This is a genomic window from Cellulophaga tyrosinoxydans (genome assembly GCF_900176415.1).
Classification (GTDB): Bacteria; Bacteroidota; Bacteroidia; order Flavobacteriales; family Flavobacteriaceae; genus Cellulophaga; species Cellulophaga tyrosinoxydans.
This window is the reverse complement of record NZ_FWXO01000001.1, coordinates 1,280,738-1,396,080: the sequence shown is the minus strand read 5'-3', so window position 1 is coordinate 1,396,080 and position 115,343 is coordinate 1,280,738. Positions and strand designations below refer to the sequence as shown.

Genomic DNA, 115,343 nt, shown 5'->3' with positions numbered 1-115,343 from the left:
ACTAGTAATGGTAAAATTCAATAATCGTTTATAAAAATCACGAAGGTTTTTTTCATCTTCGGTAGATTGTCCGCCATCAAATTTTTTGTTGTTTACCCAACGTTGTAGCGTGGGTACGCCAATATAATCGAATATTGATGTTCTACTCGGACTTCCAAAGCCTGCCTTTTCAGCTCCAGGTTCACCAACTTCTTGGCCAAAATAAATCATGGTTGGAGATGTGCTAATAGTTGCAGAAACAACCATTGCGGGCATTGCTTTTTTAGGATCTCCAGCGAATTCAGGACTTGCAATACGCTGTTCATCATGGTTTTCTAAAAAATGAAGCATATTATGCTCAATATCTGTCATTCCGCTTTGCACTGTTTGTATATGGTCTGTCCATCCATGACCCGCCATTATAGGTTTTAGACTATCATAAAGTTCAACCTTATCATACAAATAATCCATTTTCCCTTTTCGAATATAATCTCTGTACAAAGCCGGATTATACACTTCAGCTAATAAAAAAGCATCAGCATTCTTCATTTTAATATTCGAATTAAGGTAGCTCCAAAATTCTACAGGCACCATTTCAGCCATATCAAACCGGAAACCATCGACCCCCATTGCTAACCAATAGAGCGCAATGTCTTTAAATTTTATCCAAGAATTTGGTACATTTTTTTTAGACCAAAATGCATAGTGTTCCTTATAATCTTTGTTGTTAAATTCGTCCGGAAGACGATCAAAATCATAGGAACCATCTGGCCGTACGCCATAATTAATTTTTACAGTTTCGTACCAATCATTAAAATCGGGCTGTGCTAAACGAGATCCATTACCTGTCCATCTTGCTGGAATTTCAGTGTATTTTCCATCTGCCAAATTTGTTTGTTCGCCGCCTAAAGGTTGGTAACCGTCACGCCAAACTGGAACCTTAAATTCTACATTTGGAACGTAATAAAAATTATTATCTCTGCTGTATTCAACGCTTGTATCATCGGTTACTCCGAATGGCTCCAACCCTTTAGGAGTGCTTTTGCCTTCATAATTACGCGCTACATGATTTGGGACAATATCAATAATCACCTTTAGTCCTGCACGATGCGATCTTTCTAATAAAGCCTTAAATTCTTCTAATCTTTTCTCTGGATTATCAGCTAAATCTGGGTTTACATTGTAATAATCTTTAACAGCATAAGGCGATCCTGCTCTCCCTTTTACAATATCTGGATCATCATTTGAAATTCCGAATTTTGTATAATCGCGAATAACATCATGATGTGGCACTCCGGTATACCAAATATGTGTTACCCCCAAATTTTTTATTTCTTGCAATGCTTTTTCCGTAAAATCGGAAAATTTGCCCACTCCATTTTCTTCAATAGTCCCCCATGGTTTATTAGTAGTATTGGTATTGCCAAAAAGACGTGTAAAGACCTGATATACAACTTCCTTTTTTTTGACTGAATTTGTATTCATGACATTGGTATCTTGTTTTTTAGTGTCTTTACATGCTAATCCAATAAAAATTAACACTAGTATAAAACACTTTTTCATTTTAAATTGATTTATTAATTGGCAACTACAACTTCCTTTTCTGGAGAAATCACTATTCTTTTTCCATTCACTCGAATCGATGTATCTTCCGTACCTTCTAATTGAAATTTAGTTTCTTGCTGCGATACGGTTACCTTTAAAATTCGTTTTCTAAAATTAATTTTAAAAGAATAAGCCTTCCATTGCTTAGGTATTCTGGGCATAAATGATAATTTATCTTCTACCACTCGCATACCACCAAAACCTTCAACAATACTCATCCAAGTTCCAGCCATAGAAGTAATGTGCAAACCTTCTTCTACTTCTTTATTATAATCATCTAGATCTAAACGCGAAGTTCGTAAATAGAAAGTATAGGCCTGCTCCATTCTATTTAATTTAGCCGCTTGAATACTATGTACACATGGCGACAACGAAGATTCGTGAACTGTAAAAGGTTCGTAAAAATCAAAGTGCTTTTCTAATGCTTCGATGCTAAAATGATCTTCAAAAAGATAAAATCCTTGTAAAGTATCCGCTTGTTTTATGTAAGGAGAACGTAAAATGCGATCCCAACTCCATTTTTGATTTATTGGGCGTTGCGATTTAGGTAAATCTGCAACCGTAATTAATTCTTTATCTAAGAAACCATCTTGTTGTAAAAATATATCATGGGTAGCTGAATATGGAAAATACATGTTATCAGCAACTTTTTTCCATTTTTCTGTTTCATTATCTGTAAGCTTCGTTACGCCAATAATTCTATGATAATCTTCTGGGTAGCCATCTTTAACTTTCTTTAATTGCTCCACTGCATAGTTAATACACCATTTTGCCAAATAGTTGGTATACCAGTTGTTATTTACGTTGTTCTCGTATTCATTAGGTCCAGTAACACCAAGAATAACATACTTATCCTTTTGGGTAGAAAAAGTTGCTCTTTGATGCCAAAAACGTGCAATACCGATTAAAACCTCGAGACCCATTTCTGGAATGTAAGTGTAGTCTCCTGTGAATCTATAATAATTAAAAATGGCAAATGCAATTGCTCCATTTCTATGAATTTCTTCAAAGGTAATTTCCCATTCATTATGGCATTCCTCGCCATTCATGGTCACCATCGGATAGAGTGCTGCTCCATTTGAAAAACCTAATTTCTTAGCATTTTCTATGGCCTTTTCTAAATGATGGTATCTGTATTCCAATAAATTTCTGGCAACTTTCTGATCTTTTGTAGCCATATAAAATGGAATGCAATAGGCTTCTGTATCCCAATACGTACTTCCTCCATATTTTTCGCCAGTAAATCCTTTAGGTCCAATATTTAAACGAGAATCTGTACCTGAATAGGTTTGATTTAATTGAAAAATATTAAATCGAATACCTTGTTGCGCTTTTGTATCTCCTTCGATAGTGATATCGCTCATTTCCCAGATTTTAGCCCAAGCCAACTTCTGCTTCTCTAGTAAAGCATCAAAACCTAAATCGGTTGCTTTTTTCAAAACACCTTTGGCTGCTGCAATTAATTGTGAAGCTTTATGATTTCTGTCAACTGTATAACCACCAAATTTATAAAGAGTTACAACATCATTTTTTTTAACTTTTTGGATATAGGTATGTTTTATCAAAAACTCTGAAGAGGATTCCTTTGGTTTTTGACTAACAAATTCACCATTTAAGGCCAATTGCGATTGCATAAAAGTGCAGGTCGCAAAATTTGTTTTCATGGTGTGGGCCTCAATAAAAGCCTGGGTTTCTTCTGAAGTTATAGCTGTTGTATTCCAAAATTTGTCATCCCAATTACTATCTTCATTAGTTATAGCACTATCCAAATAAGGTTCAAAAACAATAACAGCATCAGTATCTAATGGTTTTATTTGATATTTAATTGCCCCTACTTCATTTAAATCTAAACTTAAAAAACGAGTGGCAATAACTTCAACCTTAGTATCATTAGCTAAAATGGCCACAAAAGAACGCTGATACCAACCTTCTTTCATGTTCAATTCTCTTTTATAATTTGAAATGGATTTACACGTATTTAAATCAAGAACCTCATTATTTATTGTAACATTAATGCCAATCCAATTAGGTGCATTTAGAACTTTCGCAAAATATTCCGGATAGCCATTTTTCCACCATCCAACTCTTGTTTTATCCGGATAATATACGCCTCCGATATAACTACCTTGAAAAGTTGGGCCTGAATATGTTTCTTCATAATTAGCACGCTGTCCCATGGCGCCATTGCCGATACTAAATAAACTTTCGGAAGATTTTACTTTTTCCTTATCAAAACCTTCTTCAATAATAGACCAACTATTTGGTGTTATATAATCCTGATTCATTGTAATCTTTTAAATTTAATGTTATTCGGTAGTTATTTAATAAACAAAGCTAAGAAATGAAGTAGTAATTTTTATAGGCTCTATAACAAATATTATTCGGCTAAGTTCGCGACTAATTTATTCAAAAAAGAACTATCTATTTCGGTAAAATTATTGAAATTATATTTTGCCTCACTCAAAACATTTGAATCTCCAATACCTATACTCACCATATTTGCAGTATTTGCAGCTTGAATGCCAGCAACAGCATCTTCAAAAACCACACATCTACTTGGCGAAACTCCAAGTTTATCAGCTGCAATTAAAAATACCTCTGGATCTGGTTTTGCTTTGGCAACATTATTCCCGTCCACTATGGCATCAAAATAAGAAAGTAAATTTACTTTTTCTAAAATAGGTTTCGCATTTTTGCTTGCGGAACCCAAGGCTATTGGAATATTCTTAGCTTTTAAAAAGTCTAATACTTTTGGAACATCTGGTAGTATTTCCGAAGCATCCATTTTATCTATATACTGCAAATAATCTACGTTTTTTTCGATCATCCAGGTGTCGAATTGCTCTTTAGTGGCTTTTATTCCTCCTATTTCGAGTAAAATTTCTAAGCACCGTTTTCTGCTTACCCCTTTAAATAATTCGTTTTGTTCATGGGTAAACTCAAATCCTAATTCATTGGCTAAGTTTTTCCATGCTAGATAATGGTATTTTGCTGTATCCACAATAACACCATCTAAATCAAATATAAATCCTATAGTACTCATTCTTATTTATTCATGTAATTTTTTTAAGAAGACTTAAAAATTAATTAATAGTAGATTCTCTCTCCATAATAGTTGGTTCCAAAACTTCAGTACGGTAAGTTTCTACATCATTTTCTATTTCTATTTTTTCAATAAGCATTTCTGCGGCAATTTCACCCATTTTTTCACCATGTTGTGCAACAGATGTTAGTGTAGGGTTAGAGAATTTGGATAAGATTCCATCTGTAAATCCAATAAACTCAATATCTTCAGGAATTTTATACCCAAGTCTTTGAGCAATTCGCATACCGTGAATGGCATATATTTCGTTCACACACAATACAGCATCTATCTTTTCATTTTTAAAAAATTCTTCCATTTCATTACCCTCAACACTATTCATTGATGGTAGACGTAAAATTAAATTTTTATCTATTTTAATATTCTGTTCTTTTAAAGCTTGAAAATAGCCATCTGATCTATTTTTACTAACACTTAGATAATCTTCTGTGGCAACGAGAGCTATTTTTTTTCTACCATTTTCTAAAAGTTTCTTTACTGCTCTATAGGCACCATCTTTATCATTAATCAAGACTTTATCGCATTCTACAGCATCTGTAACCCTATCAAACAAAACCAATGGAATCCCTTGCTCTATTAACTCCTTTAAATGATTATAGTCGTTTTTAAGTTGAGTTTCGGAAGATAGAGACATTATAAACCCATCTACACTACCATTAGCAAGAATCTCCATATTTATAACTTCCTTATCAAAAGATTCGTCAGAAACACAAACAATTACATTATAGCCTTTGGTATTAGCAAATTTTTCAATACCCCTAAACACTGTTGTGAAAAAATGATGGACGATATCAGGAATAATAACTCCAATGTTTTTTGTACGCTTATTCTTAAGACTAATCGCTATATTATTGGGTTTGTAGTTATATAATTTCGCAAATGCTTGGATTTTTTCTTTAGTATCCCTACTAATTTCTTCACTATTTTTTAATGCTTTTGACACTGTTGAAATGGAAACTTCTAATTCGCGAGCAATGTGCTTTAATGTTATTTTTTGTTTCAAAATGTTCAATTTTCCGTTATCCTAATTTTTAAAATGTTAAAATACTATATAAATAATGACTATATAATAAAACCTAATATTTTAACAATTGCAGAATAAACTCTAAGAATTTCTATAATAAATTAAATATGTATCTTTGTTTAAAAATTACAGATTCATACTTTTATCTATAAATATTGAGAATTACACATTCAAACTATATTTAAATTAATATTATGTCAATCAGATAAAGTTATCAACACGAAACCGTTTTCGTGAATATGGATTGGTGACGAAATAAAAATTTAACAACTTTTTTGCATATTTTTAACTTTTGAATTTAAATTAACTCAACTTAAATTAATTATTTATGAAGATTAAGCTATTTAAAAGCTTGCTTATTGCTGGGGCATTTTTATGTTTTGGTATGACACAAGCACAGGAGGTGTCCGGAACAGTTTCTGATGCCAATGGCCCTTTGCCAGGAGCAAGTGTTCTTGTTAAAGGAACAACAAACGGTACTCAAACCGATTTTGATGGTAACTACACTATAAGCAATGTAGGTAGTGGAGCAACTTTAGTTTTTAGCTACATTGGCTACAAAAGCCAAGAAATCGCCGTTAATGGCAATTCGACTATCAATGCAACACTTGCTGAAGATGCTCAGGCATTGGATGAAATCGTAGTTGTTGGTTATGGTACACAAGTACGAAAAGAAATTACTTCATCTGTTACAAGTGTAAATGTAGAAGATTTTAACCAAGGAGTTATTAACGATGCGCAATCATTACTTCAAGGAAAAGTCGCAGGGCTTAGTATTTACAATAAAGGAGGTAATCCCAATGCCAGTGCTACAATAAGACTAAGAGGGGTTTCAACCATTGGTGGGAATACAGAACCACTAGTTGTTATTGATGGAATCTTGGGGCAGTCTTTGAGTAATGTTGATCCAAGTGACATAGAAAATATTACCGTGCTTAAAGATGGTTCAGCTGCGGCTATTTATGGTACAAGAGGTTCTAGTGGTGTTATATTAGTAACCACAAAATCTGGCAAAAATGGACAGCCGTTTTCGGTTTCCTATAATGGACAGTACTCTATGGCTACAAAAGCAAATGAAATTGCAACAATGAATAGAGAAGAATTTATAGCTGCTGGAGGAAGTGATCTTGGCGCAGATACAAATTGGAGAGACGAGGTTACAAGAACTGCACTAACTACAGTCCACAACGTCGCTGCTGTGGGGGGCACGGAAGACGCAAATTATCGTGTCTCAGTTAATTTTAGAGATGCTGAAGGTGTTTTGGTGAATTCAGGATTTAACCAATTTAATGCAAGAACTAAACTGTCTGGCAGAATGCTAAATGATAAGTTAAAGATTGATTTTAATTCTGCATTAACTCAAAGAGATTCTGATTTTGGATTCGAAGAGGCTCTGCGTTATGCTGTTTTATATAACCCAACCGCTCCAATATTAGGAACAGATGCACCTTTTGTATTTAATGCTCCTCAATTTGGCGGTTACTTTGAAACTCTAGGCCTTTTTGATAGTTTTAACCCAGTTTCGATAGCAAATCAAAATCAAAATTTCGGAACTACAACTTCAATAAATTATAGCTTAGACTTTGATTACAGTTTTACAGATAATTTTTCTGCTATTTTAAATATTGGTCAACAAAATGTGAAAACACAGAATAGACAATATTATCCTACTACAAGCTTTTTCAGAGGAAATGCTTTAAGTCCTTTTAGAAAGGGTAGAGCAGACTTTTATACTAATGAAGCTAGAAACCAGACATTCGAATTGTATGGTAATTGGAGTAAAACAATCAACGATAAACTTTCTTTAAGTGCAACAGGTGGTTATTCTTGGCAAGAAAGTGATTTTAATGAATACTATCTGCAATTAGCAGATTTTCCTCCAGGTGTGGATTTCAACTTTGGTAATGCTATTGAAGTAGGTCAAGATTTATTAGAAGCTGGTCGAGTAATTGCAAATAGCGGAAGAAATGATGATGATAGAATTATAGCATTTTTCGGAAAAATAAACGCCACTTTTGATAATGCCATATATTTCGACGCTTCTGTTCGTAGAGAGGGATCAAGTAGATTTGGTGAAGATAATAAATGGGGACTTTTCCCTTCAGTTTCTGTAGGTGTTGATGCTAATAAATATTTAGAATTACCTAATGTAAATCTATTGAAAGCTAGATTAGGATACGGAGTTACAGGTGCTACTCCAGGTAGTGTTGGTTTATCACAAACAAACTTCAACGTTGTGAATGGCTCTAATGGATTCGGTTCCTCTGCAACTGGAATTGGTACAAGAAAACCTAATCCAGAACTAGGATGGGAAGAGAAAAGAGAACTTAATTTAGGTTTTGAATTTGCCATGGATCGTTTGTCTGCAACTTTGGATATTTACAATAGAGATGTTAATGATTTTATTCAAAGTATACCTATTGATGCTGCAACAAACGATGGATTTAGCTCTCAATTTCAAAATGCAGGTGCTCTAAATACAAAAGGTATTGAATTATCAGCTAATTACGATGTTTTAAAAAGCGAAAAACTAAATTATAACACAGGTATTATATTCTCTAGTTATAAATCAGTATTAAAAGAAAATATAGGTGGTGATCGTACAACTGCTAACTTAGGAGCCCCAGGACAAAACGGCACTAATGTCATACTTATAAGAGAAGGTGAAGAAATTGGCCAAATATGGGGGCCTGTATTCTCAGGAGAAGTAGATGCTAATGGTTCACCAATCTTAGTAGATGTTAATGGTGATGGAACGTTAATCACTGATCAAGGTAGTGCTTTAAACGAAGATGCAGATTTTGCAGTTCTTGGGAAAGGTTTACCTGATTTTGAATTAGGTTGGACAAACCAAATTACCGTAGGTAATTGGGATATTAATGCTTTTTTCAGAGGTGCTTTTGGTCATAGCTTAGTAAATACATTCCGAGCTTTTTATGAGCCTCGTATTGGTTCACAATCATCTTATAATTTTGTAAATACTGATTTAGCCCGCGATGATATAAAAACCGCACAATTTAGTTCTTACTATGTTGAAAAAGCGGACTTTTTAAGATTAGATAACCTTTCTGTAGGATATAACTTTGATATTAATAATAATTATATCAAAAATATAAGAGTGTCCTTAGCAGGTCAAAATTTATTTACCCTAACTAGTTACACAGGTACTGATCCAGAGCCAGCTCTTCAAGATTTTGGCCCTGTTGATAACGGTGCAGCTAGAGGACTAACGCCAAACGTATTAGCGCCAGGTATCGAAAGAAGATATAACTACTTTACGGCAACTACTTTTACCTTAGGTTTAAATGTTAATTTTTAAAAAAAAAGATATGAATAGATTAATTAAATTAAACTTCATATGCGGTATACTCCTTTTTACGTACGGATGTACCAATTTAGACGAAGTTTTAGAAGATGAATTAACAACACAGTTTTCAGATAATGGTGTAACTGTGATTGAAGGAGCTACAGCAGGTGGTGTTCTACCATCAGGTAATCTAACTGCTTCATACAATGGTATACGCAATGGTTCTGCGGGGCATGGCTCTTTTTATTCAGTCCAAACCGTTTCTTCTGATGAAATGGCGATCGGTCAAAAAGGTGGTGACTGGTTTGATGGAGGAATCTGGTTGCAGATGCACAGACATACTTTTGATGCTTCTAGCGGACCTCTTAATGATACTTGGAACAATGCTTATGCAGGTATCGGTGAGGCAAATCTTGCGTTAGCAGGAAATTTATCCCCCAACGAAGCAGCGCAGGCTAGAGTAATAAGAGCATTCCAACATTTTAGATTAATGGACTTGTTTGGTAGAATTAAAATTATTACTGCATCAGGAGTAGATGCACCACAAACCACTAGACTAGATGCTTTTAACTTTATCGAAAGTGAACTTTTATCTGTTTTAGGAATTACTGCAGTTACGCCAGGCATGGATTTATCTGGAAGTGCTTTAGGAACAGCTGCTCAGCCTTATATAATAAATCAATATGCAGCTTTATCATTATTAGCTAAATTATATTTGAACGCTCAAGTATATACCGGAACAGCTCGTTTCAATGAAGCTGATATTGCTGCAACTTATGTGATTGACAATGGTCCTTATATGCTATCTACTTCTGCAACTTCAATTCCAAACTTAGCAAAAAGACCAGAAGTAGACACAGATCCTGAAAATTTAACGGGGTATGCTGCTATATTTGCACCGAACAACCAGTTCAACCCAGAAATGATTTGGTCGATATATTATGATGCTGTTAGTGCTGGAGGAATGAATTTTTCTCAAATGAATTTTCACTACAGTACACAATTAACTTATGCTCTGGATCAGCAGCCTTGGAATGGTTATCAAGTTTTAGAAGAGTTTTACAATAGTTATGACAATACGGATTTACGTAAAGAAGCTAGTTTCTTAGCTGGTCCACAAACAGATTTTTCAGGTAATGCTTTACTTGACTTTGCTGCTGATGACGATAATTTAGTTCTAAATTATACTCCAGCAATTTCTGAACTAGAACCTAACTCTCCTAGAGAAAGTGGTGTTCGCGCCAAGAAATTTAGCTTTCAACTTTTTGGAAGACAAGAAATGAATAATGACTATCCTATATTTAGACTAGGTGATATTCATTTAATGCGTGCTGAAGCAAAATCAAGAGCAGCTGGAGATTGGAGTTTATCTTTACCTGATGTAAATGCACTTAGAGATAGAGCTGGTCTTGGTCCATTAGGTACTATTGACGCTGATACTTTCCTTGCAGAAAGAGGAAAAGAAATGTTTCAAGAATCTAGCCGTAGAACTGATTTAATTCGTTTTGGGAAATGGGGAGATTCTTGGTGGGAAAAAACAAATAGTGATGCTTACAGAACTATATTCCCAATACCATTCGCTCAAATTCAAGCAGTAGGTAGTGGTTTAACACAAAACCCAGGATACTAATTATAAATATTTTGTATAGTTTTAGGGTTGCTCATAATGAGCAACCCTTTTTTTTAAAACATATCCAATGAAATTGCTAGTAGTCCTTTGTATTTCTATTTGTATTTCTTGTTCCAGAAAACAAGAAGAGCAAACATCTTCTCTATTTAGCTTAAAGAATAATAGCATAGGTATCAATTTTGAGAATAAATTAACGTATACTGAAGATTTTAATCCTTATGTCTATCGCAACTTTTACAATGGTGGTGGTGTAGCAATTGGCGATATTAATAATGATGGATTAAATGACATATATTTCACCGGAAATCAAGTTGAAAATAAATTATACCTTAATAAAGGTAACTGGCAATTCGAAGATATCACTGATAAAGCTAATGTTGCTTGTAAGGATGTATGGTCTTCAGGAGCTACATTTGCTGATGTAAATGGTGATGGGTTTATAGATTTATACGTCTGTAAATCTGGTAAGCCTGGCGGAGAGAACAGACATAACGAACTTTTTATTAATAACGGTGACCTTACATTTACAGAATCTTCAAAACAATATGGCTTAGATGTTGAAGGCCTTTCTGTTCAAGCTGCATTTTTCGATTTTGATAAAGATGGAGATTTAGACTGCTACGTACTAAATAACTCTATAAAATCAATAGGAGCATTTGATCTTATTAAAGATCAAAGAAACGTTCCAGACCCCAATGGTAGCGGTAACAAATTTTTTAGAAACGATGAGGGCGTATTTGTAGACATAACAAAAGAGGCTAATATTTTTTCAAGTAAAATTGGTTTTGGCCTTGGCATTACATTAGGCGACTTCAACGATGACAACTGGACTGATATTTTTATTTCAAATGATTTTTTCGAAAAAGACTATTTGTATATTAACAATCAAAAAGGAGGATTTAGTGAAGAATTGGAAAAATATTTTTCTTCAATTTCTATGGGATCTATGGGTGCAGATCTTGCCGATTTAAACAATGATTCCTTTACAGATCTTATGGTAACTGAAATGCTACCTACGACAGAAGAAAGAAAAAAAACTAAAACCATGTTCGAATCATGGAATAAACAGCAATTAGCCAAAAAACAAGGTTATTATGATCAGTATTCTAGAAATACTTTACAAAGAAACTTAGGAAATAATTCATTTCTTGAAATTGGAAGACAAGCTCAAGTTGCTGCCACTGAATGGAGCTGGAGCACCTTAATTTTCGATATGGATAACAGTGGCTTACGAGATATTTACGTAAGTAATGGTATTTATAAAGATTTACTAGATCGAGATTATTTAACTTATGAAGCCAATGATGAAACTATACGAAATAGAGTTCAGGGTAAAGAAAAGGATATTATAAAGAAATTGATCGATGCAATGCCTTCCAAGGCCATAGTAAATGGAACTTTTCAAAATCTTGGCGACTTTAAATTTAAAGAGACAAGTAAAGAATGGGGTTTAGACCAACCTAGCTTTAGTAACGGCAGCGCATATGGAGATTTAGATAATGATGGTGATCTAGATTTGGTCATAAACAACGTTAACATGCCAGCATTTGTGTATGAAAACAACACAGATACATTAACGCATCGCAGTGTATATTTAAAATTTAAAACTAACAACAAAAATACAAAAGCCATTGGTGCTCAAGCACAAATATTTTATAATAATGGAGAAACTAGTTTTGGCGAAAACTATACCTCAAGAGGGTTTCAAAGTAATGTAGCCGATGGCATACATTTTGGTCTTGGTACTGTAAATCTAGTTGATTCAATACACGTTCAATGGCCTAATGGAAAGCAATCAAGACTAATCAATGTACCAACAAATCAAAGCTTAACTTTAACAGAACCTACAGATTATGGTTCTAATCAACAACTACTTAGTAAAAAAAGACATAAAATTGTTTTATCAGAAACTCTGCCTTTAGCTAATTTTAGTCATGAAGAAAATAGTTATAATGATTTTAATAATGAAAGACTAATCCCTCAAATGTATAGTAATGAAGGTCCTGCCTTGGCAAGTTTTGACCTTAATAGCGATGGTGATGAAGATTTTTTCATAGGTGGAGCTAAAAACCAATGTGCTCGCCTCTTTATTTCTTCTAAAAACGGATATCAAGAAATAAGTGATCCTTTTAAAAATGATAGTCCATCAGAAGATGTTGACGCGGTTTTTTTTGATGGAGATAATGACGGTGATATGGATTTATACGTTGCTCATGGAGGAAAGGCATTCTCACCATACTCGATTGCATTAAACGATTCATATTACAAAAACGAAAATAATAATTTCACAAAAGTATCATCAGCGCTCACTTTTAGTAAAACTATTAGTTCATCAGTAGTAAAAGTAGCTGATTTTGATAATGATGGCGACACGGACTTGTTTGTTGGTGAACGTTACAAAACAAATCTATATGGAGCACCATGTTCTGGTTTTCTATTAGAAAATAATGGATATGGAAATTTTAAAATATTTGAAACTAATGTTTTCAACGATATTGGGATGATTACTGATGCTAGTTGGACGGATATAAACAATGATGGTTGGGAAGATTTAATTGTCGTTGGAGAATGGATGTCAGTAAAAATTTATCTTAACAAAAAGGGTAAGTTTACAGATAGTAGTGAATTATATGGACTTGCCAATTCTTCAGGCATTTGGACATCCCTAGAACTTGCAGATGTTGATAATGACGGAGACCAAGATTTAATTATTGGTAACATAGGACTTAACAATTTTTTTGAGCCTAACATGAGAATGTTTGTTGGTGATTTTGATGGAAACGGCTTTAAAGAGCAAATTATCTGTAAAAAAGTAAACGATGAGTACTACCCGATAGTTGATAAAGACGAATTAATTTCTCAAATACCGTCTCTAAAAAAGAAATTGCTTTATTACAAAGATTACGGTAAAGCAACCATACAATCACTTTTTTCTGAAAAAATATTATCCAATATCTTACATTTTGATTTAAATACTCTAGAAAGTACTGTATATTTTAATCAAAATGGTAAATTTATTTCTAAAGCATTGCCGAGTGAAATTCAATACGCACCTGTGTATACAATAACTACAGAAGATATTGATAATGACGGAAATCTAGACCTTTTCTTTGGAGGTAACCAATTTTTAGTTAAACCGCAGTTCGGAAAGTATGATGCTTCAAAAGGATGGATTATCTTTGGGTCATCTTTAGAGGACAAAAAATTCAAAGAAGCAATTTCACTACAAATTAATGGTCAAATAAGAGCATTAAAATGGTTAGATTATAAAAATAAAAAAATAGCATTAGTAGCAAAAAATAATGAAAAACTTAGTTTTTACACGTATTAAACCGTTTTTATTTTGTTTAATTACCCTAATAATATCAAGTTGTTACGAATCAGAATATTCACAACTTGTAAAAGAAGAATTGGGAAAAGAAACAGTAAATGACTCACTATTTTTAGGTTTAAAATTTGGTATTAAAAAACAAGACTTTTTTGATAAATGCTGGGAATTAAACAACAAACGAATTATAGGTCATAGCGCTTCCAATAATTTTGTGAAATATCAACTACCTACGAAAAAAAAAGATTCTACAGTTAGTGATATTAACATGTTGTTTTACGGAATTTTTAATGAGGAAAAAATTATGACTGGAATGGATCTTAAATTTTATTACGAGTCATGGGCACTATGGAATAAATTTTATCATGCTGATCAATTGTTACCCGTCATAAAAGATAGTTTATTACATTGGTATCCTGGAAATGATTTTGTTCTGGTACCAATTAAAAAAAACCAAAAGAAAGTACTCGTAAAAATTGATGGAAATCGTCGAATTATCATAGAGCCTCTAGAAAACAATAAAGAAATAAATGCGCGAATTGACGATCTCCGCTATATCATCGATTAACTCAGTTTACATGAACTCGAAATACATAATATATATAACACTCACATTACTTTTAATGGGTTGTGAGTCTAATCCAGAAAAAGAAAAAGATCAAAACGTTTTCCATTTACTAAAGGAATCTGAAACAGGAATTGATTTTGTTAATAAATTAGGATATTCCAATGAATTTAACGTTTACAAATATCGAAACTTTTATAATGGAGGAGGTGTTGCTATCGGTGATATTAATAATGATAGTCTACCTGATATTTATTTTACTGCAAATCAAGAAAAGAACAGACTCTATCTTAACTTAGGAAACTTAAAGTTTAAAGATATAACAGATGAAGCTAAAGTTGGTGGCACGAAACCTTGGTCAACTGGAGTAACAATGGTAGACATTAATGCCGATGGCTTCATGGATATTTACGTATGCAATTCAGGAGATATAAAAGGTGAAAATAAACAGAACGAGCTATTTATAAACAATGGCGACCAAACTTTCACTGAAATGGCCAGCGAATACAATCTTGATGATAAAGGCTTTTCTACACATGCTTCTTTTTTTGATTATGATAAAGACGGTGATTTAGATGTTTATATTCTAAACAACTCTTACCAAGCTATCGGTAGCTTTGACCTTAGAAGAAATGAACGTCCGAAAAGAGATTTGCTAGGTGGTGATAAATTAATGGAAAACGTAAATGGTAAATTCGTTGATGTAAGTGAAAAAGCGGGTATTTATGGGAGTGTAGTTGGTTTTGGCTTAGGGGTAACTATCGGTGATGTTAATAATGATGGATGGGAAGATATTTATGTTTCAAATGATTTTTTTGAAAGAGATTACCTTTATATAAATAACCAAGATGGAACCTTTACTGAAGATCTTGAGAATGAAATAACAGCCACGAGTGGCGCATCTATGGGTGCTGATATGGCCGATATTAATAACGATGGTTATAATGACATTTTTGTTACTGAAATGTTACCTTCTGAATATGAACGTTTAAAAACTGTAACCACTTTTGAAGATTGGAATAAATATCAAATTAAATTAAATAGTGGATACCATCATCAGTTTACCAGAAATACGTTTCAATTAAATAATACAGATAATTCATTTAGTGAAATTGGAAGACTAAGTGGTGTAGAAGCTTCTGACTGGAGTTGGGGAGCCCTGATTTTTGATATGGATAATGATGGTTTAAAAGATCTTTTCATTGCTAATGGCATCTATAGAGACCTAACTAATCAAGATTATTTACAGTATATTTCTAATGAAGAGGTAATAAAATCTATCATATCTAGTGACTCGATCAATTATGCGAAATTAATCGAAATTATCCCTTCTAATATGATAAAAAATCATGCCTATAAAAATTTAGGCAATCTTGATTTTCAAGATTTTCAAGAATCTGGCCTCCAAACCGAAAGTTTTTCTAACGGAGCTGCTTATGGTGACTTAGATAATGATGGTGACTTAGATTTGGTGGTAAATAATGTAAATATGAAGTCCTTTATCTATAAAAATACTACTACTGAATCTAAAAAAGGCAATTATATAACATTGGTATTAAAAGGTGAGAAAAAAAATATAAATGCCATAGGAGCAAGAATTGAAATCACATCAGAAAATATTTTCAAAGAAAACCAGCCTGTTAGGGGTTTTCAATCAAGTATGGATCCAAGATCTATAATCGGATTAAGTTCTAAGAATCCGGTAACTATAAAAATTAATTGGCCTTCTGGTAAAAAAACGATTTTAAATAACGTTACTGTTAATCAAACATTGTATGTGTCAGAGACAGATGGTCGCCTTATCGAAAGTGAAAAAGAAACAGCTCTTTTACCTCTTTTTAATAAAATTACAAATTATTTAAATTTTAAACATATAGAAAACCGATTTGTAGATTTTGATAGAGATAGATTATTGAATCATATGTGCAGCACAGAAGGACCAAAGATGTCAATAGGAGATGTCAATGGTGATGGTTTTAAAGATTTGTTTATTGGTGGTTCTAAAAATACACCTGCGAGTCTCTTTTTTGGAAACGGAAAAGGATTTCAGTTAAGTACCACGAATGCCTTTGAATCTAAACGCGATTCGGAAGATGCAGCAAGTTTATTTTTTGATGCAGATAATGACGGTGATCTTGACTTGTACGTTTGTAGTGGAGGTGTTGAATTTTCTCAATACTCAACAGATTTTCTGGACCGTTTATATTATAATGATGGCAAAGGTAATTTTACACTTTCTAATCAAAAACTCCCCAATGCAGGTCTATTAAATAGTACATCAACAGTAATTTCGGCAGATATTGATTCTGACGGTGATTTAGATCTTTTTGTCGGAGAGCGAATTATCCCACTTCAATACGGACAAAAATGTTCAGGTTTTGTGCTTCAAAATGACGGTAAAGGCAATTTTACTGATATTACGGAAAGAGCAGCAAAAGAACTTAAAAATATTGGAATGATTACTGATGCCGTATTTGAAGATCTGGATAAGGATGGTGATAAAGATTTAATTGTAGTTGGAGAATTTATGGGCATAGAACTTTTTCTAAATACCAATGGTGTGTTTAAAAAAGTAGCAAACAATATTGTTTCAGATTTAAAAGGATGGTGGAACGTTATATATCCAAGCGATCTTGATAATGATGGAGATATCGATTTCATTGTAGGAAATCATGGCCTAAATAGTAGGTTTAAAGCAACTAAAGAGCAACCAATAACACTCTACTCAAAAGATTTTGACAAAAATGGTTTCATAGATCCTATTTTAACTTTTAGAGCAGAAAACAATAAAGATTATCCATTTGCATTACGTCATAATTTAATTGATCAAATAAAAGGGCTTAAGAAAAGATTTCCAGATTACAATTCTTTTAAAAACGCAAATATTAATGATATTTTTTCACCTAAAGAGCTATCAGATGCAAATAAACTTGTTGCAAATACACTTTCGACAATAATTATAATTAATGAAGGAAATTTAAATTTCAGGGTTAAAGCACTACCAATTGAAGCACAATTCTCTACCATTTACGCAATAATTACTGATGATTTTGATAATGATGGAGATCAAGATATTGTTTTAGGTGGCAATCTTTATGGTGTTAAACCTGAGGTGGGCAGATATGATGCTTCTTATGGTGTGTACATAGAAAACTTAGGTAAAATGGAATTTAAAAGTCAAAATCATGAAAAACGATTTTCTGTAAAAGGAGAAATACGTGATTTTGTTATTGATAATCGTAAGTTGATTATAGCTAGAAACAGTGATTCTATAGTAACTTTAAAATATTGAAAATGAAAAATACATTTTTCCTGAGCTTTATATTAAGTCTTTTTATAATGGGATGTGACAAAAAAAAGGATGCAATTAGTAAAGATAAAGCGGCAATATATTTTGAAGCTGTTCCAGCTGATAGTAGTGGAATCCATTTTACAAATCAATTAACCCCCTCAGCGGATTTAAATATTATAGAATACCTCTATTACTACAATGGAGGTGGAGTGGCTATTGGTGATATAAATAATGATGGATTAGATGATATTTATTTTACAGCAAATCAGACTCCCGATAAACTTTTTTTAAATCTTGGAAATTTAAAATTTAAAGAAATAACCAAAGAAGCTGGTATTCTTATTGATAATACTTGGTCTTCAGGAGTTACAATGGAAGATATTAACAACGATGGACTATTAGATATTTATGTTTCTAAAGTGGGCAATTATAAAAATCTTAAAGCCCATAACTTATTATATATAAATAAAGGCAATAATACATTTGAAGAGTCTGCCAAAACTTATGGTCTAGATTTCTCTGGATTATCTACACAAGCTGCTTTTCTTGATTATGATAATGATGGAGATATGGATGTTTACTTAATGAATCATTCTATTCATACGCCCAGAAGCTATGGAAGCAGTTCTAAAAGGGAAATAAGCGATGATCTTGCTGGAGATAGATTCTATGAAAATAAATTAGAAGAAGGCATTATAAAATTCGTTGATGTTACAGAGAACTCAGGAATATTTAGTAGTGCATTAGGGTATGGTTTGGCAATTACAACTTCTGATATTAACAATGATGGGTATATAGACATTTATATTGGAAATGATTTTCACGAGAATGATTACTTATATATAAATCAAGGAGATAAAACCTTTAAAGAATCGATCGCATCATATATTTCACATACCTCTAGATTTACTATGGGAGTAGATATTGCAGATTTAAATAATGATCTTAATCAAGACATTTTTTCGTTAGATATGATGCCTTTTGATCATGAAATTTTTTTAAAATCTGGCGGAGAGGATACAGATAAAATTGCACAAATCAAAAAAAATTATGGCTTTGAAACTCAATATGCACGCAACACGTTACAATTAAATCGAGGGAACAATACATTTGCTGAAATTGCTTTAATGACTGAAACACATGCTACGGATTGGAGTTGGTCTACGCTAATACAAGATTTTGATAATGATAGTTTTAATGATATTTATATTACAAACGGTATTTATAAAAGGAGTAATGATTTAGACTATATAAGTTATTTAAGCAATGTTGATTTTTCAGAGTATAATCAGACAAAACAGAATGAATTAGAACTTAAGTTAATAGAAGAAATGCCAACTATTAAACTTTCAAATATTATTTTTAGAAATACTGGTAACCTTAAATTTGAAAAATTAACGGAAACAGCAGGTCAATTTCCATCGTACTCCAATGGATCTGCCTATAGCGATTTAGATAACGATGGTGATTTAGATATTGTTATAAATACGATTAATGAACCAGCGCTACTGCTAGAAAACAAAAGCCCAGAAATTATCAAAAACAATTATATAGGATTCTCTTTAGTTGGAGATAGAGAATTTAAAAATACGACTGGATCAAAAGTATACTTATTTGCCGATGGAAAGCAATTTTATAAGGAACTAACAGTAACCAAAGGGTTTCAATCATCATCTTCACGTAAAATTAATTTTGGTTTAGGAGCTATTAATAAAATAGATTCAGTTAAAGTATATTGGCTTGACGGAAAAATACAATTAGTTAAAAATCTTCCAATAAACACCTATCATAGGATTTCTCGAAATATGGATTTAAAGGAAGAAAGTATTTCTAAGAACAAAATAGAAACAAAAGTAAATCCATTTATTTACACACATTTCGAAAATACTTTTGTAGACTATGAAAGAGAGGCTTTGATGCCTGAAAAGCTAAGTTCAGAAGGGCCCGTAGGTGTTAGTGCAGATTTTAATGGTGATGGGCTTGATGACCTCTATATCGGAGGAGCAAGAAATCAAGCTCCTCTACTTTTACTTAAACAATATGACGGGACGTTTACGGAAGATCCAAAAAATAAATTTACACAAGAAATACCTTATGAGGATGTTGATGCCATTGCGTTTGATTTAGAAAATGATGGCGATTTGGATTTGTATGTTATGAGTGGCGGAAATGAATGGGGTGAACAAGACGCATCCTATGAAGATCGTTTGTATATTAATGACGGCAATGGAAAACTCAATCGTTTCCCTGCTTCATTAATCAAAACAAACGGTGGGAGTATTTCTGTGGGTGATTTTGATGGTGATGGTTTTAATGATATTTTTATTGGCAATAGGTCAGTACCAGGAGCATATGGCTTGTCGCCATACAGCTACATCCTTAAAAGTAATCAAAAGGGTAGCTTTACAATAGTTGAACAGTTCAGATTTGGAATGGTTACAGATAGCCAATGGGCAGATTTAAATAATGATAAGTTACTTGATTTGATTTTAGTAGGAGATTGGATGCCCATAACCATTCTAATAAATCAAGGTAATGATAAGTTTAAAGACGAGACAAAAGCCTATGGTTTAGCTGATAGTTATGGCATGTGGAATACAGTGGCAGTAGCAGACATAGACAATAATGGTCGTTTAGATATTCTTGGTGGAAATGCAGGATTAAATTTTAAAATAAAAGCAACCCCTGAAAATCCAATGAAGTTATTTATTGATGACTTTGATAACAATGGTCAACCTGATCCTATAATATTTTACGATTTCTTCGGCAATAATGTACCCTTTGCGTCAAAAGATAAACTAGTCCAACAACTACCGTACTTAAAAAAGAAATTCTTAGATTATAATAGCTTTTCTAAAATTAATTCAATCACAGATTTAACAGGCAAGGAGGAAAAAGATATTATGGAAATTAAGAAAATTACAGAACTTCGTTCTATGATATATTTAAATCCCGGTTCCGATAACTTTAAAGCAGTTCCGCTACCTACTGAAGCTCAAATGAGCAGCATTGAAGATTTTTATATAGATTCAAGTAAAAAATCAAAAAAAATTATATTTGTTGGTAATTATCTTGACTATACCGTGGAGTTAGGAAATAGCGATGCTAATTCTGGGGGCATTTTAAATTTTGACGCTACTGGCTCTTTAATCTCTTTTGAATATTTACCGATTCCAAATAGCATAAATGCTAGGCAAATAATTAAATTAGAAGAAACTAAATACTTAGTTCTTGTCAATAATGACGGAGCATTTACTTTTGAAGTATTAAAGTAATAAAATCTAATTTTTAACAAAAAATAAAATTCACTCTAAAAGAGTTTAAAAAAAAGTAAATGAAATCTATAATTTTAAACTGTATTCTAGCTTGCATTATTTTGTTAGGCTCGTGTAAAGAAAATATTGCTTATAAAGAAAAACTGCAAGATCCTGAACTTTTTCAATCTTCAATGAAAAAGCTAACTGATGTTATTGTATATGATATTTTTTCGCCTCCTGTAGCATCACGAGTATATATGTACCCTACGATTGCATCCTATTCAATTATGCAAAAAGCACATCCTGAGAAGTATAATTCTTTACAGGGTCAAATAAACGACTTTACTGATATTCCTGACCCTACTGATGAAGATGTCGATATGAATTTAGCTGCTATTCATGCTTTTTTGACAATTGGCAAAGAGCTTATTTTTTCAGAAAATAGGATTGAAGAATTTCAGAACAAAATTTATTCTGATTTACAAGAAACTGGTTTGCCAGAAAATATATTAGAAGCATCAACAAGATATGGTGATGAAGTGGCAAAACATATTTTAGCATGGGCTAATACTGATATGTACAAGCAAACTAGAACTTATCCTAAATATACTATACTGGAAGAACCACAATACTGGAAACCTACTCCACCAGATTATATGGATGGTATAGAACCATCATGGAATAAAATTAGAACATTGGTTTTGGATTCTGCTGGACAATTTCCTCCAAAACCACCTTTACCATATGACTTAACAGAAGGTAGTCCTTTTCATAAACAACTTATGCAAGTTTATGAAGAAGGTACTGGTATTGACGCTAATAAAAAAGATATTGCAAGTTTTTGGGATTGTAATCCCTATGTTTCACACCATCAGGGACACGCTATGTTTGCAACTAAAAAAATATCACCTGGCGGTCACTGGATCGGAATTACGGCTATCGCTAGTAGAAAAGCTAATAGTAATTTTGACGAAACAATAAACGCATATACCAATGTAACAACAGCACTTTATGATGGATTTATAAGTTGTTGGGATGAAAAATGGAGAAGCTTATTAGTACGACCAGAGACGGTTATTAACGAGCATATTGACGAACAATGGGTGCCGTTATTACAAACACCACCCTTTCCAGAGTATACAAGTGGTCATTCTGTAATTTCTAGATCGGCTGCTATTACGTTAACACGACTATATGGTGATAATTTTGCTTTTGCTGACACTACAGAATTAGAATATGGTTTGCCAGTGCGTAGTTTTAAATCTTTTCTTCACGCGTCCGAAGAGGCTGCTATTTCAAGGTTATACGGAGGTATCCATTATATTATGGCTATTGAAGAAGGTATAAAACAAGGCGAAAAAGTTGGTTTACATATTTCCAAAAATTTAGTTACTTTAAAAAAATAGTATACCCCAATAATAGTGGGTAATTAACTATAAACTCTAATATATTTTCTATTTAAGTTTATCTTGCAAAGTATACATAAATTGCTATCACTATAAAACATATAGCTATACCTACCTGCTTTACATATTTATAAGGTTCTATGGAAACTTGATTCGTGTATTCTAGTACAAAAGGCTCTTTTCTTGGATACATCTTTCCAATAATCAACATAATGATGATGTTTAAAACAAATAAGAACGCCATTACATGTAAAAAATGAGGATAGTTTTCTTCGCCAAAAACAAAAGGCTTTAAAATAAACTGACTCAACATATAAAGTAGAGAACCAGAAACGATTCCAATTTTTGCAGCAATTGCTGGCACATACTTCGTTAAATAACCAACTACAATTATTGTAAAAATAGGAATACTATATATTCCATTAATCTCCTGCAAATAATCAAATAAACTTCCTGCATCTGCAATTAATGGCGCAATAAACATTGCCGCTAGCGCTAAACAAATACCAAATATTTTACCATATTTAACTATTACGTTTTCCGAGGCATCTGGATTTATATGTTGCTTATAAACATCTATTCCGAATAATGTAACAGAACTATTCAAAACACTATTAAAAGAACTTAATATAGCACCAAATAATACTGCAGCAAAAAAGCCCACTAATGGCTTAGGCAAAACGGCTCTTACCAACTCTGGATACGCCAAGTCGCTCGAAGCCAAACCATTATCAAAATAATGATACGCTATCATACCTGGTAAAACCAAAATAATTGGTCCTAATATTTTTAAGAAAGAAGCTAATAACAATCCTTTTTGCCCTTCTGCCAAGTTTTTAGCACCTAAAGCTCTTTGTATAATTTGCTGGTTCGTTCCCCAATAAAATAATTGTACCAACATCATACCAGTAAAAATAGTTGCAAAAGGAACCTCTTGACCTGGGTTCCCTGTAGAGTCAAATCGTTCTGGATTAGAAGATATTAGGGTATCTAAGCCTCCAAGCACACTACCATCTCCTATTGCCATTAATCCAAATATTGGAATTAATACTCCTCCAATTAGTAAACCAATAGCATTTATTGAATCTGAAACGGCAACCGCTTTCAATCCACCAAAAACCGCATATATAGACCCTATAATACCAATACCCCAAATACAAATTACAAGTGCAGTATCATTCGATACACCTAATAAGGTTGGAACATCAAACATACCACTCACAGCTACAGACCCAGAATATAAAATTACGGGTAGTAAAACCACAACGTATCCGGTTAAAAATAATATGGATGTTATTGTTTTGGTAGTTACATCAAATCGTTTTGCTAAAAACTGTGGAACAGTTGTAAGTCCACCTTTTAAATATCTTGGCAATAAAAATATTGCTGTGACTACAATAGCAATTGCTGCTAAAGTTTCCCATGCCATAACAGATAAACCGTCTTTATATGCGCTCCCATTTAAGCCAACAATTTGTTCCGTAGATAAATTGGTTAATAATAACGAACCTGCTATCACTCCCGCCGTAAGACTCCTTCCTCCTAAAAAATATCCATCAGACGATGTTTCGTCTGTTTTTCTGGTAGCGAAATACGAAATTATTGCAACAAGTGCAGTAAATCCGATAAATGAAATAATTCCTAGCATTTTAATTTAGTTGTTTAGTTATAATTGATAAATATATTAGAATATTTACTAAAATCTCAATTTATAAGGTGATATTATATAGTATTCCCTAATCATTTGTATAATTTAATCAACTACAACGATTGCATAAGCCCTAAAATACTTTTAACAGTAATTTTACTTTTTTAAAAATGCATTTTTGTTGCTTTGCTTAACCTTCCCAGTTTAAATTAAAAAGTGAAAACGCTATGAAAAAATTAATTTATTGTTGCTTAATTTTCTTTTTAACAGGATGTTCTAATTACGGACAATTAACCTTTGTTGCAAAACTTCCAAAAGCGATAAAAGAAAATTCTGGCATTGCATATTTTCAGGGTAATAAGGCATGGTTTATTGAAGATCACGGAAATAAAGATGAAATATATCAAATAGACTTTAATGGAAAAATTTTAAAAGAACTAAAAATAAAGCATGCGAAGAACAACGATTGGGAAGACCTAGCTCAAGACCCTAATGGCAATATATACATTGCAGATATTGGAAATAACAACAACAAAAGAAAAGACTTAATAATTTATAAAATTTCTAATCCAGAGAAAGAAAAAGGTGATAAAATTGAAGCAGAAGAAATAAAGTTTTATTACCCAGAACAAAAAGAATTCCCTCCTAAAAAAAGTAACCTTAATTTTGATGCTGAAGCATTATTCTTTTGGAATGATTACTTATATATTATTACCAAAAACAGATCGGAGCCTTTTTCGGGAAAGGCCTTAATTTATAAAGTACCTTCAAAAAAAGGAACTTATAAAGCGCAATTAGTTGGTGATTTTACGCCTTGCACAACAGACCATTTATGCCAAGTAACTTCGGCCGCTATTTCCCCAGATGGAAAAAAGATTGTGCTTTTAGGCTATGGATTTTTATGGATTTTTTCGGAGTTCAATACAGATAATTTTACTACTGGAAAACTAACAACTATAGATTTAGGCGCAACTACACAATTAGAATCTGTTTGCTTTAAAGACAACAATACTTTACTTATCTCCGACGAGGAGCGTGCAAATACAGGCCGTAATTTATATTCTTTTTCAATTAACTAAATAATACTAAAATCCAAACCCCAATCCAAAGGTAAATCTTGGGCCGTCATCACTATTAAATAGTGCAAGATTTAATGACATGATATCTGATGCATTTAAGAAAAACCCACCTCCATAAGACGTATGCCAAGTATCAGAATCTATATTGGGTAACCATACTTTTCCATAATCAAACCCTCCGTAAATGCCTAAAGTAGTTGGCAAAATATTAGTTTTTACCTTGCTTAAATTAAACCTGATATCTGTGTTTTGGTAATACGAAGTTTTTCCTGTAAAGCGTTGATTTCTATACCCTCTTAATCCGTCAACACCACCAATACTAGCCCCTTGATAAAACTCAAAAGTATCACCCAGTATAAAATGTGCTTTCCATTTAGTGGCGAGCACAATTCTGCCATTTGGAACTAATTTATAATCAAAAGCCAACGATGGAATAATTGTTCCGAAACCATTACTAGAAGATAAATCTGAAGTGTAACTAATTTTTAATGCAGTTGCCATTCCTAATGTTGGAAAAGCTTGATTGTCTCTATTTTCAAATTCATAAGACATATTAGCGCTAACAAAACTATTCTGAGTTTCTTCTCCATTTGCTTGATAAAACTCATTTATAAATCGATCATTTGTTTCCTCAACTTCAATTGATTCATACTTAAGTCCTACTTTAAACTTAGCCCCTAACCTACCTCTCCATACCAAAGATGGTGAAAAGTTTAAATTTCTAATTCGTACTCTGTTATAGTCTAATTCAAGATCTTCATCAAAATTTGGAGTATCATTTCCAAAGCCAAAAAAGTTTATGGAAAAATTAGGGCTAGTAAAACGTGTCGCAATTTCCAAATTCCAATTTTCAAAAATATGCGCAAATTCTCCTTGGTATTGAATATCATATCCGCTGGTAGCAAAAAAATACAATGCCCTAACGTTATGCCTTTGCGTAAACGGATTTTGCCTAAAACCTTGGTAGGTATACGTATTTTCAAAACCAACCTTAATTCCATCATCTGGATTAAATCCAACAGATGGGATTATTTGATTTATACTGTTGCGAAATTTTAGCGGTTTGTAGGTGTTAACAATGTAATTATCTGTTAATTTAACTTTCGTTTTCTTAACGTTTTTAAAGGTATTCCTTTTGCTTTTATAATCGTATATACTAATATTTTTAGGTGCCTCAATGGTATAGCTATCATTATTTTTTCCTCCTATGAGTCTAACCTTAATTCCATTTAAATTGCTGCCTTTTACTTCAAATATATCATCGTCATCAAGGCCATAGACCCATATTTCTTTAGTAACACTTTTATTAAAGGTCTTATTAAAAAATTGTCGTTTCTTTTTATCCTTAATATTTCGGTATCCTTTAATTGTAGTTTCATTTGGACTATTAACAAATATCTCGAACCAATCATCTTTATCTGTCCCTACAACCACGGCAAACTTATTTAATTCTGCATAGTATTCTAAGGCGTATTTGTCTATATTTTGTAATCTAGCGGCTACTATTTTACCAATAGACTCAACGGTATCATCTTGCACCTCTATTGGAAAAAATTTCATCGCTTTTTCGATTACCTCTAGAGTTAAATTAGCTTTTAAATAATTTGCTTGGTCTAACCACTGTTCCACTGTTGTTTCAGATAGCAAGGCTTTGTCTAAAACATAAGTCTTTGGTGATGAGTTAAAACCCTTTGCACTTCTTATTTCTTCATGAAACCCCTCCATTAATCGTAATGAAGGAACAATTCTAGTTGCCAAATTCATTAATAATCCATCGCCCATATTTGAAAAAACCTGGTCTCTATCTCTAGGCACTGGTCTATAAACAACTTTACCTGATTTTTCATCTTTAAATTCAGCCCAACGCCACTGGTCTGTATGCCGGTCCCAATCTCCAATAACCATATCAAACAATCTGGCTCTCAAATATAAATCTGCATCTACACTATATTTTTCATCATCACGAAGATCTTCCAGCATACTATCCGTACTCTTTAAATTATTAGCATAACCAAAGCTTTTCAAATCTCCGTGACCATCTCCAGCATGTTCTTCAATCATATAAAGTTCATCGCCAAAATCTTCATTATATTCTTGTAAGGCATTTTGCTTGGGAACATAAAATAATAATGGATTAGTATGGTATAACCCAACAGCATCAGACAATGCCGCAACGGTAAAAGGGGCATACGGATGCGCTCCAGTGTAAAAATCTTCCAATATTTTTTGAGTATAAGTGTCTTTTAAATCTTCCAAGACATATTGATCCGGAAAAGCCATAGATTGTAAATAGAGCTCAGCGCTTTTACGCAATGCCCTCATTACATATTGCTTTCCATTTTTATCTTGTAATCTTAAAGATTTAGATTGATGCCCTCCTCCTTTTTTAACAGGCGCTAATCCGCCAAAAAGCGTATCTAGGTTTACTGTTCTTGCATTAATTTTAGTACCGTAATATTCGCGATATTTTTCACCCCAAATTGTCTTGTAAAATTTAGATTTTTCTATTTCTTCTGTAGTATAAACTGATGCTTCAATATAGTTAGGAAAAGAATCTTTATACTCATGTTTCGTTATCTTTCTATCTGTTGCTAATACATCAGTTGCAAATAAAAACTTTTCATTATTATCAGCATCTAACCCAAAAAAACGGACTTTCGAAGAACCATCGGTATAAATTTCTAATGTCGCGTATCCCATTTCACCTGTAGAAAAATGACTTCCATTCAGTAATCTTGTTGCGCCCTTTTTTGCTCCAGAACCACTAACTATTTGTGGCGTATTTTTCTCCACAATATATTGTAAGGTATGTTCATGCCCAGAAACAAAAATTACTTTATCGGAAAATTGTGCCAACGTAGTAATTCGGCTGGCAAGTTCTCTATAAAGTTTATTGTTTACATCTTCGATTGATGGCCCTGCTGTTTTCCGCAATAAATTGCCCACAGTACCCAATATTGGAAGTGGAATTTTAGCGCTAGAAGGATATAATTGCTGTTTAAACGAGGTTTGCCCACCGTGCGTACCATACGTAAACATAGGATGGTGCATGGCAATAATTGTAGTCCGTTCTCTATTTTCTTTGATTATATCTTCAAACTCCAAGAAGAATTTATCTCTACTCTTAATATCGCATTTGTCATTAATATCTGGTCTCTTATCCCAATTTGTCAAATACCACTCCGTATCTATTGCGACCACAACCACATCATCATTAATGTTGATTGTTTTTATTGGACAACCATCTTCCGGAAAAAATACTTTGTCGCTATTTAGTTTTTGCTGAATATAATCTTGCTCTCTTTTTAATCCCTTTAAGCCTTCTGTATACCAATCATGATTTCCAGGTATAAAAAATTTATTGCCATTAAAATTTTCTAAAGTACTTATTTGAGCATTTAAATGACTAGCAGCGGTTTTATATGCCTTAGTCGAATCGACTGGATCTGGAAGTCCTGCAGGATAAATATTATCCCCCAAAAATATTGCAGTACTGTTTTTATTAGCGGAGTTTAATTTTTCCTTAAATGCTTTTAAAACCGTATTCATGCCTCCTATTGGCGAAAGTCCTGCATCGCCTATTAAATAAAAAGTATGCGAAATCTCTTTATTATTATCAATATCATTGGGTTGGTTAGCCACTTTATACTTTGCATGATAGGTGGCACAACTTGACAAAAATAAAAGTGCAACAATTAGAATGAAATGATTACGCATGGCGTTAATTTTAATATATTAAAATTCGTAATTTAGATTCGTAAAAAAAATCTCATGTCCGACTTAATTTCTAAAACCGAAGAATATGCAACAGAACTTTTATCTACAAAGTTAGATAATAGATACCTGTACCATAATCTAAGACATACTCAAAGAGTCGTTAAAAGTACTAAAGAATTACTAGAGCATATTAACCTTAATGCAAATGAAAATGATGCTCTTTTAGTTGCTGCATGGCTACACGATTTAGGTTATACCGTAAGTAGTACCAACCATGAAGAACATAGTGCTGTTTTAGCTAAAAAATTTTTAGAAAATTTAAGTTGCCCAAAAGAATTTATAGCCACTGTGGAACGCCTTATTTTAGCTACAAAAATGGAGTACGAACCTAATAATTTATTGGAGCAAATTATTAAGGATGCTGATTGTTCGCATTTTGCACAGCAAAGCTATTTAGAAACTTCTGAATTACTACGGGAAGAACTGCAACAACTAGGTTTAGCTGAATACTCAACAAAAGAATGGCGTAAGAAAAATATAGAAGTATTCCAAACCATGCATAGATATTACACGAACTATGCGATAGAAAACTGGCAGCCAAAAAAAGACGAAAACCTACAGGCGCTTCTTAAATTAAAAGAGAAAAATAAAAAACTCCACAAAAAAGAAGAACTAAAAGTTAGTCTTAAAAATAAAAGCCCTGAAAGAGGAATACAAACCATGTTCCGAGTAACCATGCGTAATCATTTAAAATTAAGTGATATTGCAGATACCAAAGCGAACATTTTACTTTCAGTAAATGCTATTATAATTTCATTAATACTTTCTAATTTAATCCCAAAATTAGATAATCCTACAAATGATTATTTAGTAATTCCTGCAGCTATTTTTGTAATTTTCAGCGTAAGCTCTATGATTATGTCTGTACTCGCAACCAGACCTAATGTTACCAGTGGTGAATTCTCAAAAGCCGATGTAGCGAATAAAAAAGTAAACTTATTGTTTTTTGGTAATTTTCATAAAATGAAATTGGAAGATTATGAATGGGCTATAAAAGAACTTATAAAAGACCAAGATTATGTTTATTCTTCACTTACCAAAGATTTATATTTTTTAGGCCTAGTTTTAGATAAAAAATACAAATTACTGCGCTGGACATACACCATTTTCATGATAGGTATGGTGCTTTCTGTTATTGCATTTTTTGTAGCCTTAAAGTTTTTTGGGCCCGAAAGAATTATGGAGCTACCTGCTTAAATAAATTAATACCATTTTTTTCTTAACCAACCACCACGAAGATTACTTGTTAGTAATAATTTAACTATAATTAACAAGTCTATGAATTGAATTAATGTTATTTTTCAATGAAAACAACTACTGGTGAAAAGCTTAAAGAGCGTATTAAAGAACTTACGTGTTTATATGAAGTAACTTCAATTATAGTAAATTGTGACTATAATCAATTAGAAACCTCATTAGAAGCTATTGTTAATTCTCTTAAAAAAGCATGGCGCTACGAGAGCTCAACTTTTGTTATTTTGTGCTGTTATGGGTACAAAATAACCTCAGATGTAAATATCCCAGATTTAGTATCCATAAAATCGGAAATTAATGTGTTTAATAAAACTGAAGGTTTTATTGAAGTTGGCTATCCGAAACAGAAATATCAAGCATCAGATTTTTTAAAAGAAGAGCAAATATTATTAAATAATGTTAGCCTTGCCATTGGTAATTTATTAGAGAGAAAACAGATAAGAGAAAATGAAATTGCCACAAAAAGGCAGGTAGAAAGAGCGGACAGATTAAATATTCTCGGCGAAATAACTGCTGGTATTGCTCACGAACTAAATACGCCATTGGCTAATATACTAGGCTTTGCTGAATTAATAAGAGAAAATATTCATGATGAAAAAGTAATTAGAGACTTAGATAAGATTGTGGACAGCGCAATTTTCTCACGAGAAGTCGTAAAAAAACTTATGTTTTTTACGTGCGAAATGCCACAGCAAATGCAATTACTTACCATTAATCCTATTGTTCACGATGTTTTAAATCTTCTAGAGCCAACATTTAAAAAAAATAAGATAAAGCATAACCTTTCTTTTAACAATGAAAACATTCAGTTAAAAGCTGACACTATTCAATTAACGCAGGTGCTTTTTAATCTTATAATGAATGCTATTTATTTTTCGCCAATGAATAGCACAATCACTATTAAGATAGAAAACCAATTAAATTTGATAAGAATTAGCATTTCTGACCAAGGATCTGGAATAGAAAAAGATAATGAAGATAAAATATTTCAGCCTTTTTTCACAACCAAACCTATTGGAGAGGGTTCCGGTTTAGGTTTAAGTGTAGTGCATGGAATTGTTAAGAGCCACAAAGGTAAAATTACTCATGTCGCCAATAAACCAAAAGGAACTACTTTTATTGTTGATTTTCCAAAGCTGTAATTATGGAACTACTTGAAGAAAACATATTAATTGTTGATGATGATATTAATATATTAGAATTAGTACAACGCCATTTGCAATCATTAAATTACCATACCTACAAAGCAGTTTCTGTAAAACAAGCATTAGCAATACTTAAAGATACTGCTATAGATTTATTATTAACAGATATTCAAATGCCCGATGTTGACGGTTTGGAACTAATTAAATATGTATCTGAACACTATCCTCATATCCCTAAATTAGTCATCACAGGGTTCCCGTCTGTTGCAGGTGCTTTAAACGTTATTAAATCAGGCGCGTCAGATTATTTAACAAAACCATTTACAAAAGAGGAGCTTAAAGTTGCTGTTAAAAAATCTTTAGAAAATGTAAAACCTTTAAAATTAGCAGCACCAAAAACAAGTCATCAAAATTTAAATATTGAAATGATTGGTAATTCTGCAGCATTTTCAAAAGTAAAGGACATTATAAATCGAGTAAAAGACAACAAAGCAAGCATTCTAGTACTTGGAGAAAGTGGTACAGGAAAAGAGTTAGTTTCACGAGCAATACATTATTCAGGTAAATTCTCAAATCAACCATTTATAGCAGTAAACTGCGCTGCCATACCAGAAAATTTATTAGAAGCAGAATTGTTTGGCTATACTAAAGGGGCATTTACTGGAGCTAATGAAAATAGAAATGGATTTTTTCAAGCAGCACATAAAGGTACTTTATTTCTTGATGAAATAGGAAATGCCTCGTTAGCTGTACAAGCCAAATTACTGAGAGCATTACAAGAAAAAGAAATCACAAAAGTTGGATCTCAAAAAGTTGAAAAAATAGATGCGAGGATTATTGCCGCAACAAATGAAAATCTTACAACGTTAATTGAACAGAAAAAATTTAGAGAAGATCTTTATTATCGCCTCACTGTGGTTGAGATTCTAGTACCTCCTCTTAGAGAAAGAAAGGAAGACATAAAATTGCTTGTAACTAAGTTTTTAAAAAAATATGGTATTGAATATAAAGATCGACTCTTAAACATTTCTCAAAATGCTCTTGCCATACTGGAGCGTTACAACTGGCCTGGAAACATCCGTGAATTAGAAAATGTTATTCAACATGCCGTAATCATGTCTGATGGTATTATCGATGTGGAAAACCTTCCGAACAACCTAAAATTTCAGATAAATTTTCCTGAGTCATCACTAAAATCCCTGGCTGAAATTGAAAAAGAATATATTCAAAGAGTTTTATCTTCAACCAACAACAACAAAACAAAAGCAGCAGAAATACTTCAAATTGATCGTAAAACGTTACGTGAAAAATTAAAATAATTACTGGGTGAAAAATATCCAACTGAGGAATAAATACCCAGACTCAATAGCCCTAACCAAAATTATAATCAGCATTAAGTATTGATTATAAGGCAATTACCATTTTTTTAAAATTACCCATTTTTATTGGCATGCAACTTGCCAATCTAGACACGTATTCATTTATACAAATGTGTCTAAATAATTCTATGAATTTTTTAGCCCTAAACAAAACGATCATAATCGTGGTTGGTTAATGATATCTACTTGGCTTTCTAAGCCTATTTAATTATAGGTGAAGGTCAGGTAGATTATTAAGAATGTTAATAAAATATTTTATGAAAAATTTCATCCATAGTATTTGCTCCACCTGTACACATAAAACTTATTGTGTATTGACAAAAACTAAAAAAAGTGTTAGTTCATGTAACGAATATGAGCATTATAAAGAAAATCCAAGTTTCAAGAATAATTCCACAGAAACTATTCAAACTTTATGGTATTAGTTCTAAAATAAAAAATTATGATTACAAAAATAAAAGAAGCCAAGACTACTAAACAAGGCATGTTAGACAATGTAATGCGACAATTTAATAATGCCGCAGATATTATTCACCTAAACCCAAGTATTAGAAAAATACTAGAAATTACTAATAACGAATTAGTTGTTCACTTTCCAGTAAAAATGGACAATGGTGATGTGGAAGTATTTACAGGGTATAGAGTACAACATAATAATGCATTAGGACCATATAAAGGTGGACTAAGATATCATCCAACTGTAGATATCGATGCTGCAAGAGCGCTGGCTATGTGGATGACATGGAAAACCTCGTTAGCTGGGTTACCTTATGGTGGAGCAAAAGGAGGAATACAATTAGATCCATCAAGATACTCAAACTCAGAATTAGAACGCATCACAAGAAGATTTACTTATGCTTTAGGAGATAATATTGGACCTGAATTAGATATTCCTGCACCAGATGTTAATACAACTCCACAAACAATGGCTTGGATTTTAGACACATATATGTCTACAAAATCGCCATCTGAGCGCTCTAAAAATATGCATGTGGTAACAGGCAAACCTATTGGAGCAGGAGGTTCGGAAGGTAGAGATCGTGCCACAGGTTACGGTGTTTATTTAAATATTAAGTTTTGGGCCACTCATAAAAAAGTAAGTTTAAAAGATAAAAAATTTATTGTTCAAGGTTTTGGTAATGTAGGCTATTGGGCTGCTTACTTTTTGGAAAAAGAGGGGGCAATATTAGTTGCGGTTCAAGATCAATTTGGAAGTATTACTAATGAAAACGGAATTTCAGTTGAGCATCTTTTTGAATACACTAAAAGTAATAACGGAAGTATTCTTGGTTTTAAAGAATCTACACCAATAGAGAACAATACGTTTTTTAGCTTGGATTGTGACATATGTATTCCTGCAGCTTTAGGTAATCAAATCACAAAAGAAAACGCCCCTTTAATTAAAGCTTATTTAATTGCTGAAGGCGCCAATGGTCCTACAGATATTGAAGCTGAAGAAATATTATTAAAAAAAGGAATTGATATAATTCCTGATATTTTATGTAATTCTGGAGGTGTTATTGGGAGCTATTTTGAATGGCTTCAAAATAGAAATGGTGAAATATGGCAATTGAATGAGGTAATGGAAAAATTAGAAAAAAAGCTTGAAGAATCTTTCAAAAGAGTCATTGAAACATCTAAATCGAAAAATGTAGATATGAGAACAGCAGCTTTTATAATTGCTATTGAACGACTAGAACTAGCCTATATCCAAAGAGGTATTTTTCCTTAATAGAGGCCTTAACACATTTAAAATTAAAAACATGAAGTACGGAAATTTAACTATAGAGAAAACGGAATACGTATTATTAAAACGTTTTATTAACCTATCGGGCTTTCAAAAAGATTCAACGGTTAAAAAATCAATTTTAAAATTAGCTGAAGAGTTGAAACATGCCATTATATGCGATAAAAATGATATGCCTAAAGATGTTATTCGCTTTAATTCAATTATTACCATACAAACAAATACTAATTGGACTAAAGAATTTCAACTAGTACTACCTACAGATAGCGATATAAAATCTAATAAAATTTCTATTCTTACACCAATGGGTGCTGCTGTTATTGGTTACGCTGAAGGAGATACCATTTTATGGGATTTTCCTTCAGGGGAACAGCAGTTAAAAGTTTCAAAAGTGCAACAAAAAGAAAGTCAGATTGATATAGATGTGTTATTATGAATGGAACTAAAAAAATTTACGCAACGGATTCGGATAAGGTAATTATGTTTAAAAAAGATAATACCGAAATTAAAAATTGGATAGAAAATTTAGAATTTGTGAATGAGGAGCTAGAATATTTTGATAAAATTGAACAAAAAATTTTACGAAATACTACTATCAATCAATTCATTAAAACATCAAAAAGAAATACTACACTTGAATTGAGCAAACTTTATCGCTACGAAAATAACATGTCTAAAATAATGGAATGCGACAATATTCAGTGCGATACCTATTACTTAAATAATCATGAACAAAATAGGCGTACTTACTTAGAATTACTTGTTCAACTTAATAGTTTGAAGATGAAAATATATGAAGATCTATTAGAATTTAATCTTAGATAATTGCTAATTAATTCTTCAATTCTTCCATAAGGTCTTGGTACGTATATGTTTTTTCAGGACTAGCATTTTTTAAGTGATAATTAATTTCTGCTCGAATAGCTTTTAACCCAGAAACACCCTGTAGTCCTTCAAGTTCTACAATTTCTACTTTACCACTAAAAAAGCCTTTAGATTTTAGAAATTTAATATATCTAAGATATTCTAATTCATCACTTTTTTGTGAATATACAATTACCAGTTTGCCTGGTTCTGTAATTCTTTTTCTAGTGCCTTTTATGTACGATTTATCAATACGTTTTTTAATCACTTCATATCGGGCATTATAGGTACCGTCTACATCAAAGCGTTTTTCGTCCATTCTAAACCTTATGGCCAAAGAACCATTATAAACCAGCATTAAAGATGCTACATCTAATGGAACAGACAATTCTGGTTTTAAATTATAGTGCTTATTCTCCATCTCGCACATAACCTGTAATTGCCATAATCTAAGGTTACTCAAATACAAAGGATTAAACTCCTTGTCGTCTACAATAGATGCGCCTATGTACATGTTATGCTCTACACCATCGGTTTTATAACGTTCAAAATAATGCGGAAACATGGCTTGCGCATCTTTTTGGCGTTTATCTATAACCGAAGAGAGCTTTTTATTAATCAACATAACACTTTCATCATAATTTCTACGATGATCGTAATACGAGTTGGTGCCCATATCTATATTAGATTCATAGGCCAATACCTCTTTTTGTAATGTTGCATCAGATTTTTTTAGATACTCAAAAACAGGCACAATTTCTTCTTGAATAAACGTAAATATGGCTTGTTCGCTATTGGTATTTAAAACCTCTTTAACCTCATCAATATGATTGTTTACACGATACATTAATTCTTCTAAAATGGGAAGTTTATTTTTTTCCCAAGCTTTCAAAAGCACGTTATTTACTTCTGATAATTGAATCATTAAATCGCGCTGTATGGCAATATTACGGGCAGTTGAAGAATCTTTAATATCTATTTGACCATATAATGGATAAACATCTTTAAAAACAATTTCTTTAAATGATGGTTGCTTGTTATCTAAACTATCTAGAATAAAACGTTTAGCCTCATCTCTAAATTTCCAATACACAGAAGAATGTACAGAAGTACACTCATTTTGAATAATAGCATCGATTCTATTTTCTTCTTCAGACATAGATCGTAATACCCCGGTTACAATAAAAGGCATTATATCTTCAAGCTTATTTGCATTGACACTATTCAGCGCATATTTTTTGGTAGAAACCAGTTCCAAAACACCTAAAAGCATTCCTTCGTTAGCAATAGGTGCAAAAATGGCACTCTTAATACCTTGTTCTTTAAGCGATTTATAAGGTAAATCACTTCCACATAATTCGGTATATTTATCTATATCTGCGATTGAAAAATAGGCATTATCATTGAGCAATTTAGTATAAGAAGATTTACATAGCGCTTCAGTACAAGCTTCCACATCTTTATCATGAAGAATAAAACTTTCCATGCCTACTCCAAATACTCTTTCAAACTGATCTTTCTTTGGGTTATAAGTAACAAAGCCTGCTCTAATATCGGGTATGCTAAAAAAAGATCGGAAGGTAGACTGCATATTCTTCATAAAGTCTTCACTACCTCTCTTATCATTTGCAATAAGACTAGATTTTATCTCCGATATGGAATGTTCATTAGTGACATCAAACATAGACGAAACCACAAATCCTTTTCCTATAAAACTTTGTGGTGGAATTTTCTGTTGCCACAAAGCCAAATCATCAAAATTCTCTAGTAATTCATTAATATCTTCTTCACTAAGATCTGGTGCTTTATCTGTTGGAAGAATCTCCATAAAATCAGCATTATACATAATTCTATAATGACGCATAATTCCATTCTTATCAGGAATATCGTAGAATAGTGGTCTTTTAAAATCCAATTGATACCCGTAATGCATGTTTAAAATAACAGTACAATACAAAATGTATAAATGATGATCTGGATAATCTCTTAAATGCGGAGAGAACTCTTTACCGCCAGCATCTTCCAATATTTTTTTAAATCGTTCTGATGAATTAAAAACAATGTCATTAAATGGTAAGGAAGCTGTTTTAATTTCATTTTTAGTAAGCACTTCAGAAAAAGTGTCTTGCAGAATAATTTTTATGACCGCCTTATGCTTTTCCAACAAAGCAACATCAGTAAAACCTTCACGCAATTCTGGGTAAGGAGCTTGCGCGTTTAGTATGTATTTAGCCTTTTCAGCAATAAATTTATCATCACTTTTAGCCATAACGTCATAATGCTCTAATAACTTATTAAAGCTAATAACTTGATTTAGTGGTGATTGTTGGCTGTCTAACATACTATACTTGGTCGTAAAATAGTTTACAAAATTACAAAAGAAAATTTAGAACTTTATGTCCTGAACACTTTTAGTTTCTAGACTTTTTTAGATATTTATAAAAAAATTATTATGTCATCTAACTCAAGATTATCAAGAGCTTATGCCAATGCGAAAGTGGTACCTTTTGATGATTCTTCTAAATTTATTTTATTTAGTGATTGTCATAGAGGTGATAATAGTTTTGCAGATGATTTTGCCAATAACAGAAACATCTATTTTCACGCCTTAAAGCATTATTTTAAAGAAGGTTTTGAGTATTTTGAATTAGGAGATGGAGATGAGCTATGGGAAAACATAAATTTTCAATCTATTTTTGATGCTCATAAAAATGTGTTCCTACTACTCCGAGAGTTTCATTTATTAGAAAGATTACATATGATTTGGGGAAACCATGATATGGTTTATAAAAACTCAGCCTATGTAAAGCAATACTTAAGCACCTATTTTGATCCCATTGAAGGTTGTGATAAATCGCTTTTTGCAGGTCTTACGTACGAAGAAGGCATTGTGCTAAAACACACACAAACCAACCAAGAATTATTTTTAACCCATGGTCACCAAGCAGATTGGTGGAACTACACTTTTTGGCGTTGGGGTAGGTTTTTAGTGCGTGTTCTATGGAAACCTTTACAGGTTTGGGGAATTGCAGATCCCACAAGTCCGGCTAAAAACTACAAAGAATTAATAAAAATTGAACGTCGCATTAAAAAATGGATTGTTCAAAATAAACTTCTAATAACTATCGTTGGCCATACCCATAGACCACGATTTCCTGAACCAGGCGACATCCCTTTTTTTAATGATGGGAGTTGCGTGCATCCAAGAAGTATAACAGGTATAGAAATAGAAAATGGAAAAATTGCGTTAATAAAATGGCATATTGCCACAACAGAAGATGGTGTTTTAAAAGTAGAACGTGTTGTTTTAGAAGGGCCGCAAAAATTAAGTAGCTATCAAGAAAAATAGTCTAAAATGCTGGTGAATAAAGTATTTTCAAAATTTCTACACGCAACACATCTTTCCTTCAATTTTAATTTAGGCAAATAATTTCCTTATTTTAGCGCATATTAATTACAAACACTACCATGTTAAAGAAAACACTTACCTTATTTTTAGTATCATTCCTTGCTGTATCTTGTTGGAAAAATAAAAGTCCAGAAGATTTAATCCGATTAAAAGATAAATTCAAATCTCAAGTTTCATCTTTCGAAAACAAAAAAGAGAATGCCAATAAAATTGTAAATTCTGGATTAGAATCGCTAAATTCTCTAAAAAGCGCCCTAGAAGACACCAAAAACGAAGACAAAGAATTTGCTAAAGTTTATGGCGATTGGGAAAAAGTAGACAAACGCGTTGAAAACTTAAATAAAGAGTATGAAGATTTAAAAACAAAAGCTTCTAACTTATTCACCGCAATGGAAACCCAAACCAATAGCTTAAGTGACGAAACTAGTAAAAAAACGCTTTTAAAAGCTATAAATAAGGCAAGAACTAAATACAACGGAACTTTAGCAAATACGGCAGAAGCCATTGGCAAATTGCGGTTATTACATGGCGATGCTGTTGAAGTTGTAAAAGCTTTAGAAGTTGCCGCTGCTCTTAATTCATTTGACAACATTAATGATCAAATGAAAAGTATAGAAGGTCGCGTAGATGGCATTATGCAAGAGCTAAATGTTGCTGTGGTGGAAAGCAAAAAATTGTACGAGAAAAAAATTACCGAGTTAGAAGATAATTAATCACTTTTAACATCAATTTTAAACTCATTGGCAGGGTATTTGTTAGTTTTACAGGTAGTTAACGACCTTTAATACTTATGAAGCGCATTTTTAGTCTTATTTTTTGCATTTTTCTTGTTCAATGGGGCTTTTCTCAAGAAGGGGTCTCTAAGACGCAACCGTTAAAAATAGAGAGCAAAACCCCAACCGATTTAAAATTAAATCCAGAGAAGCCAAAGTCTTTGTCTTTAAACATGCCCGATTTATTGAGTAAGCCTAAAGAATTTGATATGAAAGATTCTTTAAAGCCTAAAATATCAATGCTTCCAAATAAAGATTTAGTGCAAGCTGGAGCCGATTTAAAATTGGACCCTAAAATTGGCGAAAAATTTGAAGGCAAAGCCGGACAACACTTTCCTAACATGTACATGGGCGATATTAAAAACAATGGCAAATTTGTTGGTATTGTATGTCGCGATCATGAATATGTAGATGGCGATCAAGTCCGTATTAAGGTAAATGGTGAAATTGTAGAACCTAAAATGTTCTTAACTGCTGCTTTTAAAGGGGTGAATGTTGATTTAAAATCTGGTTTTAACAGAATAGAATTCGAAGCCCTAAATGAAGGTGCCTCTAGCCCAAATACGGCACAAATAAATGTGTATGATGATGAAGGAAAACTTATCTATGCCAACCAATGGAATTTATCTGCTGGTAGCATTGCAACTTTCGTGGTTACTAAAGAATAGTTTTTATTCTTACACCTAGCCTAGCCGATATCTTTTTTTTATTTTAATATCTTTGTCGCTTATTTATATTCCTATTTTTCATGGCTAATAAAAAATACACTATTGCTGTTATTCAGTTAAATCTGAATAATACCCCAGAAGAAAACAGAAAAAAATGCCTAAGCTGGATCCGAAAAGCAGCTGAAAAAGGTGCCGAAGTAATTTCGCTCCCTGAATTGTATAGCAGTCATTATTTCTGTCAGAGTGAAGATGTTTCTAATTTTTCGCTAGCAGAACCATTAGGCGACGTTTCTTTTACTGCATTTAGTGATTTGGCTAAAGAGTTAAAAGTGGCTTTAATCATCCCATTCTTTGAAAAGAGAATGTCGGGAATCTACCATAACAGTGCTTATATTATAGATACAGATGGCTCACAAGCTGGTTTGTACCGAAAAATGCATATTCCAGATGACCCGCATTTTTATGAAAAATTTTACTTCACTCCTGGTGATTTAGGCTTTAAAACCACCCCAACTAAAAAAGGCAAAATAGGCACCCTAATTTGCTGGGATCAATGGTATCCAGAAGCAGCAAGACTTACGGCACTAAAAGGTGCAGAAGTAATTTTTTACCCTACTGCAATCGGCTGGCATCCATCAGAAAAAGCACAATATGGTGAAAACCAATATGGGGCGTGGATGAATGTAATGAAAGGGCATGCCGTTGCCAATGGAGTTTATGTAGCTGCTGCAAACCGTATAGGTTTAGAAAAATATTTACCTGATACAGACGGACTAGAATTTTGGGGTAATTCATTCATATGCGGACCTCAAGGCGAAATTTTAGCACAAGCCTCTTCTGATAAAGAAGAAATACTACTTGCCGAAGTAGATTTAGATCATCAAGAAAATGTGCGTCAGAATTGGCCTTTTTTCCGTGACCGTAGAATTGATGCTTTTGAGGATATTACCAAACGTGCTTTAGACTAATTTTTATGGCAACTAGAAGATTTCCTGCAGAATGGGAAAAACAACAAGGCGTTTTATTGTGTTTTCCGCATAATGGCAACGATTGGCCAGGAAAATACGCTGCGGTACAATGGGCATTTGTAGAATACATTAAAAAAGTTGCCGAACAAGAAACCGTTTTCTTAGTTGTAGCGGATAAAAATTTAAAAGAAAAAGTAACCGAAATGCTAGAATTAGCAACGGTGAAACTAAAAAATATCTCTTTTATCATTAAAAAAACCAACCGTAGTTGGATGCGTGATTCTGGACCCATAATCGTAAAAAATGGTACCAAAAGAGAAGCATTAAACTTTAATTTTAATGGTTGGGCAAAGTATAAAAACTGGCAATTAGATAAGCACGTTCCAGAAACTGTCGCAGAACATTTGCAAGTGCCAATCACGAATGTAACATATAAAGGCAAAAAAGTAGTTTTAGAAGGCGGTGCTCTCGAGGTTAATGGTAAGGGCACATTAATTACTTCCGAAGAATGTTTATTAGACCCTAAAATACAAGTTCGTAATGCAGGTTTTACCAAAGAAGATTACGAAGCTATTTTTTTAGAATACTTTGGTGTTACCCATACCATTTGGCTAAAAGATGGCATTGTAGGTGACGACACCCACGGGCATATAGACGATTTATGCCGTTTTGTAAATGAAAACACAGTAGTTACTGTGGTTGAAGATAATCCAAAAGACAAAAACTACAAACCGCTTCAAGAAAATTTAAAACGCTTACAAGAAGCAAAATTAGAAAACGGACAAGCGCTAAAGGTGGTACCGCTTCCTATGCCAAAGCCAATTCTTTTTGATGGCTTACAACTCCCAGCCAGCTACGCAAACTTTTTAATTTTAAATAACACGGTACTAGTGCCCACTTTTAATGACGTTAAAGATCGAGTTGCTTTAAACATTTTAGCCGATTGCTTTCCGGATCGTGAAGTTATTGGCATAAGTTGTATTGATTTTATCTGGGGCTTTGGAACACTGCATTGTTTAAGTCAGCAAATTCCTGTTTAAGGTTACCAATTACAAAAAACAATATTTAATTAATTTGATAGTTGTGAAGAAAATAATTTCCTTATTAGTATTGCTTTTTAGTATCGGAAGTTTTGCTCAAGACAAAAATGTTAGTGCTACCATAGCATTTCCAATGACAGTAGGTGACTATGAAGATTTTAACGGAATCGTAGATTTAGGATTGCAAGTGAGATTTACAAAATTAGGCGTTGTAAACCTTGGCGGATCTATGGATGTAAATTATCTCCAAAATAATTATAACCTTGGTACTTTTTCTATTAAAGAAAGTGCACTTATACTCCAACCTAGAGTCTTTGGTGAATTAAGTATTCCTTCCATACAAAAATTCAGACCCTATTTTGGTGTAGGTTATACTCTTGTTAATTTCACATTTAAATCTGACGCATTAATAGAAAAAGACAACAAAGGAGGCCTTAACTTGAACTTAGGCGCTGCTTTTGACCTCACAGATAACTTCTTTGTGCATATACAATATGATACCACCAAGATACCTTATAAACAAACTATAGAAAACTCCGAAAATGATTTAGTTGTTTCCTACGATAGATCATTAGATTTGTTGAAAATTGGTGTGGGTATTCGTTTTTAATCGCCAGATTTTATATTTTTTGTAAAATTTATAATTTATAAACGATGAAAACAGTTATAGTTACTTTTCTATTTTGCTTAAGTCTATCATTAAATGCCCAACCAAAAGAAAGTATAAAACTTCCTGAAGGTGGAAAAGAAATGGCCATAGAGGAGGCATTACAGCTTTTTAGTTTGTATGTGACAGAAAACCAAGAAGTCTATAATGATGGGCGCAAATTGGAATATTTTGATGACATCTCTTATGCTATTATTGATCAAAAAAATAAATCCATTGACGAATGGGTACCGCAATTAGTATTACTTTATGCTGATAAAAATGTGAGGTATTCTTTTATTGACGCAATAAAAATGGAGGTAGCGAAAGCAAAAAACAATATTCATTACAACACCGGAAATGTTGAAGCGCTAGAGTCTATAAATAAATTATTAGAATATAACCCTAACAATTACAAAAGTCTTAATCCAATAAAAATAAAAACTGAAGACTTAGATGAGGAAGAAATTGAATTTGTTTTTATGATGACTCCTCCCCCTCCTCCACCATCACTTGTAGAGTACATCTACGCAGTTGATAAAACAATGGTAGAAGAAGGTTTAAACTCTTTTAGCACTTATACTTTTGTCACCCTTAAAAATGATAAAATATTAGATAGTAATGGAGAGCCTTTAGATGAACAAAATCTTGCAAACCTCATTCCTAATGAAGCTTTACTCTTTATTCGATATGATAAGAATTTACTTTATGGCGATTATATTAAAAGTATTTTAAAACTTGATGAACTACGTAAAAAACTAAAAGAGACTAAGCAAATTCAATTTAGACCTTTTGAAGCATCAGCAGAACTAGAAGCACATTTTAAAAAGTTAACTATTCCATTTCAGAAACTAACGAATTAAAAAATGATACCCCCCACTCCGCAAAGTCTCCCGCCTTTGAGGCTATATAGTTTAAACGTGCTAATACACAGAGATAATTCGTGCTTGACTATTATTTTATTTTCATATTATCTTTAACTTACAGTTACTCGTTCTAGCGGGGCATTATGAGTAATTAACAGCTAATTACAGAGAAACAATTGGTCGAATTTTAGCAAAATATGACACTGGCATATAAGTTGCAGAAAACATTTTACTAAAACAGTTATTCCAAGATTTAGCCTAGGAAGGTTTAATCAATAGCACTGTTACTACTTGGAAAGAAATTTACTCATACAGAAACGACTAGGATAAAAAATGTAATAAATAGTTTTATTAATAAAAACAAACTTGATCCATGTACAAATTAAAAATATTATTGTCTATATTTTTTATGGTATTTAGTGCAATAGCTTTCTCACAGGAACCAAAATTTATTTATTTTGATGGGTCTTCAAATGAGAATTACACTAAAGAAGATGGTAGTGGAAATACTAATTCTGAAAAATTATTCCAAAAAAGTTTGGTTAATAGACATTTAAAATATTTTATAAAAGGTGAATTGTTTATGGTTTTAAATCATAAAAACTCTGAAATTTTAAATGAAAATGATTTAAAGAATACTAATTTTTCTAGTATTGATAAGCTAAAAATTAAAGTTCAAGAAGAAAATGTATATTACCCATATAAAGTTTATCCAGATATTTTTTTAATTGAAAAAGTATCTGAAAATAAATATCAAAAATTTAAGGTTAAATGGGTATACCATATAGAGTAATGGAATCTAGGTATTGCGCAAATAATTTTCTTTGCGGCGTTATTGGGTTGAAAAGAAAGCTATAAATTATTTATACTTACACTCGCAAAGTCGCCTGAATCTGAGGCTACAAGTTTAAAAAAGCTACTAATACGTCGTGCTGTAAGATTATAGGAATACGTAAAGATTAGAATACTAGAACCTTTTATATAAATAAAAGAAAACTATACTCAAAATTATGAAAAACATTCTTTTTATTCTATGTTTAGTTATTAGTCAATTGGCAATTGGCCAAACGTATGAAGTGATAAATTCAATATTTGCAAATAAAAAAAGTAACACAAATTTATACTATAAATTTGTCCCTTTAATTTCTAATTATAATTCATCTATTTTAACTAGAAGATTTTTTGAAGAAGAATGGGCGCCAATCAAATCAGAACAAACACCAGATATTAATTTATTTTTATCAGGGATAAGTATTGATCATTTAGAGTCCTTCTCTAGGATCAAAGACACTACTATAATCGAAGAAACCAAATTATCTTCAAATATTATTTTAGTTCGAGATTTAGATCCGTACAATCAAAAAGTAAGCTTTGATACTCTTAATCAGCAAAAGTTAATATGCAGGATATCTATTCCTTTTATTAGCCATTCTAAAGATTGGGCTATCATTTTTTACTCCTGTAGCTCAGATGCTACAGATGGCAGTGGAGATTTGTATATCTATAGAAAATTGGAGAATAAATGGATTTATTATCACAAAATAAACCTTTATATACCGTAACTAATATCTATGGAATTTGAAAACATTAAAGCTGCAAAAGCAGCGTTGGTAAATGAATTGTTAATTCAACATAAGTTATTACTCAATAATGACCATAGAGCAGAACAAAAGAGTATTAAAAAGGCCTTTGCAATTAACAACTATATAAAGGATAATTTTGATTTGCGTGATTTAAAAGACTTGTTGGATCATAAGGAACCTAACATCCAAATTTGGATAGCCAACTTATTACTTCCTTTTTACGAAGATGTATCATTGAGTATTCTCAAGAAAATTAGTACAGCACAAATTCCCGAATGTTCATTTCATGCAGCAATGATGCTAGAACATTGGCAAAGAAAAAAAAGCAACTAAAATTCTGCGCCATTACAATCGTATGATGATAAATTTAAATAAGAAAAACAAAGTGATGGTTCCTATGACTTTTTTGTCAGAGGTATGAATAGAATTGACTCAAATGTATTTCAAGTAATAGCTTATACTCTATCTGGATTGGATAATGTATTTAAGGCGCTGATGATCTTTGGATTAGTTTTCAGGATAAAATAAATGGTTTAATGAATAATAACAGACGTAAATCCAATATTAAAATGTCAATAAAAGATAGATCTGATTGGGATGATGTAAAGGATGTTTTAAATGGCAACAAACCTATCTTTGATTTAGAGATGTAAATAAAATTAACTCATATGAAAACATATAAAATTTTAAATATCATATTTTATATATTCCTGTCTACAAATGCTCTGGTTTTTTTTCTGCCACCAGAATATAAAATGGCGGTTTATACGCCTAATTTATTGGGAATGATGGTCTTGTTTGTTATTTTCCCCTTAACGCTTTTATTGTTTATAATATTATTTGTTTTTGATATTAAAAAGCACTTAAAAAAGAATTTAATAAAAAGAAATATTATCTTTTTTATAGTTTTTTTATTGTGCTTAATTTATGGTATATATCAGGCAAATATGAATGGAAATTTCTATCATTAGAATTTATTTTATGAAACTATCCGAAGAGAATAAACAAGCTTTGCTTTTACAGATCCGTCAGATTATTTATGAAGCAACGCACTTTACCAATGAAAAACTTAAAAATAAGGAGGAAAAATCGCTTTCTTACTTTGGTCTTACAGATGAAGAAAATGAACTTATTGACAAACTAAAAAGTAATCCTTTACTACAAAATACCTTTGAAAAAATATTGTCGCGAAATCTAGATGATTCATTCTTTAGTCTCTTATGTATTATTGACGGAGTATCGGAACCTTTAGCCGAATTTGGCAAAAAATCTGATTATTTATTAATTGATATGCCAGATGATTTTGATGATCATTATGATTTTTTACATGATGAATTTTACGAGAGTTATGATATTTGGGAAAAAATAAATAAGCGGAACATTTAGATTTCCAAATCATTCCAGCGCCCCAGGCCTATACGTTTCTTTAGCTCCTTTTAAAACATCTTCTTTATAAAAAGCAACATCTTTAAATTGCATATCGACATAGCGTTGTATTTGATCATCAAAATGCGGAGAATTTGGATCGCCACTTTGTCCGTCAGCGAGGTTAGGGGGATGTTTTACACCTAGTTATTTTTACTATTTTCATATTTATACTAACTTACTGTTGCTGGCACGAGCGTGACGCTCGCGCTAGCGGGGTTTTTAATGGCTGCATATCTTTTAGAGTATAAAAACCCTTCTTCAATTTTGCTAATTAATACCCCTAGAGAGAAAATACCGAAAATTTCTGATAACAATTTCATATTGGAATTAGGTAAAAAATATTCTGAAGAGCTTACTCTAGAGCAATTAGTTTTTCGAGGTAATTATATTAATGAAAAAGTGAGTGAGTGTGAAAGAAATATATTAGATAAAGTAACAGGGAAATGTAATGATTTAAGAAATAATTTGGAGCAAATTAAAAAACAAGTAATTGATGATCATGTAAATGTAAAATTTAATGAATTTGTTTACGCGCAAGGAACATTGTTGGGAAATAAGCTTTATGGTTCTCAATGGACAAGACGACCTGAGTATGGTTGGCTTAGAAATGAAACAAATATTTCAGAAATCATACAAATATTGAATTATTTAGACCAAAGAAACTATAATACCGCAGATGTAGAGTTTGTCAAAGAGGCTATTGCCTTTTCAAATAAGCCTATTCTGGAAATCCAAGGCACAACTAGGGAAATGCTAATATCAGAAATTAATATTTACACTAATGTTCTAGAGACGCATGGCAATCCTAGCGAAAAAGAACTTTCTGGCTATCTCAAAGAGATAAATAAATCTTTCACAGAATTTTCTAATGATGAACTTTACAGCTATTATTTAACCACAAGAGACCTTCGTTTAAGAATGCAATTACGAAGATGGGTAACTGTAATTACAGCTATAGTTCAGTCATTTGATCCTGTTTTAGATTTAGCTCTTTTTGAACTTGGATCTACGTTAACAATAAAATTTTTGACTAAATTGCCACAAGCTTTAAAGTCACCTGAAGTTCTTGCAATATTAAATCGGCTAATTACAAGTTCCCCAAAGAATTCGTTAAAAGGATTTCGATATGCTGAAAAATTTGGTTTTAAAACTTACGCAGAACATGTTAAAGTTTTTGAGGCGCTAAATGTACTTAGGTCTGAATTGGGAGTACAAATACATCATTTGATTGAACAAAGACTACTTACTAATCCAAATGTTGCAAAATGGTTAGGTAGTAATACTAGGAATTGGCAATCACTTGTTCTTACTGAGGCTGAACATAATCTCTTTACACAGAGATGGAAGGCAGCCATTGGCTATGATGGTAAGGCGATTGGGTGGACAGGTTATAGAACAAGTACAGCGCCAATAAGTGCCGTCCAACAAGCTGCAAAGGAAATATACAAGGATTACCCCGAAATATTAAAAGTGCTAGGATTATGATAAAAATATATTCCGTTTTTGGCAAATGGAGAAAAAAAGATGTGACTTTTTTAAATAGCTTAAATCTAAATAGGCAAATTGAGGAAGGATATTTTGGCTTTACTATTGAAGAAGGAGTGAAATATAATAAATTAATTAATCATTACTCTAAGGTAGATTCTATTTTTAATAAAACAAGACCTGAAGAATTCAACATAAAGCAAGCTACAGTGTTATTCTCAAAAAAAGATTTAAAGGATTCCGAAAATTACGTTTTAGAAATATGTGCCCCCGCAACAGGATTTCCACAACCCGAAGATGGATCTTATGCATCGATAACTTTTAATAGTGAATGCGGAGAATATCAAGTTAATAAAACTCAAATCTCTTCCTTTCAAATTAATAAAATGAATTGGAAAAAGAATCAGGTTGCATTTACACTGAATGGTGAACCTGATTACATGTTTGTAAAAAGAGATTTTTTCCTGACTGTTTTTGAACCTTTAGGTTTAAAATCAAGAGATGTTATTATATTCAAGACTGGAAAAGTTTCAAATGACACTGTACAATTAGTGGTTCCTATCGCAGAAAGTAATTTAAAAATTGAAAGGAGTCTTTATGATATTCATGATCCAAAAGATTCTTGTAATTCAAAACAATATGGGGTTCAAACTATGGATTTTTTTCCACCATTCGAAAAAGAGTTTAAATTTTTAATATGTAAAACGAAAGAAGAATTTTTTGGAGGAAGAAAAAGAATCATAATTAATAAATATTTTTGCGACATCCTTGTGAAAAATGGAATTATAAAATATAATTCAAACTTTTTGATCCCGATGAAAACTAAATGAAAATTCTTTTTTTTTAATTTTATTAACCCATGCTCCCCCGATGGCGCGGATTAGTAATCCGTGCCTTCTCTTTCTTACTTAAAAAAGTAACCCTGACCATGTAACTATGGCAGAATTATATATAGAAAAAATGGCATTTGCATTAAAGGATTTTCACAAAACCAATTGAAAGACGATTTTTCAAAATTTAATGAATATTTTGGAGCACATCCCGCCCCGCTCCGCAAAGTCTCCTGACTTTGAGGCTCCAATGTTCAATATTTTTCATAATTTAAAAATGAATTTGGTTTTAATACATCTACTACTAGATTATCTACTAATTCAACCGTAATTACTCCTTTGCCGTTCACATAATTACTAGCACTTGAATATTTATAATAACTTGCTTTTTCTACAATACCTGCACGAACAGGATTCATGTGAATGTAATCTAATTTAGACCACATAAAGTCAATCGAATATATTTCTACTGCATGATTTCCATATTGCCAAAATTGATATTCTTTATTACGTGAATGTGTTTCTGTTGCCTTTTTAAAACGTTCTAACATCCATTCTCGCCTGCTCTCTGGTTCATTTTGTATGCTTTCTAATATATTTTTAGCTGTAAATTTTTTAAAATCTCTAATTAAATCAGATAATTTTCCATCACTAGATTGTATAATTAAATGCACATGGTTACTCATAATCACATAGCCATATAAAATCATTCCTTTATTTTATATGCAATATTCTAAACTGTTTATTAAGATATCATTATAACGTTGCCTTGTAAAGACATCTATCCAGTCTACTACTGTAGCAGTAATAAAATGTGCTTTGTCTTGTTCTCTAATGATATAACCTTCTTTCATTCCTTTTTAATTTACTTTAATCTTTTCGACGCTGTTTGTTCCTCAAAGTCGAGAGACTTTGCGGAGCGGGGGTGCATTAGCCCAGCTGGTTCTCGATACTATTATTCCGCTGCGCTACAAAATCATTCGAACTGACATTTTGTTTTTTTGCCATCAACCATCAACTATCAATCTTCAACCTATTTGCCAGTAACCTGTTCTCGATACACTTCTCCTATCGTCGAAGCACTCGAACTGACATTTTTGCCTTTTCCTTTACACTCTTTCACTCCCCACTCCGCAAAGTCTCCCGATTTTGAGGCTATTATGTTTAAACGTGCTGATACTCTTCATAATTTAATATCATTCCCGCTCCCCAGGCCTATACGTTTCTTTAGCTCTTTTTAAAACATCTTCTTTATAAAAAGCAACATCTTTAAATTGCATATCGGCATAGCGTTGTATTTGATCATCAAAATGGGCAGATTTTGGGTCGCCACTTTGTCCGCCAGCGAGCATACTCTTTGCTTTTACTTTGGCCCCAAATTCTACTACGGCAACAAAACTATTGCCTCTGGTGCCATATATTTTTTTGGTGTTGTTGGTATAACTCACTCCGTAAGCAGCCAAAGCTCCCCACCTGCCCGATGCAAAACCAATGGGCATACTTGGCAAAGTATCATTAAACGCTTGAAAAATATCCCCGTTTAAACGCTGATACCTGTTTACATCGCCCCAAGGCATTTTCCAAGTGCCAAAATCAGAGTTTAACCTATCGAGTACGGCCTCGAAAACTTGCAAACGTTCTCCTGTTGGCGATTCAGTTCCGAAATAATTTAAGCGCTCCATATCACTAAAACCTTCTGGTGCGGTAACCATTTGCGAATATACCGTACCGTAATAATGCGCTAAGGTCATAGCAACAGCTGCTTTCGAGGTTTTTAAATCCCATTGTTTTAAAATGGCTATTGGCTCTTTAAATTTCGGATTTTTGTCATCATTACTCTCGTAAGCTGTTATCAACCCAGGAATTAATTTTTCAAATGCCGGTAAATACGGGTCATGGGCTAATTTTATAAGACTATCTAAGGTAAAACCATTACTATCCGTTAATAAATTAATAGCATGAATGCCTCTAAAATTCTCTTGGTCTTTAGACATGTAATTTGGGTAATTCTCCTTTTTTGGGCTATACTCCAATGCTGCGGTATAAGGTGTGGAATTACAATTCTGTATCCAACCATTTTTGGGGTTTAGCAGTAAAATGTTTTCATCAACCGTATGCAATCCTTGCCAATCGGTTTTTGGGTTGCTGCCATCCACCGGCTGCGAATAGTCAAAACTAACGTCTCTTTTCGGAATAAAATTACCATGAAAATAGGCAATGTTCCCTTCAGCATCGGCATACACCGTATTGTTAGATGAATTGGTTCTTATATCCATCATTTCACGAAAGCCTTTATATCCTGTTTGTTTTGTGCGTACAAAAGATTGTTCTAATGCTTTTACAGGTTCCCACATCATAGCAGAAGCGGTCCATTGTCCATCCACTACATGTGTTATTGGTCCGTGATGCGTTCTGTAGGTTGGCACTTTTTTTTCTTGTAGACTATCACCCACTTTATATTTTAATAACACTTCCCCTTTTTTGACAGGTCGTAATTCTTCCCCATATTGATAAACTAGTTTATCTTCTACCTGCATAATGGTTTCTTTAAATTCGTCCATTACATCAGTATAGGTAGAGGTATGCATCCAACCTGTTTTTTCATTAAAGCCTTGATACACAAAAAACTGCCCCCAAGTTACCGCTCCATAGGCATTTAAACCTTCTTCGCTCACCACATGTACTTCACCTCTAAAAAAGAATGACGTATGCGGATTTATTAACAACATAGCATTCCCAGATTGGGAAAGCTGCCCGGAAATGGCAATGCCGTTAGATCCTTGAGGCTCCAATTCTTCAATGGCTTTTTCCGTTTCTAGGAGTTTTGCTTTAGGGATTTCCATCTTCCCTTCATAAAATGCTTTAATTTTAGCAATGGAAATACGTTCTATATCACCTCCAATAGAACCTTCACTAAAATACATAGGCATCCATGGTTCAAAGTGCGTTATTAGTTTTGGTTTTACTTCAGGATGGGTTTCTAAATAGTAATTTATTCCATCTGCAAAAGCATCACATAATTTTTTAAGCCAATCTGGACTTTTTTCATAATTAGCCACGGCTTCTTCTTCTGTCATAAAAAGTTTCGCTCGCAAATCGCTATACAAAGCCTCCTCTCCTTCCACTTCTGCCAATCGGCCTGTGGCCCAAATATAGTTTTGTTCTACCCGATTAAAATCGTCTTCGCATTGCGCATACAAAAGTCCGAATACGGCATCAGCATCGGTTTTACCATAAATATGCGGTACACCAAAATCATCTCTAATAATTTCTACATTCCCAACATACTGCGAATACTTAGTCGCCAAATTGTTTTTTGTAGGCTCCGATTTACAGCTATATAAAACAATTACGAGTAGAAGTAAAAAAGCTATTCTCATGGGTTTAATTTTTCAATTTGCTCTATGAAAATAAGCGACTTAAACGTTATAAACTAATTTTAAATGAAAATTAATCCACTGCGAATTATTAAAAACTTATCCATAGTTTTAAAGTAACTTTGTACTTCTTTTGTTGACTAATCAACTAGGTAAAAAATTCATAAATTTTGAGATAACTCATATGGCTGAGAAAAAAGTAACCATGTTAACGGCATTTAAAACTATTATATGGCCAAGAAGAAATTTGGTGTTTATAGGTTTATTATTAATTGCCGTAAGTAAAACAGCAAGTTTTGTTCCTGCATACGCATCTAAATACCTGTTCGATACTATTCTGCCGGAAAAAGATGTGCCTACACTAAAACTTTTAGTCTTTATTGTTATAGCCGCTATTTTAGTACAAGCCGCTACTTCATTTTTACTAACTTATATTTTAAGTGTACAGGCACAGTACCTAATATCGGAATTACGTGCTCAGGTACAGAAGAAAGTGTTATCGCTGCCTATTCGGTTTTTTGATAATGTAAAATCAGGCGCTCTTGTTTCTAGAATTATGACCGATGTTGAAGGTGTTCGTAATTTAATTGGAACAGGGTTAGTAGAATTAGTGGGAGGTACTGTTACCGCTGTTGTTTCTATAGTTTTACTATTGAATATTAGTCCTGCTATGACCTTATTTACTTTTGTTCCTCTGGCGATTTTTGGGGTAATTGCAATGAAAGCATTTAAAATTATAAGACCTATTTTCAAAAATCGTGGTAAAATAAATGCTGAAGTTACAGGCAGACTCACAGAAACCTTAGGTGGAGTGCGTGTTATAAAAGGATTTAATGCCGAAGCTCAGGAACATAAAATATTTGAAGCTGGTGTAGATGAACTCTTTAAAAATGTAAAAAAGAGTTTAACCACCACGGCCTTTATGACAAGCTCTGCTACTTTTTTAATCGGTTTAGCAACTACTGGGGTAATGGGTTTTGGAGGTTACAAAATTATTCAGGGTACGCTTACTACGGGTGAGTTTTTAATGTTTACCATACTATTGGCACAAATGATTGCGCCTATTGTACAAATGAGTAATATTGGAAGTCAGTTAACCGAAGCGCTTGCAGGCTTAGACCGTACCGAAGAGTTAATGAATATGACCCCAGAGTCCGACGAGGAAAATAGAACTATTGTTCTAGATAAAATTAAAGGAGATATTGTTTTTGATAATGTTTCTTTTGCCTACGAGGAAGATAAAGAGGTATTGCATAATATAAATTTTGAAGTAAAATCAGGAAACGTAGTTGCGCTTGTGGGTAGTTCAGGTTCTGGAAAATCTACCATTGCTGGATTAGCCGCTACTTTTTTAAATCCGCAGTCTGGTACAATTACTGTTGACGGTGAAGATGTTTCCAAAGTAAATTTAAGCAGTTATCGTAAAAATCTTGGTGTGGTATTACAAGATGAATTTTTATTTGAAGGCACTATAAGACAAAACATTATTTTTCCAAGACCAGACGCTACGGAGGAAGAAATACAAGCTGCTGTAAAATCTGCCTATGTAAACGAATTTACAGACCGATTTGAAAAAGGTTTGGAAACCTTAATCGGAGAACGTGGTGTAAAATTATCAGGGGGGCAACGCCAAAGAATTGCTATTGCCAGAGCAGTATTGGCCAATCCTAAAATACTAATCTTAGATGAAGCTACCTCTAATTTAGATACCGAAAGTGAAGCTTTGATTCAGAAAAGTTTAGCCGCTTTAACCGAAGGAAGAACAACATTTGTTATTGCACACCGATTAAGCACTATTCGTAAAGCCAATCAAATATTAGTAATCGAAGATGGTAGAATTGCAGAGCAAGGCACACATGATGAGCTAATTGCTAAAGAAGGTAGGTATTATAATCTATTTACGTATCAAGCGAGGATATAAAACTAAAAAGCCCTTAATTTAAAGATTAAATTAAGGGCCTTTTAAAGTATTTTATTTCATTAACTCTCAGGAGCTAGTTCTATTTCAAGACCATCCATTTCTTCGGATATATGCAACTGGCAACCTAGTCGGCTATTATCTTTTACATAAAATGCCTCTGCTAACATAGCATCTTCATCATCCGATTTAGCAGGCAACTCCGTTTCACTAAGCACATAGCATTGGCATGATGCGCACATAGCCATTCCACCGCATACTCCTATGGTTCCTTCTGGGGCAAGTTCATAAGCTCTAACCAGTTCCATAATATTCATATTCATATCGGTTGGGGCATCTACTTCGTGAGAAACACCATCGCGGTCTATGATTTTTATTTTTACATCGCTCATGTAATGCTATTTTTTAAATTGTTTGCAAATTTAGATAGTTTATCCCTTTAAAAGAATAAAATGTCTGCAGCTTTAACAACTTTAAATAATTTGTGATTAATCTATACTTTTGATTACTGCTTTTTCTGCTTCTTTTTTACTACCATCAAAACCAGTAACGCCACCTACAGTAGTATATTTCATAACGTACTTTTTATCCGGAAAAATTCTTTGAAACGCACTCTGACACATTAAAGTTGCTTCATGAAATCCGCATAAAATAAGTTTTAATTTACCTGGATAGGTATTTACATCACCAATAGCATAGATTCCTGGAATATTAGTTTGGTAATCAAAGGTATTTACTTTTATAGCATTCTTTTCTATTTCAAGACCCCAATCACCTATTGGTCCTAATTTTGGAGATAGGCCAAAAAGTGGAATAAAATGATCCACTTCTAATTCTATTTGTTCTTGAACCTCAGCAGTCTTAAGAATATTTACAGATTGTAATACCCCATTACCGTTTAAAGAAACAATTTCAGCTGGAGTTATTAGGTTAATCTTGCCTTCGTTTTTAAGTTTTTGCACTTTCTCAACAGAATCTAGCGCTCCACGAAATTCGTTTCTTCTATGTACCAAAGAAACTTCTGATGCTACATCGGCCAAAAATATACTCCAATCTAAAGCCGAATCTCCACCGCCTGCAATCACTACTTTTTTATTGCGATAAACTTCTGGATCTTTAATAAAATAGTTAATACCCTTATCTTCAAATTTTTCGATATTGTCTAATAAAGGTTTTCTTGGTTCAAAGCTTCCTAAACCACCAGCAATTGCCACTATCGGCGCTTGGTGTTTTGTGCCTTTATTTGTAGTAACTATAAACGTGCCATCTTCTAGTTTTTCTATAGTTTCTGCTCGCTCTCCTAAAGTAAAACCAGGTTGAAAAGGTTTTATTTGCTCCATTAAATTATCCACTAAATCGCCAGCCAACACCTCCGGGAATCCGGGTATGTCGTAAATAGGTTTTTTAGGATAAATTTCTGCGCATTGTCCACCAGCTTGGGGCAAGGCATCAATTAAATGGCATTTTAGTTGCAGTAATCCCGCCTCAAAAACGGCAAAAAGACCCGTAGGTCCTGCGCCGATGATTAGTATATCTGTCTTAATCATTAAAATATAAAATTTATCAAGGCCATAAAATTACCTCTTCATATGCATATAAATCCTGATATTTATCAGTTACGCTAAGCTATATTAATCACTTCTTCTATCTGTGGAGCATACTTTTTTATGGTCATTTCCACACCACTTTTTAAGGTCATTTGGTTCACAGAACAACCCACACAAGCCCCTTCTAACTTGACCTTTACAGAAGAACCATTATCTATGGATATTAAGGATATATCTCCTCCATCGCTTTGTAAAAAAGGACGAATTTCTTCTAATGCTTTTTCAACATTCATTTTTAGCTCTTCCGATGTCATAATTATTTCTTTTTAACAGCAGAACAGCCCGCCATTGTTGTTATTTTAATTGCTTCAGTTGGCGGTAAACTTTCGTTTCTGTTTACCACTTCTTGAACAACGTTTCTTGTAATTTCTTCAAAAGCAGCCTCAATTGGAGTTGCTGTTTGCATAGCCGCAGGCCTTCCAACATCACCAGCTTCACGTATACTTTGTACCAAAGGTAATTCTCCTAAGAAAGGAACTTTTAAATCTTCCGATAAATGTTTTGCGCCTTCTTTTCCGAAGATATAATATTTATTGTTTGGCAACTCTTCAGGAGTAAAATAAGCCATATTTTCTATAATACCCAAAACAGGCACATTAATAGAATCTTGCTGAAACATAGCCACACCTTTACGTGCATCAGCCAAAGCTACTTCTTGAGGTGTACTTACGACTACAGCACCAGTTATTGGCATAGCTTGCATAATGCTTAAATGAATGTCTCCAGTTCCTGGAGGAAGATCTATTAGCATAAAATCTATTTCGCCCCAATGCGCATCAAAAATCATCTGATTTAGAGCCTTGGAAGCCATTGGTCCTCTCCAAATTACTGCCTGATTTGGCTGTGTAAAAAATCCGATTGATAATAGTTTTACGCCGTAACTTTCTACAGGTTTCATTTTTGATTTGCCATCTATGGTTACTGCCAATGGTTTTTCCATAGCAACATCAAACATAATTGGCATTGATGGCCCATAAATATCCGCATCTAAAAGTCCAACCTTAAAGCCCATTTTTGCCAGTGTTACCGCTAAATTAGCAGTAACCGTAGACTTTCCAACACCACCTTTTCCAGAAGCAACAGCTATTATGTTTTGAATACCTGGAATGGCCTTACCTTTAATTTGGTTTGCCTTAGGAGCAGATGAAGCTACAGGTGCTTCTACCTTTACATTGATTTTTATCTTGGCTTTTTCATAAACTTCTTTATGAATTATTTTAAGAATCTCTACCTCTGTTTTCTTACGTGCTTGTAGACTAGGGTTGGCAATGGTAAGATCTATCTCTACTTCATCACCAAATATTTGAATATTTTTTACAGCTCCACTTTCTACCATGTTTTTACCTTCGCCAGGAACGGTAATTAACTCTAAAGCTTTTAGGATATCTTTCTTCTCTAATTTCATGCTAACAATTCTTTTTCAGTTTTTATTAAAACTGATTCTAAATTGCAAAGATACAGTATAGAACGGATATTAAGAAAGGTTGAAATTGAAATAAAAAATGATTGAATAAAATTATTTTATGCGGAAATTTAAATCTGCTACAACTAATTTTAACCTTGAACCCCTAATTCCAAATAGGGATCCCAAAAGTGCTTTTCTAAGTTCTGAATTTGATTATCTACAATTTTAACCCCTTCAGATTCTAAGAGCTGTTGCATAAGATTTATCCCATCAAAATGATGCTTACCCGTCAACAAGCCTTGTTTGTTTACTACTCTGTGTGCTGGAACATCATCCATTAAATGTGAAGCATTCATGGCCCATCCTACCATTCTGGCACTACGCGCAGCCCCTAAATATTTTGCAATAGCCCCATAAGATGTAACTCTACCAAAAGGTATTTCACGAGCTACATCGTATACTTTTTGAAAGAAATTTTTGTTTTCTTCTTTCATGGTTAACTATTAAATATCCGAACTAAGGTAACAACAAATAAAAGCGACATTAAACCACTTAATATGTAGTTAGAGTTTCTTGAGAAGGTATTATTCTTTGTTTCTAATTTATAAAAATAAATAGTATACAAATACAAAACTGTAAACGTACCTAAACCTGCGGCTAATATGAAAATAAGTATATCAGAAACCTCAAACTTGATCCAGCCAGAGGCTTTCCACATAGCGTTTAATCCACTATAATAAGGGATGGTTAAAAGGTTCAATGCAGCCAACAAAACACCTTTAAAAAAACTGTTTTTCTTACTTACATTGAGTACTTTTTCCTTTTGAGGTTTATTCCTTCTAGCAAGCACGAAAAAATAAATGGCAAAAAATGCAAAAACAACTAAGGCAATTTTTAATAAAACAGTAACAACTTCAGGATGATTATGTAAATATTTTGAAATTAGTACGGCAACATAAGCTTGCAGCATTATCATAGTAGAAACCCCTAAACTAAAAATGATACCGTTTAACTTTCCTTTTTCAACACTCGTTTTTGCCGCGTTCATGTTTAATAACCCAGGAGGCACAGTTGCCATAAAAGCAGCTGAAAAGGTTACAAAAAATAGAATGAGCAAATGAGTCATTGGTTAATTGACTTTAAATTGTACAAAGGTGATTGGTTTTCCTTTTTCAAGATACTGATTTTCGTAGAAAGTTTGAATATTTAAAACTTCTTTTGGACTACCCTCATTCTTATATACATTATGGTTCGCATAAATAACTTCTAGCCCTAATCCATGCAATAAGCCCAAGGTATAACCATGCATAAATTCACTATCGGTTTTTAAATTTACAACTCCCTCATTATTCAGGATTTTATTGTATTTGTCTAAAAACAATTTATTGGTAAGTCTATGTTTTGTGCGTTTGTATTTTATTTGAGGATCTGGAAAGGTTATCCAGATTTCTGAGATTTCGTTTTCCTCAAAGAGTTTATCTATTAATTCTATTTGAGTTCTTAAAAACCCAACATTAGTTAAATTTTCCTCTTTTGCGGTTTTTGCACCTCTCCAGAATCTAGCCCCTTTTATATCTACTCCAATATAATTTTTGCGCTTATTTTGTTTTGCTAGACCTATGGTATATTCTCCTTTACCGCAACCTAATTCTAAAACAATGGGATTATCATTCTTAAAAAATGTATTCCATTTTCCTTTCAAAGAAAATAAATCATTTTGAACCTCTTCCCTATCAGGTTGTACAACATTATTAAATGTTTCGTTTTCTTTAAACCTTTTAAGTTTGTTTTTACTTCCCACTATTCCATTTTTTATTTCGCCGGCAAAGCTATGAAAATCTTACCTTAAGATTGTTGGAAGATAAATTTATAATGCACAAAAAGAATACACTTATAATTACTTTGCGATAACGGGTTGGCTTTTACTTTTTTCTAGTGTAAAAGAAAATTCTGAACCAACACCTAAAACACTCTCTACATATATTTTTTCATTATGCGCTTCAATAATATGCTTTACTATTGCTAAACCTAACCCTGAGCCACCTTCCTCTCGACTACCACTTTTATCTACGCGATAAAAACGCTCAAAAAGTCTGGGTATATGCTGTTTTGCAATCCCTTCTCCATTATCTGTTACTCTAACAATTACTTTGTTTTTGATTAAATTTTCAACACTCACTTCTGTAGTTCCATTTTCATGGCCGTATTTAATGGAGTTTACCAAAAGATTGGTAATTACTTGCTGAATTTTTTCTTTATCCGCATTCACCATTATTGGTTCTGGATATTTCATATCGAAAGTAAGTGTGATTTTTTTCTTGGCGGCCTTCATTTCTAATAGGTCAAAAACACTTTGTATTAACTCCACTATATTAAATTCAGCAACTTCAATATGCAAATCACCAACTTCTAATTTGGTAATTAAATCAAGATCTTTTACAATATATATTAAGCGGTCTACCCCTTTGCTTGCTCTTTGAAGGTATTTTTTTCGTAATGTTTTATCATTAGCGGCACCATCTAAAAGTGTTAAGATGTACCCTTGCACAGTAAATAAAGGTGTTTTTAATTCGTGCGAAACATTACCGATAAAGTCTCGTCTGTATTCTTCTCTAATTTTTAGGGTGTCTATCTCTATTTTTTTGTCTTTCGCAAATTTTTCAATTTCCGCCGTTAACGAACTCATATCTGTAGTCACCGTTCTTGAAGACAGTGTAGAAGACTCTAAAAGCGAGACATCATCATATATTCTTTTAATTCGTTTATAGATAAATTTTTCTACCCTTAACTGAATAACAAAAAAACATACAGTAAAAATACAAATACTGGACAACACCAAAAATTGCCAATCAAAAACCTCTTTAAACCATAGAAAAATGGTTAACAAAATAAATAAAACAATGGTAATAAATAACGCAGAGCGTAAAGCAAATTTATATGACTTTTTAAATAGTATCGCCATTATAAAATAAACTTATACCCAACTCCCTTTACTGTTTTAAAATTATCATCACCAATTTTTTCTCGTAGTTTACGAATATGAACATCTATAGTTCTTCCGCCAACCACAACTTCATTACCCCACACTTTGTCTAAAATAACTTCTCTTTTAAAAACTTTATTGGGCTTGGATGTTAATAGCGCAAGTAACTCAAATTCCTTTCTTGGTAGTGTAAGTTCTTCGCCATTATTAATAATTTTATACTCTTCGCGGTTTATAATAATATTCCCCACCTTAACTATATCATCTAGCGGAGCTTCTTCTTCTTTTAATCTTCTTAGCAAGGCTTTAACTTTGCTTACCAAAACTTTTGGCTTTATTGGTTTTGTTATATAATCATCTGCACCTGCATCAAAACCTGCAACTTGAGAATAATCTTCGCTTCGAGCCGTTAAAAATGTGATAATGGTATTTTCTAATCCTGGAGTTTGTCTAATAATTTCGCAAGCCTCAATACCATCCATTTCAGGCATCATAACATCTAAAATAATAAGATGCGGTTCCTTTTTTTTAGCTTTGGCAACGCCTTCCACACCATTCTTAGCAGTAAACACTTCATAACCTTCTGCTGATAAATTATAGCTTAATATCTCTAGAATATCTGGCTCGTCGTCTACTAATAATATTCTAATGTCTTTTTTCTTCATTAGGTTTTTAAATTGATTATTCGCTCAAAGTTAAAGATAATACAATTACAACTAAGGTAGTTAACGTTGATTTAATATGATAACATTAAGGTAACATTATGAAAATAAATGTTTAACAAACAGGTAACATGACCTTTACAACAAGTACGTTCCTTTGCGCAAAATTCAAAATACACTAATGAGACTATTATTTTTAAGTTTATTTTTTATAGCTACAACTGCATTCACGAATGCTCAAAGCAACGGAAGCATTGTAGGTAAGATCATTGACAAAGAAGCAAATGATGAGCCCTTAGCATTTGCAAACATTCTTATAAAAGGCACAACTAAAGGTACTACTTCAGATTTTGATGGACTTTATGAAATTGATAACGTAGAACCAGGAACCTATACTTTAAGTTTTAGTTATTTAGGTTATGAAAGCATAGAAATTCCAAATGTAATTGTAGAGAGTGGCAAATCAACAACAATAAATGTATCAATGACCGCCAGTGAAGGAATGTCATTAGATGAAGTTGTTGTTACTACCACAACTAAAAAAGATACTGAATCAGCACTTTTATTGGATCAGAAAAAAGCAGTTGAAATAAAGACAGCCATTGGTGCTCAAGAACTTGCAAGAAAAGGTGTTAGTGATGTAGCAACTGCTGTTACTAAAACAACAGGGATTTCAAAACAAGAAGGATCTGGAAGCGTTTTTGTTCGTGGTTTAGGTGACCGTTATAATATGACAACTTTAAATGGATTACCATTACCGTCTAATAATACAGCTAAGAAAAATATTGACCTTGATATTTTCTCTACAGACATCGTTGAATTTATTGGTATAGACAAAACTTATACTGCACGGAATTATGGTGATTACGCGGGTGCAAATATTGATATCTCTTCAAGAAACTATAAAGGTGATGGTTTCCTACAATTAGGTGCTGGAATCGGTGGAAATACAGAAGCGTTAGGTCAGAAAGATTTTTATTTAAATGATGGTCCAAATTTTACAGGTTTTTACACTAAAAGTCAGCCTAAATTTCCATTAAATAATTACAATTTTAGAACTAGTTGGGATAGAACAACAGCTCCTACCCCAACAAATAGCAGCATTTCATTAAAAGGAGGTGATTCTTTTCAAATAGGAGAAGAAAGCAGACTAAACTTTTTTGCTGTAGCATCTTTTGATAATGATTACACTTATAGAGAAGGTATTAGTAGAGCAAATGTCACTACATCAAACATCATAAGAAAGGATTATGATTTTATTTCATATAACTATAACACAAATACTACCCTAATGGGAAATATTGGGTTTGCAAAAAACAACAACAAAATTAGTTTAAACTCTTTATATGTAAACACTTCAAGTCAAAGTCAAGAAGAATACACAGGTGTTGTAGACGCTTTTGATAACGCTCCAAATGGTGGTGCTTTTGCACAACGCGCAGAGTTTGAAAGAACATCACTTTTTGTAAATCAATTGTTAGGAGATCATAAATTTGGTGAAAAAATTGATCTTAATTGGGGAATATCATACAATACCATACTAAATACAATTCCTAATAGAAGACAAAATATCGTTACTCCAGAAAATTGGGATGAACCAAATGGTCCAAAATCATTCGTACAAACATTGAGTGCTGGAGATAATAATAGATTTTACGGTGAACTAAACGAAAATGAAGCTGCGGCAAACATTTCTGGAACCTATAAGTTTAAGGAAAATACTGAAGAAGCAAAGTTCGATGGTAAACTTACATTAGGTTACAGTGGAAGAATTAAAGACGTTGCATTTGAGGCTACCCAGTTTAACTTTAGAATAAATAGAAGAGATCAAAACAATAATCTAATAGATCAACCAATAGTTGAAGATGTTCATAATTTAGATGCATATTTTAATCAGGAAAATTTAAACAACGGATTATTTAGCATTGTAACTTTTAGAGGTGGCTTAGGTGTTCCTGGCGTATTAGATCCTCAAACTTATGATGGTACTCAAGATATTCATGCAGGATTTACAAACCTAGAATATTCTTTTTCTCCAAAATTTACAATTTTCGCTGGTATTAGAGGAGAAAAAATTAACCAAACAATAACTTGGAGTACTGCTATCGATCCTGTAGGAGACACAAGCAAATTTGACACTTTTCAAGTGCTACCAAGCTTATCGTTAAAATATGAATTAAATGAAAAGCAAAACTTAAAATTTGCTGCAAGTAAAACGTATACCCTGCCGCAATTTAAAGAAAGAGCTTTATTCCTATTCGAAGAAGTAACACAATCTACAATTGGTAACCCTGCGTTATACGCTTCAACCGATTATAATGTGGATTTTAAATGGGAGCTTTTCCCAAAATCAACAGAATTAATCTCAGTTGGTGCATTTGGAAAATATATACAAAATCCAATAAATGATGTTACCATAAACTCAGCTTCTAATGATATTAGTTATGTAAACTCTGGAGATTGGGCGCATGTATTAGGAGCAGAACTTGAAGTGAGAAAAGACTTGTTCAAAAAAGAAGTAGAAACTGAAGATAGTTTCTTGACCAATTCACTTTCTGTTGGTTTAAATGCATCCTACATGTATACAAATCAAGAATTAAATGGCGCAAAAGTAGCTGAAGAAACTGCTGCTTTTGATGTATTGCCACTTAGTGCAAACTTTACCAATGAAGAAGGTAGGTTAACAGGAGCTTCTGATCTATTATTGAATGGCGATATTAGTTTCTTTAAACAATTTTCGAGTGACAGAGATTTACAAGCAACTTTAGCTTATAACTATTTCTCTGATAGAGTTTATGCTATTGGTATTAATGGTAAAGGAGATTTAATAGATCAACCCGTTAGCAGTTTGGATTTTATTCTTAAAATGAATTTGAATAAAAGAATAGGTTTAGGGCTTTCAGCTAAAAATATTACCAACCCTATGATTGAAAGAATTCAAGATGTACAAGATGTAGTTGTACAATCCTATAGAAAAGGTAGCCAGTTTAAATTATCGTTATCATATAACTTTTAAATAATGTAGAAATTACTTATTAGTAATTTCTAGTTAACAAAGACTTAAGATTGACAGTCTAAATTCGCATTAAATAAAATAAAAAACAATGAAGACAAATTTTAAAAAATTTTTACTGCTGATTGCAACTGCCGCATTCGTAGTTTCATGTAACAAAGATGACGACAATCCGAACACAGCCAATAATGGAATTCAAGATGGCGATGAAACAGGTATAGATTGTGGTGGATCTACTGGTGTTATTTGTACTGTAAATGATGTACTAGAAGGCGAACTAACTGGGGAAAAAACTTTAGATGCTTCTATTACTTATAAACTAACAAGTTCTTATATTATAAAAAGCGGTGGTAAACTTACCATTCCAGCAGGTACAGTTATAAAAGCAACTGGAGGAACTAGTGCATATATTGCAGTTTCTCAAGGCGGACAAATATTCGTTAATGGTACTTCTTCAAGTCCTGTAGTTATGACTTCAGGAGAGGCTTCTCCTGCACCAGGAAACTGGGGTGGTTTAGTAATTGCAGGTAACGCACCAACAAACAAAGGCACAGCTGTTACTTCTGAAGTTGGAGGATTATCATACGGTGGTACTAACGCAGCAGACAATTCAGGTTCTATTAGATATTTAAGAGTTGAATATACTGGTGCAATTTTTACGGCTGATAAAGAATTTAACGGTATATCATTATTTGGAGTAGGTTCTGGAACAACCTTCGAATACGTACAATCGTATAATGGTAGTGATGACGGAATCGAGTTCTTTGGTGGTACTGTTACTGGTAAATATTTAGTTTCTACCAATTCTGAAGATGATGGTATTGATTTCGCTGATGGATGGCAAGGTAACGGTGAAAACTGGTATATTACTGGTGCTGCTAAAGCGGGTATCGAAGGTTCAAACAATGGTGACAATGGTGCTATAACTCCAATGACTACTACAACACTTGAAAACATTACCGTAGTAGGCCCTGTTACTGAAGGTGCATTATACTTTAAAGAAGGTGGAGGGAAATTCACAATTGATAACTTCTATGCAAGTGGTGTAAATTTAGGTGTAAAGGTAAAAGATACTGATACCGATGCTGCCGCAAGAATTGAAGCTAATGATTTAAAAATTACAAAGTTACAATTTGCAAATACAGATGCCTCATTAGTAAAAACTGATTACACAGGAGCAAATCAATCATTTTTTACCGAAGGTGTTGCAACAGGTGCAGGTTCAGGAGCAGCTGCTCCAGACTGGACTGCTGGTTGGACAAAAGGATTAAGCAATAGTGCTGCTGCATCAGAAAATTTACAAGGAGATATTACTTCTGATATTACTTTAAATGCAAGTGTTGAATACTTATTATCAAGTGCTTTAGTGATAAAAGATGGTGGTAAACTTACTATTCCTGCAGGTACAGTTATAAAAGCTTCTGGTGGAACAAGTGCTTATATTGCCGTTTCTCAAGGTGGTCAAATATTTATAAATGGAACTGCAACGAACCCTGTCGTTATGACTTCAGCTAAAGCAAATCCAGCTTCAGGTGATTGGGGAGGATTAGTTTTAGCAGGAAAAGCACCAACAAATAAAGGAACAGCCGTAACTTCTGAAGTTGGTAGTCTTGCATATGGCGGAAACCTTCCAGAAGATAGTTCAGGTTCTATTACCTATTTACGAGTGGAGTACACTGGTGCAATTTTTACAGCAGATAAAGAATTTAACGGAGTATCATTATTTGGAGTAGGCTCTGGAACAACTTTCGAATATGTACAATCTTATAATGGTAGTGATGACGGAATCGAGTTCTTTGGTGGTACTGTTACTGGTAAATATTTAGTTTCTACCAATTCTGAAGATGATGGTATTGATTTCGCTGATGGATGGCAAGGTAACGGTGAAAACTGGTATATTACTGGTGCTGCTAAAGCGGGTATCGAAGGTTCTAACAATGGTGATAATGGCGCAATTACTCCATTAACTACTACAACTCTTAAAAATTTAACTGTTGTAGGTCCAGTTACTGAAGGTGCATTATACTTTAAAGAAGGTGGAGGGAAATTTACTATTGAAAATTTTTACACCTCAGGCATTAACTTAGGTATTAAAGTTAAAAATACAGATACTGATGCTGCTGCAAGAATTGAAGCTAATGATCTAAAAATAACGAACATTCAATTTGATGCTACAGTTTCTGGATTCTTAGTTACAGATTATGCTGGAGCAAATCAATCATTCTACACTCAAGCCACAAATACAGGAGCAGGTAATGGTGCAGCTGCACCATCATGGACTACTGGATGGACTAGATTTTAATTAAAAAATTGAATACCAATCTTAAAACCCCACTTTAAAGTGGGGTTTTTTATACTATTAAATTCAGATATCCTAATACAAAAGCCGATTAAATACGTCTTTCCTCAATTTTTTGTGCACTTCATCGAATATTTTTTATTTTGCCTTGGCGGAGCCAACGATAAAAATTCAAAATTAGTATATTCGCGGTATACTATTTGTAGTGGTAAGCGTATGAAACAAATCTACTTCGTATTAATTTTCTTTATTGCAACTCTTGGCTATGCTCAAGAAAAGCAACCTAGTGATGTTATACAAGGGTTTCAATTATATCCTAACCCTGTAACCAATGGAAAGGTGAATATTACTACCACCTTAAATGCTCCTAAAAAAGTACTTATTTTTGATGTTCTTGGAACCAAAGTAATGGAAACTACTATTCTTGGAAGTGAGCTTAATTTATCAGAATTAGATGCAGGTATTTATGTGCTTCGAGTTTTTGAAAAAGATAAGGTAGCTACACGAAAACTAATTATAAAGTAGTAACAAGACTTCTCTATTCTTTCATTTTATTCCTATAAGTAATCCTGCTATAGATACTCGGGTTAAACGCGCCTATTAGCTTCTATTTCTACCTATCTAAAAGATTGATTTACAAGGATTCTTTTTCTATAAAAGGTTAAAAATCTTAGTTAACCTACAATATTTTGTGTTTCACAACATTTAATATACTCCAGTGAACCCTTTTGTTACTTTTACCTCAAGTTATCCCAATCGAATAAACTATGAAGAAAATCTACTTTATCCTACTTATGGTATTTGCTTTTACTCTTTCTGGACAAGAAACAGCAGATAGTCAAACTAAGAACAACGAGATTGTTGGATTTAAACTTTATCCTAATCCAACCTATAATGACGTGGTATTTATTACTACAAAAGATAACGCCAATAAAGACATTCTAGTATATGATCTATTTGGTGAGATAGTGCTCAAAGAAAGCACCAACTACAAAGAACTTAATATTTCTAAATTAGATGCTGGCGTTTATATTGTACAAGTTACAGAAAACGGAAAAAGTACTACCAGAAAGCTAGTCGTAAAATAACCCAACCAAATTTCCCGATAAAAAAACTCCTTTTCATATTTTGAAAAGGAGTTTTTGCTTTAGTAGAACCAACAGTATGTTTACCTTTGCTGTTTGATCATCACCTATGAATACTTCGAAAATTTTTAATATAAATTCGCTAGAAGATTTTAATGCTATCGCACTAGAAGTATATCAGTTACAATACAAGAAAAACAAAATTTATCAGGAGTTTTGTAATTATTTAAAAAGAACTCCTGAAAATGTAATTACACTAGAAGACATCCCATTTTTACCAATAGAATTCTTTAAATCTAAAAAAATAGTTTCTTCTAATCACACTCCAAAAATCACCTTTACTAGTAGCGGAACCACCGGAAGCGAAACCAGCAAGCATTTTGTTACCGATTTAGCCGTTTATGAAGAAAGTTATCTAAAAGGTTTTACGCATTTTTATGGCACTATATCGGACTACTGCATCCTTGCATTATTACCTTCTTATTTAGAACGCAAAGGTTCTTCTTTAATTTATATGGTAGATGACTTGATTAAAAAGAGTAATCATCCTGAAAGTGGATTTTATTTAAATGACACGAAATCCTTAACCGACAAACTCGTTACCCTAGACAAAAAAGGCACTAAAACACTACTCATAGGGGTGTCTTTTGCGCTATTAGATCTTGTGGAAAATTACAATTTAACACTGGAGCATACCATCATTATGGAAACAGGCGGCATGAAAGGACGTAGAAAAGAAATGATCCGTGAAGAGCTACATGATATCCTTAAAATAGGTTTTGGAGTTAAAACCATTCATTCTGAATATGGTATGACAGAACTTTTATCACAAGCCTACTCAAATGGCAATGGAATTTTTGAAACCCCTCCATGGATGAAAATTCTTATTAGAGATACAGAAGATGCATTAAGCTACCAATCCAAAGGGAAAACAGGCGGTATAAATGTTATAGACCTTGCAAATATTAACTCTTGTTCCTTTATCGCTACACAAGATTTAGGAAAACAACTTAATACCAATTCTTTTGAAATATTAGGTCGTTTTGATCATTCTGATATTCGTGGATGTAATTTATTGCTGCTTTGAAACTTTAGTTCTTAATATATTTATAAGTTACCTCATCATCTGCAATCATGGGATTATCAACGTAGGTTAGACTTAAAACATCACCATCTATTTCGTATACATACGATTTATCTGAACCCACAATTTGAAGCACTTTATCTTGATTACTGCTAAAATTATAAGTACCAGCATCATAGAAAAAAGACCTATCAGGATTATTACTAATAACTATTTCATTAGTATTAGTGTCAAAAACCAACCTATGAGTACTAAAATCAACATTCTCTGAAAAGGCGCAATAACAAAGAACATCTATAAGCACCCACTCACCTTCTAAAGCACTGTCTATTGCAGATTCATCATTATTGTCTGAACATGAAATAAAACCAATCAAAATGATAAACAAGAGTATTTTTTTCATAATTCTATTTGTTACTTTGTTTGTATTCTAATCTAGGGCCATCACAAATGTTCCAACTCCCAACCAATAGATTTCCTCCAATAATAGATAGCGTTTCGGATTGTCCACAACTTGCTTTTAATTCTGAGCCTGAAGTATACTCAAGCTCTAGATAAGAATAATCCTTATTGTCCTTTTTTACATATGTACCAAACGCTTCTTTTTCTGTACCTTCGATTGTTCTAGATTTAATAAAGGTTCCGTCAGTATTAAAAATCAAGCTTTCTTGCCAAGCCATATCTTTTCCTGTAGTTTCAGAATACACAATACTTCCTGTCATTTTTACCAAAAGCCATTTTTGCGAAGTTTCGTTAAAAAAAGCATCTTCTGATTTCGCACAAGAAGTACAAACTAAAAAAACACCTAAAAGTAGGAACAATATTCTCATGAATAGATTTTTACTTTTAGATGTATTTATGCTATTAAGGTTGCGCAACTATTTTACAATAAGCACAAAATAGTTTTTCTTACCTCTTTGTAAAAGCACAAACTTATTATTGATTAAGTCTTCTTTTGTTATCCTATAATCTTCGCCAACTTTTTCTTTGTTAACTGAAATTGAATTTTGTTTTAGCTCTCTCCTAGCTTCTCCATTGGAGCCTAAAAACCCTGTTTTTGCAGATAGGGCGCCAATCATATCCAAACCTTCCTCAACTTCAGACATAGAAATTTCTGCTTGCGGTACGCCTTCAAAAATATCTAAAAAAGTTTTCTCGTTAAGCTTTTTTAAATTGGCAGCTGTAGATTTTCCAAACAATATTTCACTTGCTTCAATGGCATTATCTAACTCTTCTTGAGAATGTACCATAACGGTTATTTCATCCGCTAAACGCTTTTGCAATACTCGCAAATGTGGCGCTTGTTTATGCTCCTCAATCAGGCTATCAATCTCTTCTTTAGTTAAAAAAGTAAAGATTTTTATATACTTTTCCGCATCATCATCAGACGTATTTAACCAGTATTGGTAAAATTTATAAGGTGATGTACGGTTAGCATCAAGCCACACATTACCACCTTCAGTTTTACCAAATTTGGTACCATCTGCTTTTGTAATTAAAGGACAAGTTAGCGCAAAACCTTTGCCTCCGCCTATTCTTCTAATTAACTCAGTACCTGTGGTAATATTTCCCCATTGGTCACTACCACCCATCTGAAGTGTGCAATTGTGCGTTCTATACAAATGTAAAAAATCATATCCTTGAACCAATTGGTAGGTAAACTCTGTAAAAGACATTCCTTCTTTAGCTTCGGAGGATAGTCTCTTTTTTACAGAATCTTTAGACATCATATAATTTACAGTAATGTGTTTACCAACATCACGAATAAATGCCAAGAATGAAAAATCTTTCATCCAATCATAATTATTTACCAGAATGGCAGCATTTTCTGCATCACTTTTAAAATCTAAAAAACGTGACAATTGCTCTTTTAAGGCTTCTTGATTGTAACGCAAAGTTTTTTCATCTAAAAGATTACGCTCGGCAGATTTACCAGAAGGGTCACCTATCATTCCTGTTGCTCCACCTATTAAAGCAAACGGTTTGTGCCCTGCTAATTGAAAATGGCGTAACATCATTACCCCAACTAAATGACCAATATGTAGTGAATCTGCTGTTGGGTCTATCCCCACATATGCCGATTGCATTTCGTTCATTAAATGTTCTTCGGTACCTGGCATTGCATCGTGCAACATGCCTCTCCATCGTAATTCGGCTACAAAATTGGTTTTCATTAGAATGCTTTTATTAATACTGCTGCAAATATAAAAGAATGTGGTGTTTTAGCCGTTCTAAAAATTGAATTAATCCACAATGATTGTTTATTTTTAAACCATGATTTTAGTAACAGGAGGAACTGGCTTAGTTGGGGCCCATTTATTGGTAACATTAACCAAAACCGAAGCAGTTGTTAGGGCTACTCGAAGAGCTGATAGCGACTTGAAAAAAGTAGCGCAAATCTTCTCCTATTATTCTGATGATTACACAAAGCAATTTCAAAAAATTGAGTGGGTAGTTGCGGACATTAATGATATTCCTGCTTTAGAATTAGCTTTTGAGGGCATCACACAGGTTTACCACTGTGCGGCATTAATCTCTTTTAATCCTAAGGATTATTCGAAATTGCTTAAAATTAATGCTGAAGGCACCGCAAATATGGTTAATCTATGTCTTGCCTTTAAAATTAAAAAACTAGTTTATGTCAGCTCCATAGCAACTACAGGCAAAGAGCTACATAGTGATATAGTTAATGAAGAATCTGAATGGACAAATAAAGACGCCAATGTATATGCTTTAACAAAATATGAAGCAGAAATGGAGGTTTGGCGAGGATCGCAAGAAGGGCTGCCTGTGGTTATTTTTAATCCTGGCGTAATCTTAGGTCCAGGTTTTTGGAATTCAGGAAGTGGACTCTTTTTTAAATCTGCCGCAAAAGAATATTCCTATTATCCGCCGGGAGGAACCGGATTTATTACTGTAAATGATGTGGTTAAACTTCTTATTTTAGGAATGAACTCTACAATAGACAAAGAACGATTTATTGCAATCTCGGAGAATAAAACCTATAAAGAAATTCTATATGCTATTTGTGAAAACCTTAAAATTGCTAGTCCTACTAAAGAATTGAAATTATGGCAGTTACAACTTTTAAGACGATTAGACTGGATTAGAAGTGTGCTAACAAACAAACAAAGGAAAATTACAGGGAATACGGTAAAATCACTTAGTGAAAACAAAGTATACAACAATAAAAAACTAGTTGAAACTTTTAATTATGAATTTGAAGCCCTAGATAAAACAATTGCTTTTAGCTGTCGTAAATTTAAAGAAGAGTCTTAACTAATCTATTTTCTTTGGTTCAATTTTAATACTATCTAATTCTTTAGGCTTACTTGCCCGCTCTATACTATCTTGTTTTCTTTTTAACTCTTTTTTCTCCTCTGCCATTTTTACATCTGCCTTTATTCTTTTCTCAGAATTTTCATAAATCTCTTTATAAATTTCTGGTCTTGACGCATAATAAAGGTCGCTTTCGACGAACTGAACGCTATCTATACCGTATTTGGTATAGATGTAATCCATACCTTCTATATGATGTTTTTTCAGAATACTATTATTTGTGTTTTTTGCGGCTGTAACAATAGCTAAATCATAATAAATTTTAGCCATCTCTTCTTTAGAAATAAGATTTTCGGGTTTATCTATTATTTTTTCAACACAAGAAATAGAAACAATAAATAACGCTAGCGAAAGAACCCATTTAAATTTCATAATTTATCTATTAAATGTAAGGCGTTTGGCATTTCTTTTCTCTGAAAAATTTCCATTTTCGTAAGCCAAATGACCATTTACAAAAGTATGCGATATTTTAGAATTAAAAGTATTGCCTTCAAAAGGAGACCATCCGCATTTATAAGCAATATTTTCTTTTGTTACCGTCCAAGAGTTTTTTAAATCTACCAAAACCAAATCAGCAAAATATCCTTCACGAATATATCCTCTTCTATCTATTTCAAAAAGGATAGCAGGATTATGGCACATTTTCTCAACAATTTTTTCTAAACTTATTTTTCCTTGATGATATTTTTCTAAAATTGCCGGTAAAGCATGCTGAACCAATGGCCCTCCTGAGGGAGCTTTCGTATAAACATTATCTTTTTCTTCTAACGTATGAGGGGCATGATCAGTAGCCAAAACATCTATACGATCATCTAAAAAAGCTTCCCATAGTTGTGCTCTATCCTCAGCTGTTTTCACTGCAGGATTCCATTTTATTAAGTTCCCTTTAGAGGCATAATCTTCATCTGAAAACCATAAATGATGCAAACAAACCTCTGCCGTGATTTTTTTATCTTTTAAGGGTATATCGTTTCTGAATAGCGAAGTTTCAATACCTGTTGACAAATGAAATACATGAAATCTAGCTCCGGTTTTTTTGGCAAGTGCAATAGCCTTTGAAGAAGACAAATAACAAGCTTCTGCACTGCGTATTAAGGGATGGTATTTTGTTGGAATATCATCTCCATACTGCTCTTTATACTTGGCTAAATTATTTTTTATGGTCGTTTCATCTTCACAATGAGCAGAGATCACCATTTCTGTGTTTCTAAAAATTTTCTCGATCACTTCTTCATTATCTACCAGCATATTTCCCGTAGAAGACCCTAAAAATAACTTAACACCCGAACAAGCATTCTTATCAAGTTTTTTAAGTTCTTCTAAATTATCGTTAGTACCACCAAATAAAAAGGAATAATTAGCAAACGAGCTATTTGCGGCAAGGGCAAATTTTTCCTCCAGTTTCTCTATTGTTGTCGTCTGTGGATTGGTATTGGGCTGCTCCATATAGGTGGTAATTCCACCTGCTACAGCAGCTCTACTTTCGCTGGCTATAGTGCCTTTTTGTGTTAATCCTGGCTCTCTAAAATGTACCTGATCATCTATTACACCTGGAAAAACATATTTTCCAGAAGCATCTATAACGGTGGCATTGCTATCTGAAATAGACTTATCAATCTTGAGTATTACATTGTTGTCTACAAGAATATCCGCAACTTGTATGGTATTTTCATTAACTATTGTGCCATTCTTAATTAAATACTTACTCATGATTTAAATTTATTTTTTCGAAAAAAGCTCATCCATTTCATTTTAATTACTCCAAAAATTGCTTCGCGTACAATGGAAGAATTCATTTTTGATTTCCCTAATACTCTATCAGTAAACACTATAGGTACCTCAACAATTTTAAATTTGTTTAAATACGCTCTAAACTTCATTTCTATTTGAAAAGCATAACCTACAAAATGTACAGCAGAAAGGTCTATGGTTTCTAAAACTTTACGTTTATAACAAATAAATCCTGCTGTAGGGTCATGTACCCTCATTCCTGTAATTATTTTTACATAAAACGACGCTCCATAGGAAAGTAATACCCGATGCAAAGGCCAATTTACGACATTAACACCTTTAATATAACGAGAACCGATAGATAAATCTGCACCGTTAACACAAGCTTGGTATAATTTTATAAGGTCTGCAGGAGTATGTGAAAAATCGGCATCCATTTCAAAAATATAATCATATTTTTTTTCGATGGCCCATCTAAAACCATGAATATATGCCGTTCCAAGACCCGCTTTTTCTTTACGTACCTCTAAAAATAAATTGCTAGAGAATTCTTTTTGGAGTTCTCTAACTTTATCTGCAGTTCCATCAGGAGAATTATCATCAACTATTAATACATGAAACTCTTTTTCTAGATTAAGAACTACACGAATGATAGCCTCAATATTTTCAATTTCATTAAATGTTGGAATAATTACAAGACTATCTATCATCTATAAATTTCTATACGTACAAAAATAGTTTTTTTATGATGCTAAAGAAATTCGCATAACCCATTTATGATTTTTTTAAATATATTGAAGAGGTAATTCATATAATTAGCGGTCTATGTCTTATAATTCGTAATTTTGCGGAAATTAAGTGTAAAAAAGAATGCCTAAACTGCCTAAACTTTTTATCTACCTACTGGGACTTGTTTTTATAATTAACCTTTTACAAAGTTATTTTACCGATTTAATTTTTGACGAAGCTTACTATTGGCATTATGCCCAAAATATGGCTTGGGGATATTTTGACCATCCTCCAATGGTTGCATTATTGGTAAAAATAAGCAGCTTGTTTTTTACTGGAGAACTAGGCGTTCGTTTTATGAGTTGTGTGTTGTCTGTTGGCACATTATATTTTCTATGGTTATTAATAGATAACCCTAAAAAAAATGAATATGTATTACATTTTTTTGTGCTAACATTTTCAATGACCCTATTAAATGCCTACGGGTTTTTTACGCTACCAGATACCCCATTTTTATTTTTTACGGCACTTTTTCTTTACATATATAAAAAGTTTATTGCGCAACCAACATGGTTACTATCCATTGCCTTAGGCTTGTTGATGAGCGCTTTAATGTATAGTAAATACCATGCAGTATTGGTAATTGTTTTTGTTATACTATCCAATATAAAACTTGTCTTTAATAAATATGCTTGGCTTGCCGTTTTTGTAGCCCTACTAAGTTACGCTCCTCATTTAATATGGTTGTTTAACAATGATTTTGTCTCTGTAAAATATCATTTGTTTGAAAGACCAAATAAAGCTTATGATTTTAATGATTACACTATAGGATTTTTCCTTAATTTATTAGCGCTTTTTGGATTCACTTTTTTTTGGATTTACAAAGCTTTAATCAAAACAAAAAATACAGATTTACTAAATAAAGCGCTGTTATACATTACGTATGGCACACTAATTTTCTTCTTTATATCTAGTTTTAATAGAAGAATACAAACCCAGTGGTTAATTGTTATTTCTATTACGCTTACTATTTTGGCTTTTAACTATATGCTAGAAAATGAAAATGCCAGAAAGTGGATTTTTAGAATGGGCTTAGTAAATATTGCACTATTAATCTTTGCGCGTTTTGCTCTAGTTTTTGAACAAATAGCTCCAATGCATTACGAGTCGCATGGAAATAAAGAATGGGCTTTATCAATTTCCGAAAAAGCAGGAGAAACTCCTGTTGTGTTCGAAAACTCATATCGAAATGCGCCCATGTATGCTTTTTACACTGGCAACACCTCTTTTTCGCTAAACAATGTCATGTACCGCAGAAATCAATACTCCATAGATGATTCTGAGGCAAAGGTTCAACATAAAAAAATATTATATGTATCTCAATATTTATTAGATGGAGATTACCCATTAAATTTACCAAAACAAAAAACTGGATTTGGAGTTTATAAAGATAATTTTGAGTCGTTCCGAAAATTAAGAGTACTACTTGACAAAAAAGAAATTCCTTTAAACTCTCAAGAAACAATAGAATTTAAGGTATTTAATCCGTATGATTTTGATATAGATGTAAACAAATTAAAATTTTATGTTGCTTACCACAATCATTATAAACGACCAGAAGAAGTAGTACCTATAGCAGTTTCTAAGGTAAATACTTTACAGCAAATTTTAAAGCCCAAGGACACGCTTACCTACACCTTTAAAATGCCAAAGTATACCATGAAAAATCCTGGGTATTTTAAAATTGCTATTTCAGAAAACAATTTACAACCAGGCATGAATGGCGATAATATTAAACTAACAGAATAACTATGAAAGAAGTTTTCTACAGAGCGGCACAAAACATAGACTGGATAACTATTATTCTATGCTGTAGTATAATTTCAATCGTACTAGCGAAGAGTTTGTACTATCATCGTTTCTCAAATTTTATGATACTACCCTTTAATAACAAGTACATATTTATGTACAATAAGAAAGACAAACTATCACATTGGTTTACCATTTTCTTGTCCATTTTTCAGTTGTTAAATTTTGCATTGTTTGTTTATTATATAGATAGCATTTTTCATATTTCTAATGCCACTAAATCAGCCAATCTATATTTTGGCATTTTAGGAATGGTTTTGCTCTTTTTTATGATAAAAATTATATTGAATTTAAGCAATGCCTTTGTTTTTAATATTACCGATACGATATCCGAATTTCTGTTTAAAAATATAGCCTACCTAAACTACAGTGGATTTGTTTTACTATTTGCCAATATTTTATTAACCTATGTCATAAAAGATTCAAAGACCGTAGTTTACATAAGTTTTGCATTGTTTTTTATTATAAATATGATTGGATGGGTGGTTGTGATACGAAATTATCAAAAATTAATTGCGAATAATTTTTTCTATTTTATTTTGTACCTTTGCGCTCTCGAAATAACACCCATTGTGTTACTTGGAGATTACTTTAAAGACTAATATGACTATGAAAGTAAAAACGATTTTGGTTTCTCAACCAGAACCGAAGATGGAAAACTCTCCATATTCTCGACTTATTGATAAGGAAAAGGTAAAAGTAGACTTCAGACCTTTTATTCATGTAGAAGGTGTAGATGCAAAAAGTGTAAGACAACAAAAAATTGACTTACATAATTTTACTGCTATAATTCTTACCAGTAGAAACTCGGTAGATCACTTCTTTAGAATTGCAGAAGAAATGCGTTTTAAAGTGCCAGATACCATGAAATACTTTTGCCAGTCAGAAGCAGTAGCTTTTTATTTGCAGAAGTACGTAGTGTACAGAAAACGTAAAATTTACGTTGGTAAAATGAATTTTCAAGACTTAAATGCACTATTCAAAAAGTATAAAGACGAAAAATTCTTATTACCATCTTCTGATGTATTAAAACCAATTGTTCCTGAAACTTTAGATGCTTTAGGTGTGAATTGGACTAGAGGTATATTTTATAAGACGGTCGTTAGCGACTTATCTGATTTAAAAGATGTGTATTATGATATTCTTGTATTCTTTAGCCCATCTGGAATAGAGTCACTTTTAAAGAACTTCCCAGATTTTAAACAAAACGATACGCGCATTGCAGTTTTTGGAAATTCTACAATAAATGCAGCTACTGAAGCTGGATTACGAATAGACATTAAGGCTCCAACACCTGAAACACCATCCATGACTATGGCGCTTCAGAAATACATTACCACAATTAACAAAAAATAAGTAACAAACTTTTGTAGTTACACACAATAAAAAAGCCTCGCAATGCGAGGCTTTTTTTATTCTTAAAAGGCATACCGTTGTGGTCCACCTCGTCTTATTTCTTCATTTGCAAAAGATTCGAACTTTTTAAAATTTTCCCTAAAGGCATTAGATAGTTTAAATGCTGTAGTATAATACTTTTCATCATCATTCCAAGTAGATCTAGGACTTAAAACCTCTGTTGGCACTCCAGGACATTCTCTAGGTTGTGCAACACCGAAAACAGAATGGATATGGTATTTATCATAAGAATATAAGCCTAAATCTCCATTCAATGCAGCTGTAATCATTGCACGAGTATACTTCAATTTCATACGCGTACCAATTCCATAAGGGCCGCCAGTCCAACCTGTATTCACTAGCCATACATTTACACCAGCTTCTTTCATTTTTTTACTCAGCATCTCAGCATACACCGTTGGATGCAAAGGCATAAACGGCGCTCCAAAACAAGCAGAAAAATTAGGCGTTGGCTCAACAATACCTGCTTCTGTACCTGCTACTTTAGCCGTATACCCAGATATAAAATGATATGCTGCTTGGCTAGGTGTTAACTTAGATATTGGAGGTAAAACACCAAAAGCATCAGCTGTTAGAAAGAAAATATTCTTTGGATTTTTTCCTATTGATGGTACTTGAATGTTTGCAATATGATCAATCGGGTAACTAACTCTTGTATTTTGAGTAATAGAAGTATCGGCAAAATCTACATTGCCACTAGCATCCAAAACAACATTTTCTAATAGTGCACCCTTTTTAATTGCCCCGTAAATTTCTGGTTCATTTTCTTCTGACAGGTTAATTACTTTTGCATAGCAACCACCTTCAAAATTAAAAACCGTATTTTCTTTGGTCCAACCGTGTTCGTCATCACCAATTAATCTTCTATTTGGATCAGCAGATAAGGTAGTTTTACCCGTTCCAGATAAACCAAAGAATATGGCTGTATCGCCATCTTTTCCAACATTGGCAGAGCAATGCATTGGTAGTGTGTTTTTATAAACTGGTAGTATAAAATTTAAAGCAGAGAAAATTCCTTTTTTAATTTCTCCTGTATATCCTGTTCCGCCAATTAAAGCAATTTTTCTAGTAAAGTTTAATATGGCAAAATTATGCTGGCGCGTACCATCTACTTTAGCGTCGGCCATAAAACCAGGCGCATTTACAATTAACCATTCCGGATCAAAATCTTGCAGCTCACTCTTTGTAGGCCTTAAAAACATGTTATCGGCAAACATATTTGACCATGGATATTCATTTATCACTCGAATGTTTAATCTGTAATCCTTATCGGCACAGGCAAAACTATCACGAACATAAACATCCTTATTAGTAAGGTAATTTGTTACTTTATCATACAAAGCGTCAAAAGCTTTTGGCTCAAAGGGAATATTAACATTTCCCCACCATACTTTATCATCCGTTACTGCATCTTTTACGATAAACCTATCCAGCGGTGATCTTCCAGTAAACTCACCTGTATTTACTGCCAAAGCCCCAGAGGACGCTTCTTTACCCATTCCTTTTTCTAAGGTAATTTTATGCAACTCATTCGGTGATAATTGGTAATGTACATTTGCTGTGTCGATACCATACTTTTTTAACGAAATCGTTTTCGCTACTTTGTCCATACTATAAATGATTTGTTAGTTTTAACGGGGTAAAATTATCAAAATTATAATTCATATGGTATTTTTTTCGCTAATATCTATTTATTTTCTTTTAAATAGTAAAATCCGAATAATACCCACCCTATAATTAATAGCAATCCTCCTATTGGTGTAACGAAAGCAATTGATTTAAAATTTAATCCACTTACGGCGCTTGTTGCCAACAAATAAATAGAAAATGAAAAGAATATAATCCCCAAGGTATACACCCAATAAATAACTTTTTTGCGCTGATCTGAAATTGCAGTATTGGCTAAAACAAGTAATATTATAGCATGATACATTTGATATGTTGCACCTGTTTTGAACGACTCTAAAGCATCAGTGGCAAGTACAGTTTTTAATCCATGTGCAGCAAAAGCACCAAGCAAAACGGCCGCTGTCCCAAAAACGATCCCAGTAGCGAAAATTGTTTTGTTCATAACTAAAATGATTATTATTTTTACAAATATAACAATTGAGTAATTTTAATACCAATATTAAAGATACAAACTATGTTGCGGAAAATACTGGTTGTAGGTGCTGGAAAATCTACTTCTTACTTATTAGATTATTTTTTAGAAAAAGCTATTGAAGAGCAACTTTATGTAATTATAGCTGATCTCAACCCAGCAGGAATACCAGAAAAATTTAAAACACATACTAATTTTAAAGTTGTTGGTTTAGACATTTCAAACACGCCCGAAAGACAAAAATTAGTACAACAAATAGATCTTGTAGTATCTATGTTACCGGCAGGATTGCATATGACCGTTGCAAAGGATTGTATTCAATTTGAAAAACATTTAGTTACCGCTTCCTATGTTAGTGACGAGATAAAACTATTAGATAAAGAAGCTAAAAAGAAGGGCTTAATTTTTATGAATGAGGTAGGTCTCGACCCAGGAATCGACCATATGAGTGCCCTTCAAATCATTAATAAAATAAAAGCAAAAGGTGGAAAAATGCTTTTATTCGAGTCGTTCACAGGCGGACTTGTTGCACCAGAATGCGATAATAACTTATGGAATTATAAATTTACCTGGAACCCAAGAAATGTGGTTATTGCTGGACAAGGCGGCACTGCTAAATTTATTCAAGAAGGCACCTATAAATACATTCCCTATCATAAATTATTTAGAAGAACCGAATTTGTGGATATAGACGGCTTTGGTAAGTTTGAAGTCTACGCCAACCGAGATTCTCTAAAATATCGTGAAGCATATGGACTTACCGATATACTAACGCTCTATCGAGGAACAATGCGTAGGGTTGGTTTTTCTAAAGCTTGGAATATGTTTGTACAATTGGGCATGACCGATGACAGCTATACTATTGAGGATTCCGAAGGAATGTCTAATAGAGAATTTACCAACTTATTTCTTCCCTATTCTCCAACCGATAGTGTGGAACTTAAACTACGCTATTACCTTAAAATAGATCAAGACGATATCATGTGGGATAAGCTTCAAGAGCTTAATTTATTTGATAATAAAAGGATTATTAAACTAAAAAATGCTACACCTGCTCAAATACTTCAAAACATTCTTGAAGAAAGCTGGAGTTTAGCCGATGATGATAAAGATATGATTGTCATGTACCATAAATTTGGCTATGAATTAAATGGTGTAAAAAAACAGATAGATGCAAGTATGGTTGTTATTGGCGAAGATCGTTCGCATACCGCCATGTCTAAAACAGTAGGATTACCTGTTGCCGTCACTTCTTTACTTATCTTAAATAAAAAAATTACCACGCCAGGTGTTCAAATTCCTTTAAGCAGTAATGTATATGATCCCGTACTGGCAGAATTAGAGCATTATGGTATTACATTTAAAGAAACAGAGGTTCCTTATTTAGGTTATAATCCAGACTCCGTAGCTAGTTAGCAATTAAAACTAATTAGCTATATTTAGCGCGAAATTGAAATCGTTTAAATGAAATCTGATAAGGAAAACATCAAAATAGACGGGATTGACAAAAAGATCCTTCGTTTTTTAATGACTGATGCCCGAAAACCTGTTTTAGAAATAGCTAGAAAAATAGGAATTTCAGGTGCGGCTATTCATCAAAGATTACGCAAACTTGAAAATTCAGGTTTAATTGCAGGTTCTAAATTTGTGATAAACCCAAAGGTATTAGGATATTCTACTATGGCCTATGTGGGCATTTATTTGGAGAAAGCTATGAGTAATCCCGTAGCTGTTAAAGCCTTAGAACAAATCCCTGAAGTTTTAGAATGTCATTATACAACAGGAAACTGGTCTATTTTAATAAAAGTACTTTGCAGAGATAACGAACATCTTATGCAAGTGCTAAATAATAAGATTCAGCAAATAGATGGAGTATCTAGAACAGAAACTTTTATATCGCTAGATCAACAAATAGAACGTCAAATTACCATTTAATGGCCATAAAAAAAAGCTCCTTTTAAAAGGAGCTTTTTAATTTATAAATCAAAATATTTTAATCTCTACTTCCGCCAAAAACTTGTAATGCCCAATAAAGTAATGTTGCAATAGAACCAATAGCAGCAACTAAATACGTTCTTGCTGCCCATTTTAATGCATCTTCTGATCCTTTGTACTCTTCTTGCGATACAATGTTTTTATTTTTTAACCATGCTAATGCACGATTACTAGCATCATATTCCACAGGCAATGTTACTAAACTGAATATTGTCGCCAAACTCATCATAATTAAACCAGCAACGGCAACATAATAACCTAATCCTATTCCAGCTGCAGCTCCTAATGCTAAACCACCAAAAACTACCCAAGTAGATAGGCTTGAAGTTACACTAACCACAGGAACTAATTTAGAACGCATAGTTAACCATTCGTATGCAGTAGCATGTTGTACCGCATGACCACATTCGTGTGCCGCCACAGCTGCTGCCGACGCATTACGCTGATTGTAAACACCCTCACTCAAGTTTACCGTTTTATTTGCTGGGTTATAGTGGTCTGTTAGCATACCAGGAGTTGAAACTACTTTTACATCACGAATACCGTGATCTGCTAACATTTTCTCGGCAATTTCTGCTCCACTCATTCCATTGCGCAAATGTACTTTTGAGTAAAACTCAAACTTACTTTTTAGTTTGCTGCTAACCAACCAACTTACAAGTGCAATAGCACCAATTAATATATAATATCCAAACATAGTTTTATTTTTAAATTTTAAAAACAAAGCATAATGACTTTGCTATTTATTAGAAAGCAAAAATCCCGCCAAATTTTCTATTTTCAAAAATAGGAAAATTTGTCAGGATTTTAAGTATGTTAATTTCGAATCTTATTATGAAACCCAGTCAAAAGCTTCTATAATTTCTTTATACACTACTTCACCTTCAGAAATGTTTAATCCCTTTTGTAAACCTGGGTCAGAAGCCAAAGCTTTTTTCCATCCCATGTTTGCAATTTTAACTGCATAACTAGTGGTAACATTAGTAAGTGCCAAAGTAGAGGTGTAAGGTACTGCTCCTGGCATGTTAGCTACAGAATAATGTACAATATCATCAATAATATAAATAGGATCCTCGTGGGTAGTAGGTCTTGTGGTTTCAACACAACCACCTTGATCCACAGCAACATCTACGATTACAGCACCAGATTTCATGGTCTTAAGCATGTCTCTCGTAATTAAATTAGGTGCTTTTTTACCTTTTAGTAAAACACCTCCAATAATTAAATCATGCGTTTGCACATGCTCTCTAATATTATACTCGTTTGAGAATAATGTAGTACAGTTAGAAGGTAAAACATCATTTGCATAACGCAAACGTTTCATATCAATATCAAGAATAGTAACCTGCGCACCTAAACCAGATGCCATTTTAGCAGCTTGCATACCAACTACCCCCGCACCAAGAATTAAAACTTTCCCTGGAGGAACACCAGGAACTCCACCTAATAAAAGTCCACGACCTTTAACAGGTTTCTCTAAATATTTTGCTCCTTGTTGAATAGACATTCTACCAGCTACCTCAGACATAGGCGTTAATAAAGGTAAACCACCGTCTCTATCTTCTACAGTTTCATATGCAATACAAATTGAGCCACTCTCTATCATTGCTTTAGTTAAAGGCTCGCTTGATGCAAAATGGAAATAGGTAAATACAATTTGTCCTTTTTTAATAAGACTATACTCTTTTTCTATAGGCTCTTTTACCTTAACAATCATATCAGCAACCGCGTATACCTCCTCAATTGTTTTTAAAATAACAGCACCTGCATTTTCATAGGCCTCATCTAAAAAACCACTATTTTCACCTGCCGATGATTGCACAAATACTTCGTGATTATTTTTAATAAGTTCAAACACTCCACCTGGAGTCATACCTACACGACTCTCGTTATTTTTAATTTCTTTTGGAATACCTACTTTCATTTGCTTAATGTATTAATACTTTTAGTTAAAATAAAACTTGCCGTATAAATAAAAATCTGTAATACAGACATTTACGGCTTATTTCGATAGGAATAAAAACTAAAAAAGACAATGGCTAGGTAAGTTATTTTTTGAAAAATAAATTATTTCACCAATGTCAATTTTAATTATAATTAGTCGCATCAAATTTGCTACAAATAGTTTTAATAAAAAAACAAAAACCTCACAAATTGTTATAGATTGACTAAAATTCAGACTTTTAACAATTACACATACTTTGTTTTGTATAAATAATAAAATTGATGCTTTAAATTCAGATTATAACAGAAAGTCTTAAATTATTAGCAATAGAAATATAGATTTTTAGAGGGAAAACATCCCAATCTACCGCTATCTTAGCGATAGATTGAAATATTCTATTTGTTAACCTACAATATTGATAATTTTTCCAGGAACTATTATCACTTTTTTAGGTGCTCTACCCGCTAATTGCTCTATTGTTTTTTCGTGAGACATTACTGCCTCTTCAATTTGATCTTTAGAAAAATCCATTGGAAGTTCTAATTTAAAACGCATTTTTCCATTAAAAGAAACTGGATATTCTTTGCTACTTTCTACTAAATGCGATGCATCAAACTTTGGAAAAGGGGCTGTCGAAATAGATTCTGAATGCCCTAATTTATTCCATAGTTCTTCTGCTATATGTGGTGCATAAGGCGAAACTAAAATTATTAATTGCTCCAATATGCTTCTACTGGTACATTTTTGAGCTGAAAGTTCATTTACTGCAATCATAAAAGTCGATACCGAAGTGTTGAACGAGAAATTCTCAATATCTTCTTCTACTTTTTTAATGGTTTTATGCAAGGTTTTTAAAGCCTCCCCCGACCCCTCCAAAGGAGGGGAGTTAGTAACATAAAATGCTCCATTTTCTCCAGTGTGATATAATTTCCATAATTTTTTAAGGAAACCATGTGTTCCTGTAATACCAGCCGTATTCCAAGGTTTGGACTGCTCCAAAGGCCCTAAAAACATCTCGTATAAACGTAAACTATCTGCTCCATATTCTTCACAAATACTATCAGGACTCACCACATTGTATTTAGATTTAGACATTTTTTCAACCTCGCGGCCGACAATGTATTCATTCTCAGAAACAAATTCTAAATCAGAGTACTTTATGTCATTTAATAATAATTCTTTATCTAAAACATTTGACGCATCAATGAAATTAACATCAACATGAAGAGGAGTTAAAGCAGATAAACTTTTATCCCATTCAACATCAATATTTCCAACTTCTTTGAATCTAGAAAGCTCTTTTTCTACAACGCTTAACATTAAATCATCAAAATCTCCTTTTACAGCTTTGTCAAATGAATATTTCGGGACAATATATCTTTGAAGTTTTACTACCCCCTTATTTTCATCTATATTTTTAACCCCTACACCAAAACCATAAACAAAAGCACTCGTACCCGTAATCATCCCTTGGTTGATCAGTTTTTTAGCAAACTCGTTTTTAGGCACAACACCTTTATCAAACAAGAATTTTTGCCAAAAACGCGCGTATAATAAGTGCCCTGTAGCGTGCTCGCTACCACCAATGTATAAATCTACATCTTGCCAATAGTCTATCGCTGTTTTTGAGAATATTTCATTCTCATTATTTGGGTCCATGTATCGGTTAAAGTAGAAACTACTTCCCGCCCAACCTGGCATGGTATTTAATTCTAAAGGCCACACGGTGGTGTTATTTATCTTACTGTTATCTACAACGCTGTTAGAAACCGTGTCCCAAGCCCAAACGGTAGCATTCCCTAATGGTGGCTCGCCTGTTTCGGTTGGCAAGTATTTTTCAACTTCAGGTAATGCAATAGGTAAATGCTTAGCATCTATCATTTGTGGCATTCCATCAACATAATATACCGGGAACGGCTCACCCCAATAACGTTGACGGCTAAAAACAGCATCACGCAAACGGTAGTTGATTTTCCCCTTCCCTTGTCCTATTTTTTCCAGTTCGTAAATGGCTAATTTCATCGCTTTCTTATAAGGCAAGCCATTTAAGAAATCAGAATTTGTAATTATCGTTTTTTCTTTATCAGCAAATGCTTCTTCAGAAATATCTACACCTTCAAAAATATTAGGAATTGGAATGTTAAAATGCTTCGCAAAATCATAATCGCGCTGATCGCCACAAGGCACTGCCATTACAGCTCCTGTACCATAACCTGCCAGCACATAATCGCCAATCCAGATAGGAATTGGTTCTTTCGTGAAAGGATGTTCGGCAAAAGCACCTGTAAACACCCCTGAAATAGTTTTAACGTCAGCCATACGCTCACGCTCGCTACGTTTTGCAGTAGCTTCTATATAAGCCTCAACCTCAGCTTTCTGCTCTGGAGTTGTAATTTTAGACACCAATTCATGCTCTGGCGCTAAAGTCATAAATGAAACTCCAAAAATGGTGTCGGGTCTCGTTGTAAATACATCAATAACGGCATCGTGACCCTTAACTTTGAAGACCGCTGAAGCTCCTTGACTTCTCCCAATCCAATTGGTTTGCGAATCTTTTAATGGTTGTGGCCAATCTATGGTAGCTAAATCATCTAACAAACGTTGTGCGTATGCAGAAATTCGCATACTCCACTGTGTCATTTTTTTACGAATAACAGGGTGACCACCTCGTTCTGAAACTCCATTTACGATTTCATCATTAGCCAATACCGTACCTAAAGCCGGACACCAGTTTACCTCAGTATCTGCTAAATAGGTAAGTCTGTATTGCAAAAGAATTTCTTGTTGCTTTTTTGTATCAAAAGCTTTCCACTCTTCTGCTGTAAAAGCTACAATATCTTCATCAGAAACTGCATTTACAGTTTCATTACCCTCTTTTTCAAAAATTGAAACTAAAGTAGCAATGTCTTCTGCTTTATTAGAATCGTTGTTATACCACGAATTGAACAGTTGAATAAAAATCCACTGTGTCCATTTATAATAATCAGGATTAGAAGTACGTACTTCGCGACTCCAATCAAAAGAGAAACCAATTTTATCTAATTGCTCTCTATATCTGGCAATATTGGTTTCAGTAGTTATTGCAGGATGTTGTCCAGTTTGGATGGCATATTGTTCTGCTGGCAAGCCAAAAGAATCATACCCCATTGGATGCAATACATTAAATCCCTTATGTCTCTTGTACCGCGCATAAATATCACTAGCGATATACCCTAACGGATGGCCAACATGCAAGCCTGCACCCGAAGGATAAGGAAACATATCTAACACGTAAAATTTTTCTTTATCAGAATTATTTACTGCTTTAAATGTTTGGTTTACTGCCCAATATTTCTGCCATTTGGCTTCAATCTCTGTGAAATCGTAGTTCATTATAAAAAATTGTTTAAACCCATTCGGTTCTAATGCGCTGCAAAAATAAGTTTATTATGGGAAAGGGGAAAGATTATGTTAGCTTACCTTCAACTTTCAAAAAAGAAACATCAGCGATAAAATAATTATTCTATTCACTAAAAAACATATCTCTAAAACGTGAACACTATTTGTAAAATACTTATTCTAAACTTTTTTGTTTTAGGGCTATCTATTCACTCTGGAAATGCTCAGTTAGGCTTTTGCACTGGCAATTCTGGTGATCCTATTTTTACCGAAACTTTCGGTTCAGGAACTACAGCGGGCCCTGCGTTGGCAGCAGGAATAACCACATATACTTTTACAAATGGCACTCCAAATGATGGGAGTTACACCATATCAAACAGAACAAATTTTTACAATTGGCATGATAGCGCAGATCACACCCCTAATGATACTAATGGAAAATCTTTAGTTGTAAATGCAGATTTTACACCCGGAGAGTTTTATAGGAGAACTGTAACAGGGCTATGTGAAAATACCTCATATGAATTTTCATCATGGTTAATAAATCTTCTTCCTGCCGGAAGTTGTAATGGAGGTGGTATACCTATAAATGTAAAGTTTCAAATTTGGGATGCCACTGATACTAATTTATTGGCTACTGGAGACACTGGAAACATTCCCAATAGAACATCGCCGATATGGGAACAATACGGCCTTGTTTTTCAAACCGTGCCAGGGCAAACTTCTGTAATTTTAAAAATGATTAATAACGGACCTGGTGGTTGCGGCAATGATTTAGCTATTGATGATATTGTTTTTAGAACTTGTGGTGATTATATTGATATTCAAGACAATCAGAACCGAACTAATATTGAAGCATGCCAAGTGAATGGAGCGGTTTCAACGACAATAACTGCATCGCCCGATTTTTCTATTTACGCTACCCATGCCTACCAATGGCAAGAAAGCTCGGATGGCATTAATTGGACAGATATTCCTGGTGCTACAACTCAAAACTATGCCACACCACCTCTACTAGCAACCTCTTATTATCGTGTAAAAGTAGCAGAAGATGCGGTAAATCTTGCCAATCAACTTTGCAGCACAGTATCTGAAATATTTGATATTCTTATTATTGCTCAACCTAGCAATCCTTTGAGTAATGGTGATGTACAAGCCTGCGTAAACGAAACTAAAACGGTTAGTGCAAGTGTCCCAAATTTTGCAACTATAAATTGGTATGATGCCCCAACTGGCGGAAATTTACTATCAGAAAAAAGCCTGGAGTATCATCCCACTACACCTGGCACATATTATGCCGAAGCTCGTACCCTTCTAAGAGATTGCCCATCAGCAGGTAGAACTGCGGTAACCATTCAGTTTATAGATTTACCCGTTGTTATAGATGAAAATTTAACCTTTTGCGAGAATGAAAATGCACTTTTATCTGCCAATGTGCAAAACGTAAGCTATTTATGGAATACTGGTGCAACTACTGAAACTATACTTACTACTACAGAAGGTATTTATACCGTTACAGTGACCAATAGTGCCAACTGTTCTAGCACAAAAACAATACAACTTAAACAAATAGATACTCCGAAAATAGAAGAGGTAAATTCTAATGATTACGATATTGAAATAAACTTAGCAAATGAAGTAGGTAATTTTGAATATTCTATTAATGGCATTAATTATCAGGATAGTGGACTCTTTTTAAATATAGAAGGCGGAATATACACCATATACGTAAGAGAAAAAAGCGGTTGTGGAATAGCTACATTACTTTATATTCATTTTGTAATTCCTAAATTTTTTACACCTAATGGTGATGGCACCAATGATCGTTTTGATATTGGTGGATTAGAATTCTACACTAATTTTGAAGTTAATATCTTTGACCGGTATGGTAAGCTATTAAAAAACTTTTCAAATTCTACTGTAGAATGGGATGGGACTTTTAATAATAAAAATTTACCCGCAGATGATTATTGGTATGTGATACAGGTTGATGGCACTACATATAAGGGACATTTTGCACTAAAAAGATAGGTTTTTCGCATTTTTAATGAAAATACCAACATTAAAACATAGCAAAGTGTTAAGAGGGGTTTTATATTAGATATACTTTCCTATTTTTACACAACGTTTTCATCAATTATGAGTAAATCTTTCGAACGCTATCAAAAACGTAAATTAATATCTAGCTACTTCTCGGTGGTTTTAAGTATTAGTTTAGTTCTTTTTTTATTAGGTGTTTTAGGGCTATTGGTCTTAAATACCAAAAAAATGGCAGATCATTTTAAAGAACAAATAACCATTTCTGTATTCCTTAAGGATAATGCCAAACAGGTTGAAGTAGATCAACTTCAAAAAAGTTTGGCGATGGCCGAATACACCAAATCTGCAACTTATGTATCTAAGGAAGAAGCTGCAGAGAAACATAGCGAAGACATTGGTGAAAATTTTCAAGATTTTTTAGGCTATAATCCTTTGAAAAATTCCATAGATGTGCAATTAAATGCAGATTTTGTAACTCCAGACCAATTAGAGGAAATAGCCAAAGAGATTAACTCCAAAGGTTATGTTGATGAAGTAAGTTATGACAAACCTCTAATAGGTTTATTAAATGATAATGTAAAGAAAATAAGTCTTTGGATTTTAGTTGCCAGTGGCGTATTTACATTTATTGCTGTGCTTTTAATCAACAGCTCCATTAGATTATCTATCTATTCTAAAAGATTTATCATTAAAACCATGCAAATGGTTGGCGCAACAAAAGTATTTATTCGCAGGCCATTTATATGGACTAATCTGAAATTAGGAGTGTTAGGATCCGTTATAGCAATGATGTGCCTTGGTGGTGTGTTGTATTATATAAATGATAACTTCCCAGAACTAGGCTTAACAGAAGATCCTATTATTCTTTTAATCCTATTTGCCAGTGTTTTTGTTTTAGGAATATTCATTTCACTTATCAGCACCTATTTTGCTACACAACGTTTTTTAAATCTAAGAACTGACGAATTATATTATTAAATTTGCGGCATGGCTAATAAAAATAACAACACAGATACAAGCTCAAAAGAATTTCTTTTTCAAAAAAAGAACTACTTATTCATGTTTATAGGTTTAGCTTTTATTGCTTTAGGTTTTATACTTATGAGTGGTGGAGGTAGTGATGACCCAAATGTATTTAACGAAGAAATTTACAATTTTAGAAGAATACGATTGGCCCCTACTTTAGTACTTATAGGTTTAGGAATAGAAATCTATGCAATTTTGTTAAACCCTAATAAGAAAAAATAACCATTGAATTTACTAGAAGCCATTATCCTTGCTATTATTGAAGGAATAACCGAATATTTGCCTGTTTCATCTACAGGCCACATGATAATTGCATCATCATTTTTTGGTATTGCACAAGAAGAATTTACCAAACTATTTACCATTGTAATCCAGTTAGGCACAATACTATCGGTTGTGGTATTATATTTTAAACGATTTTTTCAAAGTGTTGATTTTTATTTAAAGCTTTTAGTAGCTTTTATCCCAGCGGTAATCTTAGGTTTACTTTTGAGCGATGTGATTGATTCTCTTTTAGAAAACCCCATTACGGTAGCCATATCATTGGTTATTGGCGGATTTATATTACTAAAAGTAGACGATTGGTTTGGTAATTCTGAGAATACCGAAATCAGCTATTTGACGGCATTGAAAATTGGTTTTTTTCAATGTTTAGCCATGATCCCAGGTGTATCGAGAAGTGGTGCAAGTATTGTTGGCGGTATGTCTCAAAAACTTTCCAGAACTGCAGCGGCAGAATTTTCATTCTTTTTAGCCGTACCTACTATGTTGGGGGCAACCTTGAAAAAAAGTTATGACTATTATAAAGCTGGTTTTACCCTAACCGATGAACAAATTAATTTTTTAATTATAGGTAATGTGGTTGGTTTTCTTGTAGCCCTTCTTGCCATAAAAACCTTTATTGGATACTTAAGCAAACATGGCTTTAAAATGTTTGGATACTATAGAATTATCGTTGGATTAGCCATTTTGGCCATTCACTATTTTGTGCACCCTTTAACCGTTATTTAGTGACTAAAGAAGATTTTCTAGAAGGACAAACGCTTTTAATAGACAAACCATTAGGTTGGTCTTCGTTTCAGGCGGTAAATTCTATAAAATGGAGTATTCGACGCAAATTTGAACTCAAAAAAATAAAAGTAGGTCATGCAGGAACTTTAGATCCGTTAGCCACTGGTTTATTGCTAATTTGTACAGGAAAATCTACAAAGACCATTAATGAATTACAAGGTCAAGCCAAAGAATACACCGGAACAATAACTATTGGCAGCACAACCCCTTCATATGATTTAGAAACCGAGGTAAATGAAACTTTCCCTACTGACCATATTACCGAGGCATTAATTGTAGAAACAACCAAGCAATTTATTGGGGAAATAGCACAAGCACCTCCCATTTTTTCTGCACTAAAAAAGGATGGTAAACGACTTTATGAATATGCCAGAGAAGGCAAAGAAGTTGAAATTAAAAAACGACTAATAACCATCACAGCTTTCGACATTACTTCGATTCAAAATAATATAATATCATTTCGTGTAACCTGTAGCAAAGGCACCTATATACGCTCACTTGCGCACGATTTTGGATTGGCGCTAGGCTCCGGAGCACATTTATCATCACTTAGAAGAACCAAAATAGGTGATTTTAACGTAAATAATGCAATAACCACAGAAGCATTTAATAAATTGCTAAATCTAAATTCTAAAGAAAATCTTTAGAAAATTAAAGTTTTCGTTGCCGTTCAACGATTAGATAAAATAATATTCTAAAAAAGTGGTTATTAGGAATATGAATTTAAATCGAAATCAACTTTCATTATTAATAACTGTCTTTGCCATGTCAAATGTAGTGTTGATGTTATACAACATACATTTAGGCTCTAAGGAGAAAGAGGAGTATGTTATTGAGTTGGCTATGATCGAAGACATACCAGAAGAACTTTTAGAAGAAGAAGAGCAAAAAGAATTACAAGAACAACGAGCTGCTGAATCTATTAAAAGCCATATGGCTTATAACGAAACTGCAAAAGCTAGTTATGGCAATCCAGAACCATTAAAAACACTCGATGAATTAATGGAAGAAGCGGAAAGTAGTTCTGAAAGTGATAACCCTAACGAGCTATTATCTTCTGATTCTGGTGAATATGCGGCTCATTTAAAAGAGCTTAAAAAGAAACGCGACGAAGCTAAACAACTTTTAGGTGAACGCGATGCTAAAAAGGATGTACCTACTAATAATTTAGCGAAACGAAGAACTTCTATTTCTTATTCTTTAATAGAAAGAACACATTACAGTTTGCCTGTACCTATCTACACTTGTATAGAAGGTGGTAAAATTGTAATTAACATTCTAGTAGATGGCCAAGGGAATGTGGTAGAGGCAGATTTTAATAAAAATAGCTCTACAACTCAGAATGGCTGTTTAATAGATAATGCTATTGAATATGCTTTAAAGTCTAAATTTAATAGCGCCACAAAGCTAAGTCAAAAAGGCACGATAACTTATCTATTTCAAGAGAAGGCACGATAAAATATCCTCTGCTGTACTTTGCCCCTTATCTTTTGTATACCACATTTGTAGGTTTTGTTTAAACTGTGGTGTTAAAGCGCCAAATTCTTTTTTAAAATCTTGCACCATTTTCGTGGCAATGGCTGGTCTTGGACCCCAATCCGCAATTACATTATTTGTTTCTGCATCAAGAATAATTAATTTTGGTATAGATAATGTTCCGTTATATAGGAAGTGATTCATCAGGTCTAAATTCTCGTCACGCAGTACCACTTTAAAAGCTATATTCTCGTTGAAACTTGCTAATTTATTCATGACTGGCATAGTTTGAGCAGCATCTCCGCACCAACTTTCTGTAAGCACAAGCCAAGTCATTTTTTTGTCTATTTTTTTAATTTTTGCAATAACACTTTCAGAAAATTCAAGTGTTTTATCTAAACGTTGCATACGTTTATGATTAAGCATTGTATACTTTGCCAAATCACCATTTTGCACTTCTCCAGTAGATTTACTATTTGCTACAAGATTGGCAACTAAATTTCTATAGTCACCATAGGTCATAGATTTAAATAAACTGTTTTTAATGGCTAGGGCAATTTCATCTGTATTTTTAGTAACTTCAATAGTATTCATGCTGTTTTATTTAGAACAAAAATAATGGCTCAATTCTACTTAAAAACTGAGTTTCATCATGTTTGTAGAAAATATGCTAGAAAACTTACAGATGGCGCTTTTTAATCATTCCTCCTCTGGTATCATTGATTTTTCCCATAACAACAAAAGCGTTGGGATCAATTTTATTGATTTCAATATTAAGTTTACGTATTTCGAGGCGTGTAATTACAGTATAAATAACATCATATTCGTTATGTAATCCCTTTTTTCCAAAACCACCTTTTGCTTTGTAAATTGTTAGCCCTCTTCCCAATTTTTCGATAATCATTTGTCTAATTTGTTCATTAGAGTCTGAAATTATAGTAACGCCTGTATACTCTTCAATACCTTCAATTGCAAAATCTAATGTTTTAGAAGCCGCCAAATAAGTCAACATTGAATATAATGCAGTTTCTATTGATAGCATTATTGCTGCGGCAATAAAAACCAAAATATTAATTAATATTATAATATCGCCTATAGTAGTTCCAAGTTTTCTACTTAAAAAAATAGCTAACACTTCAGTGCCATCTAATACACTACCTCCTCTAACGGATAAGCCAATGCCTGCGCCTAAAAAAAATCCTCCGAAAACAGCGACTAAAAGTTTGTCTTGCGTTATTTCAGGAAAATGAATAGTTGATAAAACTATAGCAAGTCCTAATATTGCTAAGGCCGTCTTTAGGGCAAAGTATTTTCCAATTACCTTATATCCTAAAAAAACAAAAGGAATATTTATAATAATTATAATTAGGTATAAGGGAATATTAGTGGTTTCTGCAATAAGTAATGAAATACCCGTCGCACCACCATCTATAAAACTATTTGGAAATAAAAAACTCTCCAGACCAAAAGCTGCCGCAAAAATACCGGAGACAATGAAAAATAAATCTTTTAATATCAGTTTATAGTCTATTCCCTGCATTTCATATTCATTTTAGCGCAAATTTCATTTACCTATTATAGATTCTCTGGATTTACAGCTAAGCTATTAAATAATTTGGCCTTTGTTGTTAAGAATTTATTCTGTACCAGATTTTGTTTCAATTTTGATTCAATTAATTTATTTTCTCTAGAATTGATTAAAAACAATGAACTCTCTCCAAAACTAAACTTACGCTCCTCTGCTATTAAAAGTGTTTCGTAATTCTGTACCATATCATTAATTAGAACGTTTTGTTTTTCAAAGGAATCTAACTCGCGATAAAGGCTAACAATTTTATTCTTAATTTCAATTTGTGCATTATCAATTTCATATTGCGCATCTTGCAACTTAAATTTAGCCAATTTTAAGTCTCCCCTTTCTTTGCGTAAAAACAAAGGTAATTGCACACTAATACCCCCTTTGTAATAGTCGGTTTGTATTGAATTTATTAATTCTGGAGTTTCTGTTAAAAAGTTATATTCTAAGGCTATTTTTGGCAATAATTTATTAGCCTTTAAATTTTTATCTACCCGCAATCCTTGAAATTTATAATTAAGAGATTTTAATTTAGGATGATTTTCAATAGTGAAACTATCTAAAGGTATCCCTTCTATTTCTAATGTAGCATCAATTTCTTGTTGCACATTTATATCAGGAATCATATGGTCTTGTAATTCTATTGGAATATTACCATTAAGCCATAAGAAGTTAGATAATTCTAATTTTTTTTGCATTAAAAGCACTTTTGCTTGCTCTAAATTAAGAGCTCTATCTTGTACAGTAATTGTAGCTTCTACAGTATCAATAGCAGCTATTTGACCTGTATAGGCACTTGTTTTTATACCTTCAAGGCGAATTTCTGCATTGCTTAAAAAATCATCAAAGATTTTACTATCATTATAAGCCTGTAACCAATCAAAATACGCTTTTGTAGCTTCAAATAGTATTTGATTCACCAAAATATCTCGGTCTACTTTAGATTGGTCTCTAAAATATTTGGCCTTCTTTAACGTGGCCATTCTATCATTTATCCAAAGTCCTTGGCCTAATGCCATGCTAATTCCAGCATTAAACAAACCATCTTCTGGCACTGTAGCTTCAGGGTTTAAATAAACTCCTTCATTTTGTTCAAATGCTGCCTTAAGGTCAATACCGTACCAGGTAGGAATTTTGAATGTTGCATTTAGTTTGTCGTAATATTCCGTTCCTTTAAATTGCTTGGTATTATAATCTACTTCGATTTTAGGATCGAAACCACCTCTAGACTTTAGAAGATTAGCCTGACCTACTTCCAATGTTAATTCTGCCTGTTTGGCAATAGGATGGTATTTTTTAACATAACCCAAATACTCCTTAAAATTTAATACCGAAGCATCTAATTCTTGTGCATTAAGGGCAAAACTAAAAAATAGGAAACCACAAAAAAGAAAATTCTTCATTACTTTTTATCCTTATTTATTGTTGTCTCAGGTTGATAATAATTAGGTGGGAAACCATTTAACTGTCTCCAAAGCTCATACCAAATAGGCACATCTTCTAAAAGTGCAATTGCATTTGCTCCAGAACCTACTCGCAATTGTTCTGGCCAAGGTTTATCATCAGGATCCTGTGCTAATAAAACTCTATATTTTCCATTAGGACTTATAAAGGTTTCAATAGCAATTATTACTCCACTATACGTTCCATAAGATGCGTTTGGCCATCCACTAAAAACAATAGCAGGCCAACCATCAAACTGGATTCTAGCTTTTTCACCTTTATGCATTAGTGGTAAGTCTAGTGGCGTAATATAAATTTCCACTGCCTTATCATAGGTTTCAGGCATAATTCCCACGAGTTTGTCGCCTTCTTTAAAAGTTTCTCCAATACCCGCCTGCAACACTTTATTTACATATCCGCTTTGTGGTGCTTTTATATAGTACATGCTATTACGCATTTCGTAATTGGTATACTGATTTTCTAATTTTGTTACCTGCGCACGTGAATCATATTGTCCTGATTGCGCCGTATACATATCGCTTTGTGCTTTAGAAATTTTATCGGTATATTCTGCCTGAATTCTATTAATTTCCATAGTAGCATTCAGAATGTCATTTCTACTGGTGAGTAATTTATTCTCTTGCGCTATTAATTTGGCTTGGGTTTCTTGCAGTTTTAGTCTTTTTTCTTCAACATCAGTAACCGCCTTTAAACCTTCTTCTTGCAATTGTTCTGTACGCTTAAACTGGCGTTCCGCAATATCTAAATTGGTTTTGGATGCTATATAATCTATACTATCACTTTTTACCTTAAGTTTAGATTGAAGCAATTTATTTTTTGCTTGTTCCAACTTTAGAGTTCGTTCCGTTGCCAAAGCAGCGATCTGATTATTTAGCGCTTTTACTTTGCCTTCATAGGAAACAACAGACATTTCTTTGGCTTGTATTTGATCACCTGTACGCTCCACTAATTTAGGATCAAAATACTCGTTTTTTATATCTGATATGAAAAGAATGGTATCGCCTTTGTTAACAAAATCTCCTTCTTGCACATACCATTTTTCTATTCTACCAGGTATAGGTGACTGTATTGTTTGCGGACGCTGATCAGGTTTTAATGTGGTTAAAGCACCCTTTCCACGCACATTCTGAGTCCACGGTAAGAATAATACAACAATGAAAAATATGGCCGACCCCATTAAGAATCCATTAAAATATTTGTAGTGTCTTTTATGAAACACACGTTGCGTAGATTTGTAAACAGATAAGTCTACTTTTTTATTCAACACATTATTCGAAATATTTAGCATAACTAGTCTTATTTTTTACTAACAATTTTCCCATCTTCTAGGGTTATTATGTGATCTACTCTTTTTAGCCATTTTTCATCATGACTAACAATAAGTACAGACCATGGATTTGTTTTTTCTACAAGAAAATCCATTATTTCCAAAGCTTCTATTTCATCCAATTGATCTAATGGTTCTTTTAAAATTAAAAGTTTTGGTTTGCGGACTATTGCTCTTGCAAGTACAATTTTCTTCGCTACATTAAAAGGTATTTGTTGCCCTTCAGGAAATAACATGGTATGTATTCCTTTGGGTTGTTGCTTTACGAATTTTGTTAATCGTACTTTTTCTATAGCCCAGTATAAATCTTTCTCAGAAATTGTTGAATCTCCAAAAGTGATGTTATTTAATATGGTTCCTTCAAACGGACTCTCCTCAGTTAAAGATTGTCCGATGAATGATCTATAATGGTTTGGATAAATATTTTCTAGCGATACATTATTAATATATATTGTACCCTGAGATGGTGCCACTAAGCCAGATATAAGTCGCAATAAAGTAGTTTTACCCGAGCCATTTGTACCCATAATTAATGTGGTTGACTTAGGCGAAATGGTTAATGAAATATCATCTAATACTTTAATTTTGGCTCCTTGAGGCTTATAACTAACTGCTGATACCTCTACGGTTAAATCCATCGCATCGTTCAGTGGCGTTTCTCCGTCTTGAGGCTCCAGTTCCTTATCTACAACTTGACCTAATTTTTCAAGCGAGGTTAGTAAATCATAAACTGTTTCCAACCCACGAATTAATTTTTCAACAGAGGTTATCACTAAAAGAATTATAATTTCTGCAGCCACAAACTGCCCAATATTCATCTCTTGATTTAACACCAACAATCCGCCTATAACTAATAGCCCCGCAGTAACCAGCACCTTGAAACCAATCATTTGAATAAATTGTATCACCAAGATTCTAAAATGACTTTCTCTTGCCTCTAAATATTCTGCAACGAGCAAATCGTTTTTATTCAAAGCATGACTTGTTTTACCGGACAATTTAAAACTTACAAGTGCACGAGCCACCTCTTGAATCCAGTGGGCAACTTTATATTTGTATTTAGACTCCTGCAAGCTAGTTTCTAATCCTCGTCTAGCCGTAAACTTAAAAACCACATAAATTAAAAGCAGTAGCATTATTCCATATACGATAAAAAAGGGATGGTAAAATGATAGTAATAATAGACCGAAAATTATTTGCAAAAGTGCCGCAGGAAAATCTAATAACGCCTTCGACAACGATTTTTGAACATTAAGGGTGTCAAAAAATCGATTGGCCAACTCAGGAGGATAATAATCCCGCAATTCACTCATTTTAATTTTTGGAAATCGGTAGGCAAATTCAAAAGAAGCTCTAGTGAATATTTTTTGCTGTACATTCTCTATAATCCTTATTTGCATTAATTGCAAAAGACCTCCAAATGCCACTCCACCTGTAACTAAAACCACAAGAATTATCCAAGAAGAACTTATTTGAGCTCCTTGTATTAAATTTATTATAGCCTGTATTCCTAAGGGCAAAGTTAAATTTACAAACCCGGCAAATATGGCATAATAAAAGGTTTGTAAAATATCGCGTTTATCTAATTTTAACAAGCCTATTAGGCGTTGCCATGCGGTAAGAACGTTTTTAGCCATTATTTTTTAGTTTGTATGGTATTCAACACTAATTCTGTATAATAAATAGTTGGTGTTTTGTCATCATGACAATCTGTAAGTGTGGGAAAATGTTCTTTCAAGAAAAATTGATGTAATGAACCTTCCAAAACGGTACTTGCTAAACTTGAAGCAAACCTATACTCTTCGTTAACAGCTTTTATCATTTCTGATATTCGTGATACTAATCGTTTATAAATAATGAAGTAGCCATTCTTGTTCTCCTCGTCTACCTCTTTGGTTAAATACGACTTAGAGTACTCATTAATCACAATTTTACTTAAAAGTACTTCATTAATATGTGAAAAATGCGAATCCTCTTCTATTGTTTTTGTAATAACTCCAATAGCCTTGGTTATTTTTTCTTTAGGATCACTAATGCTATTTGTTGAAAAAACTAATTGATATTCTAACCACCCCCAATACCACGAAGCCAAGTATAACAACAGTTTATGTTTGTTTTCGAAATAACGGTAAATAGAACTTTCGTTAGACCCAATAGTATCACCTAATTTTTTAAAAGTAAACTTATCAAAGCCTATTTCATCAATCATTAAAATACTATGCTGAATTATCTTTTTGCCTAAATCCGAAGACTCCGGATCCTTAAGATATATGTTGTCGTTAATAATAATTTTTACTGTTTGTAATAGCCTATCCATTTTTTACATTTTTAAACATCGCATGCAAATATAATAGTATTACTATTATACTCTAATAGTTTAACAAATTTTAACGAAAGTATAACTATTCAATATCCGTAATTTATATATCTTCGACATCGTGAACTATAAATATTTTAAATTATGAAACATTTATTTATTTTTTTGTTAGTCGCATTTTCGTCGGCAATTACTTATGGCCAAGACAATGCAAACGAGGTAAAAATTGGTGATATGTTTTTAATATCAGAAACCCATGGTGATCATTACAATCACATAAAATTTCCAAGAAAAAATCATATTTTTAAAAGAGGAGCAATCGCAGACTTTAAACGTCTAAATGGGCTTAAACTTGTTGTTACTAGCATAACAACAGACTCTAACTATAAAACAATGGTTACTTTAAAAAGGCATGACGGCAAACCATTCTTTAGATTTTTCCCTTCAGTTGAAGCTCATTTAGAGAAAGCATTAGAAGCAAAAGAGCTTTTGACAATTTCTAAATCGTCATAATCAAAGTAGCATCTAATGTAGCCGAAGAAGTAAAATTTTAACTATTTTCGGTTAAATTTAATTTAGATGGAAAAACAACGATGTGGCTGGTGTAAAGGAGATGCTTTATACGAAACCTATCATGATCAAGAATGGGGAGTACCTCTTAAAGATGATGATAAATTATTTGAATTTTTGATTCTAGAAACCTTTCAGGCTGGACTTAGTTGGATTACTATTCTACGCAAGAGAGAAAATTTTAAAAAAGCATTTGACCAATTTAATTATCATAAAATTGCCACTTACGGCGAGGATAAAATTCAAGAATTACTGCAGGACGAAGGAATTATTAGAAACAAACTAAAAGTGCGTGCTACCGTAACCAATGCTCAAGAATTTATAAAAATTCAAAAAGAATTTGGAAGTTTTAGTGACTATATATGGGCTTATGTAAATCATAAGCCCATTAAAAATAAAGTTACAAATTACAAAGATGCTCCTGGTAACACACCGCATTCAGACACCATTAGCAAAGATTTAAAAAAAAGAGGATTTAAATTTGTAGGAAGCACAGTTATCTATGCACACATGCAAGCTACTGGAATGGTAAATGATCACGAATTAAATTGTTTTAGATATCATGAAGTTTAATTTTATTTTGCCATTCTTATTTTTTGGGGTATTTACTATTTCTGCTCAGGTAAAATACGAGCGCGAATTCCGTATTAAAAAATCCGATTTTCCCAGTAAAGCTTTTGAACTAATTGAAAGCAAACTAACAAATGCCAAACGCATAAAATATTATAAAGAAATAGATAGTGCTACGACTAGTTTTGAAGCTAAATTTAAAAAAGATCGTTTATGGTATAGCATAGAATTTTCTGAAGATGGTAATTTAGAAGACATTGAAATTACTATTAAAGCCATTGATTTGCCTAATGATAGTTACGAGAATATTCAGTTGTATTTAACAAGTAATTTTTCATCTTATAAAATTCGGAAAATACAACAGCAATATGTTGTAGAAAATTCTGTGGATGCAACCTTAAAAAATGCCTTCCAAAACTTAATGATACCTTCACTGAACTACGAATTAATTGTTGATGGAAAAAAGAATAAATCCTATCAAGAATTTGAAATACTATTTAACGCGGAAGGCGATTTTGTGAGCAGTAGAAAATCGCTTCCACCAAATTATGACCATGTGCTTTATTAGAAAACTACTGGTTATAATTACCTTTTTCTTTACTATAACCCTATTGGCTCAAAAGAATCTTATTGGCTATTTTGAACCTTCTGTGGCATTAAATTACGAAGCAGCTACTAACTACTTACATAATTTTTCTATCTCTAATAGAAACTATATCTATAACGAAGAAGCCTATTTATTTAAAACCAGACAAATAGATCTAAGTCATTTTTCTGAACTAAAAATAAGCAGCAATAAAAGTATTTCTCTAGGAATTCAATACCGTTTTAGATCCAATTTTGAACCAGATAAGACCAACGAACTTAGATTTATTCAACAATATAATTTTACAAGCAAACCAAACAAAATTCGCTTTGGACATAGATTTAGAAGCGAACAGCGATTACAACCTTCTCAAACTGTTTTTAGATTCAGGTATAGATTTGCTGTGGATTTACCATTGCAAGGAGATAAATTAGATATCGGTGAAGCATATTTAATATCTTCAACTGAGAGTTTACTCAGCGTAGCTAAAGCAAATACGCCAAGTTATGACCAGCGTTTTTCCACTCAGATAGGTTATAAATTAAGTGAGGTTTCTAAGTTGCAAATAGGACTCGAGTATAGATTAGAAGATTACACCAACCAATTGGAGCATGTATTGTTTTTAAATTCTTCTTTAATCTTTTCGCTTTAAAATAGTCATAAACTCACATCTAGAAATTTCTACGGCACCTAAACTTTCTAAATGTTCGGTATATACTTGGCAATCTATTAGTTTGTAGTTTTTAGCTGATAACTCCTTAGCTAAATTAATAAAGGCAAATTTTGAAGCATTACTAACCAAACTAAACATGCTTTCTCCGCAAAAAACATGTCCCAAATCTACACCATATAAACCCCCTACGATAGCGTTATTCTCCCAAACCTCATAGGAATGAGCTAATCCTTTTTCGTGTAGTTTCAAATACGCTTTTTTCATATCTGCTGTAATCCAAGTGCCCTCTTGACCTGCTCTTTTTATTTTAGAGCAGCACTCTAGAACAAATTCAAAATTGGCATTCTTTGTAAGCGTAAATCTATTTCCGTTAAGTATTTTACGCATGCTTTTAGAAATTTTGACAGCATCTGGAAACAATACCATTCTGGGGTCAGGACTCCACCATAAAATTAACTCGCCCTCATTAAACCAAGGAAAAATACCACTTTCATAGGCAAGCATTAAACGTTCAGAAGATAAATCTCCTCCCACTGCCAACAAGCCTTCTGTATTTGCACTTTCTACTGAAGGAAAAATTAAATCATCAGAAAGAAAAATCATAGGAATACCTTAGTGTTTTATACATACAAAAAGACCTCTTTAGCAGCACTAAACAGGTCTTTTTATATACGTTCATTTGTTTAATTAAAATGGCAAATCGTCGTGATCATCTTCATTTAAATCGTCGGCTGGTTCAAAAGCATTCATTGGTGGCACTGGTGGTATTCCAGCACTCGCATTGCTTTCTGCTTGCACAGATTCAATTCTCCAACCTTGTATAGAGTTAAAATATTTAGTTTCTCCTTGTGGATTAACCCATTCTCTACCTCTTAAATTTATTCCTATTTTTACTGGTTGCCCAACACTTACATTGTTCAATAAATCGCATTTATCCTGAACAAATTCTACCATTATATGCTGTGGATACTGCTCTTCTGTAGTTACAACAATCTCTCTTTTTCTAAATCCGTTATTTCCAAAAGTTTGGGTTTCGCCAACCATTTTTACTTTACCTTGTACTTCCATTTTCTCTTAATTTGATAATAATACTTTCCAGGCGGAAAGTACGTCATTTTTATGTAAATATTCTTGTGCTCTTTTATGTAATTGTTTTTTATCGTCGGCGCTCAGTAATGCTCTTAGCTCCATGTTTGTATTTATAAACTCTGCAACTTCACTTGCAGTTGGTATTTTTTCAATATTGCCTAACATCCCTAAATCATTACCCGTAAGAATGGTACTTAAACGTATTTCTTCGGGAATAACATCAACACCTATCCCTAAACTAGAAAGTGGCTTTGGCACCTCAAAAAGTCCAGAATTAGCCCTACTGTACCAATTACCACCCATTCGTGCCACTAAATCTATCTTATGCTGATCAATACTTCCATTAGCATCCAAAATAGATTTATCTACATGAATTTTTACTACTTCAGAAAAAATCAAATTTCCAGCGCCGCCTTCTTTTCCTAAAGCTTCCACTTTAGTAACCTTACACTCAAACTGAACAGGAGATTCACCTACTCTATACGGTTTAACCACATCAGATTTCACCATAGTTAATCCTGCCTTTTTAAACTCGTTTTCACCTTCAGGATACTCCGTACTTGATAATGACATTTGTTGAACCATGGCATAATTTACCACATTAATCACCACTTCTTTAGTTTTTAAAACGTTATCAAGTGTATGCTTTGTAGTGTTATCACGAACTCTACGTGCCGGCGAAAAAATTAAAATTGGAGGATTTGAGCTAAAAACATTAAAAAAACTAAAGGGAGAAAGATTGGGCTTTCCATTTTCATTTAAAGTACTGGCAAATGCAATAGGTCTAGGACCAACAGCACCTAAAAGATAGCCGTGTAAATTAGCCGTTGTAAGTTCATTAGGCAGAACAGAAATCATTTCTCGCATAGTAATGCAAAAGTACATAAATTAGTCTCGAAAATGAAAAATAGCTCATGACAATTAGATAGAATATCTTTTGACAAAATGCGTTATATTGTAAGAATTATTAACCCAATGTTTGGATGAACTTTAATCCCGAAAAGAAAACTACTACCATAATTCTACAAGTGGCATCATTTGTAATTGTGAGTCTAATTTTATGGAATACTAATAGTTTTTTTAAAAAATTTAAAGAAGAAGAGCGCAATAAAGTAGAGATTTGGGCGAGTGCATTGGTGGAATTAGAATCGCTTCCTGAAGGTGCAGATCCAGGAAATTTACCTTTGAAAATTTTTCAAAAAAACACTTCTACGCCAATGATTCTTGTAAACCGAGATGGCGTTGTTAAAGTAAGTAATATGCCAAAAGAGGCTGCATCCGACACGGTATTGGTGCAACGCAAAATTAAGCAGTTCGAAGGAGAGAATACCCCAATAAAAATAAATCATAAAGGAGAAGAACTCGCTACACTATATTATGGGAATTCTGAAGTTTTAAATAAACTAAAATATTACCCCATTGCCTTATTACTAATTATATTTTTATTTGGCGCCGTTATATATTTCTTTTTTAAAACCAACAAATCTTCAGAACAGAATAAACTTTGGGCTGGAATGGCAAAAGAAACTGCGCATCAAATTGGTACCCCATTAACCTCATTACTTGGATGGAATGAACTGTTAAAAGCAGAAAATATTAATCCGAATATTACCAGTGAAATAGAAAAAGACATTGCACGATTAGAAACTATAACCGAAAGATTTTCTAAAATTGGATCCTTACCAATTCTTGAACCGCTGGATATTGTTGTTGAAACCAAAAATGCTTTTGATTACCTAAAACTTAGAAGCTCTAAATTAATTCTTTTTTCTTTTGATAGTAAAGTAGCTAGTTTACCGGTGTTACTCAACAAATCGTTATACCAATGGACGATTGAGAATTTAGTTAAAAATGGAATTGATGCCATGCGTGGAAAAGGAAGTATTAGCATAGAAATTTTAAAAGAAGGAAATAATGCCATAATTTTAGTATCTGACACAGGCCATGGCATTTTAAAACGCAATTTTAATACTATTTTTAACCCAGGGGTAACCTCTAAAAAAAGAGGATGGGGATTAGGCTTATCCCTAGTAAAACGAATTGTAGAAGAATACCACAAAGGAAAAATAAAAGTTCTCTCTTCTAGTAAAGAAGGAACAATCATGAAGATGTCTTTTAAATTGAATTCTTAGATTATGGCGCAGATAAAATTGGAGGTTATTAAGGAAGCAGATTTAACAAACAACTGTCCGGAATGTTTTAATCAAGGACTTGAAATATCTTTCTATCAAAAACATTCTTACGGCAAATTTGTACACAAGACCACTAAAGAAGTGAGCTCTGTAATTAAATGTAAAAAATGTTTATCCGAGATTTATCCGGTAAAATGGACACCAGATATTGAGCGTGTTTATGAATATTACCAAAAAATGGTGGTGCCTAAAAAGGCATCTGTAAAGTTTACAAAACTGGTGTATATTTTAATACTATCGGCAATTGTTTTAATTGCAATCGGTGTATTCTTATATTTAGAAAGCGGTTTGTTTTAATATAAAAGCTCCGCTTTAATACTTTCGGCAATAGCTTTAAATTCTACATCTGTAAAAGCAACTTTTTGCTGAAAGGTAGCATCTTTCATATCATTTAAAGGGATTAAATGCACATGAACATGTGGCACTTCAAGACCAATTACTGTCATTCCAACGCGCTTACATGCTACTGCTTTTTCCAAAGCTCTACCAATTTTTCTAGAAAATGCCATTAAACCTAAATAAGTTTCCTCATCTAAGTCCATAATTTTATTTACTTCTTTTTTAGGTATACAAAGGGTATGGCCTTTAGCATTAGGATTTATATCTAGAAAAGCAAAAAAATCATCGTTTTCAGCTATTTTATAACAAGGAATTTCACCACTTATAATTTTTGTAAAAATACTAGCCATACTTAATTTATTAATATTTAAAATGCTGGGTTAACAATTAATCTATTAATTCCTGCCCAAAACATTTTTAAGGTAGTTGTTGGTTTTTCTATAAACTCTGATAATAATAAAAGGTTATTGGCGTAGCTTAAAACATCATCGCTTTTACATTTATCTTTATTGATGCTTGTATAAGCCATGTTCCAATTAGGGAAAAATCTAATATCCTTATCGCCCTCAGCCAAAACACGAATATTTTCATGGCGTGAATCTTGACAAATTTTGGCAAAAATCTGTTTCACAACACTCTTTTCGCCTTCTAATATTTGTATAAAAGAGTTCTCATAAAAAACTAAACAACCTGTAATATTATTTTCACTATTAAACTCTTGAGCACTATTCAAAATTTCAACTATATCTTTTTCAATAATTGTATCTATAGCTTTAGATTTATAAGAGAGCTCAAACATTAATAAAAATTTAAAAAAAAGAAAATATAAAAAATAATTATACTTTAAATATTAAGTACTATAATTTACTTACTATCTAGTAATTTCTAATATTTCTAATTTAAGAGTGCCATTGGGGATTGTAATCTCAGCAGTATCACCAACTTTTTTACCCAATAATCCTTTCCCGATTGGGGAATTAACAGATATTTTCCCTGTTTTTAAATCAGCTTCACTTTCGGCAACAAGGGTATATTTCATTTCAGCACCATTGTTCTGGTTTTTTAGCTTTACGGTGGAAAGCACCAATACTTTTGAAGTATCTAATTGTGACTCGTCAATTAAACGTGCATTGGCATAGGTTTCTTCTAATTTAGAAATACGCAATTCTAAAAGTCCTTGTGCTTCTTTAGCTGCATCATACTCTGCATTTTCAGATAAATCGCCTTTATCACGTGCTTCTGCAATAGCTCTAGAGGCTTTAGGGCGCTCTACATCTTTAAGTTGATTTAGCTCGTCTCTTAGTTTTTTTAATCCCTCAGGTGTATAATATGATGTTGTACTCATAATTTAAGCGTTTTGTAAAATAGGAAAATCCTCTTTTTTATAGAGGATTTAAGACAAATATACGTTTTTTTTGTTCAACTTTGTTGGACAAATCTTAAAATGATCTGATGCTATGAACAAAATTTTAGGGCTTATTTTATTGGTTTTAGTTTTTGCTTGCGATACTAATAGCACCACTAGAAATCCGTATTTACAAGAATTTGGCTTTAGGTTTGATATTAATACCAACCTACCCCTATATAGCTCATTAACCAATGAGGGCAGCGCAATTTATATAGATGGCAATCAAGCTGGAACGCGAGGTATTTTTGTGATAAAAACACAAGCAGCCTTTGCTGGCTATAGGGCTTTTGAAGCTAGTTGCCCAAACCACACTCCTAATAATTGTTCGACCATGACTTTAGATAATAGCCAAAACACTGTTACCTGTTCGTGTGAAGAATATAACTATTCATTGTTTACCGGGCAGTTATTAAATCCTCCTGAAGGAGGTGCCAAATATTATAGCATGCTAGAATACAGGGTTTCTGCTAGCGGAAATATTGTTTCAATAACGAATTAATTATTATTTGGTAGAAATGTATATTTCGATAGCTTTTAATTTTTAAGACTGTTTAATTCTGCGACTTCTTTGAGTTTGCTGTTTTTTTTCATTAAAAATGAGGTCATATATCTTTTTAAAAAAATAACATCTGCCAAATTTCCAAGAATGCCATATGGTGCAACGTAATAAAAAACGTCTGTCATTATAGTGATGCCGTTATTCTCTTTAAATAGATGTTCATGTTTGAAAGATTTAAAAATGCCGGAAACCATTTCATCAGAAAAATAATTTGGAGCTTGAAACGCAGTAATTTTTGACGTTATTGATTGATAAAAACCTAAATGTTTTGCTCGCCAAGTAACCCATTCTCCCAATCCAATAAGCCCAGAAGTTTTCCCTGCAATAGCCTTTTCATTGGTATGCGATGTTGATAGCATGTGCAAATCTATACTTCTTGCCAAGTCGAATACCCTTTTAATTGGAGCATCAATTTCTATAAGTAATTCAATTTTGGGCATTCAATTTTCCTTTATTTCAAAATTTCACTCATTACCCAATTAGCATGTAACGCGGATTCTCCCCTTGATGGATGCGGAATTCCATCTAACAAATCTCGTTTTAAATTTTCTACATGATATTGTTGCACGTGTTTTGGGTGCTCAATAAATAAATTTTGTTTGCCTTTAGAATTTTCAAGCACAATATCATTTTCTTCAAAAACGGAGAAACTTATTTTTCCTTGACTTCCATAAATTTCTACAATATCTTCTCTTTTAAAACCTCCAAAATTCCAACTTCCAGTTCCTGTAATTCCATTTTTATGAATCCAACATGAGGTAATAGTGTCCTTTGCCGTATATAAACCTTGCTGATTAGCGCTAATACCTGCCACCTTTTCAAAATCTCCTAATAAATACCCAAACAAATCTAAACCATGACTTGCCAAGTCATCAAAATATCCTCCAGGAGCAATTTTAGCATCTGTACGCCAATTGTACGCTCCACTTAAATCGGTTTCATTAACAGGTTTAGTAAGCGTCCAGTTTATGTGTCTTACCTCACCTATTTCATTCTCTTTAATCCATTTTTCAACTTGTAAAAATCGAGGTAATGAACGCCTGTAATAGGCTACAAACAAGGGAATATTATTGCTTTTAAATGCCTCCACTATTTCTACTCCGTCTGCGTATGTTGGTGCCAAGGGTTTTTCTATGCAACAAGGCTTTCCTGCTTTAGCTACCATTAATCCATATAATTTATGGGTATCTGGTGGGGTTGCAATATAAATAGCATCAATAGAGGGGTCGTTTATAAGTTGTTCAACTTCTGAATAATACTTTGGAACGCCATGCCTTTCTGCAAAATCTTTGGCTTTATCCAAATCTCTTCGCATAACTGCTTCCAATTTAAAACCTAGTGTTTGTTGGTAAGGAGGTCCACTTTTTACTTCGGTAACTGCACCACAACCAATAATTCCCCATTTTAATGGACTACTATATTCCATAATTTTTTAATAACTAATTATCTCTAGTAAATATAATAGAAAGCTAAATAAAAAAGGAGTTTCAGAACAACTGAAACTCCCTTTAATGAAAATAAAACTTAGAACCTTAAAAATTTACTGTGGCTCCAATTAAGAAATTTGTTCCTGCTTGTGGATAATAACCCGCTCCTTCAATAGTAGTGGTTACCCCTGGCGCAGACCAGGTATCGTCATAGGTAAAAAAGTAACCATTAGATTCGTAAAGCGTATTAAAAATATTATTTACTAAGCCCGACAATACAATACTCTTTACAAACGAATTGGTGTTGATCTGGTATTTTACATTAAAATCGAATTGTGTATAGGCAGCCAGTTTGGAACTATTTGCATCTATATTTCCCATGTATTGCTCTCCAACATGTTTTCCAAAAATCGCTAATTGGACATTTTCTTGAGGCATATAAACAAAAGCTCCTCCTGCGACAACGCTAGGTGAATAAGCAATTTCTGTATCTCCAAGATTTTGTAAAACTCCATCTCTTTGAAATACAAAATCTTTATTCTTATTTGTACTTAGCGTTACATTTGGTTTTAGTGCAAATTTTTCACCTAAGGCAATATTAGCATCAATTTCTAAACCTAATCGGTAGCTATCCCCTACATTTTCGCGTAAAGGTGCGCCAACATCATTTAGTTCTCCAGTAAGCACTAATTGATCTTTGTAAGCCATGTAATACACATTGGTATTCAATTGTACATTCTCCGAAAGGTAACGCCATCCCAATTCAAAGTCATTCAACTTTTCTGGTTTTGGATTACCGCTTTCATAATCATTTCTATTAGGTTCTCTATTAGCAACTGCATATGAAAAATAGAAATTGTTATTGGTATTCAAATCAAAAGTTAAACCTGCCTTAGGATTAAAGAAATTAAATGTATCGTCTACCAAACCTGTATCGTCTCCATTTGCTTTATACCCAACAGTTCTATATTGTAGATCTCCAAAAAGACTCCATTGATCATTTAGTTTATAATTTAATTTAGAGTACAAATTAAAATCGGTTTTCGTAGAACTGTCATCATAATACCTGTCTCGGATAGTGCTATTACTAGCGTAACGTGCCCAAATAACTTCTCCAAAATGATCGCCTTTATAGTTGTTCCAACCTCCTCCAAATATAAAATTGACCTTATCATTTACATAATTTGCAGAAAAAACAGTCCCATAAAAATGGTTTTGTAACCAACGACGTCTAATTAAATCGGTAGTATTTACATCTTCACCATCAACAACTATTGGTGTAAAACCGTATGTGTCAAAATCATCATCAGCTCTGTACTGTTCAAAAAAACCACTACCTCTAGTGTAATGAAAAGCAAGGTTTGTTCGCCAATGATCATTTATAGTTTCATTCCATAATAATTGCGCATGATCTTGTTGATAATCATCCACCTCGTTTTCATAGGTGTAAAAATTATACCTACGGTCAGAATTTCTAAGATTATCTGCATCTGAATCTGAAAGTCCGTTTTCTGAAATATAATCTTCAATTCCTTGAGCATCATTATTAATTCTGGCTAATGGCGTGCCGTACCAAGCTTGATACGTAATTTCATGTCCGCCAAACACAAGAGCTTTTATAATAGAGTTGTCATCCTTGTACATCCCTTGCAGAAAATATGATTTTAAATCTGATGTTGCTCTATCTATATACCCATCAGAATTAATTTTAGACAATCTCCCTGAAACCTCAACATGATTATTTAGCAGTCCAGTACTAAACTTAAGCGTATTTCGCAAGGTATTAAAACTACCTATAGATGATGAAATTTGCGCATAGGCTTCATCAGCATAACCGTCAGTAAGCAAGTTTAAACTGGCTCCAAAAGCACCCGCTCCATTGGTTGATGTTCCTACTCCTCTTTGCAATTGTAGACTTTCTACTGAAGAAGCAAAATCGGGCATATTTACCCAGAATGTACCTTGCGACTCTGCATCGTTATACGGTATGCCATTTATGGTGACATTTACCCTCGTTGCATCGCTTCCACGAACCCTAATTCCAGTATAACCAATTCCTGCTCCAGCATCTGAAGTTGTTACTACAGAGGGTAAAAAATTCATTAAAATTGGAATGTCTTGCCCTAGATTTCTAGGAGCAATATCATCTTTAGATAAATTTGAAAAGGTAACGGGAGACTCTTTGGTAACCCGTATTGCAGACACAAAAACCTCATCTAGGACCACCTTTTTGCCTTCTAAAGAATCCGTTGGTTGCTCTTGTGCCATTACGGCATTTGCCATCATAAAGATGATCATTGTAGAAAAAATTGAATTGCAGCGATTTTCCTTATAGTTGTTAATAAATCGCTTTGCATCCCACTGCCCAATGACGGGGAAAAATTTGAAATTTGAAAAAAGCATTTTCATTCGTACTATTATTTAGTGACGAATAAAAGGGGCTATTATTCTTGTTAATAATTGATTTTTGGTTTTTATTCTAACAGCGCTATTAAAATAAGAAACCGTACAAGTTCCTAATGGCGATTTACGCATCCCTTGGCAGCATTACCTGCCCAGGTTCATTGGGTATAATCTCAGCTTCTTCGTAAACTAAATTCAATAATTACTTGAATTCTGCTTTGGATTCAGCACCCCTTTGAGATGGCGCAAATGTACAATCACATTTTATATTTACAAGAGAAAAATGAAGAAAAAAAACATCCATAACTTATTTGGTTTCTACTGATGTTTCTAAAACAATTTTATCCTTATGTTTTACATATCTTTCTAAATTAACATTCCCTTACCAACTGTTAGGTAGATTAAAAACGTATGTATGCTATTGATGCCTAAGAGAATGATTAAAAATAAATCGAAAAATAAATTTACCCTACGTATTGTTCTTAGTTATTTTATTCTAGGAGCATTGGCACTAGTTTCAAGTATTTTTATTCTTTCTGAAATAAAAAGTTATTTATCTATTGACACTTCTGGAAAAAATGATACCAAGCTTATTAAAACAGGATCACTACTAACCCAATTATACGAAGCAGAAAGTTTATCCAAACTCGCATTGCAATCTAAAACAAAGGAGAATTTTACTGCTTACGCTCAAAAAATTGACTCGGTCTCTGCAGAAATAGATGCTTTAAAACAAGTTATCTATAACAAGTACCAATTAAAATTGCTAGACAGCGTGCAATACCTTTTAAAGCGCAAAACCTATAATAATGAAGAGTTAAGAAGGTTAAAACTTAAAAATGAAGCCAATAGCTCCTTAGACATTGCCTTGAATAAGTTTTTAAAAATGGAAGCCTCTTTTGATAAAATCTCTATTTACGATTTTAATCAAAATCCTGAGAAGTTACCTAGCTATGAACGAAAAATATTGGAAGATTGGGTTGCTCTTTTAAATGCCAATGTTAAACAAGATGAACATACTATTTCCGACCCCAAAAAGGCAGATTCAATCTTAGCCGCGTCAAAAAAAATATTGACAGAAGCCATTGAAAAAGACAAATCCAATCAACTTTCTTTAACCGAGAAAGAAATGGAAATAAACCAAAACGATTTAGATTTATCGCAGCAATTAAGAAGCATCATAGCCGCTTTTGAACAAGAGGTAATAAATGCTACCTATACAGATACCATAAAAAGACAAGATGTATTAAACAAAAGCATAAGACTTGCTGGTATTGCTGCCTTATTGGGTTTTATGGTTGTTGCTTTTTTTACCTTTTTAATAACGCGCGACTATTGGCGTGTACAAACTTACCGACAGAATTTAGAGGAAGAAAAGAAATTTTCAGAATCGCTTTTAAAAAGTAGAGAACAACTTATCTCTAGCGTAAGTCATGATTTAAGAACTCCATTAAATACTATTACGGGTTATTCTGAATTAATGGAAAATACCAGTTTAAATACTAAGCAATTAGCGTACTTAAAAAATGTAAAATCTGCCGCGTCTTATGTTGATAATCTTGTAAACGACTTATTGGATTTTTCTAAACTTGAAGCGGGAAAACTAAAAACTGAGGCCATCCCTTTTATGCTATCCGATTTAATACATGAAACTAGCCATAGTTTGAAGGAAATAAATAAACAGAAACCAATAACGCTTACTTTAGATATAGACGACAAATTAAAAAGTGCAGTTATTGGCGATCCTTTTAGAGTGCGACAAATATTAACCAATCTTATTAGCAACGCCTATAAATTTACACAAGAAGGTTTTATAAACATAAAGGCAACCGTAGAGCGTAATGATGGCAATAACATTACCACTAAAATACAAGTCATAGATTCTGGTATTGGCATAGAAAAATCAAAACAAGAAGATATTTTCAAGGAATTTACACAAGCGGATGAACATACAGAACGTAAATATGGAGGTTATGGCTTAGGATTAACCATTTCTAAAAAATTAACCAAGCTTTTAAACGGTACCATTTCTTTGGATAGTGAAAAAGGAAAAGGCAGCACTTTTACAGTGGTGATTCCGTTTAAGATTAGTAAAACAAAAATAATTAGTCAACCTAAAAAAGCAATCGCTCCAATAAAATCTGGATTATCTATTTTAATTATTGATGATGATATTGCTATGCTCAAACTATTAAAAGAGGTTTGTGAAAGTTACGCTATAACCACCACTACATTTACCAATTTTAATGAAATTGCAAAAAATGCTAATCTTACGTATGATTTAGTCCTTACAGATATTCAAATGCCAAATATTAGTGGATTTCAGGTTCTGGAAAATTTTAAAACCGGAAACTATACGCATTACGTTAACCAGCCTATACTGGCCATGACGGGAAGAAAAGATTTAAACCCAAGTTATTATTTGGATAAAGGATTTTCAGAGATACTGCAAAAACCTTTTTCTAAAAATGACTTTTTTAACAAGCTAGCGCATTTATTCCCTGAGGTTGTTGTGATGAATACTAGTGGAATATCTGAAAAGCCAAGTAGTACTTCTACGCTATACAATCTTGAAACACTCTCTTCCTTTTTAGGTGATATTACTAATGGGCTACAAGAGGTTGTATTTACTTTTCTTAGTGATACAGAAGAAAACATGAAAATACTTAACGAAGCTGTTAACGCAGAAAATTTCGAATCGATAAATGCCGTTTCGCACCGTATGTTATCCATGTTTAGACAACTACAAGCAAAAGATTGTATTCTATTATTAGAAGAATTTGAGCATTTACAAAGAGGAACAATTTCTCTAAAAGAATTAACCTCTAAATTTAATATCCTTAAAAATAATGTAACCGCACTTAAGTTGGCATTAATTGCCAATGAGCTTAATGATAATTACAAATCTAAATTGTAAAAACTAATTTTATTATACAGCGTTTTTCTTGTTATTTGAAGCAGTTTGGCTGCCTTAGATTTATTAAAATTTGTTTCTTTTAACGCCCTGAGTATTTGCTCTTTTTCATAAGCATCTTTAGAAAAATTAGCATCAGCAATGTTTTTATTTGGCTCAAAAAGTTCTTTAGGTAAAACGTTAGCTTCAATCAACGTTCCGGGAGTTAGCAGTACCGCCCTTTTAATAATATTCTGTAATTCTCTTAAATTACCTGGCCAATGGTATTTTCTAAAAATGGAAATTACCTCATCTGAAAATCCTTTTACCGCTTTATCTAAAGCACTATTTGCTTTGTCAAGAAAATAATCGGCGAATAACAATAAGTCTTCAAATCGCTCCTGCAACGAAGGTATCTCTATCGAAAATTCATTAATTCTATGGTACAGATCTTCTCTAAAAGTACCATTTGCAACCGCTTCGGATAAATCTTCATTTGTTGCTGTAATTAATCTAAGATCAACAGCTATTTCTTTAGTACTTCCCACGCGTTTTATTTTGCGCTCCTGCAAAGCTCTTAATAATTGTATTTGATTTTCGTAACTCAAATTTCCAATTTCATCTAAGAATAGAGTTCCTCCGTTTGCCGCTTCAAAATGTCCAATTTTATCTTCAATAGCGCCAGTAAAACTACCTTTTATATGTCCAAAAAACTCACTAGTAGCAATCTCTTTAGGGATAGCTCCACAATCAACGGCAATAAAATTATGTCCATGTCTTTTACTCTGATCATGAATAGCCTTAGCTGTCACCTCTTTTCCTGTTCCACTTTCTCCTGTAATTAAAATAGACATATCAGTTGGCGCAACAAGTTTAATGTATTCCTGTAATTTTTTAGAAGCCTCACTAACTCCTGAAATGGAACTAGTGCTAGGTTTAGGTGAATTATCAGGTTTATTTGTTTGGGGTTCATTTTGAATATTTGACTCCACTTTATGTTTTAATGCATTGGCAATTACCATTACAATTTCCTCAGGAGTAAAAGGTTTCGATATATAATCAAAAGCACCTTTTTTCATAGCATGTACCGCCGAAGATACTTCTGCGTAACCCGTCATAACAATGACTGGAGTTTTAAAATTTATATCTTTTATATCTGCCAACAGTTTAATGCCATCATAGTTTGGTAATCTTAAATCTGTAAGTACAAGATCAAAATTATCGTCATTAAACTTTTGTTTAGCATCTTCTGCATTGTAACTAATAGCAACTTTATATTCCTTTTTGGTTAAAAACTTTTGCAGCATTTGACCAAA

The 115,343-nt window shown here is 33.1% G+C and carries 99 protein-coding genes and 1 pseudogene (2 of these 100 running past the window's edge); 53 read left to right on the top strand and 47 right to left on the bottom strand.

Annotated elements, in window-relative coordinates; genetic code table 11:
• From B8963_RS06275 to B8963_RS06260, 4 genes are all read right to left on the bottom strand, one after another.
• A protein-coding gene (locus B8963_RS06275; protein WP_084060540.1) for an alpha-amylase family protein crosses the window boundary here: on the bottom strand, positions 1 to 1,542 show its 5' portion. The gene continues 330 nt to the left of window position 1, outside the view; only the first 1,542 of its 1,872 coding nucleotides appear in the window; it begins with the start codon at positions 1,540 to 1,542; the stop codon falls past the left edge of the window.
• Positions 1,543 to 1,556: 14 nt separating this feature from the next.
• The gene (locus tag B8963_RS06270; RefSeq protein ID WP_084060539.1) at positions 1,557 to 3,869 is read right to left on the bottom strand and encodes a glycoside hydrolase family 65 protein; all 2,313 of its coding nucleotides are present in this window, start codon (positions 3,867 to 3,869) and stop codon (positions 1,557 to 1,559) included.
• Between the two features lie 92 nt (positions 3,870 to 3,961).
• Positions 3,962 to 4,627, bottom strand: coding sequence for a beta-phosphoglucomutase (gene pgmB, locus B8963_RS06265; RefSeq protein WP_084060538.1), 666 nt, complete (start codon positions 4,625 to 4,627; stop codon positions 3,962 to 3,964).
• Positions 4,628 to 4,667: 40 nt separating this feature from the next.
• The gene (locus tag B8963_RS06260; protein ID WP_084060537.1) at positions 4,668 to 5,690 is read right to left on the bottom strand and encodes a LacI family DNA-binding transcriptional regulator; all 1,023 of its coding nucleotides are present in this window, start codon (positions 5,688 to 5,690) and stop codon (positions 4,668 to 4,670) included.
• 349 nt (positions 5,691 to 6,039) lie between these two features.
• On the opposite strand from B8963_RS06260, the gene B8963_RS06255 reads away from it, so the two are divergent.
• From B8963_RS06255 to B8963_RS06225, 7 genes are all read left to right on the top strand, one after another.
• Complete coding sequence (locus B8963_RS06255) at positions 6,040 to 9,030, top strand: SusC/RagA family TonB-linked outer membrane protein (protein ID WP_084060536.1); 2,991 nt, start codon at positions 6,040 to 6,042, stop codon at positions 9,028 to 9,030.
• A gap of 10 nt (positions 9,031 to 9,040) precedes the next feature.
• Positions 9,041 to 10,648, top strand: coding sequence for a RagB/SusD family nutrient uptake outer membrane protein (locus B8963_RS06250; protein ID WP_084060742.1), 1,608 nt, complete (start codon positions 9,041 to 9,043; stop codon positions 10,646 to 10,648).
• Positions 10,649 to 10,715: 67 nt separating this feature from the next.
• Complete coding sequence (locus B8963_RS06245; protein WP_084060535.1) at positions 10,716 to 13,979, top strand: VCBS repeat-containing protein; 3,264 nt, start codon at positions 10,716 to 10,718, stop codon at positions 13,977 to 13,979.
• Positions 13,951 to 14,544 carry a hypothetical protein gene (locus B8963_RS06240; protein ID WP_084060534.1) on the top strand — a complete coding sequence of 198 codons (594 nt, stop codon included), beginning with the start codon at positions 13,951 to 13,953 and terminating at the stop codon, positions 14,542 to 14,544. Before B8963_RS06245 ends, B8963_RS06240 begins: the two co-directional genes overlap by 29 nt.
• Positions 14,545 to 14,554: 10 nt before the next feature.
• The gene (locus tag B8963_RS06235) at positions 14,555 to 17,833 is read left to right on the top strand and encodes a VCBS repeat-containing protein (RefSeq protein WP_084060533.1); all 3,279 of its coding nucleotides are present in this window, start codon (positions 14,555 to 14,557) and stop codon (positions 17,831 to 17,833) included.
• A gap of 2 nt (positions 17,834 to 17,835) precedes the next feature.
• Complete coding sequence (locus B8963_RS06230; RefSeq protein ID WP_234989614.1) at positions 17,836 to 21,108, top strand: VCBS repeat-containing protein; 3,273 nt, start codon at positions 17,836 to 17,838, stop codon at positions 21,106 to 21,108.
• Positions 21,109 to 21,167: 59 nt separating this feature from the next.
• Positions 21,168 to 22,496 carry a vanadium-dependent haloperoxidase gene (locus B8963_RS06225; protein ID WP_084060531.1) on the top strand — a complete coding sequence of 443 codons (1,329 nt, stop codon included), beginning with the start codon at positions 21,168 to 21,170 and terminating at the stop codon, positions 22,494 to 22,496.
• Between the two features lie 58 nt (positions 22,497 to 22,554).
• On the opposite strand, the gene B8963_RS06220 is transcribed toward B8963_RS06225, so the two are convergent.
• Positions 22,555 to 24,144 carry a solute:sodium symporter family transporter gene (locus B8963_RS06220; protein WP_084060530.1) on the bottom strand — a complete coding sequence of 530 codons (1,590 nt, stop codon included), beginning with the start codon at positions 24,142 to 24,144 and terminating at the stop codon, positions 22,555 to 22,557.
• A 227-nt stretch (positions 24,145 to 24,371) separates the two neighbouring features.
• Here B8963_RS06220 and B8963_RS06215 point away from each other — a divergent pair, with 227 nt between their 5' ends.
• Positions 24,372 to 25,223 carry a hypothetical protein gene (locus B8963_RS06215; RefSeq protein WP_084060529.1) on the top strand — a complete coding sequence of 284 codons (852 nt, stop codon included), beginning with the start codon at positions 24,372 to 24,374 and terminating at the stop codon, positions 25,221 to 25,223.
• A 6-nt stretch (positions 25,224 to 25,229) separates the two neighbouring features.
• Here the strand turns inward: B8963_RS06215 and B8963_RS06210 are convergent, their stop codons facing one another.
• Entirely contained in the window at positions 25,230 to 28,940 is a 3,711-nt protein-coding gene (locus B8963_RS06210; RefSeq protein WP_084060528.1) for a metallophosphoesterase, read from the bottom strand.
• A gap of 54 nt (positions 28,941 to 28,994) precedes the next feature.
• Here B8963_RS06210 and B8963_RS06205 point away from each other — a divergent pair, with 54 nt between their 5' ends.
• The 6 genes from B8963_RS06205 (at position 28,995) to B8963_RS06175 (ending at position 35,350) form a co-directional block, all read left to right on the top strand.
• The gene (locus tag B8963_RS06205; protein ID WP_084060527.1) at positions 28,995 to 30,197 is read left to right on the top strand and encodes a Pycsar system effector family protein; all 1,203 of its coding nucleotides are present in this window, start codon (positions 28,995 to 28,997) and stop codon (positions 30,195 to 30,197) included.
• 107 nt (positions 30,198 to 30,304) lie between these two features.
• A complete protein-coding gene (locus tag B8963_RS06200) occupies positions 30,305 to 31,396 on the top strand; it encodes a sensor histidine kinase (RefSeq protein WP_084060526.1) in 1,092 nt (363 codons plus the stop codon).
• A 2-nt stretch (positions 31,397 to 31,398) separates the two neighbouring features.
• A complete protein-coding gene (locus B8963_RS06195; RefSeq protein ID WP_084060525.1) occupies positions 31,399 to 32,718 on the top strand; it encodes a sigma-54-dependent transcriptional regulator in 1,320 nt (439 codons plus the stop codon).
• A gap of 502 nt (positions 32,719 to 33,220) precedes the next feature.
• The gene (locus tag B8963_RS06185) at positions 33,221 to 34,510 is read left to right on the top strand and encodes a Glu/Leu/Phe/Val family dehydrogenase (protein ID WP_084060523.1); all 1,290 of its coding nucleotides are present in this window, start codon (positions 33,221 to 33,223) and stop codon (positions 34,508 to 34,510) included.
• 31 nt (positions 34,511 to 34,541) lie between these two features.
• On the top strand, positions 34,542 to 34,961 hold the full coding sequence (locus B8963_RS06180; protein ID WP_084060522.1) for a GreA/GreB family elongation factor: 420 nt from the start codon (positions 34,542 to 34,544) through the stop codon (positions 34,959 to 34,961).
• Positions 34,958 to 35,350: a hypothetical protein gene (locus tag B8963_RS06175; RefSeq protein ID WP_084060521.1), complete on the top strand. Its 393-nt coding sequence runs from the start codon at positions 34,958 to 34,960 to the stop codon at positions 35,348 to 35,350. The genes B8963_RS06180 and B8963_RS06175 overlap by 4 nt, the downstream gene beginning before the upstream one ends.
• Positions 35,351 to 35,357: 7 nt before the next feature.
• Here B8963_RS06175 and B8963_RS06170 read toward each other — a convergent pair whose 3' ends face one another.
• Positions 35,358 to 37,730 (bottom strand): GAF domain-containing protein, encoded by a 2,373-nt coding sequence (locus B8963_RS06170; RefSeq protein WP_084060520.1) that lies wholly within the window; start codon positions 37,728 to 37,730, stop codon positions 35,358 to 35,360.
• Between the two features lie 111 nt (positions 37,731 to 37,841).
• On the opposite strand from B8963_RS06170, the gene B8963_RS06165 reads away from it, so the two are divergent.
• The 11 genes from B8963_RS06165 (at position 37,842) to B8963_RS06110 (ending at position 46,728) form a co-directional block, all read left to right on the top strand.
• A complete protein-coding gene (locus B8963_RS06165) occupies positions 37,842 to 38,738 on the top strand; it encodes a metallophosphoesterase (RefSeq protein ID WP_084060519.1) in 897 nt (298 codons plus the stop codon).
• Between the two features lie 119 nt (positions 38,739 to 38,857).
• Positions 38,858 to 39,511, top strand: a complete 654-nt coding sequence (locus B8963_RS06160; protein WP_084060518.1) for a hypothetical protein — start codon at positions 38,858 to 38,860, stop codon at positions 39,509 to 39,511.
• Between the two features lie 77 nt (positions 39,512 to 39,588).
• Complete coding sequence (locus B8963_RS06155) at positions 39,589 to 40,239, top strand: hypothetical protein (RefSeq protein WP_084060517.1); 651 nt, start codon at positions 39,589 to 39,591, stop codon at positions 40,237 to 40,239.
• Positions 40,240 to 40,319: 80 nt separating this feature from the next.
• On the top strand, positions 40,320 to 41,207 hold the full coding sequence (locus B8963_RS06150) for a carbon-nitrogen hydrolase (RefSeq protein WP_084060516.1): 888 nt from the start codon (positions 40,320 to 40,322) through the stop codon (positions 41,205 to 41,207).
• A gap of 5 nt (positions 41,208 to 41,212) precedes the next feature.
• On the top strand, positions 41,213 to 42,247 hold the full coding sequence (locus B8963_RS06145) for an agmatine deiminase family protein (RefSeq protein WP_084060515.1): 1,035 nt from the start codon (positions 41,213 to 41,215) through the stop codon (positions 42,245 to 42,247).
• A gap of 43 nt (positions 42,248 to 42,290) precedes the next feature.
• Entirely contained in the window at positions 42,291 to 42,857 is a 567-nt protein-coding gene (locus B8963_RS06140; protein WP_159447281.1) for an outer membrane beta-barrel protein, read from the top strand.
• Between the two features lie 44 nt (positions 42,858 to 42,901).
• The gene (locus tag B8963_RS06135; protein WP_084060513.1) at positions 42,902 to 43,756 is read left to right on the top strand and encodes a hypothetical protein; all 855 of its coding nucleotides are present in this window, start codon (positions 42,902 to 42,904) and stop codon (positions 43,754 to 43,756) included.
• Between the two features lie 376 nt (positions 43,757 to 44,132).
• Positions 44,133 to 44,552 carry a hypothetical protein gene (locus B8963_RS06130; RefSeq protein ID WP_084060512.1) on the top strand — a complete coding sequence of 140 codons (420 nt, stop codon included), beginning with the start codon at positions 44,133 to 44,135 and terminating at the stop codon, positions 44,550 to 44,552.
• A 217-nt stretch (positions 44,553 to 44,769) separates the two neighbouring features.
• Positions 44,770 to 45,321, top strand: a complete 552-nt coding sequence (locus tag B8963_RS06125) for a hypothetical protein (RefSeq protein ID WP_084060511.1) — start codon at positions 44,770 to 44,772, stop codon at positions 45,319 to 45,321.
• Positions 45,322 to 45,330: 9 nt separating this feature from the next.
• Positions 45,331 to 45,675, top strand: coding sequence for a hypothetical protein (locus B8963_RS06120; protein ID WP_084060510.1), 345 nt, complete (start codon positions 45,331 to 45,333; stop codon positions 45,673 to 45,675).
• A gap of 648 nt (positions 45,676 to 46,323) precedes the next feature.
• Positions 46,324 to 46,728: a hypothetical protein gene (locus B8963_RS06110; protein WP_143312478.1), complete on the top strand. Its 405-nt coding sequence runs from the start codon at positions 46,324 to 46,326 to the stop codon at positions 46,726 to 46,728.
• A gap of 9 nt (positions 46,729 to 46,737) precedes the next feature.
• On the opposite strand, the pseudogene B8963_RS16240 reads toward B8963_RS06110, so the two are convergent.
• Positions 46,738 to 46,872 (bottom strand): annotated as a pseudogene (locus B8963_RS16240) (hypothetical protein); the annotation flags it as partial.
• A 120-nt stretch (positions 46,873 to 46,992) separates the two neighbouring features.
• On the opposite strand from B8963_RS16240, the gene B8963_RS06105 reads away from it, so the two are divergent.
• Complete coding sequence (locus B8963_RS06105; RefSeq protein ID WP_084060507.1) at positions 46,993 to 48,255, top strand: hypothetical protein; 1,263 nt, start codon at positions 46,993 to 46,995, stop codon at positions 48,253 to 48,255.
• Positions 48,252 to 49,085, top strand: a complete 834-nt coding sequence (locus tag B8963_RS06100; RefSeq protein WP_084060506.1) for a hypothetical protein — start codon at positions 48,252 to 48,254, stop codon at positions 49,083 to 49,085. Before B8963_RS06105 ends, B8963_RS06100 begins: the two co-directional genes overlap by 4 nt.
• Before the next feature lie 254 nt (positions 49,086 to 49,339).
• Here the strand turns inward: B8963_RS06100 and B8963_RS06095 are convergent, their stop codons facing one another.
• From B8963_RS06095 to B8963_RS06090, 3 genes are all read right to left on the bottom strand, one after another.
• Positions 49,340 to 49,795 carry a transposase gene (locus tag B8963_RS06095; RefSeq protein WP_317043697.1) on the bottom strand — a complete coding sequence of 152 codons (456 nt, stop codon included), beginning with the start codon at positions 49,793 to 49,795 and terminating at the stop codon, positions 49,340 to 49,342.
• Between the two features lie 9 nt (positions 49,796 to 49,804).
• Entirely contained in the window at positions 49,805 to 49,939 is a 135-nt protein-coding gene (locus B8963_RS16185) for a hypothetical protein (RefSeq protein WP_317043696.1), read from the bottom strand.
• Between the two features lie 342 nt (positions 49,940 to 50,281).
• Positions 50,282 to 52,465 carry an acylase gene (locus B8963_RS06090; protein WP_084060505.1) on the bottom strand — a complete coding sequence of 728 codons (2,184 nt, stop codon included), beginning with the start codon at positions 52,463 to 52,465 and terminating at the stop codon, positions 50,282 to 50,284.
• Positions 52,466 to 52,646: 181 nt separating this feature from the next.
• On the opposite strand from B8963_RS06090, the gene B8963_RS06085 reads away from it, so the two are divergent.
• Positions 52,647 to 54,383, top strand: a complete 1,737-nt coding sequence (locus tag B8963_RS06085) for an ABC transporter ATP-binding protein (protein WP_084060504.1) — start codon at positions 52,647 to 52,649, stop codon at positions 54,381 to 54,383.
• A gap of 59 nt (positions 54,384 to 54,442) precedes the next feature.
• Here the strand turns inward: B8963_RS06085 and B8963_RS06080 are convergent, their stop codons facing one another.
• From B8963_RS06080 to B8963_RS06040, 9 genes are all read right to left on the bottom strand, one after another.
• A complete protein-coding gene (locus B8963_RS06080) occupies positions 54,443 to 54,772 on the bottom strand; it encodes a 2Fe-2S iron-sulfur cluster-binding protein (RefSeq protein WP_084060503.1) in 330 nt (109 codons plus the stop codon).
• Positions 54,773 to 54,868: 96 nt separating this feature from the next.
• On the bottom strand, positions 54,869 to 55,927 hold the full coding sequence (locus B8963_RS06075; RefSeq protein ID WP_084060502.1) for an NAD(P)/FAD-dependent oxidoreductase: 1,059 nt from the start codon (positions 55,925 to 55,927) through the stop codon (positions 54,869 to 54,871).
• 74 nt (positions 55,928 to 56,001) lie between these two features.
• On the bottom strand, positions 56,002 to 56,241 hold the full coding sequence (locus tag B8963_RS06070) for a NifU family protein (RefSeq protein WP_084060501.1): 240 nt from the start codon (positions 56,239 to 56,241) through the stop codon (positions 56,002 to 56,004).
• A 2-nt stretch (positions 56,242 to 56,243) separates the two neighbouring features.
• Positions 56,244 to 57,392, bottom strand: a complete 1,149-nt coding sequence (locus B8963_RS06065) for an Mrp/NBP35 family ATP-binding protein (RefSeq protein ID WP_084060500.1) — start codon at positions 57,390 to 57,392, stop codon at positions 56,244 to 56,246.
• Positions 57,393 to 57,541: 149 nt separating this feature from the next.
• Positions 57,542 to 57,886 carry an MGMT family protein gene (locus tag B8963_RS06060; RefSeq protein WP_084060499.1) on the bottom strand — a complete coding sequence of 115 codons (345 nt, stop codon included), beginning with the start codon at positions 57,884 to 57,886 and terminating at the stop codon, positions 57,542 to 57,544.
• Between the two features lie 2 nt (positions 57,887 to 57,888).
• Positions 57,889 to 58,518, bottom strand: a complete 630-nt coding sequence (locus B8963_RS06055; protein ID WP_084060498.1) for a LysE family transporter — start codon at positions 58,516 to 58,518, stop codon at positions 57,889 to 57,891.
• Between the two features lie 3 nt (positions 58,519 to 58,521).
• Positions 58,522 to 59,193, bottom strand: a complete 672-nt coding sequence (trmB, locus tag B8963_RS06050; RefSeq protein WP_084060497.1) for a tRNA (guanosine(46)-N7)-methyltransferase TrmB — start codon at positions 59,191 to 59,193, stop codon at positions 58,522 to 58,524.
• 96 nt (positions 59,194 to 59,289) lie between these two features.
• Entirely contained in the window at positions 59,290 to 60,354 is a 1,065-nt protein-coding gene (locus tag B8963_RS06045; protein WP_084060496.1) for a sensor histidine kinase, read from the bottom strand.
• A complete protein-coding gene (locus tag B8963_RS06040) occupies positions 60,354 to 61,040 on the bottom strand; it encodes a response regulator transcription factor (protein WP_084060495.1) in 687 nt (228 codons plus the stop codon). The genes B8963_RS06045 and B8963_RS06040 overlap by 1 nt, the downstream gene beginning before the upstream one ends.
• Positions 61,041 to 61,218: 178 nt before the next feature.
• On the opposite strand from B8963_RS06040, the gene B8963_RS06035 reads away from it, so the two are divergent.
• The 5 genes from B8963_RS06035 (at position 61,219) to B8963_RS06015 (ending at position 68,521) form a co-directional block, all read left to right on the top strand.
• On the top strand, positions 61,219 to 64,053 hold the full coding sequence (locus tag B8963_RS06035) for a TonB-dependent receptor (RefSeq protein WP_084060494.1): 2,835 nt from the start codon (positions 61,219 to 61,221) through the stop codon (positions 64,051 to 64,053).
• Between the two features lie 88 nt (positions 64,054 to 64,141).
• Entirely contained in the window at positions 64,142 to 66,352 is a 2,211-nt protein-coding gene (locus B8963_RS16005) for a hypothetical protein (protein WP_200810819.1), read from the top strand.
• A gap of 213 nt (positions 66,353 to 66,565) precedes the next feature.
• Complete coding sequence (locus B8963_RS06025; protein WP_084060493.1) at positions 66,566 to 66,874, top strand: T9SS type A sorting domain-containing protein; 309 nt, start codon at positions 66,566 to 66,568, stop codon at positions 66,872 to 66,874.
• A gap of 242 nt (positions 66,875 to 67,116) precedes the next feature.
• Positions 67,117 to 67,437 (top strand): T9SS type A sorting domain-containing protein, encoded by a 321-nt coding sequence (locus tag B8963_RS06020; RefSeq protein ID WP_084060492.1) that lies wholly within the window; start codon positions 67,117 to 67,119, stop codon positions 67,435 to 67,437.
• A 106-nt stretch (positions 67,438 to 67,543) separates the two neighbouring features.
• Positions 67,544 to 68,521, top strand: coding sequence for a LuxE/PaaK family acyltransferase (locus tag B8963_RS06015; protein WP_084060491.1), 978 nt, complete (start codon positions 67,544 to 67,546; stop codon positions 68,519 to 68,521).
• A 4-nt stretch (positions 68,522 to 68,525) separates the two neighbouring features.
• Here the strand turns inward: B8963_RS06015 and B8963_RS06010 are convergent, their stop codons facing one another.
• Genes B8963_RS06010 through tyrS form a run of 3 tightly spaced genes read right to left on the bottom strand, consistent with a single transcriptional unit; the run spans position 68,526 to position 70,692 of the window.
• Positions 68,526 to 68,921: a hypothetical protein gene (locus B8963_RS06010; protein WP_084060490.1), complete on the bottom strand. Its 396-nt coding sequence runs from the start codon at positions 68,919 to 68,921 to the stop codon at positions 68,526 to 68,528.
• Between the two features lie 4 nt (positions 68,922 to 68,925).
• Positions 68,926 to 69,348, bottom strand: a complete 423-nt coding sequence (locus tag B8963_RS06005; RefSeq protein WP_143312477.1) for a hypothetical protein — start codon at positions 69,346 to 69,348, stop codon at positions 68,926 to 68,928.
• A gap of 48 nt (positions 69,349 to 69,396) precedes the next feature.
• On the bottom strand, positions 69,397 to 70,692 hold the full coding sequence (gene tyrS, locus B8963_RS06000; RefSeq protein WP_084060488.1) for a tyrosine--tRNA ligase: 1,296 nt from the start codon (positions 70,690 to 70,692) through the stop codon (positions 69,397 to 69,399).
• A 100-nt stretch (positions 70,693 to 70,792) separates the two neighbouring features.
• Between tyrS and B8963_RS05995 the strand changes: the two genes are divergently transcribed.
• Complete coding sequence (locus tag B8963_RS05995) at positions 70,793 to 71,797, top strand: SDR family oxidoreductase (RefSeq protein WP_084060487.1); 1,005 nt, start codon at positions 70,793 to 70,795, stop codon at positions 71,795 to 71,797.
• Here the strand turns inward: B8963_RS05995 and B8963_RS05990 are convergent, their stop codons facing one another.
• The 3 genes from B8963_RS05990 to B8963_RS05980 are packed head-to-tail and all read right to left on the bottom strand — an operon-like array spanning position 71,798 to position 74,298.
• Entirely contained in the window at positions 71,798 to 72,229 is a 432-nt protein-coding gene (locus B8963_RS05990) for a DUF4296 domain-containing protein (protein WP_084060486.1), read from the bottom strand. It lies immediately after the preceding gene.
• 3 nt (positions 72,230 to 72,232) lie between these two features.
• A complete protein-coding gene (locus B8963_RS05985) occupies positions 72,233 to 73,567 on the bottom strand; it encodes a dihydroorotase (protein ID WP_084060485.1) in 1,335 nt (444 codons plus the stop codon).
• A complete protein-coding gene (locus B8963_RS05980; protein WP_084060484.1) occupies positions 73,564 to 74,298 on the bottom strand; it encodes a polyprenol monophosphomannose synthase in 735 nt (244 codons plus the stop codon). The genes B8963_RS05985 and B8963_RS05980 overlap by 4 nt, the downstream gene beginning before the upstream one ends.
• A 160-nt stretch (positions 74,299 to 74,458) precedes the next feature.
• Here B8963_RS05980 and B8963_RS05975 point away from each other — a divergent pair, with 160 nt between their 5' ends.
• From B8963_RS05975 to B8963_RS05965, 3 genes are read left to right on the top strand one after another with little or no spacing between them, the layout of a single operon-like run.
• A complete protein-coding gene (locus B8963_RS05975) occupies positions 74,459 to 76,126 on the top strand; it encodes an ArnT family glycosyltransferase (protein ID WP_084060483.1) in 1,668 nt (555 codons plus the stop codon).
• A 2-nt stretch (positions 76,127 to 76,128) separates the two neighbouring features.
• Complete coding sequence (locus B8963_RS05970; protein WP_084060482.1) at positions 76,129 to 76,788, top strand: DUF4271 domain-containing protein; 660 nt, start codon at positions 76,129 to 76,131, stop codon at positions 76,786 to 76,788.
• Positions 76,789 to 76,795: 7 nt separating this feature from the next.
• Positions 76,796 to 77,542, top strand: coding sequence for a uroporphyrinogen-III synthase (locus tag B8963_RS05965; RefSeq protein ID WP_084060741.1), 747 nt, complete (start codon positions 76,796 to 76,798; stop codon positions 77,540 to 77,542).
• A 62-nt stretch (positions 77,543 to 77,604) separates the two neighbouring features.
• Here the strand turns inward: B8963_RS05965 and pckA are convergent, their stop codons facing one another.
• Both pckA and B8963_RS05955 read right to left on the bottom strand, forming a co-directional pair.
• Entirely contained in the window at positions 77,605 to 79,212 is a 1,608-nt protein-coding gene (gene pckA, locus B8963_RS05960) for a phosphoenolpyruvate carboxykinase (ATP) (RefSeq protein ID WP_084060481.1), read from the bottom strand.
• A gap of 77 nt (positions 79,213 to 79,289) precedes the next feature.
• Positions 79,290 to 79,673: a DUF423 domain-containing protein gene (locus B8963_RS05955; RefSeq protein ID WP_084060480.1), complete on the bottom strand. Its 384-nt coding sequence runs from the start codon at positions 79,671 to 79,673 to the stop codon at positions 79,290 to 79,292.
• Positions 79,674 to 79,745: 72 nt separating this feature from the next.
• On the opposite strand from B8963_RS05955, the gene B8963_RS05950 reads away from it, so the two are divergent.
• Positions 79,746 to 81,119 carry a saccharopine dehydrogenase family protein gene (locus tag B8963_RS05950; RefSeq protein WP_084060479.1) on the top strand — a complete coding sequence of 458 codons (1,374 nt, stop codon included), beginning with the start codon at positions 79,746 to 79,748 and terminating at the stop codon, positions 81,117 to 81,119.
• A 48-nt stretch (positions 81,120 to 81,167) separates the two neighbouring features.
• Positions 81,168 to 81,638, top strand: a complete 471-nt coding sequence (locus B8963_RS05945) for an Lrp/AsnC ligand binding domain-containing protein (protein ID WP_084060478.1) — start codon at positions 81,168 to 81,170, stop codon at positions 81,636 to 81,638.
• Between the two features lie 58 nt (positions 81,639 to 81,696).
• On the opposite strand, the gene B8963_RS05940 is transcribed toward B8963_RS05945, so the two are convergent.
• The 3 genes from B8963_RS05940 to B8963_RS05930 all read right to left on the bottom strand — a co-directional run bounded on the left by B8963_RS05940 (position 81,697) and on the right by B8963_RS05930 (position 87,015).
• Positions 81,697 to 82,395, bottom strand: a complete 699-nt coding sequence (locus tag B8963_RS05940) for a zinc metallopeptidase (protein WP_084060477.1) — start codon at positions 82,393 to 82,395, stop codon at positions 81,697 to 81,699.
• A 135-nt stretch (positions 82,396 to 82,530) separates the two neighbouring features.
• The gene (gene ald, locus B8963_RS05935; RefSeq protein WP_084060476.1) at positions 82,531 to 83,622 is read right to left on the bottom strand and encodes an alanine dehydrogenase; all 1,092 of its coding nucleotides are present in this window, start codon (positions 83,620 to 83,622) and stop codon (positions 82,531 to 82,533) included.
• A gap of 423 nt (positions 83,623 to 84,045) precedes the next feature.
• Entirely contained in the window at positions 84,046 to 87,015 is a 2,970-nt protein-coding gene (locus B8963_RS05930) for a leucine--tRNA ligase (RefSeq protein ID WP_084060475.1), read from the bottom strand.
• 159 nt (positions 87,016 to 87,174) lie between these two features.
• Between B8963_RS05930 and B8963_RS05925 the strand changes: the two genes are divergently transcribed.
• The 6 genes from B8963_RS05925 to B8963_RS05900 all read left to right on the top strand — a co-directional run bounded on the left by B8963_RS05925 (position 87,175) and on the right by B8963_RS05900 (position 92,616).
• Positions 87,175 to 89,052 carry a T9SS type B sorting domain-containing protein gene (locus B8963_RS05925; protein ID WP_084060474.1) on the top strand — a complete coding sequence of 626 codons (1,878 nt, stop codon included), beginning with the start codon at positions 87,175 to 87,177 and terminating at the stop codon, positions 89,050 to 89,052.
• A 108-nt stretch (positions 89,053 to 89,160) separates the two neighbouring features.
• Positions 89,161 to 90,039: a cell division protein FtsX gene (locus tag B8963_RS05920; RefSeq protein WP_084060473.1), complete on the top strand. Its 879-nt coding sequence runs from the start codon at positions 89,161 to 89,163 to the stop codon at positions 90,037 to 90,039.
• A 9-nt stretch (positions 90,040 to 90,048) separates the two neighbouring features.
• Positions 90,049 to 90,309 carry a DUF3098 domain-containing protein gene (locus tag B8963_RS05915; RefSeq protein ID WP_084060472.1) on the top strand — a complete coding sequence of 87 codons (261 nt, stop codon included), beginning with the start codon at positions 90,049 to 90,051 and terminating at the stop codon, positions 90,307 to 90,309.
• A 3-nt stretch (positions 90,310 to 90,312) separates the two neighbouring features.
• The gene (locus B8963_RS05910) at positions 90,313 to 91,098 is read left to right on the top strand and encodes an undecaprenyl-diphosphate phosphatase (protein ID WP_084060471.1); all 786 of its coding nucleotides are present in this window, start codon (positions 90,313 to 90,315) and stop codon (positions 91,096 to 91,098) included.
• Positions 91,098 to 91,805: a tRNA pseudouridine(55) synthase TruB gene (gene truB, locus B8963_RS05905; protein WP_084060470.1), complete on the top strand. Its 708-nt coding sequence runs from the start codon at positions 91,098 to 91,100 to the stop codon at positions 91,803 to 91,805. Before B8963_RS05910 ends, truB begins: the two co-directional genes overlap by 1 nt.
• A gap of 136 nt (positions 91,806 to 91,941) precedes the next feature.
• Complete coding sequence (locus B8963_RS05900) at positions 91,942 to 92,616, top strand: hypothetical protein (protein ID WP_317043695.1); 675 nt, start codon at positions 91,942 to 91,944, stop codon at positions 92,614 to 92,616.
• Here B8963_RS05900 and B8963_RS05895 read toward each other — a convergent pair.
• The 6 genes from B8963_RS05895 to B8963_RS05870 form a co-directional block, all read right to left on the bottom strand.
• Positions 92,593 to 93,228, bottom strand: coding sequence for a thioredoxin family protein (locus B8963_RS05895; RefSeq protein ID WP_084060468.1), 636 nt, complete (start codon positions 93,226 to 93,228; stop codon positions 92,593 to 92,595). The two genes, B8963_RS05900 and B8963_RS05895, sit on opposite strands and share 24 nt — an antisense overlap.
• Before the next feature lie 85 nt (positions 93,229 to 93,313).
• Positions 93,314 to 94,174 (bottom strand): YitT family protein, encoded by an 861-nt coding sequence (locus B8963_RS05890; protein ID WP_084060467.1) that lies wholly within the window; start codon positions 94,172 to 94,174, stop codon positions 93,314 to 93,316.
• Positions 94,175 to 94,209: 35 nt separating this feature from the next.
• Positions 94,210 to 95,613, bottom strand: a complete 1,404-nt coding sequence (locus tag B8963_RS05885) for a TolC family protein (protein WP_084060466.1) — start codon at positions 95,611 to 95,613, stop codon at positions 94,210 to 94,212.
• On the bottom strand, positions 95,613 to 96,962 hold the full coding sequence (locus B8963_RS05880) for an HlyD family secretion protein (protein WP_084060465.1): 1,350 nt from the start codon (positions 96,960 to 96,962) through the stop codon (positions 95,613 to 95,615). Before B8963_RS05880 ends, B8963_RS05885 begins: the two co-directional genes overlap by 1 nt.
• An 8-nt stretch (positions 96,963 to 96,970) precedes the next feature.
• Positions 96,971 to 98,638, bottom strand: coding sequence for a peptidase domain-containing ABC transporter (locus B8963_RS05875; protein ID WP_084060464.1), 1,668 nt, complete (start codon positions 98,636 to 98,638; stop codon positions 96,971 to 96,973).
• Positions 98,638 to 99,318, bottom strand: a complete 681-nt coding sequence (locus B8963_RS05870; protein ID WP_084060463.1) for a TetR/AcrR family transcriptional regulator — start codon at positions 99,316 to 99,318, stop codon at positions 98,638 to 98,640. The genes B8963_RS05875 and B8963_RS05870 overlap by 1 nt, the downstream gene beginning before the upstream one ends.
• Positions 99,319 to 99,462: 144 nt before the next feature.
• Here B8963_RS05870 and B8963_RS05865 point away from each other — a divergent pair, with 144 nt between their 5' ends.
• From B8963_RS05865 to B8963_RS05850, 4 genes are all read left to right on the top strand, one after another.
• The gene (locus B8963_RS05865; RefSeq protein ID WP_084060462.1) at positions 99,463 to 99,831 is read left to right on the top strand and encodes a hypothetical protein; all 369 of its coding nucleotides are present in this window, start codon (positions 99,463 to 99,465) and stop codon (positions 99,829 to 99,831) included.
• 66 nt (positions 99,832 to 99,897) lie between these two features.
• Positions 99,898 to 100,461, top strand: a complete 564-nt coding sequence (locus B8963_RS05860) for a DNA-3-methyladenine glycosylase I (protein WP_084060461.1) — start codon at positions 99,898 to 99,900, stop codon at positions 100,459 to 100,461.
• Positions 100,451 to 101,026 (top strand): hypothetical protein, encoded by a 576-nt coding sequence (locus B8963_RS05855; RefSeq protein ID WP_084060460.1) that lies wholly within the window; start codon positions 100,451 to 100,453, stop codon positions 101,024 to 101,026. The genes B8963_RS05860 and B8963_RS05855 overlap by 11 nt, the downstream gene beginning before the upstream one ends.
• Complete coding sequence (locus tag B8963_RS05850) at positions 101,013 to 101,696, top strand: DUF2490 domain-containing protein (protein WP_234989613.1); 684 nt, start codon at positions 101,013 to 101,015, stop codon at positions 101,694 to 101,696. Before B8963_RS05855 ends, B8963_RS05850 begins: the two co-directional genes overlap by 14 nt.
• On the opposite strand, the gene aat is transcribed toward B8963_RS05850, so the two are convergent.
• The 3 genes from aat to B8963_RS05835 all read right to left on the bottom strand — a co-directional run bounded on the left by aat (position 101,679) and on the right by B8963_RS05835 (position 103,691).
• The gene (gene aat, locus B8963_RS05845) at positions 101,679 to 102,320 is read right to left on the bottom strand and encodes a leucyl/phenylalanyl-tRNA--protein transferase (protein ID WP_084060458.1); all 642 of its coding nucleotides are present in this window, start codon (positions 102,318 to 102,320) and stop codon (positions 101,679 to 101,681) included. The genes B8963_RS05850 and aat overlap by 18 nt on opposite strands.
• A gap of 84 nt (positions 102,321 to 102,404) precedes the next feature.
• On the bottom strand, positions 102,405 to 102,785 hold the full coding sequence (locus B8963_RS05840) for a DUF3127 domain-containing protein (protein WP_084060457.1): 381 nt from the start codon (positions 102,783 to 102,785) through the stop codon (positions 102,405 to 102,407).
• 6 nt (positions 102,786 to 102,791) lie between these two features.
• Complete coding sequence (locus tag B8963_RS05835; RefSeq protein ID WP_234989612.1) at positions 102,792 to 103,691, bottom strand: flavin reductase family protein; 900 nt, start codon at positions 103,689 to 103,691, stop codon at positions 102,792 to 102,794.
• Between the two features lie 98 nt (positions 103,692 to 103,789).
• On the opposite strand from B8963_RS05835, the gene B8963_RS05830 reads away from it, so the two are divergent.
• Positions 103,790 to 104,938 (top strand): sensor histidine kinase, encoded by a 1,149-nt coding sequence (locus B8963_RS05830; RefSeq protein ID WP_084060456.1) that lies wholly within the window; start codon positions 103,790 to 103,792, stop codon positions 104,936 to 104,938.
• Positions 104,939 to 104,941: 3 nt separating this feature from the next.
• Entirely contained in the window at positions 104,942 to 105,295 is a 354-nt protein-coding gene (locus tag B8963_RS05825; protein WP_084060455.1) for a hypothetical protein, read from the top strand.
• On the opposite strand, the gene B8963_RS05820 is transcribed toward B8963_RS05825, so the two are convergent.
• From B8963_RS05820 to greA, 3 genes are all read right to left on the bottom strand, one after another.
• Entirely contained in the window at positions 105,292 to 105,687 is a 396-nt protein-coding gene (locus B8963_RS05820; RefSeq protein ID WP_084060454.1) for an HIT family protein, read from the bottom strand. The two genes, B8963_RS05825 and B8963_RS05820, sit on opposite strands and share 4 nt — an antisense overlap.
• Before the next feature lie 17 nt (positions 105,688 to 105,704).
• Positions 105,705 to 106,136, bottom strand: a complete 432-nt coding sequence (locus tag B8963_RS05815) for a BLUF domain-containing protein (protein WP_084060453.1) — start codon at positions 106,134 to 106,136, stop codon at positions 105,705 to 105,707.
• 72 nt (positions 106,137 to 106,208) lie between these two features.
• Positions 106,209 to 106,682 carry a transcription elongation factor GreA gene (gene greA, locus B8963_RS05810; RefSeq protein WP_084060452.1) on the bottom strand — a complete coding sequence of 158 codons (474 nt, stop codon included), beginning with the start codon at positions 106,680 to 106,682 and terminating at the stop codon, positions 106,209 to 106,211.
• Positions 106,683 to 106,794: 112 nt separating this feature from the next.
• Between greA and B8963_RS05805 the strand changes: the two genes are divergently transcribed.
• Positions 106,795 to 107,244 (top strand): Rieske (2Fe-2S) protein, encoded by a 450-nt coding sequence (locus tag B8963_RS05805; protein WP_084060451.1) that lies wholly within the window; start codon positions 106,795 to 106,797, stop codon positions 107,242 to 107,244.
• Positions 107,245 to 107,279: 35 nt separating this feature from the next.
• Here B8963_RS05805 and B8963_RS05800 read toward each other — a convergent pair whose 3' ends face one another.
• From B8963_RS05800 to B8963_RS05790, 3 genes are all read right to left on the bottom strand, one after another.
• A complete protein-coding gene (locus tag B8963_RS05800) occupies positions 107,280 to 107,744 on the bottom strand; it encodes an SRPBCC family protein (protein ID WP_084060450.1) in 465 nt (154 codons plus the stop codon).
• Positions 107,745 to 107,755: 11 nt separating this feature from the next.
• Positions 107,756 to 108,730 carry a Gfo/Idh/MocA family protein gene (locus B8963_RS05795; protein WP_084060449.1) on the bottom strand — a complete coding sequence of 325 codons (975 nt, stop codon included), beginning with the start codon at positions 108,728 to 108,730 and terminating at the stop codon, positions 107,756 to 107,758.
• Positions 108,731 to 108,836: 106 nt separating this feature from the next.
• Positions 108,837 to 111,029 (bottom strand): TonB-dependent receptor, encoded by a 2,193-nt coding sequence (locus tag B8963_RS05790; RefSeq protein ID WP_143312476.1) that lies wholly within the window; start codon positions 111,027 to 111,029, stop codon positions 108,837 to 108,839.
• A 520-nt stretch (positions 111,030 to 111,549) separates the two neighbouring features.
• Here B8963_RS05790 and B8963_RS05785 point away from each other — a divergent pair.
• Entirely contained in the window at positions 111,550 to 114,051 is a 2,502-nt protein-coding gene (locus tag B8963_RS05785) for a hybrid sensor histidine kinase/response regulator (RefSeq protein WP_084060448.1), read from the top strand.
• Here B8963_RS05785 and B8963_RS05780 read toward each other — a convergent pair.
• Positions 114,033 to 115,343 carry the 3' portion of a sigma-54-dependent transcriptional regulator gene (locus B8963_RS05780; RefSeq protein ID WP_084060447.1) on the bottom strand. The gene runs 36 nt beyond the window's last position, so 1,311 of the gene's 1,347 nt are visible here — the last part of the coding sequence; its start codon lies off the right edge, out of view — the gene reads right to left on this strand; its stop codon occupies positions 114,033 to 114,035. The two genes, B8963_RS05785 and B8963_RS05780, sit on opposite strands and share 19 nt — an antisense overlap.

Excerpts from the sequence above, each read along its gene's own strand:
- B8963_RS06270 (WP_084060539.1), bottom strand. The coding sequence starts at position 3,869 with ATGAATCAGGATTATATAACACCAAATAGTTGGTCTATTATTGAAGAA.
- pgmB (WP_084060538.1), bottom strand. The coding sequence starts at position 4,627 with ATGAGTACTATAGGATTTATATTTGATTTAGATGGTGTTATTGTGGAT.
- B8963_RS06255 (WP_084060536.1), top strand. The coding sequence starts at position 6,040 with ATGAAGATTAAGCTATTTAAAAGCTTGCTTATTGCTGGGGCATTTTTA.
- B8963_RS06250 (WP_084060742.1), top strand. The coding sequence starts at position 9,041 with ATGAATAGATTAATTAAATTAAACTTCATATGCGGTATACTCCTTTTT.
- B8963_RS06245 (WP_084060535.1), top strand. The coding sequence starts at position 10,716 with ATGAAATTGCTAGTAGTCCTTTGTATTTCTATTTGTATTTCTTGTTCC.
- B8963_RS06240 (WP_084060534.1), top strand. The coding sequence starts at position 13,951 with ATGAAAAACTTAGTTTTTACACGTATTAAACCGTTTTTATTTTGTTTA.
- B8963_RS06235 (WP_084060533.1), top strand. The coding sequence starts at position 14,555 with ATGAACTCGAAATACATAATATATATAACACTCACATTACTTTTAATG.
- B8963_RS06230 (WP_234989614.1), top strand. The coding sequence starts at position 17,836 with ATGAAAAATACATTTTTCCTGAGCTTTATATTAAGTCTTTTTATAATG.
- B8963_RS06225 (WP_084060531.1), top strand. The coding sequence starts at position 21,168 with ATGAAATCTATAATTTTAAACTGTATTCTAGCTTGCATTATTTTGTTA.
- B8963_RS06220 (WP_084060530.1), bottom strand. The coding sequence starts at position 24,144 with ATGCTAGGAATTATTTCATTTATCGGATTTACTGCACTTGTTGCAATA.
- B8963_RS06215 (WP_084060529.1), top strand. The coding sequence starts at position 24,372 with ATGAAAAAATTAATTTATTGTTGCTTAATTTTCTTTTTAACAGGATGT.
- B8963_RS06210 (WP_084060528.1), bottom strand. The coding sequence starts at position 28,940 with ATGCGTAATCATTTCATTCTAATTGTTGCACTTTTATTTTTGTCAAGT.
- B8963_RS06205 (WP_084060527.1), top strand. The coding sequence starts at position 28,995 with ATGTCCGACTTAATTTCTAAAACCGAAGAATATGCAACAGAACTTTTA.
- B8963_RS06200 (WP_084060526.1), top strand. The coding sequence starts at position 30,305 with ATGAAAACAACTACTGGTGAAAAGCTTAAAGAGCGTATTAAAGAACTT.
- B8963_RS06195 (WP_084060525.1), top strand. The coding sequence starts at position 31,399 with ATGGAACTACTTGAAGAAAACATATTAATTGTTGATGATGATATTAAT.
- B8963_RS06185 (WP_084060523.1), top strand. The coding sequence starts at position 33,221 with ATGATTACAAAAATAAAAGAAGCCAAGACTACTAAACAAGGCATGTTA.
- B8963_RS06180 (WP_084060522.1), top strand. The coding sequence starts at position 34,542 with ATGAAGTACGGAAATTTAACTATAGAGAAAACGGAATACGTATTATTA.
- B8963_RS06175 (WP_084060521.1), top strand. The coding sequence starts at position 34,958 with ATGAATGGAACTAAAAAAATTTACGCAACGGATTCGGATAAGGTAATT.
- B8963_RS06170 (WP_084060520.1), bottom strand. The coding sequence starts at position 37,730 with ATGTTAGACAGCCAACAATCACCACTAAATCAAGTTATTAGCTTTAAT.
- B8963_RS06165 (WP_084060519.1), top strand. The coding sequence starts at position 37,842 with ATGTCATCTAACTCAAGATTATCAAGAGCTTATGCCAATGCGAAAGTG.
- B8963_RS06160 (WP_084060518.1), top strand. The coding sequence starts at position 38,858 with ATGTTAAAGAAAACACTTACCTTATTTTTAGTATCATTCCTTGCTGTA.
- B8963_RS06155 (WP_084060517.1), top strand. The coding sequence starts at position 39,589 with ATGAAGCGCATTTTTAGTCTTATTTTTTGCATTTTTCTTGTTCAATGG.
- B8963_RS06150 (WP_084060516.1), top strand. The coding sequence starts at position 40,320 with ATGGCTAATAAAAAATACACTATTGCTGTTATTCAGTTAAATCTGAAT.
- B8963_RS06145 (WP_084060515.1), top strand. The coding sequence starts at position 41,213 with ATGGCAACTAGAAGATTTCCTGCAGAATGGGAAAAACAACAAGGCGTT.
- B8963_RS06135 (WP_084060513.1), top strand. The coding sequence starts at position 42,902 with ATGAAAACAGTTATAGTTACTTTTCTATTTTGCTTAAGTCTATCATTA.
- B8963_RS06130 (WP_084060512.1), top strand. The coding sequence starts at position 44,133 with ATGTACAAATTAAAAATATTATTGTCTATATTTTTTATGGTATTTAGT.
- B8963_RS06125 (WP_084060511.1), top strand. The coding sequence starts at position 44,770 with ATGAAAAACATTCTTTTTATTCTATGTTTAGTTATTAGTCAATTGGCA.
- B8963_RS06120 (WP_084060510.1), top strand. The coding sequence starts at position 45,331 with ATGGAATTTGAAAACATTAAAGCTGCAAAAGCAGCGTTGGTAAATGAA.
- B8963_RS06110 (WP_143312478.1), top strand. The coding sequence starts at position 46,324 with ATGAAACTATCCGAAGAGAATAAACAAGCTTTGCTTTTACAGATCCGT.
- B8963_RS06105 (WP_084060507.1), top strand. The coding sequence starts at position 46,993 with ATGGCTGCATATCTTTTAGAGTATAAAAACCCTTCTTCAATTTTGCTA.
- B8963_RS06100 (WP_084060506.1), top strand. The coding sequence starts at position 48,252 with ATGATAAAAATATATTCCGTTTTTGGCAAATGGAGAAAAAAAGATGTG.
- B8963_RS06095 (WP_317043697.1), bottom strand. The coding sequence starts at position 49,795 with ATGATTTTATATGGCTATGTGATTATGAGTAACCATGTGCATTTAATT.
- B8963_RS16185 (WP_317043696.1), bottom strand. The coding sequence starts at position 49,939 with ATGAAAGAAGGTTATATCATTAGAGAACAAGACAAAGCACATTTTATT.
- B8963_RS06090 (WP_084060505.1), bottom strand. The coding sequence starts at position 52,465 with ATGAGAATAGCTTTTTTACTTCTACTCGTAATTGTTTTATATAGCTGT.
- B8963_RS06085 (WP_084060504.1), top strand. The coding sequence starts at position 52,647 with ATGGCTGAGAAAAAAGTAACCATGTTAACGGCATTTAAAACTATTATA.
- B8963_RS06080 (WP_084060503.1), bottom strand. The coding sequence starts at position 54,772 with ATGAGCGATGTAAAAATAAAAATCATAGACCGCGATGGTGTTTCTCAC.
- B8963_RS06075 (WP_084060502.1), bottom strand. The coding sequence starts at position 55,927 with ATGATTAAGACAGATATACTAATCATCGGCGCAGGACCTACGGGTCTT.
- B8963_RS06070 (WP_084060501.1), bottom strand. The coding sequence starts at position 56,241 with ATGACATCGGAAGAGCTAAAAATGAATGTTGAAAAAGCATTAGAAGAA.
- B8963_RS06065 (WP_084060500.1), bottom strand. The coding sequence starts at position 57,392 with ATGAAATTAGAGAAGAAAGATATCCTAAAAGCTTTAGAGTTAATTACC.
- B8963_RS06060 (WP_084060499.1), bottom strand. The coding sequence starts at position 57,886 with ATGAAAGAAGAAAACAAAAATTTCTTTCAAAAAGTATACGATGTAGCT.
- B8963_RS06055 (WP_084060498.1), bottom strand. The coding sequence starts at position 58,518 with ATGACTCATTTGCTCATTCTATTTTTTGTAACCTTTTCAGCTGCTTTT.
- B8963_RS06045 (WP_084060496.1), bottom strand. The coding sequence starts at position 60,354 with ATGGCGATACTATTTAAAAAGTCATATAAATTTGCTTTACGCTCTGCG.
- B8963_RS06040 (WP_084060495.1), bottom strand. The coding sequence starts at position 61,040 with ATGAAGAAAAAAGACATTAGAATATTATTAGTAGACGACGAGCCAGAT.
- B8963_RS06035 (WP_084060494.1), top strand. The coding sequence starts at position 61,219 with ATGAGACTATTATTTTTAAGTTTATTTTTTATAGCTACAACTGCATTC.
- B8963_RS16005 (WP_200810819.1), top strand. The coding sequence starts at position 64,142 with ATGAAGACAAATTTTAAAAAATTTTTACTGCTGATTGCAACTGCCGCA.
- B8963_RS06025 (WP_084060493.1), top strand. The coding sequence starts at position 66,566 with ATGAAACAAATCTACTTCGTATTAATTTTCTTTATTGCAACTCTTGGC.
- B8963_RS06020 (WP_084060492.1), top strand. The coding sequence starts at position 67,117 with ATGAAGAAAATCTACTTTATCCTACTTATGGTATTTGCTTTTACTCTT.
- B8963_RS06015 (WP_084060491.1), top strand. The coding sequence starts at position 67,544 with ATGAATACTTCGAAAATTTTTAATATAAATTCGCTAGAAGATTTTAAT.
- B8963_RS06010 (WP_084060490.1), bottom strand. The coding sequence starts at position 68,921 with ATGAAAAAAATACTCTTGTTTATCATTTTGATTGGTTTTATTTCATGT.
- B8963_RS06005 (WP_143312477.1), bottom strand. The coding sequence starts at position 69,348 with ATGAGAATATTGTTCCTACTTTTAGGTGTTTTTTTAGTTTGTACTTCT.
- tyrS (WP_084060488.1), bottom strand. The coding sequence starts at position 70,692 with ATGAAAACCAATTTTGTAGCCGAATTACGATGGAGAGGCATGTTGCAC.
- B8963_RS05995 (WP_084060487.1), top strand. The coding sequence starts at position 70,793 with ATGATTTTAGTAACAGGAGGAACTGGCTTAGTTGGGGCCCATTTATTG.
- B8963_RS05990 (WP_084060486.1), bottom strand. The coding sequence starts at position 72,229 with ATGAAATTTAAATGGGTTCTTTCGCTAGCGTTATTTATTGTTTCTATT.
- B8963_RS05985 (WP_084060485.1), bottom strand. The coding sequence starts at position 73,567 with ATGAGTAAGTATTTAATTAAGAATGGCACAATAGTTAATGAAAATACC.
- B8963_RS05980 (WP_084060484.1), bottom strand. The coding sequence starts at position 74,298 with ATGATAGATAGTCTTGTAATTATTCCAACATTTAATGAAATTGAAAAT.
- B8963_RS05975 (WP_084060483.1), top strand. The coding sequence starts at position 74,459 with ATGCCTAAACTGCCTAAACTTTTTATCTACCTACTGGGACTTGTTTTT.
- B8963_RS05970 (WP_084060482.1), top strand. The coding sequence starts at position 76,129 with ATGAAAGAAGTTTTCTACAGAGCGGCACAAAACATAGACTGGATAACT.
- B8963_RS05965 (WP_084060741.1), top strand. The coding sequence starts at position 76,796 with ATGAAAGTAAAAACGATTTTGGTTTCTCAACCAGAACCGAAGATGGAA.
- pckA (WP_084060481.1), bottom strand. The coding sequence starts at position 79,212 with ATGGACAAAGTAGCGAAAACGATTTCGTTAAAAAAGTATGGTATCGAC.
- B8963_RS05955 (WP_084060480.1), bottom strand. The coding sequence starts at position 79,673 with ATGAACAAAACAATTTTCGCTACTGGGATCGTTTTTGGGACAGCGGCC.
- B8963_RS05950 (WP_084060479.1), top strand. The coding sequence starts at position 79,746 with ATGTTGCGGAAAATACTGGTTGTAGGTGCTGGAAAATCTACTTCTTAC.
- B8963_RS05945 (WP_084060478.1), top strand. The coding sequence starts at position 81,168 with ATGAAATCTGATAAGGAAAACATCAAAATAGACGGGATTGACAAAAAG.
- B8963_RS05940 (WP_084060477.1), bottom strand. The coding sequence starts at position 82,395 with ATGTTTGGATATTATATATTAATTGGTGCTATTGCACTTGTAAGTTGG.
- ald (WP_084060476.1), bottom strand. The coding sequence starts at position 83,622 with ATGAAAGTAGGTATTCCAAAAGAAATTAAAAATAACGAGAGTCGTGTA.
- B8963_RS05930 (WP_084060475.1), bottom strand. The coding sequence starts at position 87,015 with ATGAACTACGATTTCACAGAGATTGAAGCCAAATGGCAGAAATATTGG.
- B8963_RS05920 (WP_084060473.1), top strand. The coding sequence starts at position 89,161 with ATGAGTAAATCTTTCGAACGCTATCAAAAACGTAAATTAATATCTAGC.
- B8963_RS05915 (WP_084060472.1), top strand. The coding sequence starts at position 90,049 with ATGGCTAATAAAAATAACAACACAGATACAAGCTCAAAAGAATTTCTT.
- B8963_RS05900 (WP_317043695.1), top strand. The coding sequence starts at position 91,942 with ATGTTATACAACATACATTTAGGCTCTAAGGAGAAAGAGGAGTATGTT.
- B8963_RS05895 (WP_084060468.1), bottom strand. The coding sequence starts at position 93,228 with ATGAATACTATTGAAGTTACTAAAAATACAGATGAAATTGCCCTAGCC.
- B8963_RS05890 (WP_084060467.1), bottom strand. The coding sequence starts at position 94,174 with ATGCAGGGAATAGACTATAAACTGATATTAAAAGATTTATTTTTCATT.
- B8963_RS05885 (WP_084060466.1), bottom strand. The coding sequence starts at position 95,613 with ATGAAGAATTTTCTTTTTTGTGGTTTCCTATTTTTTAGTTTTGCCCTT.
- B8963_RS05880 (WP_084060465.1), bottom strand. The coding sequence starts at position 96,962 with ATGCTAAATATTTCGAATAATGTGTTGAATAAAAAAGTAGACTTATCT.
- B8963_RS05875 (WP_084060464.1), bottom strand. The coding sequence starts at position 98,638 with ATGGCTAAAAACGTTCTTACCGCATGGCAACGCCTAATAGGCTTGTTA.
- B8963_RS05870 (WP_084060463.1), bottom strand. The coding sequence starts at position 99,318 with ATGGATAGGCTATTACAAACAGTAAAAATTATTATTAACGACAACATA.
- B8963_RS05865 (WP_084060462.1), top strand. The coding sequence starts at position 99,463 with ATGAAACATTTATTTATTTTTTTGTTAGTCGCATTTTCGTCGGCAATT.
- B8963_RS05860 (WP_084060461.1), top strand. The coding sequence starts at position 99,898 with ATGGAAAAACAACGATGTGGCTGGTGTAAAGGAGATGCTTTATACGAA.
- B8963_RS05855 (WP_084060460.1), top strand. The coding sequence starts at position 100,451 with ATGAAGTTTAATTTTATTTTGCCATTCTTATTTTTTGGGGTATTTACT.
- B8963_RS05850 (WP_234989613.1), top strand. The coding sequence starts at position 101,013 with ATGTGCTTTATTAGAAAACTACTGGTTATAATTACCTTTTTCTTTACT.
- aat (WP_084060458.1), bottom strand. The coding sequence starts at position 102,320 with ATGATTTTTCTTTCTGATGATTTAATTTTTCCTTCAGTAGAAAGTGCA.
- B8963_RS05840 (WP_084060457.1), bottom strand. The coding sequence starts at position 102,785 with ATGGAAGTACAAGGTAAAGTAAAAATGGTTGGCGAAACCCAAACTTTT.
- B8963_RS05835 (WP_234989612.1), bottom strand. The coding sequence starts at position 103,691 with ATGTACTTTTGCATTACTATGCGAGAAATGATTTCTGTTCTGCCTAAT.
- B8963_RS05830 (WP_084060456.1), top strand. The coding sequence starts at position 103,790 with ATGAACTTTAATCCCGAAAAGAAAACTACTACCATAATTCTACAAGTG.
- B8963_RS05825 (WP_084060455.1), top strand. The coding sequence starts at position 104,942 with ATGGCGCAGATAAAATTGGAGGTTATTAAGGAAGCAGATTTAACAAAC.
- B8963_RS05820 (WP_084060454.1), bottom strand. The coding sequence starts at position 105,687 with ATGGCTAGTATTTTTACAAAAATTATAAGTGGTGAAATTCCTTGTTAT.
- B8963_RS05815 (WP_084060453.1), bottom strand. The coding sequence starts at position 106,136 with ATGTTTGAGCTCTCTTATAAATCTAAAGCTATAGATACAATTATTGAA.
- greA (WP_084060452.1), bottom strand. The coding sequence starts at position 106,682 with ATGAGTACAACATCATATTATACACCTGAGGGATTAAAAAAACTAAGA.
- B8963_RS05805 (WP_084060451.1), top strand. The coding sequence starts at position 106,795 with ATGAACAAAATTTTAGGGCTTATTTTATTGGTTTTAGTTTTTGCTTGC.
- B8963_RS05800 (WP_084060450.1), bottom strand. The coding sequence starts at position 107,744 with ATGCCCAAAATTGAATTACTTATAGAAATTGATGCTCCAATTAAAAGG.
- B8963_RS05795 (WP_084060449.1), bottom strand. The coding sequence starts at position 108,730 with ATGGAATATAGTAGTCCATTAAAATGGGGAATTATTGGTTGTGGTGCA.
- B8963_RS05790 (WP_143312476.1), bottom strand. The coding sequence starts at position 111,029 with ATGATCATCTTTATGATGGCAAATGCCGTAATGGCACAAGAGCAACCA.
- B8963_RS05785 (WP_084060448.1), top strand. The coding sequence starts at position 111,550 with ATGCTATTGATGCCTAAGAGAATGATTAAAAATAAATCGAAAAATAAA.